This is a genomic window from Oceanobacillus sp. NCCP-135 (assembly GCF_059698015.1).
The window spans coordinates 173,014-288,356 of record NZ_BAAKSZ010000001.1 but is presented as its reverse complement, the minus strand read 5'-3'; the positions used below and the strand labels follow the sequence as shown (position 1 = coordinate 288,356).

The following is a 115,343-nucleotide window of genomic DNA, read 5'->3' as shown; positions in this document are numbered from 1 at the left end:
CCAAAACCAGGCACTCTCCGGTCCCTTGCTTATGACCTTCGTCGCTGGGCAAGCCCGCTTTACTTTTCTCTTTATTCAAACATTTGCTTATTCATTTGGCTTATGGCGGCTTTTTCTAATCGGGATACTTGTGCTTGAGAAATACCGATTTCATCAGCTACTTCCATTTGTGTCTTCCCCTGGAAAAATCGTTTATTTAATATCATCTTTTCTCTTTCGTTAAGTTTATACATTCCTTCCTTCAATGAAAGTTTATCCAGCCAAGTTGAATCCTTATCTTTATCATCACTTATTTGATCCATCACATAAATTGGATCTCCACCATCATTATAAATTGGTTCAAATAATGATACTGGATCCTGAATGGCATCAAGTGCAAATACAATGTCAGAATGGGGAATTCCCATCTCTTCAGAAATCTCCATTGCTGTTGGTTCTTTAGAAGATTTATTAATGAGTTTTTCCCTTACTTGCAATGCTTTATATGCAATATCTCGCAAAGATCTCGATACTCTGATTGGATTATTATCCCTTAAGTATCGTCTAATTTCACCGATAATCATTGGAACAGCATAGGTGGAAAATCTAACATTATGTGCTAAATCAAAATTGTCAATTGATTTCATTAAACCGATGCAACCTACTTGGAATAGATCATCTACATATTCACCACGATTATTAAAACGTTGAATAACGCTTAAAACAAGCCGCAAATTTCCATTTACAAGCTCTTCTCGTGCAAATAAATCATCCTTCTGCTGCATTTTTATAAAAAGCTTTTTCATTTCCTCATTCTTTAAAACAGGTAGCTTCGATGTATCAACACCACATATTACAACTTTATGTCTAGTCATTTTGTTCAACCCTCCCAGTTGGCGATGCTGTTCATGGACAGTATCTCCGCATGAGAGGATTTTTATGCAAGCTTATCCTGCCTAAAAATTCACTAAATCACATTGATTCTTCTTCTATCAAGGCTAAACCATTTTATTAAATTCTTTTTTTAACCGTCTAATTATCTTTTTCTCTAATCGTGAAATATAAGATTGTGAAATACCTAACATATCAGCAACATCCTTTTGCGTTTTTTCCTCTTCCCCTATCAATCCAAAGCGTAGTTCCATAATTTGTTTTTCGCGATCACTCAATTGCGAAAGTGCACTTTTCAATAAACTTTTATCGACATTTGATTCTAGATTTTTTGTTATAATATCTTCTTCAGTACCTAGTACATCTGATAAAAGTAATTCATTTCCATCCCAATCAATATTTAAAGGTTCATCAAAAGAAATTTCCGATTTTAATTTATTATTTCTGCGTAAATACATTAAAATTTCATTTTCAATACATCTTGATGCATATGTAGCTAGCTTTATCTTCTTTTCCGGATTAAAAGTATTTACTGCTTTTATAAGACCAATTGTACCAATACTTATTAAATCCTCAATATTTATACCAGTATTTTCAAATTTACGTGCAATATATACAACTAAACGTAAATTGCGTTCAATTAGGACAGCACGAGCAGCTTTATCACCTTTTGGTAATAAGATTAATAATTCCTGTTCTTCTTGTTTAGACAATGGCGGTGGTAGTGCTTCACTCCCGCCAATATAGTATATTTCATCGGATTTAACTCCTATTTTCATTAAAAATTTATACCAGTTTAATTGAAAGCGCAATTTCCATGATTTTACCAACATGTCTCTCTCCTTTATGCAGAGTTAACAACTGCTAATTTTAATATTTGTGGTTGCAGCAAACAATGATAGCTTTGATCCTTTGTTAAGTCAGCAAACTGGATACCGATCAGTATTTTATTTGTCATTATTTTTTGCCCATCGTAGTGCACAACTAATTTTTCTGGCTTAATTCCAATTAAAAACATTCCACTTCCCTGTACCCCCTGATACGGTATAATATGAATGTGCTTCTCCCAGCCTCTTGGGATCTTTTCAAAATTAAGCTGATCGTTTGCATCCTTTAATAACTTCCACTCACTTTCAGAAAACCATTGTTTTAAAAATGACTCATCACAAATAATGACAGGTTTTTTTGTTAAAGGATCTACCAATTGATTACCACTATCGATATATCCAGTAGTTGAATAACTCTTATTTTTTAACTTGATAGTAACTGGATATTGTTGATCATAGCGAATCTTCTCAGCCGCATGCTTGTCCATACGGGTCTTCGTAAAAATCCAAACTAGAGGAAAACCGATACATAGAAAAATCCAACTGACCGGGTCGCCATAACCACTGTTAAATGTGAGTAAACCATTTGCAGTTAGACCAATTGGATTTTGAAATAGAAAATGTATTGCTATTAGTCCACCCCCTATAGCAAATGTTGTGAAATAAAACATTAACAGCAATTTCATTATTCGGTATATATTCATAAAACCAAAAGCACAAATAATTATAATGATCGAGTAAATGAATTTTCCGACTGTACTAGTAATTAAGGAATCAGGGAAATAGATAGAAATCGGAACTAACAGCGATGCTATAAATGCACCAAAAACGATTCTGATTTTTCTTGTACTGTCTCTTGCCAAAGCTTGTGTAAGCATTAACAGCATCATATCCAGAAAAAAATTTAATGTCCAGACAGCATCAAGATAAATAGTCAACTTACTCTTCCTCTCCAATAACCGTCATATCAAAGTATTACGTTTAATAATTAATAGGTTTCCTAAAAGTATATCGAAGGGCATGAGCAAAGTCTGTCACTTCTTGTATGTATAATGGGGCTAATTTTAACTAGTTATCGGGGAGTTTGTCGTGAGAAAAATAAAGAAGTATGTGCAGTAGGTTTCAAATAAAAAAAGCAAACGAGGTATTAAGGCTACTCGTTTGCTTACTATTTTTATAGAATCGGGCGTAAAATCACTATCCCTTAAGGGTAGTTGACTGTTGACTCCTCATTACCGCCGATTACGATTACGATTACGATTTCTTAGGAAAGTAGGAATATCTAGCTCATCTTCCTCTTGCTTCGGACGCTGTTGTTGTGGTTGTACTGGTTCTCTTTGAACATCATCCGTTGTTCTTGTTGCTGCATGCTGATTATGATTAATTAATGGACGTTGTTTCGGTTGATTTTCTGTTTTTTTAATAGATTCATCAAATCCCGTAGCAATTACCGTTACAATTATTTCATCATTCAGGTTCTCATTTATAACAGAACCAAATATAACATTTACTTCGCTATCTGCTGCAGATGTTACCAAATCAGCTGCCTCTTGAACTTCATACAAGCTAAGGTTTGTTCCACCTGTAATATTCATTAAAATACCATGAGCTCCATCAATAGAAGTTTCCAGTAAAGGAGAAGAAATTGCCTTTTTCGCAGCTTCAGTAGCGCGAGTTTCGCCTGTTGCGACACCAATTCCCATTAATGCGGACCCCTTGTCAAACATGATTGTTTTTACGTCTGCAAAGTCCACATTAATCAAACCTGGTTTTGCAATTAAGTCAGATATACCTTGTACACCTTGTCGCAGGACATTATCTGCTTCACGGAATGCTTCCAGCATCGGGGTATTTTTATCGACAATTTCAAGCAGGCGATCATTAGGTATAACAATTAATGTATCCACACTATTTTTTAATGCTTCAATACCAGAAATAGCTTGTGTAGAACGTCTTCTTCCCTCAAAAGTGAATGGTCTTGTAACAACGCCGACTGTAAGAGCCCCTAAATCTTTAGCGATTTGAGCAATAACAGGAGCTGCACCAGTACCTGTTCCCCCACCCATTCCTGCTGTAACAAAAATCATGTCTGCCCCTTGCAATACTTCCTGGAGCTGATCTTTACTTTCCTCAGCTGCTTTCTTACCTACTTCCGGATTAGCACCTGCACCTAACCCGCGTGTAAGTTTGCCGCCAATTTGTATTTTAACTTCAGCTTTTGATAAATTCAATGCTTGTGCATCTGTATTAACAGCAATGAATTCAACACCTTCAACACCGTGTTCGATCATTCTATTTACAGCGTTATTACCACCACCACCAACACCGATAACTTTAATTGTTGCCAATTCCTCCATATTTGTATCAAACTCTAACATATATCGTTCCTCCTAATATGCAAAATTACAAGAATTCTAGAAGCTAATTTATAAGTAGATGGTCAAAAGTAACATACCTTATCTATTTGAAATGAAATTTCATAGGAAGACTTAGTTAATCAAAGAAATATTTAAACAAATTAGCAAATCCAGAGTCTTTTTTCTTTTTTTCTTTGTTCTCATTTGATTTTGGTTGCTTTTGATTTCGTTTGGGCTTCTGTTCCTGCGCATTGGCAATAACAGAAGGAAATAATTCTTTACCTTGGATTTTCGCATTACGATAGGCAAATTGCAAGATCCCTACACCTGCAGTAAATTGTGATTCTCTTACACCTATGTAATCGGGAATAGCTACACGAACATTTGAACGGAATAAATCTTCAGCCAGTTCTAGAACACCTGGCATCGCCATCGTTCCACCTGTTAATACGTACCCTCCAGGTAATTCATGGTAACCCATTCTTCTAATTTCTCTTTGGGCAAAAGCATAAATTTCTTCCATTCTAGCTTCAATCATATCAGATATTTGAAGCTGATTATAGGTTTGTTTCGTATTACTTCCAATAATAGACACATCAAATGTTTCATCTTCCTGGGCATCATCATAAAAAGCATGACCATAGTTCAATTTAACATCTTCTGCTTCTTCGGTTGAAGTTCTAAGTCCGATCGATAAATCCTTTGTAATATTATCACCACCAAGACTAACAACACTTGTAGAAACGAGATGATCATTTTCAAAAATGGAAACTGTTGAACAACCACCACCCACATCAATCAGAGCTACACCCATATTCTTTTCATCTTTTGATAGTGCAACAGCTCCTGCGGCTAAAGGTTGCAGACAAATATCTGTAACCTGAAGATTAGCACGTTCCACACATTTTAAAGTATTATGTAAAACTGTTTTTGAACATGTGATAATGGTTCCTTCCATTTCCAGGCGTACACCAATCATACCCCGCGGGTCAGTTATTTCACTCAACCCGTCAACTATGAATTGTTTTGGAATAACGTCAACTATTTCACGTTCAGGAGGGACGGAAACAACTTGTGCACCTTCAATCACTCTGGTAATATCATCATCACTAATTTCACGATTTTCACTCTGCACTGCTACAACGCCATGACAAGGTTGCAATTGAATGTGGCTTCCGTTTACTCCCACCACAACACTCTCAATCTGCATACCTACCATTCGCTCTGCTTGTTCAACAGCATTTCTAATAGATTGTACGGTCTGATCAATATCAACAATGGCACCTTTTTTCATCCCATTGGATTTTGCAGTGCCGACGCCAATTATGTTTAATGAATCATTTAAAACTTCTCCGATAATTACTTTAATTTTTGTTGTACCAACATCAAGGCTTACTAGTATTTCACTGTTCAAAGAAAGGCACCTCCTAATACAAGTGTCTAAAAATTTATTAGACATGATCTCCTATTTACTATTTCTAATGTTAAAATATAAGAGGATGTTTAAAAAATCCGGTAAAAATGATACAGTGAATTTCTTCGTTGGCTTGCTTCTTCGCTCTTCACGTATGAATTGCATACGTTACGATGATCAAAGCTACGCCGCCTCGAATTTCTTGATCCTTTTTACCCTTCTTTATAAACACGCACTCTAATATTCCTATATTTTAAAGGAATTAATATAAAAAGAAAATATATATAGGTAATTCCACAAAAATAATCGATTCCCTTTATTTTTTTAAAAAAATTTAATTACATACTCCTATTATAGAATTCGTAAAAAACACTAAATATATGACTTTCCTTCTATAATTAATAAGGATATAGTTTACTCTACATCATTCGACTCTGTTTGTGATTCCATTTCTGTCCTATTTTCAATGTCTTCATCTTCATCTTCAGTTTCAGATGTAAGGAAGGACTCAAAATAAGCCCCAACACCAATATGGATAATCCCTTTACTTCCCTTTTCTAACTGGGAAACAACTGATGGATAGACTTGCATTTTCTCAGCAAAATTTCTTATTGTACCATCAACCATAAAGCCATCATTCATATAAAGTAAGACTTTATTTTTATTGGCATCTGTTGGTTTCCAATAAATCTCGGAAATTAAGTTTAATATATTCATTGGTAACTGCTGAAGCTCACTGGTCATCTTATGTAAATAAGCTTCGTCTGTAAATTCAGCAATCAATGGGGCATCGCCATTAAATATTTGTTGACCGACAGTATCCATCACTTTACCATTTCCCAGGATAGGATAATAAGTACCATCTTTCTCAATATATCCTACTCGTTTATATTCGTTAACTTCGATTTCAACGGTCCAAGGCAGCTTTCGATTAACCTCTACAGATTCTACGATTGGATTTTTACTGATTTCATTTTCAATATTATCCTCATTAATGGTCCAAATGTTTGATTTTGTTGTCATTTTACTTTGATCAATAATTTCTTCATCCGCAAAGTACACATTCCCTTTAACAGTAATCGTTTTTACATGACTTAAAGGTGATTGCAGATAGACAATAATAGATATTAAAAAGAAGAAAATAGAAAGATAAAATATCAAACGACGATTTGCCTTTTTTTTACGTGCTTGTTTCAACTTTGGGATTCGATCCTCAATTGAAACAATCTTCTTTTTGCTCATCTCCATTTCTTCCTTTATTACAAATTTACAGAATAAATAAGCATATAGATACCATTCATTCATGTTACATGAATTATATCACATAATGCTACTGAACATATAGTATACATTGCATAGTTTATCAAGTTTTTGATACAATCTAGCATATAAAAACTTTCCAATTTAAAAATACCACAGTGTAAAACACTATGGTAAGTGGATTTTTTTATGGTTTCTTATCTTTTAAGTAAAATTGACATTCATTATAGGATTATCGAAAATGTATTTTGCATTTTTGTAGCCCTTATACGCTGGATTGCAAGCCTCTTAAGTGATACCTGCGTTTAGACGAAAAATATTTTTTCGTCTGCAATCTACAGTTTGCTTCGAAGTACTTCTTACGCACGCATACAAAAAGAAATATGGGATATACTTTCTTCCAAAAAAAGCAGTTGAATTCCCGTTAAATTTTAGAATATATACTAACATTTAACAATATACCAACTGAACAAAGGGCTAATGTTAATGAAGATCCACCATAACTTAAAAACGGAAGCGTAATTCCTGTCACTGGTATTAAGCCGATTACTACACTTATATTGATCATTACTTGAATTGCTAGCATCATTACTATTCCCAATGCTAAAAATCTTCCAAACTGATCAGGTGCTTCTAATGATATTTTTATTCCACGCCAAAATAACAAAAGAAATAATCCGATAATAAGACTTCCGCCAATAAATCCGAGTTCTTCACCGATAATCGCAAAAATAAAATCATTTTGCGGTTCAGGCAAATAAAAATACTTTTGCAGACTTTCTCCAAGTCCAAGCCCCATTAACCCTCCAGGTCCGATTGCATATAATGATTGAATGATTTGAAATCCATCCCCAAGCGGATCTTCCCATGGATTTAAAAAAGCTGTGATTCGACTAATTCGATATGGTGCAGAAATGATTAGAAACACTAATCCAGCCAATCCTAGGACGGCCAATCCAAAAAAGTGTGTTAATCTAGCTCCGGCAACGAAAATCATAACCATACTTGTTAATACAAGCACCATTCCTGTACCTAAATCAGGCTGAAGCATGATTAGTCCAAATGCAGTAAAAATTAAGATAATTGATGGAAAAAAACCCTTTTTAAAAGAAGTTATATACTTCTGATTTGCAGCTAAATAAGCTGATAAAAAAATAATTAAGCCCAGTTTCATAAATTCGGATGGCTGAACACTAAAAGCCCCTACTCCAATCCAGCTCTGTGCTCCACCTCGAACCATTCCAACTCCTGGAATGAGTACTAGAAATAATAGAATAAAACAACTAAGCAGCATAATTTTTGCATATTTTTTCCATGTGTTATAAGGAATAAACATTACAAAAAACATTGTTGCAACTCCAGCTCCCGCAAACAGTAATTGCCTTTTTAGATAATAAAACGAATCTGCGTATTTATAATTGGCCCAGACATAGGACGAACTGTAAACCATTATAATCCCAATAATAAGAAGACTGATAATCACACCTAATAGCAGATAATCTGGTTTACTTTGTCCATTTGTTAATTTTCGAAACAAAAAAACACCCCTTTTCCTTAAATTTAGGAACAGGGGCGTATTATCATGTACATTTAATAGTGTGTGAACAACCTCTAATCGTAACTGTTTAAGACAAGCCCCCTACAATAGTTTATGCACGGCTTGAATAAACATGTCACCTCTTTCTTCAAAAGTGCGGTATTGATCCCAGCTGGCACACGCAGGCGATAATAAAATCACATCATTAGCTTTTGAAACAGAATAAGCCTCAGCAACCGCTTCTTCAACATCCTGCGTTAAAATGATTGTTTCGATGTTTGCTTCTTCGGCAATTCCTTTCAAATTCTCTTTTGTTTCTCCAAACAGAATCATCGCTTTTACATTTTTTAAAAATGGTAATAAATCGATAAATTTACTCCCCCTATCAAGACCGCCGGCTAATAAAATGGTTGATTGGTTAAATGATGATAAAGCCTTCTGTGTTGCAAGTATGTTTGTAGCCTTGGAATCATTATAAAATTGGCGACCGTTGATACTATCAACAAATTGCAATCGGTGTTTGACACCTGTAAAAGTGGTTAATACTTTATATATCCCTTCATTGCTAGCACCACAAAGCTTTGCAGCTGCAATCGATGCAAGGATATTTTCTAAATTATGTTCACCAACTAAAACAATATCTTTTCGTTCAATGACCTTCTCGTCCTGATAGAAGATACTTTCCTCATTTGCCCATATCCCTGTTTCCAACCGTTTACGAACTGAAAACGGGATTTTTTTAGACCTTGCTTTTTGAACTGCGTCAACGATGATTAAATCATCTGCATTATATACTAGATAGTCATCCTCCGTTTGATTTTTAAATAGATTAAACTTTGCTTCTTTGTAGTTTTCCATCGTTTTATGGTAATCCAAATGTGCTTCGAATATATTGAGTAATACTGCAATTTTAGGCTTAAATGTATCTATCCCTAAAAGTTGGAAAGAAGATAATTCAAGCACCATACTTTCATTCTCTGCTAATGTCTGTGCTACTTCTGTTGCCACCAATCCAATATTGCCCGCAACTTTAACCGGAAGATTGCTCTTTTTCATCATCTCAGTGGTAAGTGTTGTAGTAGTTGTTTTCCCATTAGATCCAGTGATTCCGATAATTGAACCTGCCACCAGCTGGCCTGCCAACTCGATCTCGGTAACAATTGGAATATCTCTTTTCACTGCTTCTTGAAGAATTAAATTATCATAAGGGATACCTGGATTTTTAACAATAATTTCAATATCATCTAAAACAGAAACAGGATGGATCCCCACAATAACTTCTGCACCCATCGCCTTTAATTCTGTAACAATATCATCGTTTTCTTTTGTATTCCTGTCATTAACACGCACTTTTTTTTCATTAGCTAATAGTAAATGAGCTGCAGCTGTTCCACTCTTCGCAAGTCCAAGCACAAGTACATGAGTATAAGGAAAATCCATTAGTTTATTCAACTTAAGCTCACCTCAATATAAATGCCTAGGGCAGCAAAAATAAGTCCAATTAGCCAGAAGCTTGTAACTACACGCCACTCAGACCAGCCCAGTAATTCATAATGATGATGTAATGGGCTCATTTTAAATATCCTTTTACCTGTTGTTTTAAAAGAGATTACTTGTATGATGACAGAGAGTGTTTCTATGACAAATACTCCCCCAACAATCACCAGAATAATTTCAAGCTTTGTTAAAATAGCTACTGCAGCAATTGCACCACCTAAAGCCAATGAACCGGTATCTCCCATAAATACCTTTGCAGGATGTGCATTAAATACAAGAAAACCTAATAATGCACCAACTACTGCTAAGACGAAGATTGTAACTTCATGTTGAGGAATGCCATACCATGCCAATATTCCAAAAGCACCAAAGGCAATTGCTGCTGTTCCCGCCAATAACCCATCCAAGCCATCTGTTAAGTTGACTGCATTGGATGCACCAACAAGCATAAATATGATTAGTAGCGCATAACCCCATCCAAGTTCCCATTGTATATTAGTTCCTGGTAGCTGAATGTATGTCGGAAAATCCTGACTGCGTAAAATAAAATAAAATAGTAGAGCTATCACAATTTGCCCAAGCATTTTTTGTTTCGAAGTTAAACCTAGATTTCGTTTCATTACCACTTTAATAAAATCATCCAAAAAACCTAAAAATCCATACCCAGCTAACACAAAAAGTAATAACCATAGTTCATAACCAATCCCCTCTGAACCGGTCTTACTAGCCATAATTAGCGAAGTAATTATAATACTAAAAACAATCATCAAACCGCCCATTGTAGGTGTACCGGTTTTTTTCAAATGAGACTTCGGACCTTCTTCTCTAATACTTTGTCCAAACTTTAAACGTCTTAAAAATGGAATAAAAATTGGAGATAAAAGGACGGTAATCAGAAATGCTATTGCTATTGTTATTAATAATACAGATATATTCACTTGTTTTCCTCCTTGTACAGTGACCGTCCATCATATTATGATGTATGCATAATTTCCTTGATTAATAATTCAAATTGTAGGCCTCTTGAAGCCTTAAACAATAATAAGGAATCTTCTTTTAAATAATCTTGGATTGCATTGATCAGTTCTTCTTTTGAAGTGAAATGATTACAACGAATATATGATTTATGGTGTTTAACATTCATTGTAATAACCTCGACATCTTTACCATATGTTAACAATACATTAATTGGTTCATCGATTACTTCCGCAACAGACCTGTGCAGTTCCTCTGAATGTTCTCCCAACTCTAAAACATCACCTAGTATGAGAACTTTATCAGTAAAACCTTCCATTTGCTTCACAACTTCAATTGCTGCCTTCATTGATGTCGGTGAGGCATTATAAGCATCATTAATAATAGAAACACCATTTGGCCCTTTTATCATCTCAAAACGCATTGAAGTCAATTTTAATGACTGTAACGCTTCTTTACACTTTTCTTGATTGATTCCTAGACACTTACTGAGTGTGATTGCGTAAGTAGCATTTAGTGCATGATGCTTACCAAGTAATGGAACTGAGTAAACTGTATCATTAGCTAGTTCAAAATTGGTGTGATCCAAGTTTATTTCTACATTTTTAATCACTCTATCATTATTTTCGGTAAAACCGCATGTAATGACATTTTTTTGCTTATGAATATGTTTCAATAAGTCTTCATCACCATCAATTATTACATAACCATCATCTTTTAAGCTATTCATTATTTCTAACTTAGCCATTGAAATACCTTTACGAGAACCCAAATATTCAATGTGAGATTCGCCAATATTGGTAATAATTGCATAATCCGGTTTAGCGATTTTCGATAATAAATCAATTTCACCAAAGTCGCTCATACCCATTTCCAGTACCAAGGCCTCCGTATCTCTTTTCATGGCTAAGATGGTTAATGGCAACCCTATATGATTATTAAAGTTCCCATCTGTATAATGTGTACGATAGGTAGACTGAACTAAAGCAGCCACTAAATCCTTTGTTGTCGTTTTCCCATTCGACCCTGTAATTCCGATTACAATTGGATTGATCACATCTCTGTATTTAGAAGCCATTTTTTGTAATGCTGCAATGGTATCATCCACAAAAAACACAGGAAAGCCTTTGGGCAGAAGAAATCCAGGTAATTCTTTTTCCTTATCCCATAATACAGCTACAGCCCCATTATCAATTGCTTGTTTAACATAATCGTGCCCATCAAAGTGATCCCCAATTATTGGGACAAACAACGAATTTGTTGACTCTACTCGACTATCTGTAATAACTTCATCTATTATAATTTCATCTGCTTGATCTCCGCTAAAATCAGTAAAAAAGCGGGATAACCATTTTGTAGTGAATAACATTTTCATTTCTCCTTAGCTTTGATCGCTTCTTTAGCAATTAAACGGTCATCAAAGTCATACTTCATATTTCCAATCTGCTGATATGTCTCATGACCTTTTCCAGCAATTAAAATAACATCGTCCTTATTAGCATGTTTTACGGCCTGATAAATTGCTTTCTTACGATCTAAAATTACTTCATACTTATTTTTAAAGTCCTCTAATCCTATAGTCATATCATCCAAAATTCTGTTTGGGTTTTCTCCTCTCGGATTATCAGAAGTAAAGATTGCTTGATCAGCATATCTTAATGCAATGGCTGCCATCAACGGCCGTTTCGAACGATCCCGATCCCCGCCACAACCTACGATCACATAAATCTTACCCTTAGCAAGCTCTTTAATTGTTTGTAATACATTTTTCAATGAATCAGGTGTATGCGCATAATCCACGATAACGGCAAATGATTGATCTCGGGTAACGGCTTCAAAACGTCCACTGACTCCTGCTATGCTTTCCAATCCTGTTTTTATGGTAGTTAACGGGATTTTACCAGCAATTGCTGCAGCGCTAGCAGCTAACATATTATACACATTAAACATTCCGATTAGTTTGCTGTTTATTACGATGTTTTCATCTGGAGTTATTAATTCAAAAGAAGTTCCATTAGCATCTATTTCTATATTCTTAGCCATTATCTGTGCCTTGTTTTTACAAGCATATGTTATAACATGCTGGGCAGTACTTCTTTTAATCAATTCGCTTGATGGATCATCTCCATTAATAATAGCAAACTTTTGATCTCTTGCATTATAGGTATTCCCTAATTGAGCAAACAACAGACTTTTTGCTCGTAAATAATCATCAATATTCTTGTGATAATCTAAATGGTCCTGTGTAAGATTCGTAAATACTGCTATATCATAATCGCATCCATATACTCTCCCTAAATCAAGAGCATGGGATGAGACCTCCATAATCGCCTGTTCTACCCCTTGATCACGCATTAAACTAAATGATTTTTGTAAGCTTAATGCATCTGGAGTCGTATTTGATACAGGATACGTTGTTTGACCTATTTTCATTTGTATTGTTCCTATTATACCTGTTTTCACTTGATATTTATTATAAATCGCTTCTAATAAATAAGTTACAGTAGTTTTACCATTTGTACCTGTAACCCCTATTAAAGGGATGGTAGCTGTTGGATTATTATAAAACTTTACTGCAATCATAGCCAAAATTCTCGAAGTATCTGTTACGACTATCACTGGCACAGATGTCTCAATGCTTTTCTCAGCAACAATTGCAACCGCACCATTAGAAACTGCCTGTTCCACATAATTATGCCCATCGACAGTGAAACCTGTAATACAAACAAACAATGCTCCTAGTTTAACTTGATGTGAATCCATTTCAATTGAATTTATTTCGATATTATATATAGCGGTTGTAGTTTGATAGATTGGTATGTCGGAAAATAATTCACTTAATTTCATGAACAACACCCTATCTTTATTATTATCCCACACATTGATTCTGTATAATATCATTTTTTTAGAGGGCAGTTACACCCTCTTATAGTAAACCTTATTTATTATAACAAACTTTTTCCTTATTCACGATATTTTTTATTAGATAAATAGATACGCATTTTTGATCCTTGCTCCACTTTAGTTCCCGGTTTTGGAGCCTGATCAATAATGTAATCACCCGACCCATTTGTTTCAATTGACAGATTTGTCATGTACTCAGATAAATCTCCTTTTGATAGACCTATTAAATCAGGAACTTCTATTTTTGGTTGTTCCGGCCACATATATTCTTTATCCAAACCGCCTGTTCTTGGTTCTACATTTAGAGCACTAAGGCTATCTCCAATAATTGTTCCTACAATTGGAGCAGCTACAACGCCCCCAAATTGAACCGTATTCTTAGGATTATCAACCGCAACATAAACAACAATTTCCGGATCATCAGCTGGGGCAAAGCCTATGAACGAGACAACGTAATTATTCTGCATATATCTTCCATCAGGGCCAACCTTTTGGGCAGTTCCTGTCTTCCCACCAACCCTATAGCCATCCACATAGGCAGGTCTACCTGTGCCTTTGGCTACAACACTTTCCAGGGCACTTCGAACCTCCTCAGACGTCGACTCGGAAATAACTCTCTTTTTTAAATTTGGCTCCACCATTTCTACAGTTTTTTCTGTCTTAGGATCAATCCATTCTTTGGCAATAAAAGGTTCGTATAAATACCCTCCATTTACAGTGGCAGCAACTGCCATAATCTGTTGAATCGGTGTTACGGACACACCTTGACCAAAAGCAGTTGTTGCCAATTCAACTGGTCCAACATTTTCTGGTTTAAATAGTATTCCATTTCCTTCTCCTTGTAAATCTATTCCGGTTTTTTTACCAAATCCAAAATCATTTATATAGGAAAATAATTTTTCCTTTCCAATGGTTAGACCTAAATCAACAAACCCAGGGTTACATGAATTTTGTACTACTTCAAGGAAACTTTGATGTCCATGTCCTCCACTTTTCCAGCAATGCAGTTCTGAACCACCTACAGAAATATCGCCATCATCATGAAAATGATCATTTTCCAAATCAACCATATTTTCCTCCAATGCTGCTGCTAATGTAATTATTTTAAAGGTTGATCCTGGTTCATATGTGCTCCAGATTGGTAAATTACGATCAAAAATTGATGATTTAACTTCCTGATAATTTTCAGGACTGAAATTGGGTCTCGTTGTCATTCCAAGAATTCCACCAGTTTTAGGATCTACAGCAATCGCAAGGGCTCCATCCGGATTGTATTTTGAAACAGCTAGATCCATTTCCCTCTCTAATATTGTTTGTACTTTTGAGTCAATCGTTGTTTTCAAATTCAACCCATCTTCAGGAGGACTATACACATCGGCAAGACTGTCCAGCCTTCGACCTTTCGCATCAGAATAAAATGAAAGACTACCAGCTTCACCACTCAGTTTTTTATCATAGTAAAGCTCAAGCCCCATCAAACCTTGATTATCAATTCCAGCAAAACCTAAAACATGTGATAAATTTTTCCCGTTAGGATAATGTCGTTTAGAATCCTTTGCTAGGTATACTCCATTCATATTCAAAGTTCTTATTGCTGATTCCTGTTCTGCGGAGATTTTAATACCTTCTGGGCGTATATTTACACTTGATGCAACTTTTGTAATATCCTCATAGACCTTATCAACAGATACATCCAGGATTTTCGCTAATTTTTCAGCAGTATTTTGTGGATTTTCTATTTGTCTTGGAACCACTACAATGGATGGAGCAGTTACATTTTCGGCTAATATCTCACCATTAGCATCTAATATATTTCCACGTTCTGGTTCAAATACAATATCTCTTGTCCACAAATCATTCGCTTGTCCGACTAATTTTTCTCCAACAACAAATTGCACATAGCCTAATCTTATATCAATAATTGCAAACATAAGTAGACCAAAAAGAAAAACAGTGACGATTCGTTTTCTAACTGTTACAGTAGATACACGTTTCATAATCCATCCCCTTCTCGATAGGCAGGCTTATATCCACTATATGTGTTATAAAAACTGAATAGAACACTGTTTGGATCTGGCTTTATTTACATCTATTCTTCTTCATTTCCATCCTGACTTGAAATATCTTCCTGTTCGTTTTTATCATTGCTATTTGGAACCTCTTCTATTTCGTCAGGTGGTAATAATTCTACTCCCAGGTAGTCCTTCTCTTTAACAGGAGTATCTTCTTTAATATTTTGAGTAATTACAAATCCATCTCCTAAAATCTCCATTTTCAAGGTGAGTAAATCACCTAGTTGCATGACTTCACGTTTCGACCAGCCAAGGATATTTGGCATTGTCGGATTATCTGTTACAAGTATCACCCGTTGATTAGGTAAGATTTCATCACCTTTTTCAACATTGGCAGAAACTACTTTTCCTGAGCCGACTACAGTAACCTTTAACCCTTTTTCTGTTAATCCTTTTTTAGCTGTTTCTGAAGCAGTTCCAATTATTTTTGGTATGATTGTTGCTTCAATCGAAGAGCTTTCTCCTTTATCGGGATCAATATTTAAATAATGTAAGCTGTTTTCCATTACATTATTAAAAATAAAAGAACTGGGCAGAGTGGTCGGCTCTGTTGGTTCAAGTTCTGGTTGCTGGACAGATACATACATCATTAACTGCGGATCATCGATTGGTGCCATTCCTAGGAACGAAAAAATATAATTTTCTCTTCCCGTTAAGTACGGTGTTGGTCCATCAGGATTTGGAATTTCTGCAGTCCCAGTCTTACCACCAACAGTATAATCATCAAGCTTATATCTTTTTCCTGTTCCTTCCTCACTATATACCACAGATTCCATTAACTTCAATACGTGTTCAGAGGTTTCCTTTGAAATTGGTTCACCAACTACGTTTGGTGATTTTTCCTCCAGAATATCCCCTGTGTTTGGATCCACAATTTCTTTGATTATATATGGCTGAAGCATTTTACCGCCATTTGCAATGGCAGTTGCTGCTTTCATTTGTTGAATTGGAGTCATTGTACTACCTTGTCCAAAAGCTGTCGTTATCTTTTCAAGTGGCCAGTCATACAATATCTGACCAGGAATTTCTCCAGGTAAGTCAATTTGAGTAGACTTATCGACTTCAAATGCTTTCAGGTACTCGAGGTAAGTTTCTGAACCAAGTTTTTCCCAGGCTAGCTTTGCTGCAGCAACATTGGATGAACGCCTAAACCCTTCATCGTAGGAGATCGTCCCCCAGCCTCTTCCACCATTATGGTCATGTATTTTTTTTACTTTTTCATTCGGGCTATAGCTTCCCGACTTAAATTCTTCGCTTCCATGATAAACGCCTTCTTCAATTGCGGCAGCCCATGTAAATATTTTCACTGTAGATCCCGGTTCAACGGGATTTGATATCACATCATTGTACCAATTTTCAACATTTGCAGGGTTATTCGGATTATAACTTGGTCGATTACTCATTGCCAAAATCTCACCCGTTTTTGGATTCATTACAATGGCTGTAATACGTTTAGGATTATAGTCTTCTTCCACCTGAGTTAGTACATCTTCTAACAATGTTTGAATTTTTTGATCGATGGTTAAATAAACATCATCCCCATCCTTTGGCTTTTTAATTACCTCATTAGGATCTAATAACTTTTTGCCATATTTGTCACGCTGATAGGAAATATGACCATCTTTTCCAGCTAGAATATCATTCATTTCCTTTTCCATTCCAGCTATTCCGGTAATCTCTTTTGAAACTTTGTCTTCCCTAGCGAAGCCAATGATGTGTGAAGCAAACATACCATTTGGATAGTACCGAATAGGTTCTTTTTCAAATACAATCCCTGGTATATTAAGTTCTTCTATTTCATCTTTTTCTTGTTGGGAAAGTTCTCTTCCTTCTTTTCCAAATTCAACTTGCCATTTTTTATTTTCAATCCCATTTTCTAGTCGTTCCAGAATGTAACTTGCATCAACATCTAATAAAGGAGCCAGCACTTTTGCAGTTTGCTCCGGATCTTTAACATGCTTTGGTTCCTCTGAATTTCCGGAATAAGCTTCATCTACGATTGCAATAATACGAAATGTAGGTCGATCGTAAGCGAGCGTCATCCCATTCTTATCAAAAATCTTACCTCTTTCAGCACCCAAAGAATAAGAAGCTGTTCTCTTTTTATCCGCCCACTCTTCCAAGGAAACATTGTTAATCTCACCGGTTGCCTGTATGTACATAAATCTGCCTGTTAATACGAGAAAAACACCAATGAAGAGTATGATGAACATTCCTGCCATGAAGTGAGTTGTTTTGTTTTTCCTCATACGACATTCCCCTTGGTTAATTGTTGAATGCGTGCGCTTGCTTTACTTCAGCATCCTGTATTTTTAACCCATTATCTTTAGCTATTTTCGTAATTCTTTCGGGTCTGCTTAATTCTTTCATTTCAAATAATAGCCCTTCATTCGTTACTTGCTGTGTTTGGACAGTCTGATTCATTTCCTGTAATTCACGATTTAGTGTATCTGTAGATGAAGAAAAGGAGACAATATAAATTCCCGCTGCAATTATACATACACTTACTAAAGTATATAATACTTTTTCCCCTTTTGTAATCCATCCTTGCTTTCGGACTTTTACTGCTACTTTTTGTTCTTTATTTGGGGTTTGCTGTGTGCTTGTTTGTTGCCAGCTTCGAGCATGATTTGCACTCATTATTTTTTCCACCCTTCCTCATACATAAATTCGTCTTTCCATTCACTAACTTTTTCAACAATACGTAATTTCGCTGAACGTGATCTTCTATTTTCAGTTAATTCATGATCACTTGCTATAATTGGTCTTCTCGTTATTAATTTAAATGGAGCCTCGTGCTCCTTTGGTAATATTGGTAAATTTCTTGGTGTTTCTTTAGCTGTGCTCCATTTTTTAAAAGCTTGTTTACACACTCTATCTTCAAGTGAGTGGAACGTAATGACTACAATGCGACCATTCTTATCCACTATCCTAGCTGCTTGATGAAGTGCATCATTAAATGCAGCCAATTCATCATTCACAGCGATTCGGATAGCTTGAAAAATGCGTTTAGCTGGATGACCACCCTTTCTGCGCGCAGGTGCAGGTATGGCATCCTTGATGATTTCTACTAATTGATGTGTGGTGTGAATTCGCTTCGTTATTCTATATGCTTCAATTTTTCTCGCAATTTGTTTGGAAAATTTCTCTTCCCCGTATTTAAAAAAGATCGCTACTAATTCATTGTAGTCCCAGTAATTAACAATCTCAAAAGCGGTTAGCTCGTCAGTTTGATTCATTCGCATGTCCAGTTCCGCATCATGCTGATAGCTGAAACCTCTTTCTCCCTTATCCAATTGTGGTGAAGATACACCAAGATCAAATAATATTCCATCAATATGATGAATCTGATGTTCTGCTAATTGATTCTCAAGTCTTCTAAAATTTGAATGAATGAAGATGATTCGATCATGGTATGCTTTTAGTCTCTCTTTTGCAGCTTTTAAAGCATCGATATCCTGATCAAAGGCAACAAGTAAACCATTCTCCCCTAATTGAGATACAATTTGCTCTGAATGACCTCCGCCACCTACAGTACAATCAACATATACACCATCTGGCTTTAATGACAATCCTCTAACTGTTTCATCTTTTAAAACACTGTAATGTTCAAACATCTATACACCCACTTCTATCTACGTCTAGCTCTAGCGCCCAGCGACTAATTGACTTCCTTCACCTACGTACGATAATGAAGTCTTGCCGATTAGAAACCAGAGGGTTAATCGCACTTATACCCTTGTGGTGAAAGTCAACATCGATTTGCTTACGCTCATCGTGTTTCCTTTTAGATTGACTAAGATTTTTGCTTAAAAAGCAAAAATCTTAGTCAATCTCCTACGGCGCAGTCCATACGTTGCTAAAAGGGCACTCTGCGCTTTTGTTTATCAAATATCGAAATCCATTAGATTTTCGGCAATCTCTGCAAATGATTCCTCTGAATCATTGAAGTAATTTTCCCAATTATCGCTAGCCCAAAATTCAATTCGATTGGATACACCTAATACAACACACTCTTTTTCCAGTACAGCATAATTTCTTAGTGGTTGTGGGATGTTTATTCTTCCCTGTTTATCCACTTCACATTCAACTGCTCCAGAAAAGAAAAATCGAGTAAATGCCCGTGCATCCTTTTTCGTTAGTGGGAGTTTTTTTAGTTTTTCTTCTAATACTTTCCATTCATCCATCGGGTAAGCGAACAAGCATTTATCCAGTCCACGGGTAACAACAAAGCTTTCCCCTAGTTCATCACGAAACTTAGAAGGGACAATAATTCTGCCTTTTATGTCAATGCTATGTTGGTATTCACCCATGAACATATAGTTCGCCCCACTTTCATATTTTTTATTCTACCACATCCCCCCACTATTCACCACTAATTTTTAAATAAATAAGATAGATAACTAAAATTAAGTAATTTGTACTATAAAAAGACATATAAAAAAAGCTATCTTATCAATAAAAGACAGCTTTTCAATAAAATTATTTAATTAGTGGAGGAAAGTGGTAAGATTAAACATAAACAATATAATGTGCATTTTGAAACGAACAAGATTGGTTTGTTAGTTTTTTTATAAAATCATCACCGTGTTCATTCATCCAAGGCAGTGGATTCCAAATTCGTTCCTGTAATCCATCTAGTGGTCGCAGTGAAATATTGATTAGATCAAACTCACTCAGTTCCTTTGCATACTTTTCTTCCAGTGTTTTTATAATTCTGTCCTCCAAGTATTCAACATCACATTGTAAATAAAACAAATTTTTTTCTGCTAGTTCGCCTAAATCTGAACGGATATCTAAAGCAATCTCTCTTAATGGTTTATGAGCTTGATCGATTGTTTGTTTTATTTCTTGAACAATCTGTTGAATTGGAGGATTGTTTTTTGCAGTTAGCCAATTATCCCTTACATCAACTACTCCCTCATTTATTGCATGTTCAGCCGAAATGTTATATTTTTTTAATGCTTTTTCCACATTTCGTTCGATAAATGTAAACGATAAGCGCGGTAGTACGGGAGGCATTTTCATCTGAAAAGCCGAAAATGCAGGTTTTAATAAAGCCCAATAGCTTATCTCTCCAGGACCACCAATAAAAGCCAAAGAAGGGAATAACAATTCCTGCATTAGTGGACGGGTTACTACATTGTTGCTTAATAACTCCGGTTGTTTCTTTGCAATGGTTATTAGCTCATCTGTTGTTAGAATAACTTCATTTTGCTTCCCTATCCATTTTCCTTCTTCATGTCGAGTTAGTAACACCCGTTCATTATTTAAATGATAAAATAGATGAGCGTCACTTTGCTCAACATCTAATGTGAGAGAATAGCCATTTTGTTTCAATTGCCCAGCAGCATTATATACCCCACTGCTGATGTCAGGCTGTCTCTCAATTAATTGTACAAAATGACTGCTTTCCATTTCTCGTACTTTTTGATGACCTGAATCAATTAATACAAGTCCTTCATCTCGAAACAATTGAAAAATTACACGAGCAAAGAAATCCACATATGTAGTTGATTTATCCATACAGTTTTTAATTGTTTCATATAAATCCTTCGTAAACTGTGTCTCCTTAAGATTTTCAAATAGTTGATTTAACCATTGGCTACTGTACGACCTGTCGATATTTATATCGGAAATAGAGCTTTTGTATAAAACACGTTGGAGAAGCTTGTATTTTTTCATTTGTGCAACTTCTGGTAAAAAAATATGATTTATTTCGTCAAAATCATGGTCTTCACCAGCAATCCAAAAAACTGGGATAACAGGAATTTGTAGTTTTTCTTCCTGTTGCTTGGCAAACTGAATAATCGAAATCACTTTATTAATTGAATACATCGGTCCTGTCAATAATCCTGCTTGTTGCCCTCCTATAACTACAACGCTTTCTTCATTTCTTAGTCGTTCAATATTCTGAAATGTCGATTCAGGTGCGTCCCATTCTTGGTTTAACATCTGCAATACATCCGTTAGTTGCCCTCGATTAAACTCCCGTTTACCTAGATCTTTAATTCTTTGCTTGTAATCCTGAAACGGATGATAATCAAAAAACTGCATCATTTTATTTTTGTTACTTCGGTAGTCATTTATTAATTTGCTCTGTTTATTTAACTGTATAGGGTCGATCTGCATAGATAAATACTCCTTCTATTCATAATATCCTCTATGTATTGTACATAATTCTTTAATGAAATTCATTTAATCTGTTTCATATTATGATCAACGGAAGAAAATTTGCTGAATAACTCCAATAAACAATAAACAAACATATAATACCAAAAAGATTAAAAATAATAATCGCCAAAAAACTTTAAATGCTTTTCTAAATATAATTTCTGTATTCATTTTCCATTGAAAAATAATTATTCCTGTCAATAACATTAAAAGTAACCCCAATATAATTCCAATAAATTGCTTCTCAAAAATAATAGTCAACTGTATAGTAACTGCTATAATATATAAAATAGTCGTCCAATTTACCGCTTGATGAAAAGCTTTTAACTTCCCATGTTTAATTTTTCTTGAAATTTTATACACAACCCAAGTGGCAAAAATGGGAAGCGTTATAAAAATCGCAATGAAATAAATGATGAAATCCACCATACTTATCCGATTATCCCCTTTTTCACTTCCAATGCTTTTATACTGTTATAGACAAATGATGTATATGGAATCTTATTATTATTTTTGTTTTCTATCAGGTAGCCTGTAATTGCTTCTATTTCCGTTTTTCTATTTTCTTTTATATCTTTACACATTGATGAAGTATTTTCCCTAGTTTTTTCAGTTACCTCGCAAACACGATCCCACTGTGCTGCAAATTCCAATCCTAAAACTAAAACAGCTTCCCTGCATAGTTCCTCGGCTAGCTTATGAATATATGAATTCGTAATAATATACCCATTCTTACAATCAAATAAAGCAGTTAAGGGATTTATAACAGCATTAATTACCAGTTTTTCAGCAAGTAGTTGTGACCAGCTTTTAGTTCTAACTACCGGGAAGGTCTGTTGATCTAGTAGTTGGACAAGTTCACTAGTCTCTTGTTCAGATTTATTATAACCAGCTAATTTAATTATCCCATCTCCTGAATGCATAACAGTATAATCATTTATTCTTAAGGCACCGTGTTCGACAACACCTAAATAAACTGGCTGGCTCATTTTTTTTACAAATTTGATATGTCCCATTCCATTTTGTAAAAATAATAACCGAGTCTTTGTATCAACCTTACTAAGCATTGGCAAAATAGAAGGTATTTGGGATTGTTTAACACAGATGATAATACAATCTTCTTTCTTCATATTTTCTATATGCATAGAGTTTACAATAAGAGGCTTTGTTAAATGCGAAAAAAACAGACCCTTGTTAATAATACTATCTCTCTGCTCATTTCTTTTTACATATACTGTAATATTATGACTAGATGATAAATATCCACTAACCAATAAGCCGATAGATCCTCCACCAATTACCCCGATATTCATTTGTCTCGCCTCACTTCAATTCCTTATGCAATATTGTACCAAAATACTGGACGAAATAGCTATCCAGAATGAATTATTCCTATCAAAAACGGTATTTAATTGGTTCCTTATTTCAAAATGTTTTTTTTTATATTATAATAGTATTGATAGAAAAACCAAAAGCATTTTGACATCATGTATTGAAAGCGGAATCAATTATTTACAATGAAAAGAAGCATTTATTTTCATTTTTCGCAACCACTTCAATAAAAGGGGGAAATTTTTATGCAACAAATAAAAGTCGAAAAACTATTGATCAATTATAAAACATTGGAAAGATTTAAGTACTTTAAGGCATATGGCAATCAGGAATTATCGATGTTGGATGACTTGCAGAATAACATTGTTGAGAATGATGTGGACTCACCATTTTACGGGATCTATTATGGTGATAACCTTGTGGCAAGGATGAGTTTGTATCGGGTAAAGAAAAAGTATGATGCCTATTTTGAACCGCCTCAGGACTATTTGACATTATGGAAGCTGGAAGTACTTCCAAATTATCGTGGTAAAGGGTTTGGAAAAGCATTAGTTGATTTTGCAAAAAGCTATAAATTACCAATTAAAACAAATCCTCGGATTAATTCCCATGTTTTTTGGGAAAAAATGGGCTTTCAAAAAGCTCGTTATGAAATGGAAAGAGACTTGGGAGAAAATCCACTAATTTGGCTGCCAGATGGGGTAAAAGAACAGGAAGCTCATTAAAACGAAAGACATGAATGATCGTATTTCATTCATGTCTTAATTTTTTTAGACTTCTCGACTAGTCTTCACCCATCCCCAAAGCTTCCCCATTTCTTGCCAAGCATTATCATAACGTAATAATTGCTGTTTTAATCGTTCATTTTCCTCTGTTAATTGTTCTACTATTTTTGTTTGTTCTTGTTGCATTGGATTTTCATCTGGAAAATTCAATTTCATTTTTTCTAACAATAAGATAGCTGTTTCTATTGTATTTTTTTCCTGATTCTCATGTTCGACAAGCTTCCATACTTCTTTGTTAGTCCCATGTTTTCTTTCTTCTTTTGCTAATTGGATTGCATCCTGATAGTTCTTGCGGATGGTTGCATTCCAGCGAAATCCACAAGCGGCAGATGTACGTGATAGTTGTTTTGCCACCTCTTTAAACGCTTCAAGCTGTGTTTTCCCTTCCCGTATATGACGAAGTACTGTTTCTGCAAGGATTATATCTTCGTCTTTTGTCCAAGCATCTTGCCTAGTTGCATTCATAACATCCCTCCTTATATTGCTATCAATGTATGCAAAAAATAGGAGTGATAGAATAAATGTTTTATATTTTTATTAAAAAAGCTCCAAGAAAACTATTTTCGACTTAAAAAATCCTTTATAGCATCTTTATGTTCCTTAGAATCCCATAAATTAGCACAATTACGAACTTCTTCATTCATCAAGGAAGCTAATCCAAGGGTTGCTATCTTTTTCTTATATTGATTTTTCAATACTTTCATTTGCTCATATGATTTCGATATATAAGGCTTTAATAGTTCCTTTTTATTATCCATTTCCTCCTTCGTTACTATGTGATTAATCCATCCCTGTTCTTTTAAGTAGACAGCCTCATAAATGTCTGCTTCCATCAACCATTGAAATGCGAAGTTTGGATTAACTTTCTCATATAGAAGTGCGCCACCGCCCCAGCCAGGGACAATGCCAAGCTTAGTTTGCACAAAGCCAAATATGCAATTTTCCTTAGCAATTCGTATATCACATGCTGTGGCAATTTCACATCCTCCTCCAAGTGCATCCCCATTAAGCAGACAGATTGTTGGTACTGGAAAAGATACAATTTCATATAGGATTTCTTTCATTGGATATAAATGCAAGAAAGCTTCATCAGGTGTTAAGCCTCCATGCAGTTCTTTTAAATCTCCACCTGCACAAAACATCTTATTTCCTGCTCCTGTTATTACTAGAAACTTGAGAGAATCCTGTTTTGCTTGCTTTAAACTATGATTTAATCCTCTAACCATTTCTTTGGATATTGCGTTATGTTTTTCGGTTCGTTGGATATAAATTTCCCCATAATTATCTTGATCGAATTTTCGATATAACACCGTCTCAGTCACTCAAATTCTCTCCCTTATGTATAAAAAAACAGATCACATTCAGGTTGTGATCTGTTTTTCAAGTGAAATTATTTACTTACCACTTCTTTACCATCATAATGTCCACATGATTTACAAACATGATGTGATTTTGTTAATTCACCACAATTTGAACATTCTACCATGCCAGGTACGTGTAATTTTTTATGAGTACGACGTTGATTTTTCACTTTTTTAGAAGTTCTACTTTTAGGTACTGCCATGACTTACACCTCCTTCATATAACGAAAGCAAAAACTTTAGAATATAATTCTTATTTTTCTTTCTTGTTATCATTGAACAAAGACTCCAATTTTTTAAAACGTGGATCTATCGTCGTTTCATTCGTATCCTCTGAAATAAATTCCCAATCTTGTCCTTTAACAGGAGCTGTTTCCTGGTCACTTGTATCTTTGGAAAATACTCGAAAAGGAATCTCTAATATAATATTTTCCTTTATATATGGAGATAAGTCAAGAACTTCTCCATTCACTGGATGAATTTCATTTTCCACTTCTTCTGTACCATAATAAGGCGATGTGGAAAACACCTCATCTGTATTTATTTCAAAGGGATATGGTACATCCACCAATGTACGTGCACAAGGTAAAATCATTTCTCCACTTATTATAAAAGAAACAATAATTTCCTCGCCCTGCTGGATGCATTTCCCGTGCACCCGAACAGGTTTAATCTCACGAATGTCATTATTCATTGTTTCCAATTCAGAAACATCAACCTTTTCATCAAAAGTGAAAGGTTGATTATAAGCACTTTTTTTAATTTGCGCTAATATAAATTTCATTGTAATCACCCCAAGGCAACAAGAGTTATTTTAAAAGAAAAATAGACTTTTGTCAACATATTTTCTTTACAGATAAACCAGTACTATTTTCAATGTGCACTACCTATTAATAGCATTCCCGGTCCATGTATCACTAATCATATTATTTCCTTCAGTCAGTTGCAATGTATCTTTTTTTTGGTACAATAATGATCACCAAGCCATGGATTGGAGTTGTTCTTAATGAATGCATGCGGTTTAATTGTTGAATACAATCCGTTTCATAATGGACATGTTTATCATATACAGGAAGCAAGAAAAAAAGCAAATGCCGACTGTATGATTGCTGTCATGAGCGGGAATTTTTTACAACGAGGTGAACCGGCAATAATTGATAAATTTCATCGCACCCGCGCCGCTCTCGAAACAGGGATAGACATCGTTTTGGAATTGCCATACCCTTATGCAGTACAAAGCAGTGATTTATTTGCAAAGGGTTCTGTTCAAACATTATATGAAGCAGGAGTTTTAAGTATTTGTTTTGGCAGTGAATCTGGTGATATAGCTCATTTTATTACAAGCTATGAAATCTTTAAAGAAAAAGAAGGACTATTTAAAGAAATGCTTCATTCGCATTTGGATCAGGGTTTGTCTTTTCCTGAAGCAAGCAAGCATGCCTATCAGAAAATCGGACTGTCAACGCAGAAAATGGATTTAACGAAACCAAATAATATACTTGGTTTCAGCTATGTGAAAGCAATCCTGGAAAAGGAATTGCCTATTCAGCCCTTAACGATCCAACGAACAAACAGTGGTTACCATCAGCAAACAATCACAGGCTCTATTGCAAGTGCCACAAGTATCAGAAAACAACTACTTGCCGAAAGATCTATCACTGAACAAGTAGTGAAAACGATGCCTAATGAAACAATGAACCAGCTAAAGGGTTATATGGATACTGCCGAAACCTGGCATACGTGGGAAAAATACTTTCAAATTGTTCATTATCGCGTAATGACCATGACTACTCAGGAGCTTGCCGAAATTCTTGGTGTTGAGGAAGGTTTAGAATATCGGATTAAAAAAACGGCGAAGAAAGCTGTATCCTTCAATGATTGGGTGGATCGGGTTAAAACTAAGCGATATACATGGACAAGAATTCAGCGGATATTTGTCCATATACTAACAAACACAAAGAAAGCTGATATGAAGTTGGCCGAAGCTGCTTCCACTGTTCCATACATCCGGCTGTTGGGAATGACTAAAACGGGACAGGCGTATTTAAATACTAGAAAAAGGAATCTGGATGTCCCCTTAATTTCCAGCTTTAATCGTAACAACAGTCCAATACTAGAAATAGAAGAAAAGGCTGCAAATGCATATTATAGTATACTTTCACCCAAGAACAGGCAACAGCTTTTTATGCAGGAATTACAGGCACCAATAATAATGGTGAAATAAAGTGAAACTTCATTCCGTGGGGGTTTCCCTTCCTCCCCCACCTACACATTTGGGATTTCGCACGCTTGATGGTGGGGGTATTGCAACCCGTTAATGCGTGATAAAAATGCATGCAGATAAAAAATCCTTACTTTTTCCGCAAGCTAAAGCCACTTTTCATTCGAGAAGTGGCTTTATGACACACTTCTATTTACTACACATAATCAAGAGAGCTAACTATTTTCAACAGATTATTTTCTCCTGGTATTTTATACCATATTCCATCAACCCATATCATATCCTCTAATCCATGTAGCAAATCATAATTAGAGTGAGTTAGTAAACCTGTTACATTAATTTTAGTGTCAGTCGAGCCCTGTCGATTTATATTAAGAAGATAAAATTAAAATAGACCTCTTAATGGTCTATTTTTTTATTTCAGTTGTTCTAAATAGTTCAGTGCATCTTCAAATGTATCTACTGGAACAATTTCCATCTCTGTTTCAATCGCTTCAGCAGTCTTTTTAGCAACCTGATAATTTGAATCCTCAGCTCCATCTTCATTTGGAGCAAAGAAGATATCAACACCCTCTTTATCTGCTGCAACTATTTTTTTATCGATTCCGCCAATTCGATATACTTTGCCGTTATAATCTATCTCACCTGTTCCGGCAATTTCATATCCTTTTGTCAGATCATTTTCTATTAGCTGATCATATATTTCCAATGAAAACATTAAACCCGCACTTGGTCCACCAATTCTTCCACTGGAAAAACGAACTTCTGGATTTACGCTGACACTGCGATCTGTCACCAACTGAATGCCTATTCCTATTTTATTATCCAATTCTGCAAATTTCTCCAATTGAATATCTTTTGTAATATTTTCTTCCTCCCTAACAACATCAAGCGTAATAATATCCTGAGCTTGTTTACCTTCAATAAAATTGATTAAATCATCGGCCTCTTTTATTTCATTTCCATCGAGTCCAATAATTCGATCACCCATCTGCAATATTCCATCAGCAGGCATTCCTTCTACAACAGAAACGACGTATACACCCTTATATTCAATCGTAATATCTTCATTTGCTGCTTCATAGGCAACAACTGTAGACGCTTCCTGAGAGTTTTCCATCATTTGCAGTTGTGCCTGCATATATTCCTGATCTGTAACCCCTTCTGGTCTTACAGCCTCAAGGGGCAGTATTTCATTATGTGGCATTACCTTAGCCCATAAATATTGTAATGGTGTTGCTTGACCTCCGCTAACCGTTACAAGATGCATATCGCCTTCACTCTCGTAACCATCTACTACTTCAACAATTGGATTTAGAGCATCTGCGCCACCAGGTTTTTGAATATAGTATGGAAGCTTATAGGAAGAAAGAAAAAATGCAACGATAATTACAATGAACAATGAAAATATATGTCTTTTTGAAAATCCCATGCTTTACCCCCGTCCATTAATTCAGGCAATTGACTTAAATTATATATCTTTTAGAAAGTGTATGGCATAAATAAGATGTGTATGTGCGTATATTGATAAAGACTTGTACAAATTGTGTAACAGCTAATATAAAGAACGAACTAGAATTATTCTACTATTAACGGATTAAGTTGTACAGAGCAAGGCTCTTACAGTAGGGGGCTTTATATTGAATCAAAAAATAAAAACGTTACTCTTTGCGGGCATTACAGTTTTTATCGTGTTCTCATTAATTAAATTTCCAGATGACGCATTAGAGGCTAGTATTCGTGGACTGAATATGTGGTGGGAAGTAGTCTTTCCGTCATTACTTCCATTCTTTATCATGGCAGAATTATTACTAGCTTTTGGTGTTGTTAAATTTCTAGGAGTTTTATTTGAACCAATTATGCGCCCATTATTTAATGTTCCTGGAGAAGGAAGCTTTGGTTGGATTATGGGAATGGCAAGTGGCTATCCTACGGGTGCTAAAATTGCAGCACGATTGCGTGAAGACAAACAAATTTCAAGAATTGAAGCAGAACGTCTAGTATCTTTTACGAATAATTCCAGTCCTTTGTTTATTTTTGGTGCAGTTTCCATTGGTTTTTTTGGTGATGCAAAGCTTGGAGTATTACTGGCAACATGTCATTATGTCGGTAATGCCATTGTCGGTATCTGTATGCGTTTTTACGGTCGTAAGGAAACGAAAGAGAAAGCAGAGAAACAAATGCATAATAGAAAAAATGTTTCTATTATCAGAGCATTCCGGGAAATGCATCGAACACGACTAAATGATCAGCGACCCTTTGGTGAAGTAGTTGGTGATGCTGTATTAAATTCCATTAAGACATTGGTCATGGTCGGTGGTTTTATCATACTTTTTTCTGTCCTGATCAAAATGATATTCCTGACTGGTGTTTCTCCGGTTATAGCGATCTTGTTTGAACAGTTACTTAAATTACTTACATTGCCGATTGAATTGGCACTTCCCTTCTTCTCAGGTTTATTTGAAATCACAATAGGTTCCAAATTAATTTCCGATTTAACGATAGATACACATTTGGCAAAAGCAATAGTGGTCAGTTTTATTCTAGGATTTAATGGTTTTTCAATTCAAGCACAGGTTGCAAGTATATTATCAAAAACAGATATTCGTTTTTCTCCTTATTTTTTTTCTAGAATTATTCATGGCACAGTTGCGAGTATTTTAACGATTATTCTATACAAGCCTTTGTATTTAAATAAACAGGCATTCGAACTGGATGATATTCCTGTGTCACAGGAAGTTACACAGAATATATGGATTGTCGCGCTTCATATTATTGAACTTGTTGGCCCATTACTAACCATTTCTTTTTTAGGAATTGCTGCATTTATTTTATATCGAAGAAGGAATTAGAAATCCCTACTAGTGTAGGCAGAACACAGAGGAAGTACATGTGCCCGAAGAATTAGCAGAGTGGGTTCTTAAAAAGGCTAGGGTCATACCCTAAGATCTGTCGAAAGGTTTTGCCGGATCAGGTTTTAGAACACAACCATCATTTAAATTAAAGAAAGCGTCAAAGAAAGGAATTTTCACTATGTCGCATTTCCTATCTACTGCGAGAATCAAAAAGTAACAAAGCTTAACAAAAGAAGAACAAATGCCCGGGGAATCCGTTTAGCGACGTACTGCCTGGACTGAACCGCTGGAGATAAAGGAAACTCAAGCGACCGGAGATAACCGATGTTGACTTTCACCACAAGGGTATAAGTGCGACTAAGCCTTTGGTTCCCAATCGGCAATTCTTCTTTATCGTACGGAGGTGAAGGGGAGTCTGCTATGACTTTAGCGCTGGAGCCGAACGTGGCTGATTCGGTTATTTTGTTATCCACAGCCCACAAATTATAAATTCCTAGACGATGATAAAAAAGATGTTGCAACTAGCTTATGCAACATCTTTTTATGCATATTCTATTTATATTTTTCTTTTAAAGCTTTCTCTACCACTTCTGGAACCAGATCCGAAACATTTGCTTTATATCTTGCAACTTCTTTGACAATACTTGAGCTTAAGAAAGAATATTGATTGTTTGTCATCATAAAAAATGTTTCAATATCCTGATTCAGTTTTCTGTTCATGGACGTAATTTGCATCTCATATTCGAAATCGCTGACTGCTCTTAACCCGCGAATAATAGCATGGGCATTCTGTTCCTTTGCATAGTCCATTAGTAAATGGTCAGAAGAGTCTACGGAAATATTCGTTAAATGTCTGGTAGCTTCCTTAATTAAATGTATTCTTTCCTCCACTGAAAACAACGGTGCCTTTGATTGATTATTAAACACTGCTACAATAACACGATCAAAAATACTTGCTCCCCGCTCGATGATATCTAAATGACCGAATGTAATCGGATCAAAACTCCCTGGACAAATTGCTAATTTTCCCATAGTAATTATTCCTCTCTAGTTCATTTGATAGATAGTTATCCCTATCGTTCCCCCATAGTTTTCTTGCTTCAATAATGAAAAATTATTGTGCCTTTTCGGTAATTTTTCGGAAATATCATGCTCACAATAAATGATTCCATTCTGCTTCATAAGTTGAAGTTTTACAATTTCATTTAAAAATTTTTCATAATCGACTTTTTTATATGGCGGATCAAGTAAAATTAAGTCAAATTGTAATTCTCTTTTTGCCGCTGCCTTTATTGCTCGAAAAGCATCAGTCCGAAAAACTTCCACCTTATGTTCAATTTCCATTGCTTTTACATTTTCATGTATAGTATGTATTGCTTTTGGCTGCTTATCAATAAACAGGCACAGATCCATTCCTCTGCTAATTGCTTCTATTCCTAGAGAACCACTACCTGCAAATAAATCCATTACCGTTCCGCCTTGAAAAAAAGGACCAATAACCTGGAAGACAGCTTCTTTCACCTTATCAGTTGTAGGTCTTGTCGATTTACCTGGAACAGCTTTTAGTTGTCTGCCTTTTAATTCACCTGCTATTACACGCACATGCTCACCTCAATTATACATTATACGACATTAATCCTATCATAGAGAAGATAAAAATAAAATATAAGCGTATAAAAATAATTCTCTTGTGCATAATAACATAATGAGGCAGCTAACTATTAGCTTGGTTGTTTCAAAACGCGGAGAAGACTTAAACTTCCCCATAAGTTCTTTCTCCGGTTTCTCCTCTCCCTTTGCCTTTTTGTTTTTCTCAGAAGGAAAACAAAGGGACCTGCAGAAATTATTTCTGCAGGTTTTTTCTATGGTTTTATTCGTAATTATTGTTGCACTATAACCTCTGCAGAGTTGATATAAACTGCGGCGTAATGAAAATCTTCTTCCGTAACGCTTTTTCTCGTTCTACTGATGGTTAAGTGCTTGGATTCGCTCTGGCATATTAATTCGCTTTTCATGGGCACGGTCTTCTTCTCAGAAGCAAGAACGCTTCTATATGGACCTCAGACATGTGCTGGGACTGCGATTACATGCCCTATCAAAACCTTTTTCCCATAGGAGACTGCTACGAGTAGCAAAAACGTTATTTATCCATATAAAAACCCTTTATGGATAATTGATAATCCATAAAGGGTTTAGATTCCCATTTTATAATCATATTGTTTTGCCTTATCTGGTTTTGCATTTTCAAAATTAGTCTCAACAAAGGGTTTATAAGACCGATCTACTTTGGATATAAATGAATGCTTTAATAATTTATATTCTACATTCGCTAGCTCTGACTGATCAACATAAATTACAGCATACTTTAATTTTTTTGATGCATAAATTAAATGACCATATCTTTTTATTTGTTTAATATTTTTCATATGTTGAAACCATATAATAAGTCCCTGTCGTTTCATTCTCATGATTCGTCCTCACTAACATTTCATTTCATTTCATTTCCAAATAGTGTATCAAAATAGGTAGGCAACTTCAATATATTTAGATCAGAAAAAACAAATACACTACGATGCACAACCACAACCACCACCACTTCCACAGCCGCAACCACTATCACTTAATGCAGCTCCGTCTTTAGGTGCTTTTATCTGATCACTAACACTCAGCGCTACATATTGACTAATTTCATCCAGGAGCTTCTGTAAGTTTCGTTCTGCAATTTTAAAAGTTGCCACTTTATCATTCATATCCATTTCCCGTTTAGTCGCACGAACTTTTTTCATAATTTCATTATAATCCGGATGGTATCTGCCAAACCGTTGTATATCGTCATATTGATCCTTTATATCTGCAAAAGCTTTAATAAGCTGTTGTGCTTCTTTATCTTCATTCAATGCTCTTTGAGAATTGTTGTAGGCTTCCATGACATCTGATTCCATTATCTTTTTCCCCAATGATTCAGATCGATCAAGGATATCTACATATTCCAGCGTAGCTATCATTCATTACACCTCCAACAATATCATATCATTTAATGGATGAGATGAAAATAATTAATCCTTCATAGCTCCAGCAAATTCGATTAACATTCCTATCATTTGTACTTGATTATTTATTTTTTCTACTCGTTGGGGAAATGTTTTACCGTAAAATATTTTTGCTTCTTTTTCCAACTCATGTATCCTATTGGGATCCCGAGAAAGATAGCGATACCAAATCGGATTATACCTAACAAACCTAACTAGATGGGGTTTATTGGATAAATAATTATAACTTATTGAATCCATTGCTTAACACCTCACTTAATCTCGAAACCAATTAAATGGATCTCCAGTACTGTTTTTTGGCTTTTTGGATTCTTGGTATTGACTTAATACATTTTGGACAGTAGTTATTGTATTACTCAATTGATGTACCTGCTCTTGTACTTTATTTATATCCATATTTTCCGTAAGCTTCATCAACTGTGTAAATAATTCAAAGTTCTTTTCCTTTGCGGATTCCGTTTTTTTTCCAGAAGTTTTATCATTAGTTTTATATTGATCCCAAAAAGGATCTTCTTCTCCAAGTAATGCCCATTGTTCATAATATTCCTGCCAGGATCTACCACTTTTTCTTATATTTTCAAGTAATTTCGGATGTTTATTGATAAATTGTTTAAACGCAATAACAGTCGGATCCAGTCTTTCTTCACTCAACTTCTTCACCTCATTAGCATAGTCATCTGTTACTAATTAATTTATGCTATTTTTAAATGACCTGTGAGGACAATTAAGCTCACCTGACAAATAAATAATAAGAATATCTTTTTTTACCGGACTTTTCGAACAATCTCCATATGTGCCTTTATATGCATTAATAGAACGATTCATTCTATTTCCTTGAGCAAAATCATAAGTATTATCAATTATTTTATGATATTATGATGAAAGGAATATGAGGTACAATTGATATGATTTACTTTTACATTGCAACTTACGTGAATTCGTACTATTATAGTTTAGTGAGGACAAATATGTGAGGTGGATAAGATGAGAATAGAAAATACTGGAATAGAAGATGTTATTATAGATTTAAAACCATTAGATCATTTAACAGGAAAACATGCTTTTATTCGTGCCGGTCAATGGGACTATGAACGAGTAACCTATGATTATAAAATTGGGTCAAAAGAAAAAAACATTACATATTATATTCGTATCCAAGGCTATGCCGTTGAAGGTGATGTAGACAGAGGTAATGCAGTTATTAAACTATTAACCCCTCTTCTAGGTAAACATTACTACCCACATGGTGTAGAATATGGCGAAAATGAGAACTTCCCGGAAAACCTGATAGAACGAGCCAATACTTTAGTATCAAAAGTTGCAGATGAAATTGCACAATATAAAAAGTAATTCTTGTAAAACCAACTGCCTGAATAAAGAATAAGAGCAGTTGGTTTTTAAATATCAATAATCTTAAATTTATCTACTAACATTCGGAGTATTATTCTGTTCAAAACGTCAATTCAATGCTATATTTTTTATATACATATTCGATTAAATTTATTTTCACTTGGAAAGGAGACATCGCATTACTTTGTTTCGTACCATTACCAAACGCCATTGGACACTTATCTTTTTAATACTATTTCTTTTATTGATATTTTTCTTCATCTTACCAATATCAGTTCCATTAATTATTGCATTTGTTACCACTCTTGTACTTAACCCATTAGTACGGGTTATTCAATCAAAGGTAAAAATAAACCGGAGAAACTCTGTTATAATAGTTTTTCTTCTATTTTTGCTCGTTATTGGACTTGCAGGCACTTTTGTTGTGACTAAAGCTGTAACACAGGTAGTTAATTTTGTAGAAGAGGTGCCCGCTCATTTCAATCAATTAAATGAAATCTACAAAGATTGGGAAGCAGACCTTCAACAATACACTGATAATTTACCTAAAGAGTTTGTTGATCAAGTTTCAGATAGTATCGAAGAAAATTTGACTTCATTAAGCAATACGGCAAAAGAAAAAATTACTTTAGATAACATAGCACAAATCTTTGCAAAAGTTCCTCAATATTTAATTAGTTTTCTTGTCTATTTAATTGCTTTATTTTTATTTATGCTTGAATTACCAATACTAAAATCAAAATCCTATAATCTGTTGACAAAAGAAACGGCAGAAAAGGTTTCCTTTATGAATAACAGACTTTCAAGTGTGTTTTTTGGTTTTTTTAAGGCGCAATTTTTAGTAAGTCTAATCATATTAGCTGTTACCTTAATCGGATTATTCATCATTACTCCAGAGGTTGCAATAATCATGTCTCTTATCATCTGGATTGTTGACCTTATCCCTATTATTGGATCGGTCATCGTATTAGGACCATGGGCATTGTTCCTATTATTAGCAGGGGATACAAGTACAGGAATCCAATTAGCAGTCTTAGCGGTAATCTTACTAGCAATTAGAAGAACTATCGAGCCGAAGGTCATGGGACAGCATATTGGATTATCTCCACTAGCAACCCTAATTGCTATGTTTTTAGGTTTAAAGTTACTAGGTATTTTTGGGTTTATTCTCGGCCCATTGCTGGTTATTGCGTTTAATTCAGCAAAAGAAGCTGGAATTATTAAATGGAATGTGAAAATATAACGAATTTGTACATTATATGATGAAAGAGGCTGCCTCATCCAAGGTTGGTATTAACAACCAGCTGAGACAGCCTCCTTCTTTTTTTACGAACCTAATATTGCTCTAATCATACTTGTTGTTTCTCCACCTTCAAAAAATATATACAATAGTAGATAAACCACAAACCCTGTCAGTGCACTGAAAAACCAAATAATACTAGTAACAGGACCAATCTTCCTATGAATTTTGATTTTTCGCTTCAAAGCTAATGTAAGCGTAACTAATCCAAACACAGCACCTGTTGTTGCCAATGTAATATGAAATATTAGAAAGATCGTATAATATATTTTTAAATCATCTGGTCCACCGAAACTAGTGTTGCCAACAAAAACTGTTCTTGAAATATAAATAATAAAAAACAATAGTGCGCTTATCGCAGCAGAAATCATAGTTCTTTTATGAGCTTTTGCATTTCCTTTACTTATAAGTCTCCAGCCTATTGCTACTAGAACGGCACTTAAAAGAATAAAAAACGTACTTATAGTTGGTAAAAAAGGCATTTGAGCACAATTCCTTTCCTCATCAAAACATCGTGATCTTAGTTCTTTTTTAAATTTGAAAAATTAATTTGATTCTGCAGGCAATGGATCAACTTTTAGACTTTCTCTATTAAACCATTTATAGAAAACACGTCCTAAAATAATCCCATACGTAATTTCCTGCATGATTTTCATAATAATTCCACCTAATTGCTGGTCTTCCAATGTACTCATGGATGAAAACATCTCCGGTCCTGAAATGGCAAAGGTAATTCCCTGTAATACGTCTCCAGGAACACATAAGGCCATTGCTTGTAACCATGCCCCATCCTGACTATATGCTGCAAACAGAGGATGATCAGCAAATATAATCAAAACACATGCTGGTGTAATTAGTACTCCATTCGCAAAAATATAAGCTATTTTAAGGAGAGGATTCAATGTATCATATTCCTTGATCGGTGTAATGATAGGCCACCACACGATAAATGCAGCAACTAAAATAATAAGTGAAATTGACGTATGTGCAATCTGTGATGATTTTGCAAAATCAAATACAGCTGGTATGTGATACAGTGAAAATAATGAATTAAATAACAACAATGAAATAAGCGGTTTTGTTAACAGCTTTAAAACTGGTCTAACTGCACGTAGGTTAACAAACTTAAACCAAATCCACTCTGGGACACCCTTAATAACCAATATAGGAAATATGAGATAATAAATGGCCATTTGAATCATATGTGCTGTTAGTGTAATATGCGTTAAAAGGTCGATAGGAGAACCTTTTATAGCATATAGTAAAAACAGTGCCAGATAAAAGAATGTTTGTTGTTTTCCAGATGGTTTCTCTGTACCACCAAATTTATAACGATATGGACCAGTAATTAAAAAGTACAATACCCCTAAACTAAATACAAAAAGCAAGAAATATGGACTCCATAATGCCCGAAACCCAAATATTTGTAGTTCTAACCACATGTTTATTCACTCCATATAACGGATTGTATCTATCTATTATAACGTATTTTACTTTAGGATAAACATCATTAATGTGACATTTTAGTAAACAATATTACATTCCAAAAACAATACTTAGTAATCTTAACTAATCGTTTAGGAAACACCTGAAAGCGTATGTTGCTTTATTTTAGAAATCATTCTAATCCGAAGTGCAAACATTCATTCGATAAAAATTGCTTTTCGATTACGACGAAAATGCTTCAAAGTGTTATGCATACACTAATACTGAATCACTTATAAAAATATACATTTTTCTGCCGTAAAAAAAGATCGGGAAAGCCTCCCCGATCTTTTTTTTTATTCATTTACCACCAAGCAATTAAGGTTAAAGCCGCTATTGTTAGTACTGCAGCCCATACCCCACCGTATATCATGGTAGAAGGCATCTCATGTCCTTTATCTTTCAAATGCATAAAATAATAAAACTGAAAGCCTACCTGAACGATAGCTAATATAAACAAGAGGGGAATAACAAACATTTTTTGCATTATTCCGGATCCTACAATTGCGAATGCTACAATGGTGAATGCAATCATCAACACAAAGGTAATCACTTGTTTTTTCATTTCCGCTTTGTTTTTTTGCCTCTGGAACGAATCAATTTTATTGGTACTGGTGTTTTCTGTCATTGATTAAACCACCTTTCCCATTAAATATACAACTGTAAAGATAAATACCCAAACAACATCAATAAAATGCCAGTATAGACTAAATGTGTTAAATTTAGGAGCATTATATAAATTTAATCCTCTTTTAGCATTACGTACCATCAAAGTAATTAGCCAGCTTAGTCCGAATATAACGTGCCCCCCGTGAAAACTGACTAATGTATAAAAGGCTGAACCAAACGCAGATGAACGGAAGGTAAATTCGTAATCTATAATATAGTGTGCGAACTCATAAATTTCACATGCAAGGAAACCTAGCCCAAGTAGTGCTGTTATTCCAAGCCATAATTGCATTTTCTTAAAATCATTGTTTTTCATATGATACATTGCATAAACACTTGTTAAAGAACTGGTCAATAGCAAGATTGTCATTAGAAAAACTAGTTCCAATCCAAACAAATCATTTGAAGTCGGTCCGTCTGCAGTTGAATTTTTCAAAGCAAGATACGTTCCAAATAAACTTGCGAATAGAACTGTTTCACCACCAAGGAAGAACCATAGGCCAAGAAATTTATTCTTGCCTTCAAGGGTTGCTTTTTCTGGTTCTTGTGGCATCGTTTCTGGATTTAAGGAATGATCTTGACTCATATTAGTCAGCCTCCCTTTCAAGTTCTTCTTTGTGTATATGATAACCATGATCATCTTTAAGTGACCTTATAAGCATGGATCCAATAGCTGTTGCCATCCCCACATATACAGCTATTAACCACCAGCTATTATCAACTTGGAAAATGAAACCAAATCCAGCTATGAAGAATCCAAGTGACATAATAAACGGTAAAATAGAACTGTTCGGCATATGAATATCTCCCAATGGTTCTGCAGGAGTCATTTTTTCATGTCCTTCCGTTTTTTCAATCCATAAAGGATCTAGTCCACGAACAAGTGGTAGCTGCTTAAAGTTATAGTGAACTGGAGGGGAAGCAGTTGTCCACTCTAAAGTACGACCATCATATGGATCTGCAGGTGCCTTTTCTCCTTTAATTGCTGTGTGAATAATGTTATATAAGAACACAATCACAGCAATCGCCATCAGGAGTGCACCAATTGTACTAATAAGGTTACCTAACTCCAATTCCTGGTCTTCAAGGAAAACCCAATAACGCCTTGGCATCCCCATCAATCCAAGGAAATGCTGAATAAAGAATGTTAAATGAAATCCGATCATAAATAACCAAAACGTGAATTTACCCATTCCTTCATGCAGGATTCTGCCAAATATTTTTGGCCACCAATAATGTAGACCTGCTAAAATTCCAAATACGGTTCCACCAACAATTACATAGTGGAAGTGTGCAACCACGAAATACGTATCATGGTACTGGTAGTCAGCTACAGATGAACCTAGCATAACACCAGTCATACCACCAATTGTAAATGTCGGAATAAAACCTAATGACCAAAGCATGGCAGAATTAATTTTAATACTTCCGCCCCACATGGTTGCTAACCAGTTAAATATTTTTATTCCAGTCGGTACTGCAATAGCCATTGTTGCTATGGCAAAGATTGAGTTTGCTACAGGTCCCAGACCAACTGTGAACATATGATGTGCCCAGACCATAAACCCTAGAAAAGCAATCAGCATGGTTGCAAAAACCATTGCTGTATATCCAAACAACCTTTTCTTGGAAAATGTGGAGAATATATCACTAAATAATCCAAATGCAGGTAAGATCAGAATATAAACTTCCGGGTGACCAAATATCCAGAATAAGTGCTGCCATATGATTGCATTACCACCTAAAGCAACATCAAAAAATGCTGAACCAAACATACGGTCAAACATTAACAAGAATAAACCAATTGTTAATGCCGGAAAAGCAAATAATATTAAAACACTTGTAATAAACGTAGCCCAAGTGAATAACGGCATACGCATATACGTCATACCTGGTGCACGCATTGTAACAACAGTAACTAGGAAGTTAATACCACCTATTAATGTACCTGCACCAGCTATCTGCAGACCTAATACATAAAAATCCACACCATGTCCAGGAGATTGAATGGAAAGCGGTGCATAAGAAGTCCACCCAGCGTCTGGTGCTCCTCCTAAAAACCAGCTACAGTTTAATAAAAGACCACCAAACATAAATAGCCATAAGCCTAATGAATTTAAAAACGGAAATGCAACATCACGTGCACCTATTTGCAGTGGCATGACTGCATTCATTAAACCCAGTAATAACGGCATGGCTGCAAGGAAAATCATTGTCGTACCATGCATTGTAATCATTTCATTGTACAAACCTGCACTTATGAAGTCATTTTCAGGTTTTATTAATTGAATCCGGATAATTAAAGCTTCTAATCCACCAAGCAGGAAAAAGAAACCACCGCCAAATAAATATAGATGTGCTATTTTTTTATGGTCAACAGTGGTTAAATAATCCCACAAAACAACTCCGAAGCCTCTTTTTTGAGTAGCTGCTATACTCAAGATTTAAACCTCCCTTTATACATGTACCATCCCTGTTATTATTTGTATGTTAATTTCCTGCACTTTCAGGAGTTATTTCAGAAGGCTGCAGTTGCATTAAGTACTCAGCAATACTGCTTGCTTCTTCTTCAGAAAGATCAGGATAATTACCAGTCATCAGGTTTCCTGGTTTAATTGCCTCAGGATCCATTAGCCAATCAACTAAGTTTTCTTTTGTAGGCTCAAGGTAACCTGCAATTCTACTGCGATCACCGAAGTTAGTCAGGTTCGGCCCAACTGCTGCTGGTGAAGAACCTATTGCATGACAGGCCATACAGCTATTTTCCTCGAATGCTGCCTTCCCATCTTGAGCAACTGCATCTTGAGGTTCGGCTTCAGGATCTACACTTTGCATATCCTGCACCCATTGATCATACTCTTCAGGACTTACTGCAATTACTTTAAAGTCCATCAAAGAATGGGAAGGTCCACAAAGCTCTGCACATTTACCCCAAAAGACCCCTTCTTCATATGCTTGTATATACATTGTATTTACGTTTTCAGGGTTCACATCCATTTTCCCGGCAATACTGGGAATCCATAATGAGTGAATCACATCAGATGATAGCATATTCAAATATACTTTTTCACCAGTAGGAATATATAAATCCTGACTTGTTTGGATTTCTTCCCCCGCATAATTAAAGTGCCACCAATATTGATTGCCTGTTACATCAATATTAATATGATCACTTGCACCCGAATCATCAGCTAAATCAAATGTAGCTGCCACAGTTGGCACAGCGAGAATAAGCACTAAAATGATTGGTATTATTGTCCATACAGTTTCAAGTGTTTTATTACCTTCAACTTGTTTTGGTATGTAATTCTCTTGCCCTTTCTTTCTACGGAAACGAACCAAAACAACTACATAGACAAGTATAACGATAACAAATACAAATAACATAATTATTGTTGATAGAATAATCAAATTCATTGAAGACTCTGCACCATAACCCTTCGGAACAAGAGCCGTTAGGTTATCCCTACCGCACCCGGCTAAAATTAATGCTAAAAAACTTAACAGGAATAGGCTTTTAATTTTTCCCATCCAACCTCTCATGTATTTATACCTCTCTTTCTCCTTGTTGATTCCTTATATATATATTTATTTAAGGACGAAATTAATTAAATACAGGCAATGTTACCACAACCATCAACAGAAATAATATGGTTAGATAATTTAATGAATAAATAAATATCAAATTTGCCCATTTTAAATCATTTTTCACAAAAAATCCTCTAATGCCCAAAACTAACCAGCCAATGTTTAATAAGGAAGCAATTATAACAAATGCTGCACCAAGTGATGCTAAATAAAAAGGCATTGGTAGTAAACACGCAATATAAACAACTATTTGACGCTTCGTAAAAGCAAACCCATGTACTACTGGTAGCATTGGGATTCCCGCTGTTTTATATTCCTGCGTTTTCTTCATTGCTAATGCTAGAAAGTGCGGAGTTTGCCAAATAAACATGACAAGAAATAATCCTACAGGGACTATATGAAGACTGGGGTCTACAGCTGTCCAACCAATTAATGGCGGAACAGCACCAGAAAGACTTCCAATTGCGGTATTTAGGGTGTACCTTCTTTTTGACCACATCGTATATAATACCACATATACGAACCATCCAAAAAGTGCAATTAAAGCTGCTTGCACTGTGGTGAATAACAAAAGAATTAAACCGATAACTGTTGCCCCAACACCAAGTAACAAAGCGGTATTAAGTGAAATACTACCAGTAACGGTTGGCCGGTTCTTAGTTCTGGACATAACCGGGTCAATGTCACAATCATACCAGTTATTAAGGATGCAGCCACCAGCAATAACTAATGCACTCCCTCCCATCGTTAATAAAAGAATATCCCAATGAGCAATAAAAGAAGCATTCGTAAAATGAAGTGCTAACCAGAATCCAGTAAAGGCAGTTATTAAATTAGCATTAATAATTCCTATTTTAACTAAAGCTTTAAAATCAGTAATTAGTGCAGTGCTTTTCTTTTTTGGAAGAGCGACATCGCTAATCATCTGTGATGAAGATGGCTCCACTTCGTTCATCTACATCCCCCCTTCAAATCCAATAATAAGGCATAATAAGTGCAAGGATTTATACTTTATTAATACATTAACTAGTTATAATATCCCCTAAAGCTTCCCTAAGTATTATCCCAATTGTATCATGGAATAGTTTTACAATCTAATTAACTACCTAGCATAATTTTACTTTGATCTAAGCCTTCTAAATGTGACAATATTGTGAAAGAAGTACTTAACTAAAGAAAAGGCATAATTGCCTCACGTAAATAAAATGTTATTATGTAGTTACACTCACTAGATTAGGCATAGTGATATAAAGCATAGCAAATATCCCCTACACTATTTCTAGCAAACTACGCTCATTATTGCAAGCGTTTTTTATGTTTTACATCGTGAAAATAAGAATAAACCAGGATAGTATAACAATTGTGTGTCATTTGTCACTTTCTGCACATATTTGATTGCAAAATACAAGAAAATAATATTATTATTAAACTAATGTGTATAATAGTATAAATTATACCTAATCATCATGAAGTGAGGCTGTACAATGATTAGACATTTAAAATGGTTATCTGTAGTCGCTACAATCAGTATGCTGCTACTTCTACTTGGAGGAGCTCTTGTTACAAAAACCGGCTCTCAAGATGGCTGTGGAAATAGTTGGCCACTATGTGAGGGAGAGTTTATACCATCAGTAATAACCTTTGAATTAGTAGTTGAGTTAAGTCACAGAATAGTTACTGGCATCGTTGGTATAGTTGTTTTTGCACTATCCATCATAGCCTGGAAAAAGATCGGGCATATTCGGGAAGTAAAATTCTTGTCTTTTTTATCTGTTTCCTTTTTAGTGTTGCAAGCATTGATAGGTGCGGCCGCAGTACTTTGGGGGCAATCTGACTTTGTCTTAGCAGCACATTTTGGAATCTCATTGATTTCATTTGCTTCCGTCTTTCTGCTGATGTTGCTCATATTTGAAATTGATAAAAAATTTGATGCAAAATCGTTATTTGTACACAAGAAACACCGTATCGAAATATATGCGCTATCCATTTATACCATGCTGGTTGTTTATACTGGAGCACTGGTACGACATACCGAAGCAAATCTTGTTTGTGGTGACTGGCCTTTCTGCACAAACAGTTCACCATTCGCTTTTTCAAATTATAGCTTTGAGCAATGGATTCAAATGGGGCATCGCTTAGCTGCTGGTATTCTTTTCATTTGGACAGTTCTTTTATTTATAAAGATGCTGAAAAATTATCGAAACAGTCGGATTATGTACTGGGGTTGGATCACTGCAGTATCTTTAATTATTTCACAAGTGTTTTTCGGTGCTATGATTATATATACGATGCTAAATCTGGGCATCGCTTTATTGCATGCACTGGTTATTTCCTGCTTCTTCGGCGTACTAAGTTATTTCGTACTGCTTTCTACACGGAGTGCTAAATATGAAAAACAGATGCAGAACAGCGAGGAAATAGAAAAAATAAATCAAATAAAAACAATTTCTTCAGTTGAGTAAGAATAGAATAACCAGGTAGTAGAAATAAAGAATTTCTGCTACCTGGTTTTCTGTGCAGTTTATTCAAATTCAATTAATAAATCATCTACTGCTAGTGCTTCACCACTACTAACGTGTATATTTTTAATCACACCTGCATACGGAGCTTGAACTGTAGTCTCCATTTTCATAGCTTCCGTAGTTAATAAATAGTCGCCTTTGCTTACTTTATCACCTTTGGCACAATTAACTTCTATTACTGTACCAGGCATTGTGGCACCAATATGCCTATTATTATCTTTATCCACCTTTGGACGACTTGCTATTTGTGATTCAATACTTTCGTCTTTTACGACTATTTCACGTGTCTGTCCATTTAATTCAAAGTAAATTACACGTGTCCCATCGTCTTTTGGTTCAGAAATAGAAACTAATTTCACAATTAACGTTTTACCTTGCTCAATTTCAACTTCTATTTCCTCTCCGAGTGTCATTCCGTAGAAGAATGTTGGTGTATCTAATACCGAAATATCACCATATTTTTCATAAAATTTATGATAATCCATGAATACTTTAGGATATAATGCATGTGATATCAAATCAAAGCTTGTAACCTGACGATCAAGTGAATTAAATAAAGCGTTTCTCAACTGCGTAAAATCAATTGGGTTAAGTAATTCACCCGGTCGGACGCTAATTGGCTCTTTTCCTTTTAAAATAATTCGTTGTAGTTCTTGCGGGAAGCCCTGGTATGGCTGGCCAATATACCCTTGAGCAAACTCTACTACAGAATCTGGAAAATCGATTGTTTCTCCATACTCATAAATATCATCTTCAGTTAAATTATTTTGTACCATAAACAAAGTCATATCACCAATTACTTTAGAAGATGGTGTAACCTTTATAATATCTCCAAACATATCATTTACTTGACGGAACATCGTTTTTACTTCATTCCATCGCTCCCCAAGTCCGACAGCTTTTGCTTGTTGTTTTAAATTACTATACTGTCCTCCTGGCATTTCATGTAAATAGATTTCAGTATGTGGTGCTTTCATTCCGCTCTCAAAATCCCGATAATATTCTCTGATTCCATCCCAGTAATGAGATAGTTTTTCATAAGAATTTACGTTAACTTGCGGCTGTCTGCTAGTACCTTCAAGTGCATAATATAGTGTCTGCGCACTAGGCTGCGATGTCAGTCCTGCCATTGGGCCAGCAGCAACATCAACAACATCAACGCCGGCGTCTATTGCACGAGCATACATATGAATGCCATTGCCACTTGTATCGTGTGTATGAAGATGGATAGGTATATCAATTGTTTCTTTCAAACTTGAAATTAATTGATATGCAGCTTCCGGCTTTAATAATCCAGCCATGTCTTTAATACCTAAAATATGTGCACCTGAATTTTCAAGTTCTTTTGCTAAATTCTTATAATAATCCAGATCATACTTAGAGCGCCCTACGTCTAATATATCCCCTGTATAGCACATCGCTGCTTCAGCAATTTTATTGTTTTCTCTAACCGATTCAATTGCCAGGTTCATACCTTCAACCCAATTCAGACTGTCGAAAATACGGAATACATCGATCCCTGCATTGGCGCTTTTTTCAACAAATTCATTAATTAAGTTATCTGGATAGTTTTTATATCCAACTGCATTACTTGCTCTTAAAAGCATCTGAAATAATATGTTAGGCATTTTCTTTCTTAATTTCAGCAATCTCTCCCAAGGATCTTCTTTTAGGAAGCGATAAGCTACATCAAATGTTGCTCCTCCCCACATTTCTACTGAAAATAGATTGGGCAATAGCCTTGCAGTTGGTTCTGCTATTTGCAGCAAATCTTTTGTTCGTACTCTTGTCGCAAGTAGTGATTGATGAGCATCACGGAATGTTGTATCTGTAAGCATTACTTCATTTTGTTCCTTCAACCATTTTGCTAAACCTTCAGGACCTAGCTCATCCAAAATCTGTTTTGATCCTTGCGGCATTTCTTCTAACCTATCTATTTTAGGTAAAATCAATTCATCGAAAGAAGGTTTTTCTTTTTTTACCATTCCTTCAATACCATTGACTGTTGTATTGCCAATATATGTCAGCATCTTTGTACCACGGTCTTTCCGTTTTGGGAAGACAAACAATTCAGGTGTTTTATCAATAAACGTTGTATCATACTGACTTGATAAAAATTGTTTATGCATAATGACATTTTCCAGAAATGGTATGTTTGTTTTTATTCCACGAATTCTGAATTCTCTTAAATTTCGAACCATTTTATGCGCAGCTTGCTCATAAGTTAGTGCCCATGTAGAAACCTTTACAAGCAATGAATCGTAATGTGGTGAGATTACCGCTCCTTGGAATCCATTACCAGCATCTAACCGTACACCAAAGCCGCCCCCAGTACGATAAGCCATTATTTTTCCGGTATCAGGCATGAAGTTGTTTAAAGGATCTTCTGTGGTTACACGTGATTGAATCGCATATCCAATTGTATTAATTTGTTCTTGTTCAGGAATTCCAATTGATTGATCATGAAGATTCTTACCTTCTGCAATCTTAATTTGAGTTTGAACAATATCAACACCTGTAATCATTTCTGTAATCGTATGCTCTACTTGTACACGGGGATTTACCTCAATAAAGAAATATTCTTTATTCGTTACTAAAAATTCTACAGTACCAGCATTTACATAATTTACATTTTTCATTAAGTCTACTGCGGCATCGCATATCTCTTGACGAAGTTCTTCAGACAACGTCATGCTTGGCGCAACTTCAACCACTTTTTGATGCCTGCGCTGCACGGAACAATCTCTTTCATAAAGATGAACAATATTTCCAGCTTTATCCCCAATAATTTGTACTTCAATATGCTTTGGATTTTCAATTAGTTTCTCGACATAAATTTCATCATTGCCAAAGGCGGCTTTCGCTTCGGATTTAGCACGATCATAAGCCTCAGTTAACCCTTTTTCACTGCGAACAATCCGCATCCCACGACCACCACCACCCAGTGATGCCTTAATCATAATTGGGAATCTATGTTCTCTGGCAAATTCTTCCACCTCCGCAACTGTTGTAACAGGTCCATCACTGCCAGGAATGACTGGAATACCCGCATTTTCAGCTTGCTTTCTTGCCTTAACCTTATCGCCGAACATATTTAAATGTTCACTTGTTGGACCAATGAAAATTATCCCCTCTTCTTCACAACGTTTGGCAAAGTGAATATTTTCCGATAAGAAGCCATAGCCAGGATGTATGGCATCAACTCTTACATTTTTGGCAAGTTCAATAATACCTTCTATATCCAAATATGCGTCAATTGGTTTCTTTCCTTTTCCTATCAGATATGCTTCATCAGCTTTAAACCGATGGTATGCTTCTGTATCCTCTTCTGAATAAAGTGCGACAGTACGTATATTAAGCTCCGTACAGGCACGGAAAACACGAATAGCAATTTCCCCGCGATTTGCAACAAGTACCTTCTCTATTTGATTTGATTCTGCCATGTTTTTCCTCCTCTGTTATAATTAAAAGCAACTGTATCTTTTTTTTGTGTTGTTTCGACTGTTTCATTCTCTTTTTTCTTCACAGTCATTGCTATATTATTTAAAATCCCCATTGATAGCATTAATACCAGAAGCGACGAGCCTCCATAACTAACAAATGGAAGAGGGACACCTGTAATTGGGAGTAATCCACTTATCGCTCCCAAATTAATAAAAGCTTGAATTCCTACCATGGAAGATATGCCTATTGCTAATAGTGCGCCAAAGCTATCCTGACATTTTCTTGAAATAAAAATACCCCTTAATACAATAATTGCCAACATTCCAATTACAATAACTACACCGATAAAACCAAGCTCTTCAGCGATGATTGCCATAATAAAGTCAGTATGGGCTTCCATTAAATAACCTAATTTTTGAACACTTTGACCTAATCCCTCACCAGTAATTCCACCTACCCCGATAGCCAGATAGGATTGGATTAATTGATATCCATCCGAATCCGGTGTTTGAAATGGCTGATAAGCACCTGTAAATCTGGAGAGACGTTCATCTGTAATCATATAAGGTATGATTAATAGAATTAGCCCAATACCTAGCGCTACAAGTAGCGATAAGTGTTTCATACGAATTCCTGAACTAAATATGACAGAACATGCAATTAAAAATATAATGGAAGCAGTCCCGATATCAGGCTGTAATACGATTAATCCTAAAATTATTCCTGTTAATACTAATGGAGGCAGTACTCCTTTACTGAATTCATTCAGATAAGCCTGTTTTTTTGAGTAAACAGAAGCCAAGTACATAATAAGACCCAATTTCGCAAATTCAGCCGGTTGGAAGCTTAATGAACCAAACCTAAACCATGACTTTGCATTATTGGCATCACTTCCAAAGATCAGTACACCAACCAGCAGAAGGACAATTCCTAAAATAATCAACTTCATTAATTTTTGATAGTATCTGTAAGGGAAAATGCTGCAAAATGTAAATCCCGCTAACCCAATTCCGAAAAACACCGATTGTCTTACCAGATAATGAGTACTTTCATGATCTTGAACAATCGCTAACACCATGCTCGCACTGTATATCATAACAATTCCAAAAGCAGTTAAAAGTATTGGTGTAATGATTAATGTAAAATCATAGTCCTTTAATTTCTGTATCATCTTACTTCTCCCCACTATATGTAATTTAAGTAATGATGAAAATAGAAATTTAAATTAGTGTATCATATTTTCTATTTTTTGAAAGTGCATTTCACCTTTCATCGATCATTAAGGTTGTCAACAAAAAAACTTTGCCATTGTTAGATGCCGGCAAAGTTTTTGCTTGTCGTTGAATAACGCAAATACACATGAACCTATATGTTACAAGGAATTTTGCGCTGCTTCATGCAGTATGTTAAGCTTCTTCTCTAAGTTTTCAAGAAGGGCTTTACCTTCATTTTCGCTGATTAAATTCAAACGCACTGCAAAATCGATCTCTCTGGATAGACCGAACATTTGCGTATCAAGAACATCTTCATACACTGGACATTGTGGCATTGTCAAATTTTCAATTTGCACTTCTATTAGTCGCAAAATTTTATCAGCATCAGCCTTAAGAAGGGCATGGGCTTTTTCACGATGATTTATAGTCACCTCAGGCATCAAATATATCCCCTCCACTTAAAAGACTTTCTTTTCTATTATATTATCGTTTGCTAGAAGAAATTGCAAACAAAATATTAATTAATTTTAATTCTTAACAAGTGAAATATTTTAATGGGTCTGCTATCCTTAGGAAAGATATATTTGAGAGGTGAAAAAGGAATGATTGTACCAATAATAGGAAACATTACCTATCCAATCACGCTGGATCCAACTGTATGGATTTTTGATGATAGAAAAATATTACTAGAGGAAGCTTTCAAGGAAAAAATTGACCAAAATGATGAAACTGATGAATTTGTCGAGGCCTCCAACCGATTTAATAAGGAAGTTTTCCAAATAAGCAAACCACCAGTAAATAGAAGTATTAAACGGTTTGAACGGGAAAAAATTCTAAAAAGTTCTTATGTTATTCCACTTGATGATTTCATAGCAAATGCTGAAGTAAATCCAGACGCCAAAGACGTCACATTGATATTGAAAGACGAAGAAGTTACGATTTCCCTTGCAGCGCTTCAGAATAGTTATTTTCTATTTGCTATTGACGGAAAACCACTAACAGAAGATGGACCAGTACATTTATATTATAAAGATGGTTCCAACAAACAGAACCCGATTAAAAACATCAAAAAAATAATGATTAACTAAGAAGCAAAACAGCTGTTACAGTAGTAGCAGCTGTTTTATTATTCTCCTGTAAAAATCGCCATCCTATTGAACCAGCTCTGTCCTTTTTCTAACCACACGTGACAAGAAAATGAGCAAGTTATAATAAAGGGGATCCACAAACCATTATAACCACAGCTTTAGCTGCTATCCCCTTGACCGAAGTATCACTTCTTCTTAGTGATTGTTCTTGGCAGCTAATTGTCTATCGAATATCAGTATTCATCACGAAAGCTTCCGCATTTCTTGGTATATTTTATTGTATTCTAACCAAAATAAGCATATTGGATTTTCTTTAGGAGGAATGCTGAATGAATTTTCGTTTAAGTATCATCGTTTTTGTATGTTTGCTAATTCTGGTGGGCTGTCAACAAGAGGAGGAAAACTCATTATCAACAGAAGAAAAAAATAATGATCGAATCGTACAGGTTAAGAATTCAGATCCAACCGAGAAGCAAAATTTGACAAACGGGGAAATAGCTGATCATTTAGCTAATCTGGCAAGCGGGGTACCTAATGTGAATAATGCTGCTGGAGTTGTCGCAGGTCCATATGCAGTGGTCGGAATTAATGTAGACAAGGATTTAGATCGTTCGCGAGTTGGTACGATTAAATATTCTGTATTAGAAGCCTTACAGCATGACCCTTATGGGAAAACAGCAGTTGTAGTTGCCGATGCAGATGTAACGGAAAGATTACGTGGAATGGGAAATAAAATCAGGCAAGGTCATCCTGTTCAGGGAGTTGTCGAAGAACTAGCAGCTATTGTTGGAAGGTATATGCCTGATTTCCCAATTGATGAAAACCCGGCGCAAGAACCAGATCAAAATAAAGAAGTTATCCCAGAAGAGGATCAAAAGAAATTGGATGATATTGAAAGTGAACAATCAAATAATCAAGATGAGTAAAAATCACTGTAAAAGGGGTGTTCCAGCGATATAGCTAGAACACCACCTTTTACACTGTTTTAAGTGTTTTGTTGTTTTTCATTTGCGTATTCTTCCTTTTTCTCACTATAATACTGTACGCCAAACTGTGATCCTTCTGATACCATTTTGGCATTTTCTAATTGAGCAAGATCATTGTCTGCTGATTGATCTGGAACACCAGCATCCTCAAATGTGGTATTTGCTGCATTCTCGGAATTTTTAACTTTGCTCGTAACATATTTTGCTTTCTCTTTTACTTTATTCCTGTTATCTTGGTTATTCAGATAAATTCCTGCAGCTGTGACTCCAGCCGCCCCAACAGCTGATATAATATAACGTTTTTTCATCGAATCGTCCTTTCATTTTATCATTATCATTTATATATATATTTCCCCGAATTTTTTATATAAAACATTACGATTACCCCTAATAGGTTGGTATAATATGTTACAATTTAAAAACAAAGATATTAGTAATATAAATAGCCATTTTTTATTTCAAGTACAGAGGTGAAAACATGCAGGTAAAATGTGTTATTTGTGATACTGTCGAAATAATTGACGACTACTCCCTCCAGGCAAAACGTTTAAGAAATCGCAAAATCCATATGTATTTATGTCAATCTTGTGATGAGCGAATTGAATATAGAACTAAACAGCGTCACGCAACCGGTAAGTTTCAACTATATGAAGAAAAGAAACAAAAAGATGATTTTCTCTACTAAAAACGCCCTTCGAGTGGGCGTTTTTAATTTACGTTATCTTTATTTGATTCTCTTTGTTTGTATAAGCGGAATCTATAAATCGCTAACACAATCGCTACAATAATCAAACTTTCGGTTATCGGCAATTTAAAAATGCTGAAAATCGTTACAATAAAAGTTCCTACCGCAAGCATGATATATACAAATATATTTTTCAAAAGTGGTAGTTCTCTTGCAAACCCTAATTTAAAAGATATCGCCCCAAAAATTAAATTAAGAACATAAAATATCAAAAAAATATTATCTGTTCCATTTATCTCCAATATAAAATCAAATAAAAGATTGAAATCCGTATCCATTTATATCCCCCATTATTACTCCTTATGAAAAAATAAAACTCTTTTACTATCATACTAAATCTTTATTTTTCATGCTAGGTTAAAGCTAATCTTCTTTATAATTCACTATATTTCCGATATACTATTCATGAAAAGAAATAGAGGTGTTTTAATGAAAAATATAAATTTCCCTATGCTATTGCTAGCTTTAATAGTAATAGCTATGTTTTTTTGCGTAGGGATTGCAATTGCATTTCGCAATATATGGTTTATATTATTATTTATTATTCTTGGATTTGCATTTATGGGATTTGGAATATCATTGAAAAGAAAAAGAAAGTGACTGCTATATAGAGTCACTTTCTCCCTTTCCGCAAAAAATCTATAATATACTTATGGAGATTAGAGTTGCAAGCAAAAATCGAATTCTTTTCTAACATATTAACCTGTATCCCATCAATGTTAGTTGTTACCCCACCAACCTCAGCAACAATTACGATTCCTGCAGCAACATCCCACGGAGAAAGACTCATTGTTAAATACCCATCAATAATCCCCTCAGCCACATAGGCGAATTCCAGAGCTGCAGATCCATATGTTCGAGTGCCACGAACCTTTTTCACTAATTTTTGCATGGTAAGTTCATCGACTAGACGATTTGCACAAAGCCAAAAATGGTTCATGCCAAGGATCGCCTCTTCCGGTATAATCTCTTTTTTTAAAGGAGGTAATTTTATGTTGTTCTTATATGCACCTTCATTTCTTTTCGCACTATAAAGTACGTCAGACATAACATCATAGATGAAGCCAATTTCCCCAATTCCATCGTGATATATACCTACAGATATAGCAAAATTTCTTTTTTGATGTACAAAATTCATTGTCCCATCAATTGGATCAATAATCCATACCGTACCCTCAAGAACCGTTAGATTATCACCATGTCCCTCTTCACTTATTATGAGATGTTCTGTAAATGTATTTCTTATTCTGGATACAATAAAGGACTCAGTAGCGTCATCCATTGTGGTTACAAGATCATTTGGATTTGACTTTGTATTAATAATTAATGGATCATTTATTTTTTCTCTGATGGTTGTACCAGCTTCTAGTATCCATTCTTTCGCCTGATTGAAAATTGTATTTCTCATATCATTATTCATCAGCTATCCTCCAATGTTAAACTTGCATTCATTGTATCAAATAGAAGGAGTGTAGTCACTTTGCAAATATAATTGTACATTAAATGACCCCAAATTAAAGTTATTTACGCTTTAAATGACTTTAATTTGGGATCATATATCCGCCTTATTCATCTATCTCAATTAATTGCAATCTTAATTGTTCTAAACGTTCTTTCGATTTAATAATTTGAATTTGATCTTCCGCTTTTAATGCATCATACAATGTAACTAGTTCATAATCAATTTCCATACGAATCACTGGCAGCTTTTCCTGAGCTTCTTTCCGTCTTAGTGCTTCCATAACGTATTTCAATTTCTTCACAACCTTTCAGATGGTTTTTTAACACCTTTTTATATAGTTATGACTACTATTTCATTTTGGTTCAATATTTTCTGAAAATTAATACCTTGTTTTATTAAATTACCCAAAATCATTTCTTTTTAAACATAAATTATAAAAGTTCCACCACTTACAAAGCGTTTAAAGCTTGACTAGTGCTGTATTTTATTTAATAATAATTATTATAATGTAGCCTGATTTACACTAATAGGAAGGATGAAGCACATGGAATTTCAAGGGTTCGAACAAAGGGATTTTAATACTTTTTCAATAGATGGTTTAGATGCAAGGATGGAAGCTATCCAAACAAGAATTCAGCCAAAATTCCAAGAAATTGGAAGTTATTTAGTCGATTATTTATCTGTACAACTGGGAAATGAAATGTATTTACATATTGCAAAACACGCAAGAAGGACGGTTAACCCACCAAACGATACATGGCTCGCAATAGCGGATAATAAAAGAGGTTATAAAAAACATCCCCATTTTCAAATTGGATTATTTGATGATCATGTATTTATTTGGCTGGCATTAATATATGAACTGGATTACAAAAAGGAAATTGCAAAATCATTTGTAAAAAGTTTTGATGAAATAAAACAACTTCCAAGACACTTTGTTGTATCGCTAGATCATATGCAAAAGGATTCAATCCCACTTACAGAATTAGAAATGAAAGATTTAGAGCGATTTCGGGATGTAAAAAAAGCGGAGTTTCTTATCGGTCAGCACCTTCCTATCGGTGATGAACGACTTATAGATGGCAGGAAATTTTTGGAAACAGCTAAAAATACCTTTCAATTATTGATTCCATTTTATCAAAAGGCATTAAAATCAAAATAATTTAGAAGCAGCACCTTTAATTAGGTGCTGCTTCCCTTCATTGTTATCGTAGTTTCATTTGATTCTTTCGCTTTTTTTACTGCATGAAAACTTGAATACCCTGATGTTTGTTCAAACGCTGTGAATAAATTCTTTTCTTCACTTTTCGACGGAACAATTTCTTTGAATCTCCTATACATGGCAATTAAATCGGAACTTAAAACACTTTTCTCATAGGCTTTCTCAACTAAATTGAAAAAATTTACTACATCTATAATTTCTTCCTTTGTCCAGGTATCGTCGATAGGATATTGATAATTCATTTACTGTTACCCACCTCGCCTTGAGCCCATTTCTTCTTAATATTTTCTGCTTCCATTACGATTGATTGTATTAATTCATCAACTGTAGGAACATCATTAATTCTTGCTGCACCTTGACCAGCCCAACCAAAACCTTTTGATCCATCACCTTCAATTATATATCGTTTATTTGCCTGACCACTAATATAATCTTTTAACGACTCATAACCCTGCTCTCGTTTTTCTATAATTAATATTTCATCTGTCCAGGAATTTCTTAATGCTCTTGCCGGTGTTCCAAGCGAGCGTTTAATAACTACAGTAGAATTCTCATCTGCATCTAGTATTGCCTGCTTATAGCTTTCATGTGCATCAATGCATTCCTTCGTCGCAATAAATCTAGTTCCCATTTCAATTCCTTCAGCTCCAAGGACTAATGCCGCCATCAAACTGCGACCATCTACTATACCACCTGAAGCAATTACCGGAATGGAAACATGATCAACAACTTGAGGAGTTAATACAAGTGTCCCTGTATCTGCACGTCCTAAATGGCCTCCTCCTTCTTGTCCCACAACCATTACGGCATCTGCACCTAATTTTTGAGCTTTTTCAGCTTGTTTTCTTGCAGCAACAAGTACTAGTTTTTTAATATCATGATCCTTCACCATATCCAATACTGCTTTTGGATTCCCACCGGTTACAGAAATAACTGGTACTCTTTCTTCAATGGCTATTTTTACCATATGTTCAAAAGGGCGACCATGCTGACCAATCGCAAAATTTATTCCATAAGGTTTAGATGTCATCTTTTTCAGCTTATGTATCTCTTTCCGTAATTGATCTGGAGTTGAAAGACTCATCGCGGTTATCTGACCCAAACCACCAGCATTGGATACAGCAGCTGCTAAATCAGCATATGCCAAATAAGCCAACCCACCTTGGATAATGGGATAATCGATCCCCAGCAGTTTCGTTACTCTATTCTCCCACTTCATAAAAACATCCCCTACTATATATAATTAAATCCATCCTATCATTTATTTATTGAATTTGGTAATACAAAACTGATGCTACTATTTTTATTATACAAACAAATTAAGGCTAAAAACCCTGTACCTAAAGAAAAGAGCTGCCAGATGCAACTCTTTTTTTTATTAAAAATTCTATTTTTCATTACATGACGGACAAGTACCATACAGGGTCGTTACTTTTTCTTCATCGAAATGTTCAATTACTTCTTGGCAATCCTGACATACGATTGTGCCCATTTGGTCCAACTCCTTTATTCTAAATTAAGTTATCGTAAGCACATTATAATATAACACATTTAAAGTTTCAACCCTATATAGTATGTCATATTCACTATATATGTGATTCATTAAAAAAAGCCTGCCAGCAAGGATTTGACAGACCGTTTCTTATCTAACTTATTTTGTTTGAATTAAGTAAGGATTTACTATTTCATATCCTTTCTCTTGTAATCCAGATACAATATCTCCAAGAGCTTGAGCAGTCCATTCTCTGTCATGCATTAACAAATTAGATCCATTTCCTAATAACTCTGTATTTACCATAATATCTGCCAATGTTTCCTTCGTTCTGTATTGCTTCTCCCAATCATATCCAAATGACCAATTCATTAATGTCATACCTTCTTCTTCAACAATTTGTTTTGAAAAATCGGTGTTAACACCATGCGGAGCACGAAAAAACTTAGGACGCTCCCCAATAATTTCTTCTACCCTGTTATTTAACTCGACAATCTCTTCTTTTTGCTCATCATCAGATAGATCTGACAATAATGGATGAGTGTATGTATGATTACCTATAAGAAAACCCATATCATGGATTGCTTTCAGTTTTTCTTCCTCTTCAGATGTATCCAGGAAATGACCGTTCACAAAAAAGATCGCATTAACATCTAACTCTTTTAAAGTTGTTGCCATTTCAACTGCATATTGATCTGGTGCGTCATCGATTGTTAAAAGGATAACTTTTTCATTTGTATTCTCATTCATTGGAACAATTGACCAGGTATCCGAAACTTTATATAAAGGCTTAGATTCTTCTTGATGTTCCCCTGAATCCACCTCGTTTTCTTCCCCTTCGTCTTTGACTTCACCTTCTCCTATTTTTTCACCATCTGTATCTGTTCCTTCTTCTTCATACTCCTCTTCATTTTCCACAGTCTCATTGTTGACAGGCTGATTATTATTACAAGCAGCAAGAACAATAAGGACTGATAATAAAAACACAATCGCTGTCTGCTTCATCCTTCTCCCCCTGATGTATAAGTGATCTATTCAATTATAGTAGATTTGTTAAAACGAAGACAATACTATTTTGTTATTTTTTATAGAAAAAGTGTGGACTAATATATAAATTAAATGAATTTTTCCTGCATTTACGTATGGAAAAAAACCAAAAAATATAATGAGATTATATTTTTTCAGATAGGGTTGTAACAGTGTTGTTTATGGTATCTGCAAAAGACAGGGTAATTGGAGGATAATTCGTTGAAATAGACAAAGAGAGCTATAATCGTTCAGCTCTCTTTATCTATGTTTACTTCATCATATGAATTGGTTGACCCAAAGCTACTTCAGCAGCTTCCATTGTAATTTCTCCAAGTGATGGATGTGTATGAATAGTAAGTGCAATGTCTTCAGCAGTCATTCCTGCTTCAATTGCCAAACCGATTTCAGCAATCATCTCACTTGCATTTGGTCCTGCTATTTGTGCACCAATTACAAGTCCATCATCTTCACGAGTGATTAATTTCAGGAATCCATCACTATTATTTAATGATAGTGCGCGACCATTTGCTCCAAATGGGAATTTAGAGGCTTTTACTTTATATCCAGCATCTTTTGCTTCTTTTTCATTATAGCCCACTGTTGCAAGTTCAGGATCTGTAAATGCCACTGCAGGGATAGCAACATAGTCAACAACAGATTTTTCACCACTGATTGCCTCCGCAGCTATCTTACCTTCATAAGAAGCTTTGTGTGCAAGTGCTGGTCCTGCAACAATATCACCAATTGCATAAATGTTATCTACACTTGTGCGGCATTGCTCGTCTACTTTAACCAGACCTCTTTCACCCATTTCAATACCTACCTGTTCCAAACCAATTTCCACAGTATTTGGACGACGCCCTACTGTTACTAATACATAATCAGCTTCAATTGACTCTTCTTTTCCCTTTGCTTCATATGATACTTTAACACCATCTTTAGATTCTTCAACACCTTTGGCCATAGCTTCTGTAACGATGGTCGCGTCTTTTTTCTTCAGTTGTTTTTTCACCAGTTGTGTCATTTGTTTTTCGAATCCGCCTAAGATATCTTTTGCGCCTTCTAAAATAGTGACTTCTGAACCAAGGTTTGCATAAGCAGAACCAAGTTCAGTTCCAACATATCCTCCACCGATTACTACGAGTTTTTTAGGAATTTCTTTTAAATTTAAAGCACCTGTTGAATCTAGTACACGGTCAGAGAATTTAAAGCTTGGTATTTCGATTGTTGAAGAACCTGTTGCAATGATACAATTATTGAATGTATACGTTTGAGAATTTTTGTCATCCATTATTTTTACTGTATTTTTATCAACAAAATAAACTTCACCATTTAAAATATCAACTTTATTTCCTTTTAAAAGTCCTTCAACACCGGAAGTTAACTTATTAACTACACTACCTTTCCATTCTTGGACTTTTGAAAAATCTACCGTAACATTCTCTGTTTTAATTCCCAGTTCTTCATTTCCAAAAGCATTTTGAACTAAGTGTCCTGCTTGAATCAATGCTTTGGAAGGAATACATCCTACGTTTAAGCAAACACCGCCAAGTGCTCCTTTATCAACAATTGTTACTTTTTGCCCTAATTGCGCAGCACGGATTGCGGCTACATAGCCACCCGGACCTGCTCCGACAACTAGTGTGTCAACTTCAATTGGAAAATCTCCTACTACCATAATCTACGCCTCCATCATAATTAATTGTGGATCATTTAATAATCGCTTGATTTGATTTAGAGCTAATTGTGCTGTCGCCCCATCAACAATGCGATGGTCAAAGCTCAATGATAATGCGAGCACTGGTGCAATTACAATTTCCCCATCACGAACAATCGGTTTTTCTGCAATTCGACCAATACCAAGAATAACTGCTTCTGGATAGTTTAGAACAGGAGTAAACCATTGTCCACCAGCAGAACCTATATTTGTAATTGTATTTGAAGCACCACTCATCTCTTCAGAAGTTAGTTTACCACTTCTAGCCTTATCTGCCAATTCATTGATTTCCTTAGAAATATCAAAAATTGATTTACGATCGGCGTCTTTAACGACTGGTACGAGCAGACCTTTGTCTGTATCTGCAGCAATCCCAACATTATAGTAGTGTTTCTGAATAATTTCGTTCGTTTCATCATCGACTGCAGCGTTCAATATTGGGTGTTTTCTGGATGCTGATACAAGCGCTTTAACAACATACGGTAAATATGTTAATTTAATTTCTTGTTCAGCTGCCACAGCTTTAAACTTCTTACGGTGGGCAACAAGTTCTGTTACATCAATTTCATCCATTAAGGTAACATGTGGTGCTTTTGTTTTGGAATTAACCATAGCTTTAGCAATCGCTTTACGGATCCCACTCATTTTCTCACGAGTCTCTGGGTATTCACCTTTTGGAGCTTGAGATGCTTTTGTTTCTTTCGTTGTTTCGGTTTTTTCCGTCGTCTCAACAGCTGGACTTTCTGATTTTTGGTCTCCACTCAGATAACTATCAATATCTTCTTTTAAAACACGACCATTTTTCCCTGTTCCGCTAACAGCTTGTATTTTTACGTTATTGTCACGAGCATATTTTCTTACTGAAGGCATTGCAATGATACGTTTACCAATTGAATCTTCATTTGCGCTGTCATCTGTTTTTTCAGCAGGTATATCTTTTTCCAGTTCTTCTTCTTTTCCTGGTACTTCTTTTTCTGCTTGCTCATGCTCATCAGTTGAATCCTCACCTGCAGATTCATAACCTTCTGCATCAAATGTGATTAACGTATCTCCTACAATTGCTACAGAACCTTCGTCAACATGAATCTTTTTAACGGTTCCTTCTACTGGAGAAGGGATCTCAACGACAGCTTTATCGTTTTGGACTTCACATAGTTCGTCGTCTTCTTTAACTTCGTCGCCTTCTTTAACGAACCATTTTACAATTTCACCTTCGTGAATTCCCTCACCAATATCGGGCAATTTGAATTCAAATGCCATAATTACTACCTCCTATCTCAATTTTAAAAATGGATTACTGTATTTACTTTCTCTACAATATCTTTGTGATTTGGTAGCCATACTTCTTCTGCTTCTGAGAATGCATATACAGTATCCGGAGCGGTAACTCTAAGTACCGGTGCTTCAAGATGCAGGATTGCTCTTTCTTGAATTTCAGCAACAATATTCGCAGCTACACCTGCTTGACGTTGTGCTTCCTGAACAACAACTACACGATTTGTTTTTTCTACAGATTCAATGATTGTATCAATATCAATTGGCGATACTGTACGAAGATCGATAACTTCTGCCTCTATTCCATCTTTCTCAAGCTCTTCTGCTGCTTTAAGTGAAGCATGAACCATTGCTCCATAAGCAATAAGAGTAACATCTTTACCTTCACGTTTTATATCAGCTTTTCCTAATTCTAGCGTATATTCTTCTTCTGGAACTTCTCCCCGAAACGAACGGTATAATTTCATATGCTCCAGGAAAAGTACTGGATCATTATCACGGATGGATTGAATTAACAGTCCTTTTGCGTCATATGGTGTGGAAGGAATGACAACTTTTATTCCGGGCTGCTGTGCAATTAATCCTTCAAGTGAATCAGCATGAAGTTCCGGTGTATGCACGCCCCCTCCAAATGGAGAACGGATTGTAATTGGATTAGTATGACTTCCACCTGAACGGTAGCGCATTCTAGACATTTGTCCATTAATTGAGTCCATTACTTCATAAACAAAGCCGAAGAACTGGATTTCCGGAACTGGTCGATAGCCTTCTAAAGCCAAGCCAATAGAAAGACCACCAATTCCAGATTCGGCTAATGGCGTGTCAAATACACGGTCTTCACCGAACTCATCTTGTAATCCCTCAGTAGCACGGAATACACCGCCATTTTGACCAACATCTTCACCAAATACAAGCACATTTTCATCATTTTTTAATTCTGTGCGCATAGCATCAGTGATTGCTTGAATCATTGTCATTTGTGCCATGATCTACTTCGACTCCTTTTCTTTGTATTCTTCCATTTGTTCCTCTAGGTTGGCTGGAAGTTTTTCAAACATATTTTCGATAAGATCAGTAACCTTTTGTTTTGGATACTCATCCGCTTGCTTAATTGCCTTCTTGATATCATCTTTTGCTTCTTCAATTACTTTATTTTCTTCCTCTTCAGACCATAATTTCTTATCTTCAAGGTATTTGCGGAAACGAACTAGTGGATCTTTCTTTTCCCACTCTGAGTCAAGATCATCTGTGCGATAACGTGTCGGATCGTCACCGGCCATCGTGTGTGGACCATAGCGATATGTCATTGTTTCAATAAGTGTTGGTCCTTCACCATTTACGGCACGATTACGAGCATCCTTCGTAGCAGCATATACAGCTAATACATCCATACCATCTACTTGTATCCCCTCAATTCCTGCAGCAACAGACTTTTGTGCCAAAGTTTTTGCATTTGTTTGTTTTTCAACAGGTACGGAAATAGCAAATCGGTTATTTTGAACGATAAAAATCGCTGGAGCCTGGTAAGCACCTGCAAAGTTGATTCCTTCATAGAAATCACCTTGTGATGTACCGCCATCCCCTGTATAGGTTATCGCAACCGTTTTCTTGCCGCGCTTTTTCATTCCCAACGCAACACCAGCTGCCTGTACATATTGAGCACCAATAATAATCTGCGGGCTCAAAGCACGTACATTTTCGGGCATTTGGTTGCCGTGATAATGTCCTCTGGAGAACAAGAATGCCTGGTAAAGTGGAAGTCCCTGCCAAATCAGCTGTGGTACATCACGATATCCCGGCAGAATAAAATCATCCTGTTCAAGTGCAAACTGACTTCCTAATTGAGATGCTTCCTGACCTGCTGTCGGAGCATAGAAACCCAGGCGACCTTGACGATTCAGAGCAATAGAACGTTGATCAAGTATACGTGTATAAACCATTCTGCGCATAAGCTCTTTTAAATCTTCATCTGATAGATCAGGCATATCATCTTTATTGACAATTTTTCCCTCTTCATTAAGAATCTGGAACATTTCGAACTGACTTTCAACACTCTCAAGTACGTGTTTCAAAATAGTTCACCTCTTCCTTTCTTGTATCCTTTTTAATATTGTCTTTCCTATCCTACCCAAAACAAAAAAAAATCTGTACTAATTTTCTCTTATTCCTGTACCCTTTTTAATTTTTTGCTAATCATTCATGACTGCATATAAAACTGTTACATAAATAATATAGAATTTACTGGTACAATTATTTAATACAATTAAATAATATCCCATTTACATGCATTGGTCAAACACTTTGTTTGTTTTCATATATAATTTTTTTTATGTTTTTACTAACTGTTTCATTAAATGGGATAACACAGGTATATCTGTTATAATTTAATCAAATAACTGTATTATTAATTTGATATTTCCCTCTTATAAATCCATACAAAAACCCAAATCATTTTGAAATGATTTGGGTTTTGAAAGAGAAATTATTTTCTCCCTAACTGTTGGTAGAGGGATTTTCATCATATGACACATCAATTCCTGCTAATTCGTAAAATTCTTCCTTCAATGCGTTATACTCTACAGTATTTTTATTAAATTGTTCATTCGTTTCAAGTACCTGCTGATAGCTTTCATTTATCGTATCTATTTGAGCTGTTAATTCCTCCTGCTCTAAATCCTCCGACTGAAGCATGGTATATAGATCTTTTTCCAAAACTAATGATTTTGTGTAGGCAGTATGCAGCGTATGATATGCTTTATAGCGATCATTCATAATTTCGTACATTTTCTCGGCTTTTTCTTTTAGATCCTGCTCCTCCAGATCTTCGATTAAGTCTTGCGTTTTGTTGAATTCCTCCTGTGATTGATCAATACTTTCTTTTTCTTTTGCTATTTTTTCAGAGCGTTCATCTATGCTTTCGATTGCCTGTCCAGCTAATTCTTGAATTTCATCAAAATCATCCATCCCTAATTCGATAATCTGATTGTATAATTCCTGTTCCTCTTTTTCCAACTTTGTTATTTCGCTCTGCTTACTTTCAAACTCCTCTTCCAAGGCAACTGCTTCTTCTAAATGATGATGTATTTTTTCTTCCGTTGTTTCCCCACTGCAGGCAGTTAAGGTAGCGATTATACTTAAGATCAATAAAAACAATGATTTCTTGATTACCATGTTACGTTACCCCCTCGTTCTAAGTTGTTGTTTTTGATAGTTTTCAGTATAGCACAAACAAGATTCTCTCACGATAAAAAATATATTTTTACGTTATCCTACTTAAAATCTATGATTATTATAGCTTAGTTATGATAAAATATGAAGTTGATGAAAGTAATTGATGATTTACTGAAAAAATTGGTTAAGGAGTTGTATATAGATGATAACAATGAAAGATATTGTTCGTGAAGGACATCCTTCGTTAGTAAAAGTGGCAAAAGAAGTAGAAATTCCAATAAAAGAAGAAGACATACAACTATTAAAAGATATGATAACTTTTTTAAAAAATAGTCAGGACGACGAAATCGCTGATAAATACAAATTACGGGCAGGTGTAGGACTAGCTGCACCACAATTGGGAATTGAAAAACGATTGGTTGCCATCCATTTCGAGGATTCTAATGACAAGTTATACAGCTATGGATTAGTTAATCCTAAAATAATCAGCCATTCCGTTGAAAAAACTTATTTATCTTCTGGAGAGGGTTGTCTTTCTGTTGATCGCAATGTCGAAGGTTATGTTCCACGACATGCACGAATTACTTTAAAAGCAACGGACTTGGAAGGCAACCCATTAAAGTTGCGATTAAAAGGCTATGCTGCAATTGTTTTCCAGCATGAAATTGATCATTTAAATGGGATTATGTTCTACGATCATATAAATAAAGAAAATCCATTTGCTTTACCTGATGATGCAAAACCGGTTGAATAAATTAGGAGAGGATGTCCACTAGTGGACATCCTCTTATCAGATCAGTTCGACTTGTTTTAAGCCCTTTAAGATACCGTCTTTATCAACGGTATCCGTGGTGTAATCAGCAACTGCTTTCAGATCCGGTACAGCATTTCCCATTGCAATACCTGTTCCAACCTCCTGTATCATTTCCAAATCATTTAAACCATCACCAAACGCATAGGAATCTAACATATTCAAACCACTTGCCTCAATTAACTTCTCTACTCCAACAGCCTTTGAGCCTCCTCCAGGCAAAACATCACACGAATAATCATGCCAACGAATATAATGAAATGAATCATGATTGGTTATAAAAGGCTCTTCTTTTCCTTTTTCACAAAACAATAATGCTTGATATATTGTATTATTGATAAAAAAGGATTGATCTACTTCAGGATAACTATATTTTATACTCTGCAAACTTTTTTCAATGTGAGGATGATTCTCAATAGATGCCCGCATTTGTTTTTCATTCATGAAGACCATTGGATAATTACTTTTTGATGATTCATTATACAATTTGATGAGTTCATTTTTTCCCAGTGGATTGTTGTAAACAATGCTTCCTTCAAACACAACATATTGCCCATTAAAGCTAACATAAGAATCGATACCCAACTCTCTTCTTATATCTTCAAACATAAATGGAGCTCTTCCAGTAGCAATTGCAACATATACATCATTTTGTTTTAATTTTTGAATTGCTTTTTTTGTTGAAGGTGGAATTTGCTTTTCTTCATTTAAAATTGTTCCGTCAATATCGAAAAAAACGATCTTTTGATTCACTGTATCCGCTCCTCAGCTTGGTATTTTTATGCTTGTGAATAAAAATCCATCTCTTGCAAAAAATAAAATTATCACAAATAGAAACGTTCTTAAAATATATTTTTTCAGACAAATAATGGATTTTCATTTCAATATTCCTTAAATCATACTATACTATAGATAAGAGGGATTGGATCGGTAGAACGTTTTGTTGCTTTTCTTGAAATTTTACGAAAGGAGATGTGTGTCCTCATGTTAAAACGCCTAAGAGAAAAGCTAAAAAAACGCTGGAAGGACTTTTTAGGCCAAGGACGTGTACCTACAACTTATAAAAAAGACTACCAATGATGTAACCAATCACAATCAAGGTACCATATATTTTTTAATCATGCTATGGAAACACATTAAATACGAAACGAAGTTATATAGAGCGGAATCTATGATATCAGGTAATAAAATCAAATCGTGTTATTGCTTTTTTAAAGGCATAACCTTTTTGAACATCAAAAAATAGATATATAAAGAAATGTTAGGAGAGATGAAATGATTTTTAAAGTTTTATATCAAGAAAACCAGGAAGAAGTGCCGGTTCGCGAACGCACTAAAAGCGTTTATGTAGAGGCAGATTCCGTACGGGAAGCACGAAAAAAAATAGTTGATCGCAAGTATAATATTGAGTACATCCATGAATTGAATGCAGCACATTTAGATTACGAAAAACAATCCAAATATTTTATAACGGAGAATGTATAACTTATGAAATTTGTAAAAAATGATCAAGCTGCGGTATTTGCATTAGGTGGACTCGGTGAAATCGGAAAAAATACGTATGGGATTCAATTCCAGGATGAAATTATCTTAATCGATGCGGGAATGAAATTTCCTGAAGATGAATTACTGGGAATTGACTATGTTATTCCAGATTACACCTACCTTGTACAAAACCAAGATAAAATTAAAGGATTATTCATAACTCATGGACATGAAGATCATATTGGAGGAATCCCTTTTCTATTACGTGAGATTAATGTACCAATTTATGCTGGAAAACTTGCGATTGGATTAATTAGAAATAAATTGGACGAGCACGGTTTATTAAGAAGTGCTAAATTGAACACAATTCAAGAAGATGATGTAATTAAATTCCGTAAAACTTCCGTTAGCTTTTTCCGTACAACCCATAGTATCCCTGATTCTTATGGTATTGTTGTTAAAACACCACCAGGAAACATTGTGCATACAGGTGATTTTAAATTCGATTTCACCCCTGTAAGTGAACCAGGTAATTTAACAAGAATGGCTGAAATAGGTAAAGAAGGCGTGCTTTGCTTACTTTCAGACAGTACCAATAGTGAAATCCCTGGTTTTACAATGTCGGAAAAAGTAGTGAAAGAAAATATTTACGACATATTTAGTCGTATCAATGGACGACTGATATTTGCTACCTTTTCCTCTAATATATATCGACTGCAGCAAGTTGTAGAAGCTGCTGTTAAACACGATCGTAAAATTGCTGTATTTGGCCGCAGTATGGAATTTGCGATAAATCTTGGACAAGAATTAGGTTATATTCAAGCACCTAAGGAAACGTTTATTGATGCACATCAAATTAATCGTCTTCCAGCACATAAAGTAACGATTCTATGTACAGGATCTCAAGGAGAAGCGATGGCTGCATTGTCTCGCATTGCTAATGGTACACACAGACAAATACAAATAATTCCTGGTGATACGGTTGTATTTTCTTCCTCTCCAATCCCTGGAAATACAATAAGTATCAGCAGAACTATAAATAAATTATATCGTGCTGGTGCTGATGTTATTCATGGAAAACTAAGTAATATTCATTCATCCGGTCATGGTAGCCAGGAAGAACAAAAGCTTATGCTCAGGCTCATTAAGCCAAAATATTTTATGCCAATTCATGGAGAATATAGGATGCTTAAAGAACATGTAAAGCTTGCAAACTCTTGTGATATTGATCCTGAACGATCCTTTATAATGGATAATGGTGATGTATTAGCGTTAGGGAAGGATAATGCAACCATTGCTGGTAAAATCCCTTCTGGTGCTATCTATGTTGACGGTAGTGGTATTGGAGATATTGGAAATATTGTACTGCGTGATCGTCGTATTTTATCCCAAGAGGGTTTGGTTATTGTTGTTGTAAGTATAAATATGAAGGAATTTAAGATATCTGCAGGTCCAGATATTATTTCACGAGGTTTTGTTTATATGAGAGAATCAGAAGATCTAATTAACGAAGCACAAAAAATTGTCGCTGCTCATCTAGATAAAGTCATGGCAAGAAAGACTACACAGTGGTCTGAAATTAAAAATGAAATCACCGATACAATAGCACCATTTCTTTATGAAAAAACAAAGCGCAGGCCGATGGTATTGCCTATAATTATGGAAGTTTAAGATAAATTGCCAATGTTGGGGTATTCTATTCCAACATTGGCTTTTTTTTACAATATATAGAGTATAGTATTTTCTTGAAACGACATACTCAGATCTACTATTTGTAAAGCGTTCATTAATAAGAAATAACTAGACAGATATGGGTTTAAGCCAATTTTAATCTTCAATCACAAGTTGTTTTTCAAATCGGGATATGTCCCTATCTGATCCAATCACAATAAGGACATCATTTTCCTTTAATACATCAACAGCACTTGGTGAAACATTAATATCCTTTCCTTGTTTGATCGCAACAACGTTACATCCATAATTTGCCCTAATATCCAGATCAACCAGGGTTTTTCCAATCATTTTCTTTCCAGCTTTCACTTCAACAATACTATGATCATCTGATAGTTCAAGATAATCAAGAATATTATTTGAAATAATATTGTGTGCAATACGTTTTCCCATATCCCTCTCCGGATGTACAACCTGATCTGCACCAATTTTATTTAATATTTTTTCATGGCGGTCATTTTGAGCTTTCACGGTAATTTTTTTTATACCTAGATCAGTTAATATTACGGTTGTTAGTATACTCGCCTGAATATTATCGCCTATAGCTACAATAACATGATCAATATTTTTAATGCCCAGTTCCTTCAATGTGACTTCATCTGTTGAATCAGCAATTACCGCATGGGAGGCAATATTTTTATATTCGTTTACTTTGTCTTCATCACTATCAATTGCCAGCACTTCCATTCCTTCCATACTTAATTCGCGACAAATACTACCACCGAAGCGGCCTAATCCAATTACTGCAAATTCCCTTTTCATATAACTTCCTCCATCATTCACCTAATTAATTTTAGTCTACCATATTCATGTACAAAAAAAGAAGCAATCCTGTATAAGAATTGCTCTTCTTATTACTAAATAGCATCCAGCATTTGAAATTGTGATTTTACCAGTTCAAAGTACTTCCCTTGTTGTTTCATTAATTCGGCATGGTTTCCGTTTTCCAATATTTGGCCATTTTCCAAAACGAAAATATTTTCGGATTCTCTAATAGTTGAAAGACGATGTGCAATAATAATCGACGTTCTACCTTTCAACAACCGACGAAGCGCTTTCTGAATTTTTACTTCTGATTCTGTATCAATACTTGCCGTTGCCTCATCCATAATAATAATCCTTGGATTTGCGAGAAGCGCTCTGGCAAATGAAAGTAATTGACGTTCTCCTGCAGATAATACATTACCACGCTCTTCTACTTCTGTTTTATATCCACCAGCCAAACGACTGATAAAATCATCTGCTCCTACCACTTTTGCAGAATCAATTACTTCCTGATCTGTCGCATTTGGACGACCAAAACGAATATTTTCCATAATGGTTCCGGAAAAGATAAATGTGTCCTGGAGTACGACGCTTATTTGTTCCCTTAATGAAGCAAGCTTTACATCACGTAAATCCCGACCATCAATTTTTACGGATCCCTTTGTCGGATCATAAAACCTGCTGATTAAGTTTGCAATAGTGGACTTACCACTTCCTGTATGACCGACAAGTGCAATTGTTTCCCCTTGTTTAATTTCTAATGAAACCTCATGTAATGCAATCCGATCTGAGTCATAGGAAAACTGTACATGATCAAACTCAATATGCCCTTGCATATCCGTAAATTCATATGCATTTTCTTTTTCATCCACATTAGGCTGCTCATCTAAAAATTCAAATATACGTTCAGATGCAGCCATTGCCATTAACAATTGATTATACATTTGTCCAAGCCTGGAAATCGGATCCCAGAACATACCTAAGAAAAAGGCAAAAGCTACAAACGTCCCTACTTCAATGCCATTCAGACCACCACTATTTATATTTAATAAAATTAAATAGGCACCAAATGAGATAAGAATAACCGTTCCAATTGCATTACTCATTTCAACAAAGGGACGAAACATGGCACTCTTTTTTGTTGCATTGCGCCAAGCTTCAAAATTATCCTCATTTATACCATTGAAGAATTCAGCATTTTCCTTTTCCTGAGAAAATGATTGTGTAATCCGCATTCCCTGAATACCTTCATTTAAATGGGAATTTATCCGGGATTGCTGTATGCGCACATCCTGCCATGAACGACGAATATTTCTTCGGAGCTTTGTTGAAATATAAAACATAATCGGCAGAATAACCATGATTGCCAATGCAAGTTCAGGACTTAATACAAATAAAATAACGATAATCCCTACTAATGTAACAATATCCATTAATAAGTTAATAATTCCATTTGTAAAAAGTTCCTGCAGGGAATTTATATCATTTAAAATACGCACTAGTATGGAACCTGCTGAACGAGTATCAAAGAACCGATGCGAAAGCCGTTGAACGTGTGAAAACAGGTGCTGACGCAAATCATAAATAACATTTTGACCTAATATATTAACCCATTTAATTCGAAAAACATTACCCAAATAATTTAGTAAGTATAATACGCCAATAATAACTACCAGGTACGTAAGCATCGTATAATCTTTATTACCAATTGCCACATCAATTGCTACTTTACCAATAAGAATAGGTACAGCCAGACGTACGGCTGTCGATACTAACATCGCTATAATTGCTGCAGGTAGATAATTCTTGGAATAAGGTTTTAAAAATTCAAGCAACCTCCACATTTGTTTCCAGTTAAATGGTTTCTCTATTGCCTGATCAACCGTATAATAAAAACGCTTAAGATGGCGGCTTTTTTCTTTTTGCACTTTTTTCAAACTAGCCACTGTAGTCCCCCCTTTTTGTTAATTTACAGTATTCATTATTTCTTCCCGATCCTGATATTGAATGTCATAGATCCGTTGATAAGGTCCATTGTTTTTTAGTAAACTATCATGTGTTCCACGTTCTACAATTTCTCCTTCTTCTAGCACTAATATTTCATCTGCATGTTTTAACGAAGAAATACGATGAGCAATAATAAAGGAAGTCCTTTCTTTCATCACTTCTTTTAATGCTTTTTGTATTTTAAATTCCGTTTCCATATCTACTGCGGACGTAGCATCATCAAGGACTAATATCCTTGGGTTAATACTTATAGCCCGAGCAATTGCTATACGCTGTTTTTGCCCACCGGATAATCCCATACCGCGTTCACCTAAAAGGGTATCGTATCCTTTTGGCATTTCCATAATAAAGTCATGTGCCTGTGCTCGTTTGGCTGCATCAATAACTTGCTCATCCGGCATTTCCGGATTTCCATAAGAAATATTTTCTCTTATTGTTGTTGAAAATAAAAAAGGTTCCTGTAAAACAAATCCAATCCCTTTTCGCAGTGACTTTATCTGATAATCTGAAACAGGTTGCCCATCAACAAGAATTTCTCCTTTTTCAGGTTCATAAAAACGAGTGATCAGCTGTGTTATACTCGTTTTGCCTGAACCTGTTGCACCAATCAAGCCAATAATCTTTCCAGGTGGTGCATCAAAACTGATATTTTTTAAAGCAGAGTCATCATTTTCTGTATAGGTTAATGTTACATCTTTAAAGGTTACGTGACCTTTTATCATTTGACCTATTGCGTTTTCTTTTTCAACAATATCTTCTTTCGCCTCTAAAATCTCAAGCAACCTCTCACCAGATGCTTTTGCCTGGGAAAATTGGTTAACAACAAAACCAAGATTCATAAGTGGCCCCAGGATATACCAAACTAAACTAAAGAATGCGACCAGTTCTCCTAGTCCCAGGCTATCATTAATAACAAGATAACCACCATATGCAAGTAATGCCACTGCACAAACGTTTCCAATGAACTCCATCAATGGAAAATACTTCGACCAAATTTCAGATGTGTCTAAATATTTTCTGCGGTATTTATCATTACTGGTTGAAAACCTTCCAATTTCGAAATCTTCTCTGGATAATGATTTCACTGTATTCATCCCACTGATATTCTCCTGAACTCGGGTGTTTAATTGTCCAAAGGATTTTCTGATCTTTCTAAAAGCAGGGTGTACCCGTTTGTCAAATCGAAATACGACCACCCCCAAAAATGGCATTGCAGCCATTGTTACAAGTGCAAGTGGTACTGAATAATAGAACATTACACTTAAGCTAAAACCAATTAATAAGACTATTCGAATAAGTTCAGAAAAACCAAGTGAAAGAAAGAACCGAAATCCTTCCACATCTGCAGTCAACCGTGACATAATGTCACCGGTCTTAGCGTTATCATAGTATTTGAATGATAATACCTGCAGCTTTTCATATAAAGCATCACGTAATTTATAAACAGTAATAATCCCAAAGTATTCGCCTAAATATTGATGGAAAAATGTAGATAATCCCTTTAAGATCATTAATAAAATAAACACGATGGAAATATATGGTATTAATGAATACCTATCCTCCATCACTACACTATCAATTGTTAATTGCAAAACAATTGGATATACAACTGTGATAGCTGTAACAAATAATAAAAAGATCAATGACGTAAAGAAATATTTCTTATATGGCCAATAAAATTGCTTCAGCTTTTTAAATGTATTCATTATGCTTCCCTCCCCCGGATGACGTATTTTTCGTAAATACTAATTTGCATTAGGAAGATCTTTAAAAATGTATATCCTCCTAAAAACCTTTATATATCACGTTTACGATATTTCTACGGAATATAATTTCATCGATAGTATAGCTAAAAAGTACGAACAAAAGTATTACTAAATTTAGTTTAGTTAAATGAATAAGTAAATGACATGATGTAAAAAACAACACTCCAATCATCAAAATTAATTTAATTGAGCTATTTTTCAGACTTCTAGCAAAAACAGTTTTCCTCCCTTTTTTGTAATCCTCGGCATTTAGATACCGAAGTGATAGCATAACATATTAATATTACTTCGCGTCTCTAAATATTATAATATTTTTTGAAAAAAATAAAGGTTTCTGCATTATAAATTTTTAAAAAATTTTCGTTTCACATAATGAACCTAAGAATGAATGGAGAGAACAGAGATTGGATTAGTAGAAATCGGTGAAATAATAGATTTCTTATCTAAACTTCTTGCTAATAAATAGGGTAATTTTATACTCAATCCTTTAAAAGAAATAATAATATAGAAAAGTCTAATATCTCAATACTAAAATTGAGACATTAGACTTTTTGTATTACTCCAATAAAGTGCCTGATTTTAAAGAAACGATATGCTTAAATTGACCCTTTTGTTTTTCATCTAATAGCACAGCGGTTTGGTCCAATTTCCATTTCTCTTTGTTTCTCTTCTTCTGGAGTTATTTTCCCCATATTTGTTTCACGAATTTCCTGATAGGAATTAGGTTGTGGTGGCAGATTTTCGGTAACTAACTTCCGAAATGTTTCATCATTTTCAATCTTCAAACCATGATTTTCAGCGAATAGAGTACCAAGCTTTTTTGCAACACTTCCATCATTATTCAACTCTTCCACAATCATAAAGTGGGCAGGCAGCACAATTAGTTCTTTTGACAGTTCACGATAACGACTATAAAGTGTATCTCTTAGATCACTTACCCAATCCTGTGCCTTTCCTGCAAGATCCGGTCTTCCAATTGAATCAATGAAAAGTATGTCTCCCGTCATCAAATAAGTCTCATCCACTATGAGAGATGTTGAGCCAATTGTATGGCCAGGAGAGTACAATGCATGAATGTTAATCTTTGTATTTCCGATGACAACATTTCCTCCATCTTCTAAAGGTTTATAATCAAATACTACTTCCTCCGCATCCTTTGGTGGTAGCCAGTACGTTGCTCCAGTCTTTTGAGCAATAGTTCTTCCGCCTGAAATATGATCTGCATGTAAGTGTGTATCGAATATATGCTTGATTGTTGCTCCTCTTACATTCGCAAAATCTGTGAAAATATCTGTCATGCGTGTTGCATCGATAACAGCTGCTTCCCCATTGGAAATAACCATATAAGACAAACAGCCTTTTCCAAGACGAACAAATTGATATAATTCTCCACCACTGCTCAAATCGTCAACCTTAACCGGCTCCATATGTTCACTCCATGCTCTCATTCCACCTTTGAGGTAGAAAACGTCAAACCCTGCATCCGAAAGCATTTCTGATATCATTATAGATGAGCCTTCCTTTGCGCATACAACTAAAATTTCTTGATCGACAGGAAATTGATCCTTCATTTCTTCGATGCCATCCAGCAATTCAAAATACGGTACGTTTAGGTGTTTAATATTTTTTCCTTCAATTTTCCAATCATTGAACTCCTGTTCATTACGAACATCCAATAGAAACAATGCTTCTTGATTAATCATTCTTTTCGCTAGATCTTTTGGTTCCATTGCTACAAAAGACAAGATAATACCTCCAATATTTTTATAATCTTTTTAATTACTTCCACCCAAGGCATTGCTATATATACCTATACGGGTACTTCTTTTAACAAAAAATATATGCTGTGCATGAGTGAGAAATAGCGGGGAATTATTCCATCTCTTTATTTCCCCCGGTAACTCTCACAAATATTAAATACTTTTATCAATACATGCAATCAGTCTATTCTCTATATCAGCTGCAAAGCCTGTCAATGATTCGTCATTCACCATCTCGATTAAAGCCGTTGGTCTTGGCAGACCAATCGTAGTCTTATTAGTATTTGAGTCCTTGTACACAACAATTTTACATGGCAGAAAATAACCAACAAGTTGATTTTTAGATAATATATTATTTGCTTCTTTCGGATTACAAACTTCCAGAACTTTATAGGCCTGTTTAAAATCAAAACCCTTTTTCTGTAATGTTTCCTTAATATCAAATTGCCAAAGCACCCCAAATTGTTCTTCCTTTAAGCTTGCCTCAAGTGATTGAATTGTTTGATTCATTGATTTTTCCGTTTCTACTGTATAGTGAAACATAAATGTCACTCTCCTTTTACTGCTTTAATTGCGTAATAATCGGAATGCACTGGTATTTGTTCTACTTGAAATCCGTATTCCTCAAGGTTTTTAATCATTTCACAAGCAGGAATTCGTATCCCTAATGGTGGACCTGAATTCGTTTCTACTGCTTCCCAATCCATTAAGAGTAATCTTCCTCCAGGCTTTAAGATACGTTTCATTTCCCCAATAACTGGATTAATATTGGATACTTCATGAATAACAAAGGCATTTATTGCTTTGGTAACAGATTCATTATCCAGTTGAATTTCTTCCAGTTCACTTAAGACACAGGAAATATTTGATATGTTTTCTTCTTCTGCATTCTTTTTTAATATTTGCAGCATTTTGGGTTCAATATCAATCGCATAAACTTCCCCGGCTGTTCGTTTTGCAATAGGAATCGTAAATAATCCAGGTCCTGCTCCTAAATCGGCAACAATATCATCTTTCCCTACATCAAAATATTTCAGCATCTTATCCATCTGTAATGTAGATTTCCGTTCCTCACTTACTAATTTTTCTGCGTGATCAGGATTAAACCGTTTATTTTTCACTTCTTTTGCTCCCCTCTCGTTTATTAACTTATTCGCATTCGACTGACTACCCATTCATACCGCAAGCAGATCTTCTACTTTATATCCTATAACACCAAAGATTCCACTTTTCACTTCGCTTACTTTTAGAACGTCAAGAACATTTGAACTGATTGTTTTTGAGAAGTATTATTACTTTATCATTGAATTTTGTTGTCATTTCTCATTGCCTCTCTTACACCCATGCACTCATCCCGCCTTTAACATTGGATATTTTTTCATATCCCTGTTTTTTAAGAATTTTGGCCGCTTTCGCACTGCGCATGCCGCTTTGGCAGATAATGACGACCTCTTTCGTTTTATCCAATTCATGATTTCTACCCGCCAAATTGGATAATGGGATATTTTTAAATTTCTTTTGATGATTCCCCTTATACTCACCTGGGGTTCTTACATCTATAAATTGAATATTTTTTTCTTTAAATTTATCTTTTGCTTCTTTTGCAGTTATATTCGTGATTCCTTTCGCTGGAAGAAAGAACTTAGCCACAAAGAATACAGCTATGACCATGATAATCCATTGTAAAATATCCATCTATAAGTCTCCCATTCTATTAATTATTCTATTGCTCTAGATAAAATCCAACCATATTTTGACGGCAGTTCCCAAAATCAGAACAGCAAGCATACCTTGTAATATTTTTGTATTTAGCTTTTGCCCGTATTTCGCACCAAGCGGCGAAGCAAGTAGACTTGCGATAATCATGATGACCGCTGGTATAAACAATACTTGCCCGGTCATAACCTTGCCTGCAGTCGTTCCAATGGAAGAGATAAATGTGATGGCAAGTGATGTAGCAATCGTCATTCTTGTTGGTATTTTTAATAGAAGAAGCATGATCGGCACCAAAATGAAGGCACCTGCAGCTCCCACGATTCCTGCCCCAACCCCAACAATAAAAGCAAACAATGCTGCAATCCATTTATTAAAGGTAACCTGGTCCAAAGGTATTTCATCAATACCTTTTTTCGGGATAAACATCATTACAGCAGCTATTGTCGCCAGAATACCATAAACAAAGTTTATTTCAGCATCGGACATTGCTTGGGAACCAAAGCCACCAATAAAACTGCCTATCAGAATGGCAACACCCATATAAATAATTAAAGTTTTGTTTAAATAGCCACTTTTCCGATATGCCCACACACCACCAATAGTTGCAAACAATACTTGAATGGCGCTGATTCCTGACACCTCATGGGCAGTAAATGCAGATAGTCCAAGCATTGCAGGGATATATAATAACATCGGATATTTGATGATTGATCCACCAATCCCAACCATTCCTGAGAGGAAAGAACCAACAAATCCGATAAGAAATATCGTTATGATAAATAAAACACTATAATCCATACACTTAATTCCCTTCGCTATAAGGAAGGATCTAAATAGATTAGATCCTCGTTAATACTTATTTCATTCATTTCTTAGGCTTTTTTTATCCAAAATTTCAACACATCAGCTTCTTCTGTGCTTTTTATAATTTCATGTCCACAGGATTTTGCCCATGCAGTTAAATCATTTTTGGCTCCTTTATCTGTTGCATGAACCTCGAGAATTTCATTGCTGCTAATTTGAGCTATTGCTTTTTTTGTTTTTACGATTGGCATCGGACATGCCAAGTCTTTTGCGTCCAATACTTTTCTTGATTCCATGATTTCTCCTCCTTTGCCTTTTAAAATGTCAATGTAATATTTGCATCCTTTGCAAATTCAATAAATGTTGCAGCTCCACCAACTTCAATTCCATCAATAAATTGATCTTTATCCAGGTTCATTACATCCATTGTCATTTGACAACCAATTAGTTTCACTTCCATTTCCTGCACAACCTGCACCAATTCTTCAATTGATGGAACATTAGCTTGTTTGAATCCTTTTTCAAAATGTTCTTTTCCTCCGGGCAGCGGAAGATGTTTGTGTGCTTCCTTATGAATTAGGTTCAATCCTTCAAATGTGAAGAAGATTCCTACTTCAGCATCCGATGCTGCTGCCGCTGATGCGATATTGAATACTTTGTAAGCGTCGAATAAACCTCCGTTTGATGCGATAATTGCTACTTTTGTGTTAACCATAATAAATTCCTCCATATATTTTAGTTGTTTTTTTCATCGGTCCATTCCATTGGGACATCCCAGGAACAACATTTTTTACATTTTTAATTCCTTTTTTAGTCAGCTTTTGGGCAGCCAGATCGCTACGGCTCCCTGTACGACAGATGATGAATAGTTCTTTATCGCTTTCCATTTCTATTTCATTGAATCTGTCATCCAACTCCCCAAGGGGTATATTTATTGCTTTGTCAATATGTCCAAATGCATACTCTGCCGGTTCACGCACATCCAAAAGAACGGTATTTTCATTTGCTTCCATTTTTTGCTGCAGTTCTTTCAAATCAATGACATGTTCAAACTTCTTGTCTTCTTTTGTTTCATGTTCACTTGCACGGCGAATATAGTGTTTCAATATGTCTTCTTCTGCTACTGCTACTGTCCCAAGATACTGATGCCCAGTTCCTTCAGCCCACGCTTTAATATCTGCAGTTGATCCTCTATCGGTCGCTTGCACTTCCAATACTTTCCCTGGTTCAAGATTTGTGATTGCTTTTTTCGTCTTTACGATTGGCATCGGACATGCTAGATCTTTTGCATCAAGGACTTCATTTGCGGTAATATTCATCGTTATCCTCCTTGTATTCAATTTCGCCTTCCCAACAGCATTTCGCCAGCTACATCAGTTACATCATAACCACTCCCATCAAGTAAAATATAAGCATTTTCGATTCTTTCCACGGCTGGCAAACCATCAGCTATTCCTTTGATTTATCTAAATCATCTATACGAAACTCAACGAGACCAAGTGGAACCTTCATAGCTTTCAAAATTTCCGCCTACAATATTTATCGTTATTTTCAATCCCACACTCATCGATTACCCATACCTGCATAGGTATTTTATTAAGTAAAAAAAAGAGTGTCAACCCTATTTTATTCATCTACTTTTCACAAGCAAATTGACAGCCTCTTGAATTAATTTATCTGTTTCTTCTCCACTTTCTTCTGCATCTTGAACACATTCAACTAGATTTGAACTCACGATCACACCTACTGTTCGGTCAACAGCTGAACGAATAGCTGACAATTGTGTAATGACATCTTTACAATCTTTGTTTTCTTCCATCATTTTTAAAACCCCTCGAAACTGTCCTTCCATACGTTTTACTCTATTTTTAATTTGATCATTGTATTCCATGGGGATTCTCCTTTCCTTGTTAAACATATATTCACTGACAAGCATTATTTTATACCCTTATAGGTATATTGTCAATTATGATAACTAAAGCTTCCTCATTTTATAATATTGCCGTTTGGTCAACGAAGCTATAATATGGTTATAACTTTAAATAACTAAGAGCAATAGGCAATAGGAGCTGCGGATACGAATTATCTAACCTAATACCCTTCACAAAAATACCCCTGCCATGAGCAGGGATAGGGTTGGTTATTTTTCTGTTATACCTAAAACGCGATTAACTCTTTTTCTTAGCATTTTCATACCACCGCCACCGGCTTGGAAATGTCTTAGTTTCCCTTCAGAGTCAAATACATAGTATGCTGGTACATACTTATTATCAAAAGCATCTGTTAACTTATGCCCATTATCTATAAAAATAGGTTGCGTAATATCATGATCATCTGCTACCTGCTTTATCTCTTCAAGATTCAGGTCTTTTTCAGATCGGGGCATATGAACTGCAATAACATTTAATTCATTTTTATATTCATCACGAAATTCATTAACATTCGGCATGGCTTCCTTGCATAATCCACAGCTGATGGACCAAAAATGAATTAGCGTAGGTTTATTACCGATTAAATCTGCCTTTTCTATCGGTTTACTATTAAACCAATCTGTTGCACCTTCAAATTCCGGTATTTGATCCCTTAGTTTCATTATCTTACCTCCAAACATCGCATTAAAAAATAACTGCCTCATTAGAATCACGTTTTTTCTTATTTCTATTTATATATGAAGTTTCTTTTACAATGTTTCCTGACCTGGTTTCCAGTTTGCAGGACAAAGACCACCAGTTTGGAGTGCTTGGAGTACACGTAATGTTTCGTCAACATCACGCCCAATATTGTTATGGAAAACAGTTTGATATTGAAGCTCACCTTCTGGGCTCACGATAAACAACCCACGTAAGGCAACACCTTCATCTTCAATTAACACACCATAGTCTTTTGATACAATATGATTTGTATCAGCAGCTAAAGGATATTCCAAATCTCCTAAACCATTGTCATCACGAGCTGTATTTATCCATGCTTTATGTGTATGTATTGTATCAGTAGATACTCCAATTACCTCAGCATCAAGATCTTCAAATTCATCAAATCTATCTGACATCGCAGTAATTTCAGTCGGACATACAAATGTAAAGTCCATTGGATAAAAAAACAACACTGTCCACATATCTTTTTTCATGTTTTCCTCTAAACTCACTTTACCAAATTCTTTGTTTGGCATTACAGCATCCATTTCAAAACGCGGTGCTTGTTTTCCTACCATTCTTTCAACCATAAATAATCCCTCCAACATAAATTATATCAATTCTATTATAAGAATAGATTTAACCATTATTAAAATCAACACGAAAAGAATAATGTATAATAAATTGTCATTTTTTCGACACACAAATTTCGTTTATTGTTAGAATTCATTCATTAAGTTTAACCATTTTCAATCAATATATAACAGAACATAGCTTTATAAGACAAAGTGAAGGGCCACCCTTAAAGGAGACCCTGAAATAGTTAACTTAATTTTTGTTGAACCATTTGGCAAACATCTTCTGCGTTATGCCCTTGTGCATTAATTACTGGACCCGCTATGATCGCTTCGGACATCCCCATCATATCTTTATCCTGACCTGAAATAATACAACAATCACAATAGGCCGCATCCGCTTCCGTACGCAAGTCAACAACCTCGTGACCTAATTCCATTAAAGCTTCCTTCACATCCGTAAGTGTACCCTCAATACCAATACGTGCCACACCTTTTGCCTCCTCTTTTAGAAAATATACAAACATAGTATCTACTTAAGAAACAAAAGATATACAATCATAAAAAGACCCTGCTATTATTCATGACAGCAGGGTAAGTCAGTAAAAATTATTCATTAGACATCCTTGTAGTATAAATATCACGTTTTAATTGTTTAAGTATTGCTCTTCTGGTCAATATTCCATCAAAATACCCATTATCATCAGCAACACAAACAAACGGATGATTAATGACAGCATTTAATGCATCCATGAAGGTATACTCTTTTGAAAGACATGGGATCTCTTTATTCATTACTTCATGAACACGTATATCAGAAAGTTTTTCAATTTCAATTCGCTCCAAACCTAAGACCCGATTTAAAATAACTGTTTTTCCAATTGTTCCCACCAATTTATAAGAAGCATCAAGTACGGGTACTGCTGAATATCCAGATTTAATTAATACTAATAATGCATGTTCTAAAGGATTATTTATTTGTACATGCGCAACTTTTTCGGAAGGGATCATTAAATCTTCAACTGAAATATTTGTTAAACGCTTATCTTGTGTAACACTCATAATAAAACACCCCTTATAACTCTTTTTCCCTTTCAGTCAGCTTGGGAATTGACCATGAAAGAAAACCCATTTAAATATATTTAGATTACCAATGTTTGTTAATTACTCTCCTCTATTTTACCATACATACTAAGAAGAAACATCAATAATAGCGGTTAATTGAAATATCCGAGTGAAATGAAACCATTCCAATCTCCCATTAACTAAAATATAAATCGACGAGAAAAAATTATATGATTATTCACTTGATGATTAATATGTGATTACTTCATTCGTACAAAAAAAACACATAAAACATACAGTGTAGGAGGAGAAAGCATTCGGATGTTTCTTCATATTCATCCTTAAAACTTTTTTCAACCACCACATCAGCAATATCATGTGCTCGTTATTGAGTTTTAAAATTTTCATATTATGATAATGGAGGCTATGGGAGGATTTCTTAATGTTAGCTAGGCTTCATTTTCAGATACATGTCATAATAAGTGATACAGTGGCGTGTTAGGATTAGTTATAGCAAGTTTAAATTCTGCAATAGATAAAGATGTGCTTTCTGTAATTAAAAAGGAAACTATTATTAGTATATATATGCTAAAAAAGCATGAGGTTGCAAAAGAAGCATGTTCTAAAATAAGTCACGCTTCTTTTTTCCTAGAAAGGAAGCTTCGAAAAATCCGGTAAAAATGACACTTAAGATCGTGTATCTTCGACTAAGTACCGACATGTCTTGAAAAGAACACTTTTTTTACGTGCAATATATTCGGTGAAGCTTTCCTTTTGATCATGGCTAGCACCGCCTCAAACTTCGACGCACAGGACGTGCTAGTGTCGGCGGTTGCAACAAGGACGCCTCTGACTTTAGCAGGCGTCCGTTTTTTATCTTCCTTTTGAACACACATTTAAAAGGATGTTTTAAAACGGAAATTTATTCAACCATTGTCCTCCATCCATTGTGACGACTTCTCCATTAATGTATCCAGCTTTGTCTGATAACAGAAAATATGCCAGTTCCGCAATTTCCTCTGGCTTTCCTAGGCGCCCAAGTGGTACAGAATTAATTGTGCGCTTTGCGGCTTTTTCCGATTCAAATAATTTATCAGCACCGCCTGTACGCTCAATTGGTCCGGGTGCGATAGCATTTACGCGAATCCCATATTTAGTCCCCCATTCCACAGCCAATGTTCTTGTCATATTTAAGACACCTGCTTTTGCGGCTGAAGAATGTATAACACCTGCTCCTGCATTCCAAGCATATGTAGCAACCATATTCAAAATGGTTCCTTTTTTATCATTATTTATCCAATATTTTCCAACCTCTCTACTACAATAAAATGTACCATTTAACACAATATCAATTACAGAATTCCAGCCATTGACAGATAGATCCTCAGCAGCACATATAAAATTGCCAGCTGCATTATTAACTAAATAATCGATTGTTCCATATTTTCCAATCGTTTTTTCTACCATATATTGTACATCTTCCGTCTTTCTTACATCCATTGGAATTATAAATATGTCACCAGTTGCAGTAGCTGCTATTTCATCCTTTGCTTCTCTCAACTTGTCCTCATTTCTTCCAGTAATAACTACATTAGCCCCTTCTGCAACAAATTTACTAGCCATATATTTACCCATTCCACTAGAACTGCCTGTTACAATTACTGTTTTATTTTTCATAAGCTCCCCCTAAATAGTGGATGATCAAAATAGTTAACACTAAAATAATAATAGTATGTGAATGTAATATTGTCAAAGAATTTACTGATAATTAAGACAAGTATTCCATTAAAAAAGTTAAATAAATTGTGGATTCCATGCTATAATTTCATTAACAGATTTAGAAAGGTTTGACTTATTATGAATCGGCGCTCCTTTTTGAAAAAGGCTCTTGGAAGTTTAATAGCATTTGTTGGATTAAGTGGTGGAACTTATTACTACGCACGTGAAGTAGAGCCGACCTTACTCCATATTAATAAAAATATAATATCATCTAAAAAAATCACATCCGAATTTAATAACTTTACAATTATACAATTCTCCGATACACATATCGGTTTTCATTATTCGCTTGAACAATTTAAAGAATTAGTTGATAAAATGAACACCTTGAAGCCAGATTTAATTGTGTTTACAGGAGATTTGGTTGATGAACCAAATAACTATAATTGGAACGAAGATCTAATAAAATTATTACGTTCATTAAAAGCAAAGTCTGGAAAGTACTGGATATATGGTAACCATGATCATGGTGGATATGGTACGAATATTGTCAAGGATGTCATGGAGCAGGCTGAATTTAAGCTCTTAAAAAACAGCCACACTGTCATTGAATCAGAAAATGAACAGATTGTACTTGCCGGAATAGATGATATGATGCTCGGTAAACCAGATTTAAATAAAGCATTACAGCAAGCTAATTCAGATTTATTTACTGTTTTATTAGCACACGAGCCTGACTATGCAGATACTGCAGTTCAATTCCCTATTGATATTCAATTATCAGGCCATAGTCATGGTGGGCAAGTCCGATTTCCTTTTATTGGACATTTATACACCCCATTATTCGCTGAAAAATATGTTCAGGGGAAATATACGTTAGGTCATGATAAACTTACACTCTATGTTAATAGCGGTATCGGTACTACCCGCTTGCCATATCGTTTTTTATGTAAGCCGGAAATTCATTCCTATACACTCAAAAAACACAATTAAATATCCAAATAGCCAAGCTCCTTTTTAGTTAAAAAGCATATAATATGTAGAAAAGTTTATAATGAAAGGGAGATTTCTTTGAACTATCCCACTATCAACCAATATAGCTATCAATCATTGGGGAATCAAGATGAACGGATATTCCCAGTATTACCTTTTTTAACAGGGCTTGCTTTCGGTCCGTTTATATATGGCGCTATTCAACAGGGAGGATATTATCCATATCCACCTTACCCGCCTTATCCCCCTTATTATCCCCCTTATGGATATCAACAAGGATATAACCCTTATTATCACAAAGGGTATTATTGATCTTTAAGGTTTGGTCTATAATTTGGGCCAAACCTATCTTTTAGCCTCATCTATCTACAGCTTTCCAGAACGATATGTTAACAATTTATCCATAGTATTTCTATTGGTAAAATGCTAAGATTATGGGGATTTCAAATTTACGGAGGTTGTACATATGCTTAAAAAGTACAAATTTGTACTGCCATTGATTATTTTACTCATAATTTTAAGTGCTTGTGGAGATGAATACAAAGGGGATTTCTCTTATGAAGTCCAGGATTTTACTTTTACGAATCAGGATGGTGAACAAGTCAGTAAGCGTGATTTAGATGGAAAGTTTTGGGTAGCTAATTTTATATTCACAAATTGTGAAACGGTATGTCCACCAATGACGTCCAATATGGTAAAGCTGCAAATGCAATTAAATGATGCCGAATTAGCTGATGTACAATTGGTATCCTTCAGTGTGGATCCGGAAAACGATACACCTGAAGCATTAAAGAACTACGGCGAATCCCGTGAAGCTTCCTTCGATAATTGGGATTTCCTGACAGGTTATAAATTTGATGAAATCAAAGAGTTCTCTATTAATTCTTTTAAGTCCCCTGTGGAATTATTAGCTGATTCAGACCAGGTAATGCACGTAACCAGCTTCTTTCTTGTTTCGCCTGAAGGCAAGGCCATCAAACGTTATACTGGAACAATGCCAGCTGAAATGGAAACAATCGTAGAAGACCTTAAAAGATATAACTAAAAATGAAAAAGAGTGGAAATCATATAAAATTTCCACTCTTTTTTTAATTTTTATTTGCGTATAGACAAGCTTTGCGATACGATATAGACAAGTCTTAACATTCTATATGAGAGGAGGATTAACAGTGAACGATTCAATCCGTTTAATTGATATTGCCAAAGCCTTGTTTACTATAAATAGGCACGCAAAAACAGCACCAGAGCCCCAACATCTATATTTTATAAAAAAAGAAGCGATTACTCGCCTGTTAAAAGAAAAACGAGCTACGAAGGTAGGTCTTCATTTCTCAGATCATCCTAAATTCAGTAACCAACACTCCACGCTGCTTGTAAAAGTAGACAATTATTTTTTTCACATACCTCCAACAAAAGAAGACTTCAAAGAACTTAAACATTTGGGAGCACTTGATGAAAATTATCGTAATCCACAAACAAAGATGTCTTTATCACAGGCTAAAAGAGTCATATATCAGTATATCGATTGGACGCCGAAGAAAAAACACTCAGCCGCTCCAAGACAACATTATTCTCCCTATTTCACCCCATCATCACTTGGAAAAATGGAGTGGCCACCAACAAAGAGCCGGCGAAATTTTTAAGATTGAAAGATAAAAATGTTTTAATCCTTTTATTTTAAGGTATTCAATAATAAAAGGAGGAAGCATTATGACAGAGCTAAAGGAATTTATATACGAGCTGCAACGTTATGCTAACCAAACTCATATTTTAAAGGATCACTATGAAAAACTATCAGAATCAGAAAAGAAATTAGTTATGGGAGCAGCTCCAGAAAATTTGCAATCACCAAAGGAACATTTTCACCCCGTCTTTCTGTGGCTTGAAAACATACAAAATAAACTGGGAACAAAAAATGAAGCGTAAACTAATTGATTTGTTATCAGCGTACGATATATCTCGTGCGCTTTTTTTATATTTTCCTAATTAATCGTTGAAAACTATCATAAATAATCAGCACCACACCAAAAGCAGCCAGACATTGTAAGATGATTTTAAGTATATTATTTAGTAGGTACTGTAAATCCCACACAAATTCTACTATTAAAAAAAAGAGAACAAAAACAATTAAGCTGCTAATAATATAGCTTAATACTTTTGTAGATTGTAATGCGACGAACCAGGATATAAGGGGATTAATAATTAAAAAGCACCCAATAATACCAAAGAAAATAATTAGATATAAAACAATATCCCGATTGATTCCAAAAAGACTAAACTGAGAAAAATCAATCCAACTTTTCATCACCGTATCCTCCCCCACTTTCTATTCTTTCATAGCTTTAGCAATTTTAAGTTAAAACATACATAATATTTGCATAAATTTGTTATAATCGAATTTAGACATAATTAGAAAGGGGGAATACTATATTGAACAAAGCATTTTACTTTATAATAATTGGTGCAGCGCTTTGGGGTACCATTGGCTGGTATGTAAAAAATTTATACACTTTTGGTTTTACACCAATGGAAGTAGTAACACTTCGAGCGTGGTCATCTGCAATTTTATTAGTTATTTATATATTAATTATCTCACCCAAAAACTTAAAACTACATACACCTAAAGATATTAAATATTTTTTAGGCACAGGTATTTTAAGCATTATTTTCTTTAATTATTGCATGTTTACAGCAATTGAATTATCAACACTGCCGTTTGCAACAGCATTACTATATACAGCTCCTGCCTTTGTTACAATTATTTCATTCTTTCTTTTTAAGGAGCCATTGACAAGAGTTAAAATAACTGCATTAATTGCTACATTAATTGGAACATGTTTAGTAGTTGGATTGATACCATTCAACCTAGAAGCATTGCAGATCACCAGTATACTTTTCGGATTAGGTTCAGGCATCGGTTATGCCCTATACAGTATCTTTAGTAAGTGTGCTTTAAAAAAATACAAAAGCTTAAGTATTACTACCTATACATTTGTGATTGCATCTATTACTTTACTGCCATTTTTTCCTTATCAGGAAAAGGTTCATCTGCTGCAAGATCCAACAGTTCTGTTATACGTATTTGGTCTCGGATTCTTACCGACGGCATTTGCATACATCATTTATACCTATGGGTTAAATCAAACTGAAGCTTCCAAAGCGTCTATTTTGTCCACAATCGAGCCTGTTGTAGCAACATTAATCGGTATTTTTATTTTCCAAGAAGCATTTTCATCCATCCAAATGCTTGGAATGGCCTGTATTATAGGTGCAGTAATCAGTATGCAATTAAATGGAAGAGCTAAAAAACAACTTGCGAAGTGATCTCTATCACGGAATAATTTAGTGAAAACGGTTATCATTTATGCAGATTGATAAATACAAGGAGGTATAGTTAAATGAGTTCATTTACGGCTGAACATACACCGGCTGAAATTGTTAAAGTTTTTCCAAAGGCTAGTGATTTATTTAAGAAACGACGTATCGACTTTTGCTGTGGTGGAGATCGCCCACTTGGTACAGTATTTACAGAAAAAAAACTGAATGAAGTTGGTATCCTGTCAGAATTAAATACAGCATTTGAAAGCTGGAGTAAAGAAGATCATGAAGTAACTGACTGGGATAAAGTCGCCCTTTCAGAATTAGTAGATCATATTGTGTTTACCCACCATGCCTATTTAAATGAAGAACTTTCTGCACTAGGACAATTTGTAACAAAAATTTTCCGTGTACATGGTGCAAAGCATCCTCATCTTGAAGAATTGTACAGACTGTATAATGATTTTAAAGTGGATATGGAAGAACATATGATTAAAGAAGAAGGAGAAGTTTTCCCTTTAATTAAAGAATTTGAAAAAAAACCAAGCGAAAAACTCGCACATCATATTCACGAGGCAAATGGTGGATTAGAGGTCGAACATGAATCACAAGGAAATATTTTAAAAAGAATAAGAGAAATAACGAATGATTTCGCACCACCTGAAGATGCATGTAATTCATATCGAATAACATATGCACGATTAGCTGAGTTAGAATCCGACACCTTCCAGCATGTTCATTTAGAAAATAATGTATTATTCAAGCGAGTTAAATAAATTTTCCTATATTAGAGAAAGGAGTAACATAATTTTATGTTATTCCTTTCTCTAATTTGTAACTTCATTCATTCTCTATTATCCCTGAGGAATATTAGATACTCATCTCTTTACGTTTTTGTAATGCTAACTCTGCTTGTTTTTTCTCTAACCGCAATTCAATTTGAGATATTCTCACTTCATCATTTAACAATTCTTGTTTGTTCTGTTTAACAAGCTGTTCAAAATTCATCGTTTTTGGCCGCATATTATCCTCTCCTTTTAGGTTATATTACTAGTATACCCTCATTTTCAGATTATAAATTTCAATTATTCGAACATTTTGTTAAATTTTTCGATAGTTTATTACTCAACTTTCGCACCAATAAAATAAGCTCAAACAGTTAACTTTGATCAACCCAAAATATTTCTAATTGTTGGCTTGACAACCTTGATAAACATAAAAGATCGTTGTACACACAAGTATAAAATGTGCAATTACTGCCGCATTTGATTTCCGCAGCGGGCAGTTGCTTTCCGCGGGCACGGCCTCAGCCTCCTCGGAAGAAAACCACTTCCTGCGGTGTCTTCAGACTCGTGCTTTTCCCGCAGGAGTCAACTGCCCTCCGCTCCAATCAAATGCTGGTACAGTGCAACATCGATTGTTAAGTATTGCATTACAGTGAATACGAAAGAAAAAATTAAAAATCAGCGGAGGAAATACATGGAGACTCCTGTGGGAGCAGAGGCCTGGATGAGACCCCACAGAGCGTTAGCTCGAGGAGGCTCATCAGCCGCCCACGGAAAGCGACATGTATTTCCGCAGCGGCATTATAACACATTTCTGCCTTCTAACTTGTTACACATCTTATAGCAAATACGAACCGTTAAACCAAAGTCAACTCGAGTAGTGTATTTTCAGCCTTCCTTATTCCTTCAAGACTTATGTGTTCATTTTACGCTGCGAAAGTTGAGTTTATTAAAATCGGATGTTTTATATTTGCTTCATGCTAATACTGGATTTGGGGGTTATTAGGAAAAATACATAAAAACAATCATTTGGGATTATATTTTTCTTTTCTTATAAGAAGATATTATGCGGTTCATATACATAGGATATTAATAATTAATTAGATCCAGATCAAAGGAAAAAGTTGTATTTTTTCCTTTTTCCATCCAATTTCTGACTGATCAGAACTGACTCTGCATGAGTAAATCCTTTATCTAATGCAGAGTCAGTATATTACGTAAAGATTCAATTTGTTTAAGAAGATTTCTTGTTTCTACCAGGATATTTATTTACACCACCTTTTTGAATGTGGTATAACTTCTCATACTATTAAAAGTTATTACAAGCCTTTACACCTAGATTTAACAATGTAACACTCGAATACTGACGATTACTGTGCTACTATAATATTGGAATATCTTTTGCACTGATAGGAATGTTAAGAAATCAGTATACGTGCATAAGTAATACTTCGAAGCAAAGGCAATCGCTGACGAAATCTTTTTCGTTGAACTAAGATTTTTGCCATTACGGCTTGGTGATAAGCCAAGTTTTCTAAGAAAGGATGACATCGTTGACTCAAACTAAAAAGAAGAATGAATGGCTCGAATGGGCTAAAGCCATTATAATTGCTATATTAATTGCTTTATTTTTAAGAACTTTTATATTTGCTACTTCCATTGTTGAAGGTGAAAGTATGGATCCTACACTGAAAGACGGGGAAAGAGTGATTTTCAATAAAATTATATACATAGTTGATAACCCCGAGCGTGGAGATATCGTGATCATAAAGCGTCCATTTAAAAATTACGTAAAAAGAGTTATCGCATTGCCAGGTGAAACAATTGAAATCAGTGGGAGCGAACTGTATATAGATGGAGAAAAATATAAACAAAACTTTATCGATGAAGAAGCTGAACAGCGAACAGGTAATTTTGGTCCTATCCAAATACCCGAAGACAGCTATTTCGTTATGGGGGATAACCGTGCGATAAGTAAAGACAGTAGAAATGGGTTAGGGTTTATTCAGGAGGATGAGATCATAGGGCGTTCAGAATTTATAATTTTTCCTTTCAATGAATTATCCAAAACAAGATAAACGAAAAATAGAGCCAGATAATATACCTGGCTCTATTTTTATTGTCAGTCAAAAAAGTACAATCTACTTTCCAACCGCATACGTGCATGATTAATACTCCCGAGGTAATTACATCGCAGACGAAAAGCATTTTTCGTTGAACTAGGGCATTTACCCAAAAGCTTGCACTTGTGCAGTGTAAGGGATTCTAAGAAAGCAAAATACGCTTTTTAAGGATCCCTTTAACAAACATCACATTTTCAAATTTATTTTTCATTATCGAAAATGCAGTATCCAATATTCAGTACTACTAGGCCAAGACAAACGATTCCAAAAGCTAATTCCATTGTCTACAGCAACCCCCTTCATATTATCTATGTACGCTTAGCATATCCCAAACCATTTATTGCAAGCATAATTCTACCCTATCATACCAATAATTCCATCCAAAATAAAGTTAAATTATGATATTATGATAGAAAGACTACACCAATGAAAAGTAGGTGACTTATGATGCTTCACTGTCCATATTGTGGGACTAATATAAAGGAAGATGAAAGCTATTGTATTAAATGCGGAAAACAGTTACCCGATGATATAAATAATCGTTTAAAGAAAAAAAATAATATAAATAAATTATGGTATTTACCAGCAGTACTAGCCGCTGTATTACTTATTTCAAGCGGTGTTTATTATTTAGTCTTGGAAAAGCAAACTGCTAGCGCCAAGAATTTATATGAACAAGGTGAAAAGTATATTTTAGATGGAGAATATGAACAAGCAAGGGAATTATTTGCGGATGCACTAAAACATAAAAAGAACTTTAAACATGCAGCCATTTCTTTGGATTTTATGGATAAAGCGCTGAATGTACAAGAAAGGATAACTCAATCAATCGAATTACTGAATGAGCAAGATTATCAACAAGCAATATCTCTGATAAACGAAGCAGAAAATGCCTTGAAAAACTTTGATGGTCCTGCAGTTAATGAATTAATTGACCGTATTGTTTCAACAAAAGATACCATCCAAATAGAACAATTAAAAGATATATTAAAACAAGAGCCTTCTATTGAAGATTTGAAAATTTTATTATGGGAAGCAGATGCCATAAAGAGTATTGAAGCAGAGAAAATTACTACAACGATAAGAGATCAGATCATTGACTATTCCTATTCAAAAGCCAGTGAACAATTAAAAAATAAGCAATTCAATGATGCGCTTATATTTATTGAGGATGGACTTAAATATGCACCAAATGCCGAAAAGCTGCAAAGTTTAAAAACAACGATTGACAAGGAGCAAGTAGCTTTTGAAACAGCCCAGCAGGAAAGAATTGAACAGGCAATTAACACTGCAGCCAAAGAACAGCAAATCAATGAAACAGATGCTATCGAAATTATTTCCGCTAATATTAAAAGCGATAAACAGGGAAAATTAGTTGTAATTGGTGAAGTGAAAAGTGTAGCAACTATACCAGTTAACTCTATATTACTTGAATATTCTCTCCTGACTAAAAACGATACTGAAATTTTATCAAATGAAGTGTATGTTTATCCCGATAAGCTTTACCCGGAAGAAATAGGTGATTTTGAATTTACTCATTTTGATATCGATGACCAAGACAAAAACCTAAAAATAGAAGTGAATAAAATCACCTGGTACACAGAATAACCAATACTGCAAGTGAGGTGAAAATCCATGCAAGGCAAAAGGCTTCCACCAATACTAATATCAATAATCCTATTAATCCTTGGAATTACCACCTTTGTGATGATCTATAACCATTGGAGTAATGAGGAAATATCGGTTAGCAATCCAATTATTAATAAAGTAATTACAGGCTCTCAGCAGCTTGATTTAAAAGCTATTATTCATGAAGCCGAGAAAAATGTAGTACAAATTGATGGCCAAAATGAATACAATACCATTACAGGATCTGGTTTCATCTATAATGAAAAAGGAGATATTATTACGAATGCGCATGTAATAAAAGATGCAGATATGATCAATGTCAGAACGGCCAATGCTCGAATTTATCCAGCTGCTGTTGTTGGTATTGGCGAAGAGTTAGATATTGCAGTAGTTCGCGTTCCCCAGCTTGCGGGTCAGTCTTTTTCAATTGTTGAGAAAGAGACACTAGCGGAAATAGGAGATGAAATTATTGCATTAGGGAGTCCACATGGATTTCAAAACACAGTTACCCTTGGTATCATTTCAGGATCTGAGCGGAATTTCTCAGTAGATGGTTTCGATTATTCAAATGTATATCAAATTTCCGCCCAAATAACACATGGAAATAGCGGTGGTCCTTTGATTAATAGACAAACTGGCAAAGTAATTGGAATTAACTCTGTAGGCACAGAGGACGGAACTATTGGCTTTAGTATTCCAATCAATGAAGTAATCGATCAAATAGAGCAATGGTCGAACGAAGCACAAAATGATCAGTTGGACTTTGCCAGTACTTCTGACATTGTCACACATGATCCCGAGCAATTTACACAAGAGGTTGAGTACTTAATTGATTATTTTCTGGAAAGTATTGATATCAGAGACTATGTAAATGCATACGCATTACTTGGAAGTTCAACACAATCCGAAATTTCTTATCCAAACTTCCGTAAACAATACATTAATATTGTTGATATGAGCTATTCAGAGCTGTCCAGTAAAATAACAGAAGAAAATCAAATCAATACAACTGTAAATGTTACAATTGAAAACAAACGGAAGAATGAGGAAGACACATCAAAAAAAACATATAAATTTGACTTTACAACTGGTTATGAAAATGATCAATTAAAAATCTTAGATGTTAGTAGTTCTGAAAATTGATAACCTCTGGCGCCTCAGCGAGCCTTTAGGTTATTATTGTCTTCTCCCCTTTTTCTCTGTAATAGGCAAAACGTCCATACAAATTTAGCTATTTTACATATAGTATAATTGTAATATATAGGAGGTGTTTATGAATGGGCTATGGTTATGGTGGTGGCTTCGGCTGTGGTAATGTAGGCGGCTACGGTTACGGATACGGAAATAACTTTGCGCTAATTGTTGTGCTTTTTATCCTTCTAATCATTGTTGGCGCAGCTTTTTATTGCTAAATATGAAAGCTTGTGCTATTTCTTTTGATAGCACAAGCTTCTATTTTTTCAGCTTAATCATGAGATTTTTTAATATTAAATATAAAAATGTACAATGTTTAAAATAGCTTGTATCCAGTGTTGTTATTTTCTCTATTTTTTTAATAGATAAACAAAAGGAGAAATTCATGAAGCCGCTTTCACTGCCTTTTGTGCAACTTGAACTAAACCTTCTATTCCCTTTCCTCCAATTAAAATGATTTCTAACTCCATTATATTCTAACATAATATTGATAATTTCGAATAAATTTTTTGTTTTTTTGTATAAATTAACCATAGATTTTATAGGCTATATACGTTATAAATGTATATAATCTTATGAATTATCATTAAATATTATTATGGAGGTGAAAAAATGAAATACACATCCGATATTATTATAATAGGTGGCGGAGTTATTGGTTCTAGTATTGCATATAATCTACTGAATGATGGCTATAGTGGGGAAGTTACTGTTTTTGAAAAAGACAGCATTTATGAATTTTCATCCACACCAAGAAGTGCTGGTGGAATAAGACAATTATTTACCACCGCTGTTAATATTCAGATCAGTCGTTTTGGTTTAAAAAAATATTTAACATTTCCTGAGGATATGGCTATTGGAAATGAAAAAGCTGAGATAGATTTTAAACAACGAGGCTATCTTTTCCTTGCCAAAAACGAAACAATGGAAGAATTAAAACAACAATGGATGCTTCAGCAAAGTAATGGCGTACCATCTGAATTACTTTCAAAGGAAGAATTATTATCCATTATTCCTGAATTAACCATAGATGATCTTAACGGTGGTCTATACTGTGGTGAGGATGGTTATTTAGATCCATATTCCGTCATGCAGGGATATGCCCGAAAATCTAAACAGCTTGGGGCAAATTATGTTTATGAAGAAATCGATTCGATTTTACAAAATCACGGAAAAGTCATCGGAGTCAAGCTAACAAATGGTGATAGCTATGAAGCTCCAATTGTAGTTAATTGTGCTGGACCGTGGGCATCAGCATTAAGTGAGAAAATGGGATACCCCCTCCCTGTTGTCCCTTTAAAAAGACAAATCATTCAATTTGATATAGCAGAATCTTTAGTAAATGATTTACCTTTAACAGTGGATCCAACAGGGGTTTATTTCCGTCATGAAGGAAAGTCTCTAATAACTGGATATTCGGAAACTGTACGACCAGGAATAGATTTTAAATGGAAACGTTCATTCTTTCTGGAATATTTATGGCCAATACTAAGTCATCGCATTTCCAATTTTGAGCGAGCGAAAATTGTTAGTGGTTGGGCGGGGATGTACAGCTATAACACGATAGATCAAAATGCGATCATCGGAGCGCATCCAGAAGTTCATGGATACTTCATTGCTTGCGGCTTCAGTGGACATGGTATGCAGCAGGCACCAGCCGTTGGAAAAGGATTGTCTGAATTCATACGTACTGGGCAATACGAGACTTTAGATTTATCCCCATTACGATTTGAGAGATTTGCGGAAAACAATTTGATTATTGAAGGTGCAATCGTATAAAAATGGGAGCTGATTTTTATGTTGTTTTTGAATAAACAGGATATCTTAAAGGCGATTAGTATGAAGGAAACTATTGATGCGATTGATACAGCCTATAGATTATATGAATCACAGCAATTTCAAATGCCTACAAGAATGCAGATTACTGATGATCCGAATACTTTAATACTAATGCCATGTTTAACAGAAGATGCTATCGGTACAAAATTAGTAACTTCTTTTCCTAATAATATTAAACACCCCACGCTACATGGTCTTGTTATTTTAAACAGCAGTGAGACGGGTGAAGTAAAAGCTATTATGGATGGCTCGTTTATTACAGGATTTCGAACTGGTGCTATTGGCGGCTCAGCTATCCGCCATTTATCTCAAGCAGACGCTAAAAAGGTAGCCATTATCGGTACAGGGGTTCAAGGGTTTTATCAGGCAATTGCTGCTTGTTCAGAGCGTCCAATCACAGATATTTATTTATTTAATCGTTCCTATGATAAAATTCCTCTCTTTAAAGAAAATTTAGAGAAACAATTGGACAGGTCTGTACGTCTGCATGCTATGAAAACTGTTGAAGCTGCCATTCAAGATGCTGAGATTATTATTACCGCCACAACTTCCTTTACACCAGTTCTGCCAAATAATCCAGATTTACTAGAAAATAAATTAATTATTGGCATAGGCTCTTTTCAGCCTGGAATGCGGGAATTTCCGGAAGCTCTCTATCACAAATCGAATCGGATCATTGTAGACTCAGAGGATGCAGTTAAAGAGTCTGGCGATATCCGAATACCCCTTGATAACAAGTGGATTAACAGAAGCTTTATTCAAACAATGTCATCATACCTCACAATTAAACATAATTTGAAAGATCAGAAAGGTACTATCTTTAAATCAACAGGAATGGCTTTATTCGATGTAGTTACCGCTAATTTGATCTATCAAAAAGCAATCGAAAAAGGAGTTGGTAAACAGTTGAGTTACTAATTTATGAAAGCGATTTCACTTAAAATGGAGGTAAACGATGAATATTATAGTTGTGCAATTCATTATTTATTGTGTTGTAATTCTTGGAATTGGATATTATTTCAGTCGAGTAAGTAAAACACAATCAGACTTTTTATTAGGCGGAAAAAAATTACCAGGATGGGCACTTGCCTTTTCCGAACGAGCAACTGGTGAGTCTGCTTGGCTATTACTGGGTTATACTGGATTTGTTTTTATGACTGGTTTATCAGGGATATGGGTTGCTGTAGGTATCGCCCTTGGGATTATTTTTGCCTGGCTATTCCTTGCAAAAATATTTATGCGAGAGACAGATAAGTATGATGTCCTAACATTACCGGATTATTTAGCTGTACGCTTTGGACAAAAGGCAAATGTTATTCGCTGGCTTACAAGCTCACTTATAGCTGGATTCTTAATGTTTTATGTTGGTGCTCAAATGGCAGGGGCAGGTAAAATGTTATTTACCTCATTTGAAATGCCACCTGCATTAGGCATATTCTTAGCAACGATTATCATTATCCTGATTACAGTTGCCGGAGGATTTATTTCTGTAGTATGGACAGATATGATTCAGAGTGTAATGATGGTAATTACATTAGTTGCCTTGCCAATAGCTGCATTGATCTATATTAATACGAATGATTTGTCTATTACACAATCTTTAGTTGGTGCTGGTGATTCATTTAATTCCTGGTTTGGTGGACTAACAGGTTTTGCACTGGGGGTATTATTCTTTAATAATTTTGCATGGTTTTTTGGCTTCCTTGGTGGTCAGCCACAACTCAGTACACGCTTCATGGCATTAAAAAGTGAAAAAGATGCCAACCAAGGTACTGTGGTAGCAATTGTTTGGACTTTCTTGGCATATGGTGGCGCATTTTTAATTGGATTAGCTGCAATTGCTATGTACGATCAGGGTTCCTTCGCAGATGTTGAAATCATTTTACCAACAATGATTCTGGAATTAATGCCACCATGGATTGCTGGAGTTTTACTCGCTGGTGTATTAGCTGCAATTATTACCACCGCTACTTCACAGCTACTTGTGGTTACCAGCTCTGTCAGTGAAGATATTATTCATAAGGCCATGGGGATAGAGCTCACAGATAAACAATTAGTATGGATATCACGAATTTCCGTTTTGCTATTTGGACTTATTGGGATGGTAATTGCTCTTGTATCAGAGTCGCTATTGTATCTCGTAGTGAGCTGGGCCTGGGCAGGAGTAGGCTGTACACTCTCTCCTGCTATTCTGATGACATTCTTTTGGAAGCGTTACTCAAGTGCAGGTGTAGTTGCAACCGTATCAGCTGGGCTAGTATCAACTATATTATGGATAAGTACTCCTCTAGAAGAAATGATGACATCCCGTTTTACAACATTCTTTATTGCAGCATTTTTCGGTATCGTATTCAGTCTATTACTTCCAGATAAGAAAGAAAATATTGTTTCCGGAACAAAAGAAGGAGCATTATAAAGTGAAACTTCATTCAGTGGGGGTTTCCCTTCCTCCCCCACCTTCACGTTTGGGATTTCTCACGCTTGGAGGTGGGGGTATTACAGCCTGTTAAGCATGAGAAACACAAAATAAGCAAATGCCATCTCTAAAAAAGAGATGGCATTTTAAATTTACTGTGAAGTAACAACGAGCAGCTTGGATAATTGCTCCGGTGGCAATGGCTTACTAAAATAAAAGCCTTGCATTTCATCACATTCCTCATTTTCCAAAAATGTCAGCTGTTCAATTGTTTCGACACCTTCAGCAATCACTTTCATATTTAAAGAATGCGACATATGAATAATCGATTTTACAATCGCCAAATTTTGTTTTTGTGTATCATCCATAAACAGCTTATCGATTTTCAACTTGGTAATTGGAAAGAGACTTAAATATTTCAATGAAGAATAGCCTGTTCCGAAATCATCAATAGAAACTAGGACTCCAAGTTTTCTTAAATTATGCATCGTTGAAAGAATATTTTTTTCATTCGTCATTGACATACTTTCAGTTATTTCAAGTTCCAGATACTCCGGATCTAAACCTGTTTCGGTTAATATTCTATTTAACTTTTCAACAAGATTCCTTTGATGAAACTGTTTAGCAGAAAGATTAACACTAACAATTATTGATTCAAATCCTTGATTCTGCCAGGCTTTATTTTGCCTGCAGGCCTCTCTTATTACCCAATCACCAATTTCAATAATTAGCCCTGTTTTTTCAGCCAATGATATAAAATCCAATGGAGGAATATTACCTCTTATTGGATGATTCCAGCGTAATAATGCTTCCATTCCAACAATTTTTCCAGTTCTTAAATTTTTTTGTGGTTGATAATGTAACGAAAACTCACCGTTAGCCAAAGCCTTTCGTAATTCTGTTTCCATTGTAAACATTGTTTTCAGGTTTTCAGAGATTGATGATTCAAACACTTTATAATTATTACGATGTTTTTCTTTAATCACATACATTGCAGAATCAGCATGTTTTATTAATTCATATGGCGTTTTTCCATTATCGGGAAATACACTAATACCAATACTAACAGATGTAAATATTTCATATCCGTCAATTTTAATGGGTTTTTCAAATTCAGCAATCAAGCTTTCTGCTAAAGATGCTGCAGCATCATTGTTTGGAACATTCCTTTGCAGGATTAAGAATTCATCTCCACTCATTCTAGCTATAAACGTATCTGTTTGTAAAAAAGCCTTTAGTCTCATAGCACAGGCTTTTAGTAATTTATCTCCAAAAGCATAGCCTAATGTATCATTAATCTCTTTGAAATAATCCATATCCAAAAAATAAACAGCCAATAATTCATTATGCTTTTTTGCCTTTTTCATGGCCTTATTAAGTACTTTTATAAAAAAGTTCCTGTTTGGCAAATCTGTCAATTCATCATAATAAGCCATGTACTCAATTCGTTTTTCGTTTGCTACCCTTTCGGTAATATCCTTAATAATAGCTGTACGAATGACCTTCCCTTGGTTATTATATGGATGCTGCATTATTTCAAAATCAAATAATGCCCCATCTTCTCGAATTCCAGTTAGTTCATATGGCTTTTCCGGGTTGGATTGAACCTTTTTAGTAAAGATATATTTACTTTTACTATCAATAAGCTCTGAGAACATCTTTTTCCTTATCTCTGCTTGAGAAAACCCAAACATAGAAGCAAATGTTGTGTCACAATCGATTATTTTTTCCTCATTATAAATAACGATGCCTCCAATGCTTTTATCAATAAGGCGATTAATATACTTTTTTATCTCAGAAGTCGTATCATCCAAGCTCAGTTTGTTCATGATTAAACAATAAACAGCTTTTGTTACTTGAATACATTTCACTTCTATTAGGCTATTGGTTTTATTCTTTAATTCCATGAGCAGATGTGTCTCTTCAGACCTAAGTAATATTTCAAAATCCAAGTAATTATAAATCAATGCTGTACTGGCATCTTCCAAATTCAATAAAGAAAATGCTGGTTTATTACCATCGATTATTTCTCCATCCTTATGAACAAATAGAATAGGTTCTTTTAGACTGGACAATAGTTTACGTTGAAATGGTATTTCTGTCTTTATATTAGTCATAGACCTTCTCTCCTAACTAAACCCAATAAATTACCCGATAATTATTTTTTCTTTAGGATAATGATATTTTCCACTCTTCTTATTGTTTTTGAAGATGAACAAAAATGTAATTATTCCTACTCTGCCAATAAACATTAGGATCATCAGTATTATTTTACTGAATGTAGATATTTCATCAGTTATACCAAGTGATAATCCTACAGTTCCAAAAGCAGACGTTGTTTCAAACAATATTTCTGTTAAAGAAAATGGCTCTATGATTGACATCAGTAAAATGGAACTAAATACAAATACAAATGACATGAGTGTTACAGTAACAGCCTTAAACAGATCTTCATGATAAATCTCACGGTTGAAAATTCGAATGCTTACACCACCGCGTGCATAGATAATAATAAAAATGACTACCAGTGCAAATGTAGTCGTACGAATACCTCCCCCAGCACTGCTAGGGGATGCACCAATAAACATTAAAAATGACATAAACAGATGATTTTCCTCGGTTAACTGGCTTACATCCATCGTAGATAATCCGCCACTCCTTGTTGTAACAGATTGAAATAATGAATAAAATAATGCCTCATGCCAAGATTTGTCAGCAAAGAAATTTCCAATATCAAGTAAAAAGATAAATAAAGCACCTGAAACAATTAAGATTAAAAAAGTAACCGTAGTCAGCTTTGTAAATAAACTAAATCGCATCAGCTTACGGTTTTCAGATTTAGCAAATATATATTCCTTCAACTCAATTAATACCGGAAAACCTATAGCACCAAAAATTATCAGCAGCATGTTAATAAATTGTACAAAATAATCATCTTTAAACGGAACTAATGATTGTCCTGTGATATCAAACCCACCATTGGAAACTGCACTAATCGTTCCAAAGAACCCATGTAAATACGCTTCTTTTGCAGATGAGAAATATTGCAGGAAATAAGTTCCCAAAATAAGAAAACCAAGTAATTCAATCACTAATAACACATAAACTATTTGCTTAATTAAACGTACCATACCTTCAAAGGATGTTTGATTTTGATCGGTCATAATTAAACGGCGCTCTTTTAAACCGATCTTCTTTCCCAACAGCAGCCAAATAAATGTACCAATTGACATCACACCAACTGCCCCCAATTGCAAAATGCACGCGAGTATAATTATGCCCGTTGTACTCAGTGTGTCAGCTATTGTTATGGTACTTAATCCAGTAACACTTAATGCACTTACAGATGTGAAAAGGATATCAATAAATGCTATATCCACGCCTTCTTGATAAGCAATAGGTAAAGCCATAATCACTGTCGAAAGAAGAACTGCTATAAAATAAAAGAACAATAATATTTGTACAGGTGACAATTTATGTACCCAGTGAAAAAACAAATTTTGAGGCTTCATAATGATTACTCCTAACGACCTTACATATTATATCGGTTTGTCTTTTAAAAAGTTAATATCATTATAGCAGTCATCTTTATTATTTGCTTTCTTTTTTGATAAAAAAATCTGGATGAAGCTCACCAAGAATTCTAACAATTCCCGGGTTTTCAACAAATTATACATGTATGATGAAAAAAGATTAAACAAGATTGGTCTAGAACAGACCAATCTTGTTCACATTATTTCTTTAAATTTTTTTAACAACTCTTCCCCTTGATACCCTTCTTCGATTAATGCTGTCAGTTGTTCCTCTATTTTATGTTTTCGCTGATCTACAATCGTTCCAATGAATAAGATATTCATATGTGCACCTATTTCATTGATTCCTATAATAGTGGTAATAAAAGCTGCCGGCTCATTCGTTTCTTTCGTTATTTTTACTTGAACAAGAATCTCCTCATCCTTTTCATCTAATTTTCTAAAGAAATCTAAAAACGAATGTTCAATATACGCTTCTATAATCCAGCGATTGTGGTCATCTTCTCTATTTATTATCAGTCCATCTTTTAACGGTATATTATTTTGAATAATATCATCATCTTGTTGCTCAATAATTTCTAAATTTTTCAGTTTAAATGTTTTCATATTCCACCCAATTACCCTCCTATATATGACATCTCAATTTTTTTACGATTTTTATGTTTATGTTTATGTTCAGCACGTTCATCAGAATATCGATCTTTTCTTCTTTCCCATAAAGAGGTTAGTACTTCTTCTAATGCATCATCTGATAATCCATTTCGTAATTTTTCTTTTATATCAAAACCGCTTGAAGCAAAAAGACATGTATATAGCTTCCCATCTGCCGATAACCTTAAACGAGTACACGTTCCACAAAATGAATCCGTCACAGAAGAGATAACACCTATCTCTCCACTACCATCTTTATACCGGTATCTTGATGCGACTTCCCCATAGTAATTTTCCTCCACAGGCTCAAGAGGCATTTCTTCATTTATTGTATTGATGATCTCTTTTTTTGAAATGACATTATTATAATCCCAGCCATTATGATTTCCAACATCCATGAATTCAATATATCTGAGTATAATATCTTTTCCTTTGAAATAATGCGCCATTGGTATTAGTTGACTCTCATTCATGCCTTTTTTGGCAACCATATTAATTTTCACCTGTAATCCCGCATTTTGAGCAGCTTCAATTCCTTTTAAGACAGGCAGTGTCACCACTCCTCGCCCATTGATTTGTTTAAATACTTCATCTTCAATGGCATCCAAACTTATATTTACACGTTTCAAGCCTGCATCTTTTAGCTTTTGTGCTCTCTTTGGCAATAATATTCCATTTGTCGTTAATGCTATATCCTTGATTCCGGGAATTATAGTTAATTTAGCAATTAACTGATCTAGATTCTTTCTCATCAAAGGTTCTCCACCAGTAATGCGGATTTTTTCGACGCCTAGTTGTGCAAATGATTCGGCTAAGCGAACAATTTCATCAAAGTTTAATAATTGGTCTTCAGGCAAAAAAACATAATCATCTCCAAAGATTTCCTTTGGCATACAATAAGTGCAGCGTAAATTACACTTATCTATTACAGAAATCCTCAAATCCTTCAGTAATCTGCCGAATTGATCTTTAATAGCTCTTTTTTCATTTTCCATGTAAATCACTCCTCGAAATCCATGTTAAAACCTGATTGACCATACATATCTTCCAGTAATAATGCCTCTACCTCGTCACCAACCTTAAAACCTCTTGTTCCACCAGGTAATACCATTAAACAAGTAGAGTTCGCAAGTGAAGTCACAACATTGGATTTATCTATTCCAGCCAGATGAGCATAAACTGCAGCATTTTCGTAAGTAATATAGCTCCGTACAAATCTTGTGAATGGATTGGGCTTAGGAAACTCATCAGCTAACGTAGCTTTTATTCGTTTTAAATAGGGTTGCTTATTATATAAATAATGTTGGATAATCGGTCTTACAAATAATTCAAATCCAACATAACAGGCTGAAGGATTCCCAGATAGACCAAATAATAACTGTTCTTCCTTAACAGCAACCGTGGTAACACTCCCAGGCCGCATAGCAATTTTATTAAAAAGCACATCTGCTTTTAGCTTCTCATAGATAGCAGGCATCAAATCAAAATCTCCCACCGAGACACCCCCGGTAGTAAGTAATATATCAACCTCACCAAGAACTTCCTTAATGGCTTGATAGCTTGAGTCAAATTCATCAGCCAGTTTACCGTAATACTTAGGAATGCCACCTGCCCTGTTAATTTGAGAAGCTATCATATGTGCATTTGATTCGCGAATTTTCCCTGGTTCTAAGTTTTCATCAACCTCTAATAACTCCGTTCCTGTAGCTATAATTCCTACAATCGGCTTTTTGGCAACTTCAACTTGATGGTATCCGAATGTAGCAAGTAATGCTTTTACACCTGGATTAATGATTGTACCTTCTTCAATAAGCAGTTCACCTTCAAGTACTTCAGAACCTTCTTTGATAATGTTCTGGTCTATACTCATTTTTCTTTTTATCGACATGAAGGATTTATTATTTCTCTCATATGATTGGCAAATCTCAAACATAGCTATACAATCTGCTCCATCAGGAATTTTTGCTCCGGTCATAATTCTTGTAGCTTGCCCTTCGCTTAAATATTTTGTTGGAACTTGACCAGCTCCAATATGTTCAACAACCTCAACCTCTACCGGATTAGTTAAAGATGCGTTTTGCGTATCTCTCGACCGTAAAGCAAACCCATCATACGGTGATTTATCAAATGAAGGTACATTATTTCTTGCAATGATTGGTTCAGCTAATCTCCTGTTGTCACTTTCATGAATGGAGACTTTTTCTTTTTGACCTTTCAAACGATAGTTCATGACTATTTCTACAGCATCATTTACAGGTATTGGCTTTCTTTTTTCAACCATGAATTACCAGGCCCTTTCTAAATATATTAATAGGATTATTCTTTCAATTTTAAGCTTATTTAAAGTGTACCAAAAATAACAAACAATTGATATTTATTCCTAATGAAAATAGGAAAGTGTTTGAATTCCGTTACAATTGGATATTTATTTACAAAGTTCATGGTGCTTCTGTTTCGAAGGAAGAAAAAGAAGCTTTAGAAGCAGATTAGTTATACATAGTGGCCATTATGAGAACCATGAAAGCATCAGGGCATAGATATGCCATGTTTTTGGTTTTTTAGCCTTTACAGCTCTTCTTTTTTATATGTGACAATCAACATAATTATTGTATAATTATGTTTATTCCATATATTAAAATTCAGAGGGGATTAGTTTATGAAAAAAATATTAATTTTAATAATTCTTTTCTTGTTAACAGCTTGTGTAAAGAGTGAACCTGCTATTGAAAAAACAGATACCATTCCTGATGATCCAAGTAGTGAACCAGAATTTATCGAACAAGTGAGCGAAGATGAAGTAGATGAATATATAGAATTTGCATTTGAAGACGAACAATTAAGAATCAATTTAAAAATGGTTCCCATTTTAGATGCATATCTTGAAACGGTTAACGATCGCCAAATGGCTATCGAAAAAATGAAAATCGAACGAGTGCATGTGGATAGCCCCAGCATTTATTTACTTGAGTTTTCCTGTAAAGTTAACGGATGTTCCTATTTGCTTTTCAATAGGAATGTTGATACAAAAGCATACCTTCTGGGTGATTTAGCAAAATCGGTATCCATGATTGCCTCACCAAATAATTCGAAGATGCTCTTTCTTTTCCAGCGTAACAGTTCATTGCCGCTTCCTTTAAATAATATCGTTGTAATTGATCTAGAGAAATGGGAACCAGTATCATTAGTTAATAAAACGACAGATTCCAATATATTGGGTTATACGTGGCCACTGATCAGTGTTGATTGGCTCGACGATGAAACCATTTCCGTAACAAAACCAGCAGTTACAGAACCATCTTATGAAATTATTAATGAATGGGTGGAATCAGATGGATCTGTAACAAACATCGTTTTTAAGTTTTTACACTAATTTGAAAAAATAAAAACAACACATTTACTGTTGAAATGTGTTGTTTTTATTCGAATATTAATCTTTCTACATGATCAATCCTTACTTCTTCCCCATCTACTTTAAATCTGGCTTCTGCATATAAATTGCACTCCCCTTTTTTGGGTGATGCAAATGTTATCTCTTTTTGGGGAAAAACATAGCCTTTTTTAAATACTTTGGAAACAGTACTTCCAGTATAATCATGATTTTTGTTTAGTAATGAAACAGATACTAAGGGTGTGTGATGTGTGATTTCAACAGTCTCATCCCCAACATATTGAATGGATTGTAAAACCTGAATTCCATCTTTAGTCTCACTTATTCGCATATGTAAGATAAAATCATCTACTTGTTTTTCCACAATTTTATTTTCTTCCAGTTTTGCATCTGGTTTAATAAATTGCCAATACAGCACCCCTACAAAACAAACCAACACAAGAGAAAAAAGGAAAATTTTCTTCACTTAGATCCCCTCCTAAAGTAACTCCCATATTAATAAGACGAAAATCAAAGTTAAAAAGTTTCAATATTACTAAGATTATTATGTAATAAACAAAATAGGAAATAAGTAGAAAGTATAATTAAATACATTTTTTCCAACTATAAATAGTGATACCCAGTAAAGGAGGCTCGATAATGACAGTTGGAAGCCAAGTAAAACAAACTATCGCAGGGTTAAAAAGTGCTCAGGCAAGCTTTGAACAATTTGCATTACAAACTGAAAATAAACAAGCAAAACAATTGTATGAAAATGCTGCACAGCAAACGATGGCAATATTGCAGAGTGTCGAACCAAGAGTTCAGCAAATGGAACAGGAAGAACCACAATACAAAGGGTTTTAGAATGATGAGGTTGGTTATTCACCAGCCTCTTATACCTCACATCAAGGAAATGGGTGGGACTATGAACAGCTATAAAAACATTATATGTTTTAGTTTAATCTGCTTATTAATTGGCTGTGGTACTGATTCAACATTGGAACCTTCTAGTGAAGAAAATACAAACATCGAACTAACAAAAATCTCCACGAACCATTCAATTAGTCAGGACACCACAAATCAAGCAAAAGAATCATTGCGTAAATATGAAGAAATAACATCCATCAAGGGCGTCAATACGGAAACAGATTTACTGATAGCGGTAGAAGTTCAGCATAATGAGCGATTTAAACTTGCGCAGATTAGAAAAGAATTAAAGCAAGAACTAGAAAAAACTTTTCCTGACATAAAGATTGAATTAACCACAGACAAAAAATTAATTTTAGAGCTTGACCAATTGGAAAAGGAAATTCAATCAGGCAATTATTCCAAAAAAAAGCTTGAAAAAGAATTAAAAAAACTAATTAAATTATCAAAAGAACAGACCTAATGAAAAGAGTGAAAGAAACATGGTAGATAAAAAGAAAAAGAATTTACCACCAGATGCTCAAGCTTATCAGAAGTTTCAGGAGCAACGGGAAGTAAAGCGACCCATTATTAAAAATTGCATCAAAGCATTTTTAGTTGGTGGATTTATTTGTTTTATCGGTCAAATCATTTCCACTTTATATATCTACTTCTTTAATTTCACAGAGCAAACTGTTGGTAACCCGACAGTTGCGACACTGATCTTTATTACAATGCTACTGACTGGTTTTGGTATATATGATCGAATCGGACAATTCGCAGGCGCCGGATCTGCTGTTCCTGTAACAGGCTTTGGTAATGCTGTTATCTCATCAGCTATCGAACATCGAACAGAAGGATTTATATTAGGGGTCGGTGCTAACATGTTGAAATTAGCTGGTCCGGTAATTGTCTATGGAGTATTTTCTGCTTTTGTCATTGCTCTAATCAAAACAATTTTAATAAAATGGGGTGGATTATAATGCTGGTTGGACATCAAACATGGAACTTCGAAAATAAACCTGTGATCATATCAACTGGCACAGTTGGAGGACCTTTTGAAGCAAAAGGAAACATTCCCAATGATTTTGATATACTCCATGATGATACTTGGCTTAAACAGGCATCCTTTGAAAAATCTCAACAAATGATGATGGAAGAAGCTTGTCAAATTGCTGTAAAAAAAAGTAGTATCGAAAAAGAACAGGTTGAGTTTTTTATAAGCGGGGATCTGGTAAATCAAATTACTCCAACCAGTTTTTCAGCTAAAACGATGGGACTTCCCTATCTTGGATTATTCAGTGCTTGTGCTACCTCCACCCAAGGTTTGGCATTAGCTGCTTTGATAATAAATGGAAATGGAGCTAATTACATTTTAAGTGGTACTTCAAGCCACAATTCAGCCGCCGAAAGGCAATTTCGTTACCCTACAGAATATGGAGGACAAAAACCACCAACAGCGCAATGGACGGTAACTGGAGCAGGCTGTGCACTTGTTGCCAAGCAAGGGGATGGACCTCGAATTACATCTGCTACTGTAGGGAAAATTGTAGATATGGGCATAACAGATCCGTTTAATATGGGGGGGGCAATGGCTCCAGCTGCTGTAAACACAATCGAAACTCATTTCAAGGAAAGAGATATTGATCCTTCGTATTATGATTTAATCATCACTGGCGATCTAGGACATATTGGCAGAGAAATATCATTGGATCTTCTCAGAGAACGTGGTCTAAATATAATGGAACAACAATATGTCGATTGTGGTTTAACCATTTATCGTGAGGGACAACCTGTTTTAGCCGGAGCAAGTGGACCTGCTTGTTCAGCAATAGTTACGTACGGTCATTTCTTGAATTTAATGAAAAATGGGGAGCTTAAACGAATACTTGTCGTTGCAACAGGGGCACTTCATTCTCCACTAAGCATTCAACAGAAAGACCCCATTCCATGTATTGCACATGCAGTTTCGTTAGAATCAGGAAGTGATTTATGATGATATTCTTTTGGGCATTTATTATAGGTGGAATAATTTGTGTCATGGGGCAAATTATGTTTGATGTATTCAAGCTAAGCCCGGCACACACATTAAGTATTTTGGTTGTTACCGGTGCAATTCTTGACGGTTTTGGATTATATGAGCCACTTATTGATTTTGCTGGTGCTGGAGCTACCGTACCCATAACGAGCTTTGGCAACTCTTTGGTACACGGTGCGATGGCAGAGGCGGAAAAACACGGCCTTGTTGGGGTAGTAACTGGAATGTTTGAAGTAACAAGTGCTGGTATATCAGCAGCAATAATATTTGGAGTTATTGGTGCATTAATTTTTAAACCAAAAGGATAGGAGTTTATCATATGACGGTGGGATCACAAGTTAAAAGCTGCTTTTCATCAGTTAAGAGCGTACAAGCAAGCCTTCAATTATTGGAAAACAAAACACAGGATCCGTTAGCAAAGGAGGCATTTGCTAATGTAGGGAAAATTATTGCTGAAGTTAAAAATGATCTGCAAAAACAAGTCATACAACTTTCAAAAGAAGAACCACAATATAAATAAGAATTGAAAGGAAATGTTGTTTATGCCAGAGTGGATTACAATTATTATAAGATCCTTTGCCCTGCTGATTGTATTATTTTTTTTAACAAAATGGCTCGGCAAAAAACAGATTTCACAATTAAATATTTTTGAATACATTTCTGGTATCGTTTTGGGTGGAATCGTAGCTATTCATACGATAGACATAAATTCAAATATTATCTACGGTTTAATCGCTATGTTCGTATGGTTTATTGTACCATTTACAGTAGAATTGATTTCACTTAAAAGCAAAAGCTTTCGAAATTTTACCCAAGGCAGAAGTACTGTATTTATTCAGGATGGTAAAATAATGGAGGATAACCTAAAAAAAGAAGGATATTCCACTGATGACTTACTAGAAAAACTGCGTGATAACAATATTTTTCTGGCATCTGATGTTGAATTTGCTGTGTTAGAACCTGCAGGTACATTAAGTGTATTACCTAAAAAGGAAAATCAGCCTCTTACTGCGAAGGATTTAGGATTAAAGCTTGCCCCGGAAAAGGAACCCCAAACTGTAATTATGGATGGAAAAGTATTACGTGAACCATTAGCCAATTTATCACTTAATATAAACTGGCTTGAAACAGAGCTGGACAAAATGAATATTAGTATTGAAAATGTTTTTTTGGGTCAAGCAGATCATAATGGGCAATTAACTGTTGATTTATATGATGATAAAATTGCAGTTCCGAATCCAACAGAAGTCCCTCTCCTTTTAGCAACAATGAAAAAATGCCAAGCAGATTTAGAATTATTTGCACTTGCAACAATGAACACGGAAGCTAAACAAATGTATCAGGCAAATAGCAAGCAAATGCAAAAGGCGATTGAAATGGTTCGTCCCTATTTAAAGAGTTGAAGCGTCTTTTCATACAAATCGAAGAAATTCTTGACTGGGACATGTGAACTTCTGCTGAAAAATCATGAACTTCTAGCCAATACATTGTGAACTTCAGCCGAAAAATTATGAACTTCTAGCCATTACCCTGTGAACTTCTGCCAAAACAAAAAAGCAAGCAGATCGTTCACCTGCTTTTCGTTAAAAATACTGACTATTCACCTTTCATTCGCAAAGCAATTTTTCCAAACTGCCTTCCTTTTTCTAGGTAATGTAATGCATCCTGTGCCATATCCAAAGAAAAGGTTCTATCAACAACAGGGTGCAACTTAAAATTACTTACATGGTTCAACATGTGGCGAAGCTCTTGCCTGCTCCCCATCGTTGAACCAAATAACTGATACTGGCCATAGAAAAATTTTCGTAAATCTAACTCAATAACATCATCTGTAGTTGCTCCAAATGTGACAAACCGTCCACCTTTTTTCAATACTTTCAGTGAACGATTAAAAGTAGCTTGTCCTACACTATCAATAACTAGATCTACCGTTTCCTCCGTTAGTTCATCAACCCAATTACTATTTGTATCCAAGACAATATCTGCTCCTAATTCTTTTGCCTGTTTTTGTTTTTCTTCATTCCGAGATGTCACAATCACTTTTGCTCCAACATCTTTGGCAAAAGATATCAGATATGTCGCTACACCGCTGCCTGCTCCTGGAATAAATACGGTCTCCCCTTTTTTCAATTGTCCTTTTGTAAATAATGCACGATATCCGGTTAACGCTGATAATGCCAGTACACCAGCTTCATCCCATGAAAGATGCTCCGGCTTTTTCTCAACCTGATCAGCAGAAAGGGCAATTTTTTCTGCAAAGGTTCCGTGATCAGGCATTCCTAAAATATCAAATCCCTTAGGTGGGGCATCACTATTCTCATGCCAACGAAGCGCAGGATTAATTATTACTTCATCACCGACTTGGAAATCAACCACACCTTCCCCTACAGCTTCAATTACACCGGCACCATCAGATCCGAGGATTAATGCTTCAGCCTTATCTCCCCTTCTATTCGGAATATACAGATCACGGCGATTTAAACCGGCTGTTTTAAGAGCAATCATAACTTCTCCTTCCCCAGCAACCGGATCCTCCATATTTGTCAGCTTCAATTGTGTACCTTCATGTACAAATGCTTTCATTGATTTCATCCTTTCTAGTAAAAATTGCTAAATACTTCTAACTGTTTTTTATTTGTAATATCATGTGAAAACAGTGGAACATATACTAAATTCTTATCTTTAAAATTCTCTTCAATCAAAGTCAGATACTGTTTTTCATATTCTTTACGCTGGAGCAAGAAGTCACCATCTGCATTTTCCGGCAATATTTTATTCACAATTAATGTTTTCACATGCAGATGATATTTATCAAGTAATTCAATTGCTTTTTTTGTTTCCAATATAGGCAAACGTTCTGGATTCAGCACAAATATAAATCCTGTTTCGCTATCATCAAGAAGTACATCTCTTGCCTTACGAAATCGTTCCTGCCGTTCTTTTAAAACATCATATATCGGATCCTCAATTGGTTCCCCATCATTTAACAGCTGTGTATAATTTTCATTTGTCTTTCTGCGTTTCTGAAGCATACCCTCAATCCAAATCCCCATTAATTCCGGTAAAGATAAGAGACGGATTGTATGACCTGTCGGTGCTGTATCAAATACAATCTTATCAAAGTTCTCTCTTTCCTCCAAAATAATCGAAATTAGTTTATCAAACAATGCTGCTTCATCAGCCCCTGGTGATGCTTTAGCAGTGTCGAGCTGGCGATGTACCTCTTCCATCATTCCTGAATGTACAACTCCCTTAATATTCTCTTTAACACCTTTAATATATTTATTTGTTTCAATCTCTGGATCAATCTCCAGTGCAAACAGATGATCAGTTAACTTTGCAGTCTTTCCCCCAATTGACTGATTAAAGATATCTCCCAAATTATGTGCTGGGTCTGTGGAAATAAGTAGTGTTTTATAGCCTGACTGCGCTGATTTCCAAGCAATTGCAGCAGCAGAAGTCGACTTACCTACGCCACCCTTTCCACCGACAAAAATAATTTTCTTATCTAACTCCTGCATGGCAAATCTCCCTTTCTCTATAGATCTAACAACATCGAATACCAGTCATAGGTGATTTCTCCATTCCCATCCGCAAATGCCAATCGTGAAACTTTTCAATCATATATGGATAAAGTTCAAGTGTATAATAATAGACTGGATTCGGGATTCCAATCATTTCGGAGTATAGCAGTAATAAAAACAAGTCATCTTCATTTCGTAATTCACGAGCAATTTCCTGTCGATGCGGCATGCTTAATACTTCTTCGTAAAATTGGATCAATGTTTTCAATTTATCCAGCATCATCCCACCTCCAATTATGTATTAAGGGATCAAGTTAATGATCCCCTTCATAAAAACTAATTTTCACCATCAATTGGGTCATCCATATTTTTCGTCAATGCCTGGAAGGCTGTTAAAATAATCCATACGGCAAAAACAAATGTAATCGCTCCAAGGACGAACAGAAGCATATTTGCACTTGTTCCAAACCATGACCACTCAAATATTACCTGCTGAAACATGGCAATTAATGTCATAAAAAGAACGAAAATCATTGGAATCAGTGCAATGGCGTAGTTTCTACCAAGTCGTTTCAGCCATATTGCTATAAGCAGCAGGCTAATTCCCGCCAGTAACTGATTTGCAGTTCCAAATAATGGCCACAATAGATAACCCCCGGAACCAAATCCTTTTGGACCTTCAGGCAAAAGAACAAGTGCAGCACTGGAGACAACTGCTATTGATGTAGCTACATGAGTTTTTGACAACGCTGGGACTTTGTATTCCATCCCTAATTCTGCAATAATATAACGCATTAATCGTACAGAAGTATCTAATGTAGTTGCCGCAAAACTGACGACGATGATAGATACAATGGTTGATGCAACTTCTGGTGGGATCATTAAACCAGATGCCAATTTACTTGCGCCTTCTACAAACACCCCAAGTCCTGCAGCATTCGATGCAGTAAAGCTACTATATATTGTTAAAAATTCATCCTTACTTGGGAAAAAAGTTATTACTGCAATAATAGCAATTAGAGCTAATATCCCTTCCCCAACCGCACCTAGATAACCAACAAAGCGTGCATCTGTTTCTTTATTCAATTGTTTGGAAGAAGTACCTGATGAAACCAATCCATGGAATCCGGAAATAGCACCACAGGCAATGGTTATAAATAATAATGGAAACCATGAGATATCCGTACCAGTATTTGTAATTGGAGCCGTTATCTCTGGATTTATAAATAAAAGACCAAGGTATAAAATTGCTAATCCCACCATCAACTGGTGTGAATTAATAAAATCACGTGGCTGTAATAGTTTCCATACTGGCAACGTTGATGCAATATAAACATAGATCATCAAAATAATAATCCAAATGAAAAATGCAGTTGCGATGGAACCTAACCCAAATAATCCCGCCCCGTCTTCTCCACCCATGTATTGTACAAGATCGATTTGCAAGAAATCAATTTTACTTGCCAACACTGCTATGAGATACATGACAGCAAGTGCAAGTAATGATGGTATAAGCATTTTCTTATTTTTCTTATAAACAGCATAGCCAATCCATATTGCAAGTGGAATCTGAATAAATACCGGTAAGACACTGGCTGGATAAGAAATGAATAAATTAGCAATTACCCACGCAAAAACTGCATTAACCATCAGAACTAGAATGAGAATGATAAACAAAAACAATACCTTGGCACGTTTTCCGATTAATCGATGAGCTAGTGTCCCCACCGATTGCCCTTTATTACGGACGGACAACACTAACGTTCCAAAATCATGGACCCCTGCAGCAAATACCGTACCTAAAATCACCCATAAAAATGCTGGCAGCCATCCCCAATATACTGCTATTGCCGGTCCTACTATTGGAGCAGCGCCTGCAACTGAAGTAAAATGATGTCCCCATAAAACAAATTTATTTGTTGGTACAAAATCTACGCCATCCTTATAACGATGTGCTGGAGTAACATAGCTTGGATCAAGCCGAAAAATCTTTTCTGCTACAAACTTTGAATAATAACGATAACCTAACGCAAAAACAATCATCCCAATGATAGCTACTAATATACTCGACAAACTCTCTACCTCCTTCTTTTTTGTTGTGATAAGTCAATTTAGGTTTTTCCCTGTAAGTTGCAGAATAAGAGACTTATCCCATTATATGCTATGTACAGGTTAATTACTTTAGTACAACTTTATATTAATTTAAAATTCACTGTTTGTAAAATAGTATGATTATTCCACTAACAAAAAACTACCACAAAGGTGTCGCACTATTTGTGGCAGTTTTGATTGGTTTATAATTCCTTCCCCATTCCGCGTAGAAATGATAATAACAGGGTAATACTACGATTTATATTCGGATCCTTGAGTGCTTTTATCATGCCCATATAAGAAGTCTCATCATCTTGATTCGTATATCTTGCTTCTTGCAATCCATGATTCAGCTTATCTGTGAAATAAACTAACTCGTCCACTTTCAACCGCCCAAGATATAAAAATAAGTCACTCAAATTTTCCAAAGTAGCAGAATAGTCTGGCTTATTTAGCTCTTGTACTATATTTTCCAGAGCTTCGCTTCTATGTTTTACAAGTGCATTAACTATATCTAGCGCACCACTCTCCTCAAGTGTGGACAAAAAGTCAATTCCATTCAAAATTGCTTCTTTATTTTCACTTACTTTCTTTACAACTTCTGCTAGATCATTTTCCTGTGTCAATTCTTCCGGGACTTTCATACGCTTTATTTTTGAAATTGATTCAGCCATCTTGTTTCACCTGATTTCCGGGAAAAATATAGTCTTCACGATCCCATTTCTTTTCCACGAGCACACCAATCTGAGGCTGACGGTTGCCTCTGCGATGATTATGAGTTGGTAAAGGACTTTTACCCTTCTTCTTGATCACGACCATTTTAACAGCTATTTCTTTGTAGGCAGGTGTGTTCGTATCTTTATCAACACTGTTATCTGTTAAATAATTTACAGCGGATTTACCAGTTGAATTAAGTGGCAAATAAAGCTCTTTTCCACTTACACGATCCGTAATATGAACCATACCAGTTGCTTCTCCTACTTCTGAAATCAATTTCACCTCAGCACCTTCTTTGATTCCTCTTTCTTCTGCCAGTTCTGGTGATATTTCAATAAAGGATGAAGGCATCTCCCTTAAAAGTCCAGGAGATTTAAATGTCATATTTCCTTCATGGAAGTGCTCCAGTACTCTGCCATTATTTACATGCAAATCATATTCATCATTTGTGTCATACATCAACTGATAGTCCAGTGGATATAATCTTGCCTTATTATCTTCAAAAGGAAAACCATCAGAATATAATAAAGGGGTATCTGTACCATCTTTTGTAACAGGCCATTGCAAGCTATTATAGCCTTCAAGTAAATCGTAGCTAACACCTGCAAATAACGGCGCAAGTGAAGCTGATTCATCCATAATTTCCGATGGATGATTGTAATGCCAATCATTTCCGAGCGCTTTTGCCAATTCCTGTAGAATAACCCAATCCGGCTTTGACTCTCCTACGGGTTCCAATGCTTTATATAACCTTTGAATTCGTCTTTCTGTATTTGTAAAGGTACCGTCCTTTTCCAGACTTGGAACTGCTGGTAAGATCACATCAGCATATTGCGCTGTGTGTGTTAGAAATAGATCCTGAACAACAAAGAAATCCAATTTTTCAAATGCTGCTGTAACATAATTAATATTCGCATCAACAATTCCTGTATCTTCTCCAATTACAAATAATGAATTTAATTCTCCCTCATGGATAGCTTTAATCATCTCATGGTTATCTTTGCCTGGTGTAGTCGGTAATTCTGTATTCCAAGCTTCTTCATAACGGTTCCTTACCTCTTCATCCGCTACCTCTTCATACCCTGGAAAAAAGTTCGGTATACTTCCAAAATCACTGCAGCCTTGCACATTGTTATGACCTCTTAATGGATATGCGCCAGTTCCGTTTCGCATATAATTACCGGTAATTAATAATAAGTTAGAGATGGCGGTGCTCGTGTCACTTCCAAGTTGATGCTGTGTTACTCCCATCGCCCAGCAGATTGCTAATTTTTCAACGTTTACAATCTCTTTAGCTATTTCAATTAATTCCACCTCAGAAATACCTGTCAGTTCTTCCGCATATTCTAAGGTGAATTTGTTTAAACTTTCCTTATATTCCTCAAAACCATTAACCCATTTATCAATGAAAACTCGATTTTCCCAGCCTTGATCAATAATATATTTTGTAACAGCAGAAAGCCAGACTAAATCCGTACCGCTTTTTGGCTGAACAAATCGATCAGCACGTTGTCCCATTTCATGCTTTCTAAGATCAAAAACAAATAATTTCTGTCCGAACAACTTTTGAGAGCGCTTTATTCTTGATGCCAGTACAGGATGAGATTCAGCTGTATTTGATCCAATTATAATAACCATTTCCGCCTCAGCAATATCATCAATCGAACCTGAATCTCCCCCATGCCCTACTGTCCGAAAAAGTCCCTTGGTTGCTGGTGACTGACAATATCGTGAACAATTATCCACATTGTTTGTTCCAATAATCTGTCTGGAAAATTTTTGCATTAAATACGATTCTTCATTAGTTGCTTTGGAAGAAGATATGAAGCCAAGTGCATCAGGACCTTTTTCTTTTTTAATTTCGTTAAAACGCTTTGCAACATGCGTTAGCGCTTCCTCCCATTCCACTTCAACAAAATAGTCATCTTTCCGAATTAACGGACGTGTTAACCGTTCTTGTGAATTCACATAATCCCAGCCAAACTTCCCTTTAACACAGGAAGAAATCCCATTTGCTGGCGAGTCTTTTTGAGGATCAACTTTTAAAATTTTGCGATCCTTCGTCCAGACATCAAATGTACATCCTACCCCACAATATGTACAAACGGTTTTTGTCTTTACAATTCTTT

The 115,343-nt window shown here is 35.3% G+C and carries 119 protein-coding genes and 1 pseudogene (1 of these 120 running past the window's edge); 35 read left to right on the top strand and 85 right to left on the bottom strand.

What is annotated here, in order from left to right:
• Positions 1 to 71 precede the first annotated feature (71 nt).
• The 19 genes from sigG to AC6HVZ_RS01255 form a co-directional block, all read right to left on the bottom strand.
• On the bottom strand, positions 72 to 854 hold the full coding sequence (gene sigG / locus AC6HVZ_RS01345) for an RNA polymerase sporulation sigma factor SigG (RefSeq protein ID WP_497556325.1): 783 nt from the start codon (positions 852 to 854) through the stop codon (positions 72 to 74).
• A 123-nt stretch (positions 855 to 977) separates the two neighbouring features.
• Positions 978 to 1,700: an RNA polymerase sporulation sigma factor SigE gene (gene sigE / locus AC6HVZ_RS01340; protein ID WP_497556324.1), complete on the bottom strand. Its 723-nt coding sequence runs from the start codon at positions 1,698 to 1,700 to the stop codon at positions 978 to 980.
• A gap of 14 nt (positions 1,701 to 1,714) precedes the next feature.
• Positions 1,715 to 2,635, bottom strand: a complete 921-nt coding sequence (spoIIGA, locus tag AC6HVZ_RS01335; RefSeq protein ID WP_497556323.1) for a sigma-E processing peptidase SpoIIGA — start codon at positions 2,633 to 2,635, stop codon at positions 1,715 to 1,717.
• A 294-nt stretch (positions 2,636 to 2,929) separates the two neighbouring features.
• Complete coding sequence (gene ftsZ, locus AC6HVZ_RS01330) at positions 2,930 to 4,075, bottom strand: cell division protein FtsZ (RefSeq protein ID WP_497556322.1); 1,146 nt, start codon at positions 4,073 to 4,075, stop codon at positions 2,930 to 2,932.
• Between the two features lie 115 nt (positions 4,076 to 4,190).
• On the bottom strand, positions 4,191 to 5,513 hold the full coding sequence (gene ftsA, locus AC6HVZ_RS01325; protein ID WP_497556321.1) for a cell division protein FtsA: 1,323 nt from the start codon (positions 5,511 to 5,513) through the stop codon (positions 4,191 to 4,193).
• A 369-nt stretch (positions 5,514 to 5,882) separates the two neighbouring features.
• On the bottom strand, positions 5,883 to 6,710 hold the full coding sequence (locus AC6HVZ_RS01320; RefSeq protein WP_497556320.1) for a cell division protein FtsQ/DivIB: 828 nt from the start codon (positions 6,708 to 6,710) through the stop codon (positions 5,883 to 5,885).
• Positions 6,711 to 7,152: 442 nt separating this feature from the next.
• Positions 7,153 to 8,265, bottom strand: a complete 1,113-nt coding sequence (gene spoVE, locus AC6HVZ_RS01315; protein WP_497556319.1) for a stage V sporulation protein E — start codon at positions 8,263 to 8,265, stop codon at positions 7,153 to 7,155.
• Between the two features lie 102 nt (positions 8,266 to 8,367).
• Positions 8,368 to 9,717 (bottom strand): UDP-N-acetylmuramoyl-L-alanine--D-glutamate ligase, encoded by a 1,350-nt coding sequence (gene murD, locus AC6HVZ_RS01310; protein ID WP_497556318.1) that lies wholly within the window; start codon positions 9,715 to 9,717, stop codon positions 8,368 to 8,370.
• Complete coding sequence (gene mraY, locus AC6HVZ_RS01305; protein WP_497556317.1) at positions 9,714 to 10,700, bottom strand: phospho-N-acetylmuramoyl-pentapeptide-transferase; 987 nt, start codon at positions 10,698 to 10,700, stop codon at positions 9,714 to 9,716. Before mraY ends, murD begins: the two co-directional genes overlap by 4 nt.
• A 35-nt stretch (positions 10,701 to 10,735) precedes the next feature.
• Complete coding sequence (locus tag AC6HVZ_RS01300) at positions 10,736 to 12,106, bottom strand: UDP-N-acetylmuramoyl-tripeptide--D-alanyl-D-alanine ligase (RefSeq protein ID WP_497556316.1); 1,371 nt, start codon at positions 12,104 to 12,106, stop codon at positions 10,736 to 10,738.
• Between the two features lie 2 nt (positions 12,107 to 12,108).
• A complete protein-coding gene (locus tag AC6HVZ_RS01295; RefSeq protein ID WP_497556315.1) occupies positions 12,109 to 13,584 on the bottom strand; it encodes a UDP-N-acetylmuramoyl-L-alanyl-D-glutamate--2,6-diaminopimelate ligase in 1,476 nt (491 codons plus the stop codon).
• A 116-nt stretch (positions 13,585 to 13,700) separates the two neighbouring features.
• Positions 13,701 to 15,638 carry a stage V sporulation protein D gene (locus tag AC6HVZ_RS01290; RefSeq protein ID WP_497556314.1) on the bottom strand — a complete coding sequence of 646 codons (1,938 nt, stop codon included), beginning with the start codon at positions 15,636 to 15,638 and terminating at the stop codon, positions 13,701 to 13,703.
• Between the two features lie 92 nt (positions 15,639 to 15,730).
• The gene (locus tag AC6HVZ_RS01285; protein ID WP_497556313.1) at positions 15,731 to 17,962 is read right to left on the bottom strand and encodes a penicillin-binding protein; all 2,232 of its coding nucleotides are present in this window, start codon (positions 17,960 to 17,962) and stop codon (positions 15,731 to 15,733) included.
• Between the two features lie 16 nt (positions 17,963 to 17,978).
• The gene (ftsL, locus tag AC6HVZ_RS01280; RefSeq protein ID WP_497556312.1) at positions 17,979 to 18,353 is read right to left on the bottom strand and encodes a cell division protein FtsL; all 375 of its coding nucleotides are present in this window, start codon (positions 18,351 to 18,353) and stop codon (positions 17,979 to 17,981) included.
• The gene (gene rsmH, locus AC6HVZ_RS01275; RefSeq protein WP_497556311.1) at positions 18,353 to 19,330 is read right to left on the bottom strand and encodes a 16S rRNA (cytosine(1402)-N(4))-methyltransferase RsmH; all 978 of its coding nucleotides are present in this window, start codon (positions 19,328 to 19,330) and stop codon (positions 18,353 to 18,355) included. Before rsmH ends, ftsL begins: the two co-directional genes overlap by 1 nt.
• 270 nt (positions 19,331 to 19,600) lie before the next feature.
• Positions 19,601 to 20,032, bottom strand: coding sequence for a division/cell wall cluster transcriptional repressor MraZ (mraZ, locus tag AC6HVZ_RS01270; protein ID WP_497556310.1), 432 nt, complete (start codon positions 20,030 to 20,032; stop codon positions 19,601 to 19,603).
• A gap of 193 nt (positions 20,033 to 20,225) precedes the next feature.
• Positions 20,226 to 21,845, bottom strand: coding sequence for a bacillithiol biosynthesis cysteine-adding enzyme BshC (gene bshC, locus AC6HVZ_RS01265; RefSeq protein ID WP_497556309.1), 1,620 nt, complete (start codon positions 21,843 to 21,845; stop codon positions 20,226 to 20,228).
• An 87-nt stretch (positions 21,846 to 21,932) separates the two neighbouring features.
• Positions 21,933 to 22,313, bottom strand: coding sequence for a DUF3397 domain-containing protein (locus AC6HVZ_RS01260; RefSeq protein WP_497556308.1), 381 nt, complete (start codon positions 22,311 to 22,313; stop codon positions 21,933 to 21,935).
• A 5-nt stretch (positions 22,314 to 22,318) separates the two neighbouring features.
• On the bottom strand, positions 22,319 to 23,200 hold the full coding sequence (locus tag AC6HVZ_RS01255) for a 2-dehydropantoate 2-reductase (protein WP_497556307.1): 882 nt from the start codon (positions 23,198 to 23,200) through the stop codon (positions 22,319 to 22,321).
• A 264-nt stretch (positions 23,201 to 23,464) separates the two neighbouring features.
• On the opposite strand from AC6HVZ_RS01255, the gene AC6HVZ_RS01250 reads away from it, so the two are divergent.
• A complete protein-coding gene (locus tag AC6HVZ_RS01250; RefSeq protein ID WP_497556306.1) occupies positions 23,465 to 23,944 on the top strand; it encodes an N-acetyltransferase in 480 nt (159 codons plus the stop codon).
• Positions 23,945 to 23,989: 45 nt separating this feature from the next.
• On the opposite strand, the gene AC6HVZ_RS01245 is transcribed toward AC6HVZ_RS01250, so the two are convergent.
• The 4 genes from AC6HVZ_RS01245 to AC6HVZ_RS01230 all read right to left on the bottom strand — a co-directional run bounded on the left by AC6HVZ_RS01245 (position 23,990) and on the right by AC6HVZ_RS01230 (position 26,149).
• The gene (locus tag AC6HVZ_RS01245; RefSeq protein WP_497556305.1) at positions 23,990 to 24,469 is read right to left on the bottom strand and encodes an RsfA family transcriptional regulator; all 480 of its coding nucleotides are present in this window, start codon (positions 24,467 to 24,469) and stop codon (positions 23,990 to 23,992) included.
• 92 nt (positions 24,470 to 24,561) lie between these two features.
• Positions 24,562 to 25,326 carry an enoyl-CoA hydratase/isomerase family protein gene (locus tag AC6HVZ_RS01240; RefSeq protein ID WP_497556304.1) on the bottom strand — a complete coding sequence of 255 codons (765 nt, stop codon included), beginning with the start codon at positions 25,324 to 25,326 and terminating at the stop codon, positions 24,562 to 24,564.
• Positions 25,327 to 25,394: 68 nt separating this feature from the next.
• Positions 25,395 to 25,568 carry a 50S ribosomal protein L32 gene (gene rpmF, locus AC6HVZ_RS01235; protein ID WP_095655096.1) on the bottom strand — a complete coding sequence of 58 codons (174 nt, stop codon included), beginning with the start codon at positions 25,566 to 25,568 and terminating at the stop codon, positions 25,395 to 25,397.
• A gap of 50 nt (positions 25,569 to 25,618) precedes the next feature.
• Complete coding sequence (locus AC6HVZ_RS01230; protein WP_497556303.1) at positions 25,619 to 26,149, bottom strand: YceD family protein; 531 nt, start codon at positions 26,147 to 26,149, stop codon at positions 25,619 to 25,621.
• A 222-nt stretch (positions 26,150 to 26,371) separates the two neighbouring features.
• Here AC6HVZ_RS01230 and AC6HVZ_RS01225 point away from each other — a divergent pair, with 222 nt between their 5' ends.
• Positions 26,372 to 27,589 (top strand): nucleotidyltransferase, encoded by a 1,218-nt coding sequence (locus AC6HVZ_RS01225; RefSeq protein ID WP_497556302.1) that lies wholly within the window; start codon positions 26,372 to 26,374, stop codon positions 27,587 to 27,589.
• 412 nt (positions 27,590 to 28,001) lie between these two features.
• On the opposite strand, the gene AC6HVZ_RS01220 is transcribed toward AC6HVZ_RS01225, so the two are convergent.
• On the bottom strand, positions 28,002 to 29,018 hold the full coding sequence (locus AC6HVZ_RS01220) for a SepM family pheromone-processing serine protease (RefSeq protein ID WP_497556301.1): 1,017 nt from the start codon (positions 29,016 to 29,018) through the stop codon (positions 28,002 to 28,004).
• A gap of 208 nt (positions 29,019 to 29,226) precedes the next feature.
• Here AC6HVZ_RS01220 and ylbJ point away from each other — a divergent pair, with 208 nt between their 5' ends.
• Positions 29,227 to 30,438 carry a sporulation integral membrane protein YlbJ gene (gene ylbJ, locus AC6HVZ_RS01215; RefSeq protein ID WP_497556300.1) on the top strand — a complete coding sequence of 404 codons (1,212 nt, stop codon included), beginning with the start codon at positions 29,227 to 29,229 and terminating at the stop codon, positions 30,436 to 30,438.
• A 555-nt stretch (positions 30,439 to 30,993) separates the two neighbouring features.
• On the opposite strand, the gene coaD is transcribed toward ylbJ, so the two are convergent.
• From coaD to AC6HVZ_RS01185, 6 genes are all read right to left on the bottom strand, one after another.
• Complete coding sequence (gene coaD, locus AC6HVZ_RS01210; protein ID WP_497556299.1) at positions 30,994 to 31,473, bottom strand: pantetheine-phosphate adenylyltransferase; 480 nt, start codon at positions 31,471 to 31,473, stop codon at positions 30,994 to 30,996.
• A 15-nt stretch (positions 31,474 to 31,488) separates the two neighbouring features.
• Entirely contained in the window at positions 31,489 to 32,043 is a 555-nt protein-coding gene (gene rsmD / locus AC6HVZ_RS01205) for a 16S rRNA (guanine(966)-N(2))-methyltransferase RsmD (protein WP_497556298.1), read from the bottom strand.
• Positions 32,044 to 32,633: 590 nt separating this feature from the next.
• Complete coding sequence (locus AC6HVZ_RS01200; RefSeq protein WP_497556297.1) at positions 32,634 to 32,909, bottom strand: YlbG family protein; 276 nt, start codon at positions 32,907 to 32,909, stop codon at positions 32,634 to 32,636.
• Between the two features lie 99 nt (positions 32,910 to 33,008).
• Positions 33,009 to 33,446 carry a YlbF/YmcA family competence regulator gene (locus AC6HVZ_RS01195; protein WP_497556296.1) on the bottom strand — a complete coding sequence of 146 codons (438 nt, stop codon included), beginning with the start codon at positions 33,444 to 33,446 and terminating at the stop codon, positions 33,009 to 33,011.
• 51 nt (positions 33,447 to 33,497) lie between these two features.
• On the bottom strand, positions 33,498 to 33,731 hold the full coding sequence (locus tag AC6HVZ_RS01190) for a YlbE-like family protein (RefSeq protein WP_497556295.1): 234 nt from the start codon (positions 33,729 to 33,731) through the stop codon (positions 33,498 to 33,500).
• Positions 33,732 to 33,746: 15 nt separating this feature from the next.
• Positions 33,747 to 34,151, bottom strand: coding sequence for a YlbD family protein (locus AC6HVZ_RS01185; protein ID WP_497556294.1), 405 nt, complete (start codon positions 34,149 to 34,151; stop codon positions 33,747 to 33,749).
• A 324-nt stretch (positions 34,152 to 34,475) separates the two neighbouring features.
• Here AC6HVZ_RS01185 and AC6HVZ_RS01180 point away from each other — a divergent pair, with 324 nt between their 5' ends.
• Entirely contained in the window at positions 34,476 to 34,841 is a 366-nt protein-coding gene (locus tag AC6HVZ_RS01180) for a YugN family protein (protein ID WP_497556293.1), read from the top strand.
• A gap of 184 nt (positions 34,842 to 35,025) precedes the next feature.
• Positions 35,026 to 36,084: a sporulation integral membrane protein YtvI gene (ytvI, locus tag AC6HVZ_RS01175; protein ID WP_497556292.1), complete on the top strand. Its 1,059-nt coding sequence runs from the start codon at positions 35,026 to 35,028 to the stop codon at positions 36,082 to 36,084.
• An 83-nt stretch (positions 36,085 to 36,167) separates the two neighbouring features.
• On the opposite strand, the gene AC6HVZ_RS01170 is transcribed toward ytvI, so the two are convergent.
• The 7 genes from AC6HVZ_RS01170 to cyoE form a co-directional block, all read right to left on the bottom strand.
• Complete coding sequence (locus AC6HVZ_RS01170; RefSeq protein WP_497556291.1) at positions 36,168 to 36,623, bottom strand: DUF420 domain-containing protein; 456 nt, start codon at positions 36,621 to 36,623, stop codon at positions 36,168 to 36,170.
• A gap of 63 nt (positions 36,624 to 36,686) precedes the next feature.
• Positions 36,687 to 37,583 carry a cytochrome c oxidase assembly factor CtaG gene (gene ctaG / locus AC6HVZ_RS01165; RefSeq protein WP_497556290.1) on the bottom strand — a complete coding sequence of 299 codons (897 nt, stop codon included), beginning with the start codon at positions 37,581 to 37,583 and terminating at the stop codon, positions 36,687 to 36,689.
• A 347-nt stretch (positions 37,584 to 37,930) separates the two neighbouring features.
• Positions 37,931 to 38,254 (bottom strand): cytochrome c oxidase subunit IVB, encoded by a 324-nt coding sequence (gene ctaF, locus AC6HVZ_RS01160; RefSeq protein ID WP_497556289.1) that lies wholly within the window; start codon positions 38,252 to 38,254, stop codon positions 37,931 to 37,933.
• Between the two features lie 3 nt (positions 38,255 to 38,257).
• On the bottom strand, positions 38,258 to 38,881 hold the full coding sequence (locus AC6HVZ_RS01155) for a cytochrome (ubi)quinol oxidase subunit III (protein WP_497556288.1): 624 nt from the start codon (positions 38,879 to 38,881) through the stop codon (positions 38,258 to 38,260).
• Position 38,882: 1 nt separating this feature from the next.
• Complete coding sequence (gene ctaD / locus AC6HVZ_RS01150) at positions 38,883 to 40,736, bottom strand: cytochrome c oxidase subunit I (RefSeq protein ID WP_497556287.1); 1,854 nt, start codon at positions 40,734 to 40,736, stop codon at positions 38,883 to 38,885.
• Positions 40,737 to 40,785: 49 nt separating this feature from the next.
• Positions 40,786 to 41,838, bottom strand: coding sequence for a cytochrome c oxidase subunit II (coxB, locus tag AC6HVZ_RS01145; protein ID WP_497556286.1), 1,053 nt, complete (start codon positions 41,836 to 41,838; stop codon positions 40,786 to 40,788).
• Positions 41,839 to 41,899: 61 nt separating this feature from the next.
• Complete coding sequence (cyoE, locus tag AC6HVZ_RS01140; protein WP_497556285.1) at positions 41,900 to 42,838, bottom strand: heme o synthase; 939 nt, start codon at positions 42,836 to 42,838, stop codon at positions 41,900 to 41,902.
• Between the two features lie 529 nt (positions 42,839 to 43,367).
• Here cyoE and AC6HVZ_RS01135 point away from each other — a divergent pair.
• Positions 43,368 to 44,345, top strand: coding sequence for a COX15/CtaA family protein (locus tag AC6HVZ_RS01135; RefSeq protein ID WP_497556284.1), 978 nt, complete (start codon positions 43,368 to 43,370; stop codon positions 44,343 to 44,345).
• A gap of 59 nt (positions 44,346 to 44,404) precedes the next feature.
• On the opposite strand, the gene pyc is transcribed toward AC6HVZ_RS01135, so the two are convergent.
• The 3 genes from pyc to AC6HVZ_RS01120 form a co-directional block, all read right to left on the bottom strand.
• Positions 44,405 to 47,848 (bottom strand): pyruvate carboxylase, encoded by a 3,444-nt coding sequence (gene pyc / locus AC6HVZ_RS01130; RefSeq protein ID WP_497556283.1) that lies wholly within the window; start codon positions 47,846 to 47,848, stop codon positions 44,405 to 44,407.
• Positions 47,827 to 49,020 (bottom strand): putative lipid II flippase FtsW, encoded by a 1,194-nt coding sequence (gene ftsW, locus AC6HVZ_RS01125; protein ID WP_497556282.1) that lies wholly within the window; start codon positions 49,018 to 49,020, stop codon positions 47,827 to 47,829. Before ftsW ends, pyc begins: the two co-directional genes overlap by 22 nt.
• Before the next feature lie 201 nt (positions 49,021 to 49,221).
• Positions 49,222 to 49,503: an Fpa/YlaN family protein gene (locus tag AC6HVZ_RS01120; RefSeq protein WP_497556281.1), complete on the bottom strand. Its 282-nt coding sequence runs from the start codon at positions 49,501 to 49,503 to the stop codon at positions 49,222 to 49,224.
• Between the two features lie 162 nt (positions 49,504 to 49,665).
• Here AC6HVZ_RS01120 and AC6HVZ_RS01115 point away from each other — a divergent pair, with 162 nt between their 5' ends.
• A complete protein-coding gene (locus AC6HVZ_RS01115; protein ID WP_497556280.1) occupies positions 49,666 to 50,151 on the top strand; it encodes a hypothetical protein in 486 nt (161 codons plus the stop codon).
• Between the two features lie 329 nt (positions 50,152 to 50,480).
• Positions 50,481 to 51,077, top strand: coding sequence for a YhcN/YlaJ family sporulation lipoprotein (locus AC6HVZ_RS01110; protein WP_497556279.1), 597 nt, complete (start codon positions 50,481 to 50,483; stop codon positions 51,075 to 51,077).
• Between the two features lie 59 nt (positions 51,078 to 51,136).
• On the opposite strand, the gene AC6HVZ_RS01105 is transcribed toward AC6HVZ_RS01110, so the two are convergent.
• A complete protein-coding gene (locus AC6HVZ_RS01105) occupies positions 51,137 to 51,445 on the bottom strand; it encodes a YbyB family protein (protein ID WP_497556278.1) in 309 nt (102 codons plus the stop codon).
• Between the two features lie 170 nt (positions 51,446 to 51,615).
• On the opposite strand from AC6HVZ_RS01105, the gene AC6HVZ_RS01100 reads away from it, so the two are divergent.
• Entirely contained in the window at positions 51,616 to 51,822 is a 207-nt protein-coding gene (locus AC6HVZ_RS01100) for a YlaI family protein (RefSeq protein WP_497556277.1), read from the top strand.
• A gap of 23 nt (positions 51,823 to 51,845) precedes the next feature.
• On the opposite strand, the gene AC6HVZ_RS01095 is transcribed toward AC6HVZ_RS01100, so the two are convergent.
• Positions 51,846 to 52,160, bottom strand: a complete 315-nt coding sequence (locus AC6HVZ_RS01095; protein ID WP_497556276.1) for a YlaH-like family protein — start codon at positions 52,158 to 52,160, stop codon at positions 51,846 to 51,848.
• Between the two features lie 127 nt (positions 52,161 to 52,287).
• Between AC6HVZ_RS01095 and AC6HVZ_RS01090 the strand changes: the two genes are divergently transcribed.
• Positions 52,288 to 52,482 (top strand): DUF5325 family protein, encoded by a 195-nt coding sequence (locus AC6HVZ_RS01090; RefSeq protein ID WP_497556275.1) that lies wholly within the window; start codon positions 52,288 to 52,290, stop codon positions 52,480 to 52,482.
• 13 nt (positions 52,483 to 52,495) lie between these two features.
• Here the strand turns inward: AC6HVZ_RS01090 and AC6HVZ_RS01085 are convergent, their stop codons facing one another.
• On the bottom strand, positions 52,496 to 53,302 hold the full coding sequence (locus tag AC6HVZ_RS01085; RefSeq protein ID WP_497556274.1) for an inositol monophosphatase family protein: 807 nt from the start codon (positions 53,300 to 53,302) through the stop codon (positions 52,496 to 52,498).
• Positions 53,303 to 53,447: 145 nt separating this feature from the next.
• On the bottom strand, positions 53,448 to 53,636 hold the full coding sequence (locus AC6HVZ_RS01080; protein WP_497556273.1) for a YkzI domain-containing protein: 189 nt from the start codon (positions 53,634 to 53,636) through the stop codon (positions 53,448 to 53,450).
• A gap of 252 nt (positions 53,637 to 53,888) precedes the next feature.
• Between AC6HVZ_RS01080 and AC6HVZ_RS01075 the strand changes: the two genes are divergently transcribed.
• Complete coding sequence (locus AC6HVZ_RS01075; RefSeq protein WP_497556272.1) at positions 53,889 to 54,506, top strand: YktB family protein; 618 nt, start codon at positions 53,889 to 53,891, stop codon at positions 54,504 to 54,506.
• 20 nt (positions 54,507 to 54,526) lie between these two features.
• Here AC6HVZ_RS01075 and AC6HVZ_RS01070 read toward each other — a convergent pair whose 3' ends face one another.
• The 9 genes from AC6HVZ_RS01070 to AC6HVZ_RS01030 form a co-directional block, all read right to left on the bottom strand.
• Complete coding sequence (locus tag AC6HVZ_RS01070) at positions 54,527 to 54,808, bottom strand: UPF0223 family protein (RefSeq protein ID WP_497556271.1); 282 nt, start codon at positions 54,806 to 54,808, stop codon at positions 54,527 to 54,529.
• Positions 54,805 to 55,785 carry an NAD(P)H-dependent flavin oxidoreductase gene (locus tag AC6HVZ_RS01065; protein ID WP_497556270.1) on the bottom strand — a complete coding sequence of 327 codons (981 nt, stop codon included), beginning with the start codon at positions 55,783 to 55,785 and terminating at the stop codon, positions 54,805 to 54,807. Before AC6HVZ_RS01065 ends, AC6HVZ_RS01070 begins: the two co-directional genes overlap by 4 nt.
• 168 nt (positions 55,786 to 55,953) lie before the next feature.
• Complete coding sequence (locus AC6HVZ_RS01060) at positions 55,954 to 56,058, bottom strand: GapA-binding peptide SR1P (protein ID WP_497556269.1); 105 nt, start codon at positions 56,056 to 56,058, stop codon at positions 55,954 to 55,956.
• 159 nt (positions 56,059 to 56,217) lie between these two features.
• A complete protein-coding gene (locus tag AC6HVZ_RS01055; protein WP_497556268.1) occupies positions 56,218 to 57,063 on the bottom strand; it encodes a polysaccharide deacetylase family protein in 846 nt (281 codons plus the stop codon).
• 292 nt (positions 57,064 to 57,355) lie between these two features.
• Entirely contained in the window at positions 57,356 to 58,765 is a 1,410-nt protein-coding gene (gene lpdA / locus AC6HVZ_RS01050) for a dihydrolipoyl dehydrogenase (RefSeq protein ID WP_497556267.1), read from the bottom strand.
• A 3-nt stretch (positions 58,766 to 58,768) separates the two neighbouring features.
• A complete protein-coding gene (locus AC6HVZ_RS01045) occupies positions 58,769 to 60,064 on the bottom strand; it encodes a dihydrolipoamide acetyltransferase family protein (protein ID WP_497556266.1) in 1,296 nt (431 codons plus the stop codon).
• 23 nt (positions 60,065 to 60,087) lie between these two features.
• Positions 60,088 to 61,065: an alpha-ketoacid dehydrogenase subunit beta gene (locus AC6HVZ_RS01040; RefSeq protein WP_497556265.1), complete on the bottom strand. Its 978-nt coding sequence runs from the start codon at positions 61,063 to 61,065 to the stop codon at positions 60,088 to 60,090.
• A 3-nt stretch (positions 61,066 to 61,068) separates the two neighbouring features.
• On the bottom strand, positions 61,069 to 62,151 hold the full coding sequence (pdhA, locus tag AC6HVZ_RS01035; RefSeq protein WP_497556264.1) for a pyruvate dehydrogenase (acetyl-transferring) E1 component subunit alpha: 1,083 nt from the start codon (positions 62,149 to 62,151) through the stop codon (positions 61,069 to 61,071).
• Positions 62,152 to 62,572: 421 nt separating this feature from the next.
• Positions 62,573 to 63,250, bottom strand: a complete 678-nt coding sequence (locus AC6HVZ_RS01030; protein WP_497556263.1) for a YkyA family protein — start codon at positions 63,248 to 63,250, stop codon at positions 62,573 to 62,575.
• A gap of 202 nt (positions 63,251 to 63,452) precedes the next feature.
• Between AC6HVZ_RS01030 and def the strand changes: the two genes are divergently transcribed.
• The gene (gene def / locus AC6HVZ_RS01025; RefSeq protein WP_497556262.1) at positions 63,453 to 64,004 is read left to right on the top strand and encodes a peptide deformylase; all 552 of its coding nucleotides are present in this window, start codon (positions 63,453 to 63,455) and stop codon (positions 64,002 to 64,004) included.
• Between the two features lie 36 nt (positions 64,005 to 64,040).
• On the opposite strand, the gene AC6HVZ_RS01020 is transcribed toward def, so the two are convergent.
• Positions 64,041 to 64,814 carry a Cof-type HAD-IIB family hydrolase gene (locus AC6HVZ_RS01020; protein WP_497556261.1) on the bottom strand — a complete coding sequence of 258 codons (774 nt, stop codon included), beginning with the start codon at positions 64,812 to 64,814 and terminating at the stop codon, positions 64,041 to 64,043.
• 522 nt (positions 64,815 to 65,336) lie between these two features.
• Here AC6HVZ_RS01020 and AC6HVZ_RS01015 point away from each other — a divergent pair.
• Together AC6HVZ_RS01015 and rnjA are read left to right on the top strand one after the other, a co-directional pair.
• Positions 65,337 to 65,546 carry a DNA-dependent RNA polymerase subunit epsilon gene (locus tag AC6HVZ_RS01015; RefSeq protein ID WP_497556260.1) on the top strand — a complete coding sequence of 70 codons (210 nt, stop codon included), beginning with the start codon at positions 65,337 to 65,339 and terminating at the stop codon, positions 65,544 to 65,546.
• 3 nt (positions 65,547 to 65,549) lie between these two features.
• Positions 65,550 to 67,217 (top strand): ribonuclease J1, encoded by a 1,668-nt coding sequence (rnjA, locus tag AC6HVZ_RS01010; RefSeq protein ID WP_497556259.1) that lies wholly within the window; start codon positions 65,550 to 65,552, stop codon positions 67,215 to 67,217.
• Positions 67,218 to 67,373: 156 nt separating this feature from the next.
• Here rnjA and AC6HVZ_RS01005 read toward each other — a convergent pair whose 3' ends face one another.
• From AC6HVZ_RS01005 to fadH, 17 genes are all read right to left on the bottom strand, one after another.
• Entirely contained in the window at positions 67,374 to 68,039 is a 666-nt protein-coding gene (locus tag AC6HVZ_RS01005; RefSeq protein WP_497556258.1) for a potassium channel family protein, read from the bottom strand.
• A 95-nt stretch (positions 68,040 to 68,134) separates the two neighbouring features.
• Positions 68,135 to 69,979: an ABC transporter ATP-binding protein gene (locus AC6HVZ_RS01000; RefSeq protein ID WP_497556391.1), complete on the bottom strand. Its 1,845-nt coding sequence runs from the start codon at positions 69,977 to 69,979 to the stop codon at positions 68,135 to 68,137.
• A gap of 27 nt (positions 69,980 to 70,006) precedes the next feature.
• On the bottom strand, positions 70,007 to 71,755 hold the full coding sequence (locus tag AC6HVZ_RS00995; RefSeq protein ID WP_497556257.1) for an ABC transporter ATP-binding protein: 1,749 nt from the start codon (positions 71,753 to 71,755) through the stop codon (positions 70,007 to 70,009).
• Between the two features lie 677 nt (positions 71,756 to 72,432).
• The gene (locus AC6HVZ_RS00990) at positions 72,433 to 73,545 is read right to left on the bottom strand and encodes an MBL fold metallo-hydrolase (RefSeq protein WP_497556390.1); all 1,113 of its coding nucleotides are present in this window, start codon (positions 73,543 to 73,545) and stop codon (positions 72,433 to 72,435) included.
• Positions 73,546 to 73,728: 183 nt separating this feature from the next.
• Positions 73,729 to 74,118, bottom strand: a complete 390-nt coding sequence (locus AC6HVZ_RS00985; protein WP_497556256.1) for a DUF302 domain-containing protein — start codon at positions 74,116 to 74,118, stop codon at positions 73,729 to 73,731.
• A 5-nt stretch (positions 74,119 to 74,123) separates the two neighbouring features.
• Positions 74,124 to 74,696, bottom strand: a complete 573-nt coding sequence (locus tag AC6HVZ_RS00980) for a class I SAM-dependent methyltransferase (RefSeq protein WP_497556255.1) — start codon at positions 74,694 to 74,696, stop codon at positions 74,124 to 74,126.
• A gap of 214 nt (positions 74,697 to 74,910) precedes the next feature.
• The gene (locus AC6HVZ_RS00975) at positions 74,911 to 75,270 is read right to left on the bottom strand and encodes a rhodanese-like domain-containing protein (protein WP_497556254.1); all 360 of its coding nucleotides are present in this window, start codon (positions 75,268 to 75,270) and stop codon (positions 74,911 to 74,913) included.
• A 36-nt stretch (positions 75,271 to 75,306) separates the two neighbouring features.
• A complete protein-coding gene (locus AC6HVZ_RS00970; RefSeq protein ID WP_497556253.1) occupies positions 75,307 to 76,089 on the bottom strand; it encodes a sulfite exporter TauE/SafE family protein in 783 nt (260 codons plus the stop codon).
• A gap of 74 nt (positions 76,090 to 76,163) precedes the next feature.
• On the bottom strand, positions 76,164 to 76,391 hold the full coding sequence (locus AC6HVZ_RS00965) for a sulfurtransferase TusA family protein (RefSeq protein ID WP_497556252.1): 228 nt from the start codon (positions 76,389 to 76,391) through the stop codon (positions 76,164 to 76,166).
• A gap of 20 nt (positions 76,392 to 76,411) precedes the next feature.
• Positions 76,412 to 76,810 (bottom strand): DsrE/DsrF/DrsH-like family protein, encoded by a 399-nt coding sequence (locus tag AC6HVZ_RS00960; RefSeq protein WP_497556251.1) that lies wholly within the window; start codon positions 76,808 to 76,810, stop codon positions 76,412 to 76,414.
• Positions 76,803 to 77,414, bottom strand: a complete 612-nt coding sequence (locus tag AC6HVZ_RS00955) for a sulfurtransferase TusA family protein (protein WP_497556250.1) — start codon at positions 77,412 to 77,414, stop codon at positions 76,803 to 76,805. Before AC6HVZ_RS00955 ends, AC6HVZ_RS00960 begins: the two co-directional genes overlap by 8 nt.
• A gap of 311 nt (positions 77,415 to 77,725) precedes the next feature.
• Positions 77,726 to 77,986 (bottom strand): metal-sensitive transcriptional regulator, encoded by a 261-nt coding sequence (locus tag AC6HVZ_RS00950; RefSeq protein WP_497556249.1) that lies wholly within the window; start codon positions 77,984 to 77,986, stop codon positions 77,726 to 77,728.
• Between the two features lie 249 nt (positions 77,987 to 78,235).
• Positions 78,236 to 78,688 (bottom strand): TlpA family protein disulfide reductase, encoded by a 453-nt coding sequence (locus tag AC6HVZ_RS00945; RefSeq protein WP_497556248.1) that lies wholly within the window; start codon positions 78,686 to 78,688, stop codon positions 78,236 to 78,238.
• A gap of 87 nt (positions 78,689 to 78,775) precedes the next feature.
• Positions 78,776 to 79,318: a peroxiredoxin gene (locus AC6HVZ_RS00940; protein ID WP_497556247.1), complete on the bottom strand. Its 543-nt coding sequence runs from the start codon at positions 79,316 to 79,318 to the stop codon at positions 78,776 to 78,778.
• Between the two features lie 233 nt (positions 79,319 to 79,551).
• Complete coding sequence (locus AC6HVZ_RS00935; RefSeq protein ID WP_497556246.1) at positions 79,552 to 79,794, bottom strand: YkuS family protein; 243 nt, start codon at positions 79,792 to 79,794, stop codon at positions 79,552 to 79,554.
• A 118-nt stretch (positions 79,795 to 79,912) separates the two neighbouring features.
• Positions 79,913 to 80,365, bottom strand: a complete 453-nt coding sequence (cbpB, locus tag AC6HVZ_RS00930) for a cyclic-di-AMP-binding protein CbpB (protein WP_497556245.1) — start codon at positions 80,363 to 80,365, stop codon at positions 79,913 to 79,915.
• A gap of 912 nt (positions 80,366 to 81,277) precedes the next feature.
• The gene (gene fadH / locus AC6HVZ_RS00925; protein WP_497556244.1) at positions 81,278 to 82,045 is read right to left on the bottom strand and encodes a 2,4-dienoyl-CoA reductase; all 768 of its coding nucleotides are present in this window, start codon (positions 82,043 to 82,045) and stop codon (positions 81,278 to 81,280) included.
• A 180-nt stretch (positions 82,046 to 82,225) separates the two neighbouring features.
• Here fadH and AC6HVZ_RS00920 point away from each other — a divergent pair, with 180 nt between their 5' ends.
• From AC6HVZ_RS00920 to AC6HVZ_RS00905, 4 genes are all read left to right on the top strand, one after another.
• The gene (locus AC6HVZ_RS00920) at positions 82,226 to 83,080 is read left to right on the top strand and encodes a metallophosphoesterase (protein ID WP_497556243.1); all 855 of its coding nucleotides are present in this window, start codon (positions 82,226 to 82,228) and stop codon (positions 83,078 to 83,080) included.
• A gap of 466 nt (positions 83,081 to 83,546) precedes the next feature.
• Complete coding sequence (locus AC6HVZ_RS00915; protein WP_497556242.1) at positions 83,547 to 84,125, top strand: SCO family protein; 579 nt, start codon at positions 83,547 to 83,549, stop codon at positions 84,123 to 84,125.
• A gap of 106 nt (positions 84,126 to 84,231) precedes the next feature.
• Entirely contained in the window at positions 84,232 to 84,723 is a 492-nt protein-coding gene (locus tag AC6HVZ_RS00910) for a YkyB family protein (RefSeq protein WP_497556241.1), read from the top strand.
• 67 nt (positions 84,724 to 84,790) lie between these two features.
• Positions 84,791 to 85,006: a hypothetical protein gene (locus AC6HVZ_RS00905; protein ID WP_497556240.1), complete on the top strand. Its 216-nt coding sequence runs from the start codon at positions 84,791 to 84,793 to the stop codon at positions 85,004 to 85,006.
• 46 nt (positions 85,007 to 85,052) lie between these two features.
• Here AC6HVZ_RS00905 and AC6HVZ_RS00900 read toward each other — a convergent pair whose 3' ends face one another.
• Positions 85,053 to 85,385 (bottom strand): hypothetical protein, encoded by a 333-nt coding sequence (locus AC6HVZ_RS00900; protein WP_497556239.1) that lies wholly within the window; start codon positions 85,383 to 85,385, stop codon positions 85,053 to 85,055.
• Between the two features lie 125 nt (positions 85,386 to 85,510).
• On the opposite strand from AC6HVZ_RS00900, the gene AC6HVZ_RS00895 reads away from it, so the two are divergent.
• Both AC6HVZ_RS00895 and ric read left to right on the top strand, forming a co-directional pair.
• Positions 85,511 to 86,404 (top strand): DMT family transporter, encoded by an 894-nt coding sequence (locus tag AC6HVZ_RS00895; RefSeq protein ID WP_497556238.1) that lies wholly within the window; start codon positions 85,511 to 85,513, stop codon positions 86,402 to 86,404.
• Between the two features lie 74 nt (positions 86,405 to 86,478).
• A complete protein-coding gene (gene ric / locus AC6HVZ_RS00890) occupies positions 86,479 to 87,174 on the top strand; it encodes an iron-sulfur cluster repair di-iron protein (RefSeq protein ID WP_497556237.1) in 696 nt (231 codons plus the stop codon).
• 94 nt (positions 87,175 to 87,268) lie between these two features.
• Here the strand turns inward: ric and AC6HVZ_RS00885 are convergent, their stop codons facing one another.
• Positions 87,269 to 87,421, bottom strand: a complete 153-nt coding sequence (locus tag AC6HVZ_RS00885) for an FbpB family small basic protein (RefSeq protein ID WP_497556236.1) — start codon at positions 87,419 to 87,421, stop codon at positions 87,269 to 87,271.
• Between the two features lie 1,315 nt (positions 87,422 to 88,736).
• On the opposite strand from AC6HVZ_RS00885, the gene lepB reads away from it, so the two are divergent.
• From lepB to AC6HVZ_RS00850, 7 genes and pseudogenes are all read left to right on the top strand, one after another.
• Positions 88,737 to 89,261: a signal peptidase I gene (gene lepB, locus AC6HVZ_RS00880; RefSeq protein WP_497556235.1), complete on the top strand. Its 525-nt coding sequence runs from the start codon at positions 88,737 to 88,739 to the stop codon at positions 89,259 to 89,261.
• A gap of 489 nt (positions 89,262 to 89,750) precedes the next feature.
• Positions 89,751 to 90,914, top strand: a complete 1,164-nt coding sequence (locus tag AC6HVZ_RS00875; protein WP_497556234.1) for a zinc ribbon domain-containing protein — start codon at positions 89,751 to 89,753, stop codon at positions 90,912 to 90,914.
• A 27-nt stretch (positions 90,915 to 90,941) separates the two neighbouring features.
• Positions 90,942 to 92,078, top strand: a complete 1,137-nt coding sequence (locus AC6HVZ_RS00870) for a S1C family serine protease (RefSeq protein ID WP_497556233.1) — start codon at positions 90,942 to 90,944, stop codon at positions 92,076 to 92,078.
• A gap of 191 nt (positions 92,079 to 92,269) precedes the next feature.
• A pseudogene (locus tag AC6HVZ_RS00865) lies at positions 92,270 to 92,347 on the top strand (YjcZ family sporulation protein); the annotation flags it as partial.
• A 394-nt stretch (positions 92,348 to 92,741) separates the two neighbouring features.
• The gene (locus AC6HVZ_RS00860; RefSeq protein ID WP_497556232.1) at positions 92,742 to 93,908 is read left to right on the top strand and encodes an NAD(P)/FAD-dependent oxidoreductase; all 1,167 of its coding nucleotides are present in this window, start codon (positions 92,742 to 92,744) and stop codon (positions 93,906 to 93,908) included.
• An 18-nt stretch (positions 93,909 to 93,926) separates the two neighbouring features.
• Positions 93,927 to 94,886, top strand: coding sequence for an ornithine cyclodeaminase family protein (locus AC6HVZ_RS00855; RefSeq protein WP_497556231.1), 960 nt, complete (start codon positions 93,927 to 93,929; stop codon positions 94,884 to 94,886).
• Positions 94,887 to 94,923: 37 nt separating this feature from the next.
• Positions 94,924 to 96,384 (top strand): sodium/proline symporter, encoded by a 1,461-nt coding sequence (locus AC6HVZ_RS00850; protein ID WP_497556230.1) that lies wholly within the window; start codon positions 94,924 to 94,926, stop codon positions 96,382 to 96,384.
• Positions 96,385 to 96,536: 152 nt separating this feature from the next.
• On the opposite strand, the gene AC6HVZ_RS00845 is transcribed toward AC6HVZ_RS00850, so the two are convergent.
• The 5 genes from AC6HVZ_RS00845 to AC6HVZ_RS00825 all read right to left on the bottom strand — a co-directional run bounded on the left by AC6HVZ_RS00845 (position 96,537) and on the right by AC6HVZ_RS00825 (position 102,849).
• On the bottom strand, positions 96,537 to 98,501 hold the full coding sequence (locus AC6HVZ_RS00845; RefSeq protein ID WP_497556229.1) for a sensor domain-containing protein: 1,965 nt from the start codon (positions 98,499 to 98,501) through the stop codon (positions 96,537 to 96,539).
• Positions 98,502 to 98,531: 30 nt separating this feature from the next.
• On the bottom strand, positions 98,532 to 99,896 hold the full coding sequence (locus AC6HVZ_RS00840; RefSeq protein WP_497556228.1) for a TrkH family potassium uptake protein: 1,365 nt from the start codon (positions 99,894 to 99,896) through the stop codon (positions 98,532 to 98,534).
• Positions 99,897 to 100,112: 216 nt separating this feature from the next.
• Positions 100,113 to 100,523: a YwpF family protein gene (locus AC6HVZ_RS00835; RefSeq protein WP_497556227.1), complete on the bottom strand. Its 411-nt coding sequence runs from the start codon at positions 100,521 to 100,523 to the stop codon at positions 100,113 to 100,115.
• Positions 100,524 to 100,534: 11 nt separating this feature from the next.
• Positions 100,535 to 101,563: a GTP 3',8-cyclase MoaA gene (moaA, locus tag AC6HVZ_RS00830; RefSeq protein WP_497556226.1), complete on the bottom strand. Its 1,029-nt coding sequence runs from the start codon at positions 101,561 to 101,563 to the stop codon at positions 100,535 to 100,537.
• Positions 101,564 to 101,568: 5 nt separating this feature from the next.
• Positions 101,569 to 102,849 (bottom strand): molybdopterin molybdotransferase MoeA, encoded by a 1,281-nt coding sequence (locus AC6HVZ_RS00825; protein ID WP_497556225.1) that lies wholly within the window; start codon positions 102,847 to 102,849, stop codon positions 101,569 to 101,571.
• Positions 102,850 to 103,224: 375 nt separating this feature from the next.
• Here AC6HVZ_RS00825 and AC6HVZ_RS00820 point away from each other — a divergent pair, with 375 nt between their 5' ends.
• Entirely contained in the window at positions 103,225 to 103,938 is a 714-nt protein-coding gene (locus AC6HVZ_RS00820) for a hypothetical protein (protein ID WP_497556224.1), read from the top strand.
• A 46-nt stretch (positions 103,939 to 103,984) separates the two neighbouring features.
• On the opposite strand, the gene AC6HVZ_RS00815 is transcribed toward AC6HVZ_RS00820, so the two are convergent.
• A complete protein-coding gene (locus tag AC6HVZ_RS00815) occupies positions 103,985 to 104,422 on the bottom strand; it encodes a hypothetical protein (protein WP_497556223.1) in 438 nt (145 codons plus the stop codon).
• Positions 104,423 to 104,595: 173 nt separating this feature from the next.
• Between AC6HVZ_RS00815 and AC6HVZ_RS00810 the strand changes: the two genes are divergently transcribed.
• From AC6HVZ_RS00810 to AC6HVZ_RS00780, 7 genes are all read left to right on the top strand, one after another.
• Positions 104,596 to 104,802 carry a DUF1657 domain-containing protein gene (locus AC6HVZ_RS00810; protein WP_094884108.1) on the top strand — a complete coding sequence of 69 codons (207 nt, stop codon included), beginning with the start codon at positions 104,596 to 104,598 and terminating at the stop codon, positions 104,800 to 104,802.
• 61 nt (positions 104,803 to 104,863) lie between these two features.
• Complete coding sequence (locus tag AC6HVZ_RS00805; protein WP_497556222.1) at positions 104,864 to 105,328, top strand: hypothetical protein; 465 nt, start codon at positions 104,864 to 104,866, stop codon at positions 105,326 to 105,328.
• A gap of 19 nt (positions 105,329 to 105,347) precedes the next feature.
• The gene (gene spoVAC, locus AC6HVZ_RS00800) at positions 105,348 to 105,827 is read left to right on the top strand and encodes a stage V sporulation protein AC (protein WP_497556221.1); all 480 of its coding nucleotides are present in this window, start codon (positions 105,348 to 105,350) and stop codon (positions 105,825 to 105,827) included.
• Entirely contained in the window at positions 105,827 to 106,840 is a 1,014-nt protein-coding gene (spoVAD, locus tag AC6HVZ_RS00795) for a stage V sporulation protein AD (protein ID WP_497556220.1), read from the top strand. The genes spoVAC and spoVAD overlap by 1 nt, the downstream gene beginning before the upstream one ends.
• Positions 106,840 to 107,190, top strand: a complete 351-nt coding sequence (spoVAE, locus tag AC6HVZ_RS00790; protein ID WP_497556219.1) for a stage V sporulation protein AE — start codon at positions 106,840 to 106,842, stop codon at positions 107,188 to 107,190. The genes spoVAD and spoVAE overlap by 1 nt, the downstream gene beginning before the upstream one ends.
• Before the next feature lie 11 nt (positions 107,191 to 107,201).
• Positions 107,202 to 107,402 carry a DUF1657 domain-containing protein gene (locus AC6HVZ_RS00785; RefSeq protein WP_497556218.1) on the top strand — a complete coding sequence of 67 codons (201 nt, stop codon included), beginning with the start codon at positions 107,202 to 107,204 and terminating at the stop codon, positions 107,400 to 107,402.
• A 22-nt stretch (positions 107,403 to 107,424) separates the two neighbouring features.
• Positions 107,425 to 108,285, top strand: coding sequence for a DUF421 domain-containing protein (locus AC6HVZ_RS00780; protein ID WP_497556217.1), 861 nt, complete (start codon positions 107,425 to 107,427; stop codon positions 108,283 to 108,285).
• A gap of 193 nt (positions 108,286 to 108,478) precedes the next feature.
• On the opposite strand, the gene AC6HVZ_RS00775 is transcribed toward AC6HVZ_RS00780, so the two are convergent.
• The 6 genes from AC6HVZ_RS00775 to fdhF form a co-directional block, all read right to left on the bottom strand.
• Positions 108,479 to 109,465, bottom strand: coding sequence for a zinc-binding dehydrogenase (locus AC6HVZ_RS00775; protein ID WP_497556216.1), 987 nt, complete (start codon positions 109,463 to 109,465; stop codon positions 108,479 to 108,481).
• 14 nt (positions 109,466 to 109,479) lie between these two features.
• Positions 109,480 to 110,403 carry an ArsA family ATPase gene (locus tag AC6HVZ_RS00770; protein ID WP_497556215.1) on the bottom strand — a complete coding sequence of 308 codons (924 nt, stop codon included), beginning with the start codon at positions 110,401 to 110,403 and terminating at the stop codon, positions 109,480 to 109,482.
• 25 nt (positions 110,404 to 110,428) lie between these two features.
• Positions 110,429 to 110,686, bottom strand: coding sequence for a cory-CC-star protein (locus AC6HVZ_RS00765; protein WP_497556214.1), 258 nt, complete (start codon positions 110,684 to 110,686; stop codon positions 110,429 to 110,431).
• Positions 110,687 to 110,742: 56 nt separating this feature from the next.
• Positions 110,743 to 112,479, bottom strand: coding sequence for a carbon starvation CstA family protein (locus tag AC6HVZ_RS00760; RefSeq protein WP_497556213.1), 1,737 nt, complete (start codon positions 112,477 to 112,479; stop codon positions 110,743 to 110,745).
• 221 nt (positions 112,480 to 112,700) lie between these two features.
• Complete coding sequence (locus tag AC6HVZ_RS00755; RefSeq protein ID WP_497556212.1) at positions 112,701 to 113,171, bottom strand: helical membrane plugin domain-containing protein; 471 nt, start codon at positions 113,169 to 113,171, stop codon at positions 112,701 to 112,703.
• On the bottom strand, positions 113,164 to 115,343 hold the 3' portion of the coding sequence (fdhF, locus tag AC6HVZ_RS00750) for a formate dehydrogenase subunit alpha (RefSeq protein WP_497556211.1). It continues 766 nt past the right edge of the window; 2,180 of the gene's 2,946 nt are visible here — the last part of the coding sequence; its start codon lies off the right edge, out of view; it ends in the stop codon at positions 113,164 to 113,166. Before fdhF ends, AC6HVZ_RS00755 begins: the two co-directional genes overlap by 8 nt.

Bases quoted from the DNA above. Each gene is read 5' to 3' on its own strand.
- AC6HVZ_RS01070 (WP_497556271.1), bottom strand. From the start codon at position 54,808: ATGAATTATCAATATCCTATCGACGATACCTGGACAAAGGAAGAAATT.
- AC6HVZ_RS01115 (WP_497556280.1), top strand. From the start codon at position 49,666: ATGATTGTACCAATAATAGGAAACATTACCTATCCAATCACGCTGGAT.
- AC6HVZ_RS00995 (WP_497556257.1), bottom strand. From the start codon at position 71,755: ATGAATACATTTAAAAAGCTGAAGCAATTTTATTGGCCATATAAGAAA.
- spoVAD (WP_497556220.1), top strand. From the start codon at position 105,827: ATGCTGGTTGGACATCAAACATGGAACTTCGAAAATAAACCTGTGATC.
- AC6HVZ_RS00825 (WP_497556225.1), bottom strand. From the start codon at position 102,849: ATGGTTGAAAAAAGAAAGCCAATACCTGTAAATGATGCTGTAGAAATA.
- AC6HVZ_RS01040 (WP_497556265.1), bottom strand. From the start codon at position 61,065: ATGGCACAAATGACAATGATTCAAGCAATCACTGATGCTATGCGCACA.
- AC6HVZ_RS01195 (WP_497556296.1), bottom strand. From the start codon at position 33,446: ATGATAGCTACGCTGGAATATGTAGATATCCTTGATCGATCTGAATCA.
- AC6HVZ_RS01075 (WP_497556272.1), top strand. From the start codon at position 53,889: ATGGAATTTCAAGGGTTCGAACAAAGGGATTTTAATACTTTTTCAATA.
- AC6HVZ_RS01320 (WP_497556320.1), bottom strand. From the start codon at position 6,710: ATGAGCAAAAAGAAGATTGTTTCAATTGAGGATCGAATCCCAAAGTTG.
- sigG (WP_497556325.1), bottom strand. From the start codon at position 854: ATGACTAGACATAAAGTTGTAATATGTGGTGTTGATACATCGAAGCTA.
- AC6HVZ_RS00755 (WP_497556212.1), bottom strand. From the start codon at position 113,171: ATGGCTGAATCAATTTCAAAAATAAAGCGTATGAAAGTCCCGGAAGAA.
- coxB (WP_497556286.1), bottom strand. From the start codon at position 41,838: ATGAGAGGTTGGATGGGAAAAATTAAAAGCCTATTCCTGTTAAGTTTT.
- AC6HVZ_RS01230 (WP_497556303.1), bottom strand. From the start codon at position 26,149: ATGAAATTTATATTAGCGCAAATTAAAAAAAGTGCTTATAATCAACCT.
- AC6HVZ_RS00920 (WP_497556243.1), top strand. From the start codon at position 82,226: ATGAATCGGCGCTCCTTTTTGAAAAAGGCTCTTGGAAGTTTAATAGCA.
- coaD (WP_497556299.1), bottom strand. From the start codon at position 31,473: ATGGGAAAATTAGCAATTTGTCCAGGGAGTTTTGATCCGATTACATTC.
- ctaF (WP_497556289.1), bottom strand. From the start codon at position 38,254: ATGACAGAAAACACCAGTACCAATAAAATTGATTCGTTCCAGAGGCAA.
- ftsW (WP_497556282.1), bottom strand. From the start codon at position 49,020: ATGATACAGAAATTAAAGGACTATGATTTTACATTAATCATTACACCA.
- AC6HVZ_RS00810 (WP_094884108.1), top strand. From the start codon at position 104,596: ATGACAGTTGGAAGCCAAGTAAAACAAACTATCGCAGGGTTAAAAAGT.
- spoVAE (WP_497556219.1), top strand. From the start codon at position 106,840: ATGATATTCTTTTGGGCATTTATTATAGGTGGAATAATTTGTGTCATG.
- fadH (WP_497556244.1), bottom strand. From the start codon at position 82,045: ATGAAAAATAAAACAGTAATTGTAACAGGCAGTTCTAGTGGAATGGGT.
- AC6HVZ_RS00785 (WP_497556218.1), top strand. From the start codon at position 107,202: ATGACGGTGGGATCACAAGTTAAAAGCTGCTTTTCATCAGTTAAGAGC.
- cbpB (WP_497556245.1), bottom strand. From the start codon at position 80,365: ATGAGTGTTACACAAGATAAGCGTTTAACAAATATTTCAGTTGAAGAT.
- AC6HVZ_RS00965 (WP_497556252.1), bottom strand. From the start codon at position 76,391: ATGGAATCAAGAAAAGTATTGGACGCAAAAGACTTGGCATGTCCGATG.
- rsmH (WP_497556311.1), bottom strand. From the start codon at position 19,330: ATGTTTGAACATTACAGTGTTTTAAAAGATGAAACAGTTAGAGGATTG.
- AC6HVZ_RS01095 (WP_497556276.1), bottom strand. From the start codon at position 52,160: ATGGATACGGATTTCAATCTTTTATTTGATTTTATATTGGAGATAAAT.
- AC6HVZ_RS01250 (WP_497556306.1), top strand. From the start codon at position 23,465: ATGCAACAAATAAAAGTCGAAAAACTATTGATCAATTATAAAACATTG.
- AC6HVZ_RS01065 (WP_497556270.1), bottom strand. From the start codon at position 55,785: ATGAAGTGGGAGAATAGAGTAACGAAACTGCTGGGGATCGATTATCCC.
- AC6HVZ_RS00950 (WP_497556249.1), bottom strand. From the start codon at position 77,986: ATGGAATACAATGATCAAATTAAAAATAGAGTAAAACGTATGGAAGGA.
- rpmF (WP_095655096.1), bottom strand. From the start codon at position 25,568: ATGGCAGTACCTAAAAGTAGAACTTCTAAAAAAGTGAAAAATCAACGT.
- AC6HVZ_RS01285 (WP_497556313.1), bottom strand. From the start codon at position 17,962: ATGAGGAAAAACAAAACAACTCACTTCATGGCAGGAATGTTCATCATA.
- AC6HVZ_RS00875 (WP_497556234.1), top strand. From the start codon at position 89,751: ATGATGCTTCACTGTCCATATTGTGGGACTAATATAAAGGAAGATGAA.
- AC6HVZ_RS00940 (WP_497556247.1), bottom strand. From the start codon at position 79,318: ATGGTTGAAAGAATGGTAGGAAAACAAGCACCGCGTTTTGAAATGGAT.
- AC6HVZ_RS00910 (WP_497556241.1), top strand. From the start codon at position 84,232: ATGAGAGGAGGATTAACAGTGAACGATTCAATCCGTTTAATTGATATT.
- AC6HVZ_RS01180 (WP_497556293.1), top strand. From the start codon at position 34,476: ATGAGAATAGAAAATACTGGAATAGAAGATGTTATTATAGATTTAAAA.
- lpdA (WP_497556267.1), bottom strand. From the start codon at position 58,765: ATGGTAGTAGGAGATTTTCCAATTGAAGTTGACACACTAGTTGTCGGA.
- AC6HVZ_RS01105 (WP_497556278.1), bottom strand. From the start codon at position 51,445: ATGAAAAAACGTTATATTATATCAGCTGTTGGGGCGGCTGGAGTCACA.
- AC6HVZ_RS01030 (WP_497556263.1), bottom strand. From the start codon at position 63,250: ATGGTAATCAAGAAATCATTGTTTTTATTGATCTTAAGTATAATCGCT.
- AC6HVZ_RS01120 (WP_497556281.1), bottom strand. From the start codon at position 49,503: ATGCCTGAGGTGACTATAAATCATCGTGAAAAAGCCCATGCCCTTCTT.
- AC6HVZ_RS01085 (WP_497556274.1), bottom strand. From the start codon at position 53,302: ATGAATAATGATATGAGAAATACAATTTTCAATCAGGCGAAAGAATGG.
- AC6HVZ_RS00915 (WP_497556242.1), top strand. From the start codon at position 83,547: ATGCTTAAAAAGTACAAATTTGTACTGCCATTGATTATTTTACTCATA.
- ftsZ (WP_497556322.1), bottom strand. From the start codon at position 4,075: ATGTTAGAGTTTGATACAAATATGGAGGAATTGGCAACAATTAAAGTT.
- AC6HVZ_RS00860 (WP_497556232.1), top strand. From the start codon at position 92,742: ATGAAATACACATCCGATATTATTATAATAGGTGGCGGAGTTATTGGT.
- AC6HVZ_RS01245 (WP_497556305.1), bottom strand. From the start codon at position 24,469: ATGAATGCAACTAGGCAAGATGCTTGGACAAAAGACGAAGATATAATC.
- AC6HVZ_RS01090 (WP_497556275.1), top strand. From the start codon at position 52,288: ATGAAAAGAAATAGAGGTGTTTTAATGAAAAATATAAATTTCCCTATG.
- AC6HVZ_RS00985 (WP_497556256.1), bottom strand. From the start codon at position 74,118: ATGTTTCACTATACAGTAGAAACGGAAAAATCAATGAATCAAACAATT.
- AC6HVZ_RS01110 (WP_497556279.1), top strand. From the start codon at position 50,481: ATGAATTTTCGTTTAAGTATCATCGTTTTTGTATGTTTGCTAATTCTG.
- AC6HVZ_RS00845 (WP_497556229.1), bottom strand. From the start codon at position 98,501: ATGACTAATATAAAGACAGAAATACCATTTCAACGTAAACTATTGTCC.
- AC6HVZ_RS00805 (WP_497556222.1), top strand. From the start codon at position 104,864: ATGAACAGCTATAAAAACATTATATGTTTTAGTTTAATCTGCTTATTA.
- ric (WP_497556237.1), top strand. From the start codon at position 86,479: ATGAGTTCATTTACGGCTGAACATACACCGGCTGAAATTGTTAAAGTT.
- AC6HVZ_RS00975 (WP_497556254.1), bottom strand. From the start codon at position 75,270: ATGGATATTTTACAATGGATTATCATGGTCATAGCTGTATTCTTTGTG.
- AC6HVZ_RS01055 (WP_497556268.1), bottom strand. From the start codon at position 57,063: ATGAAGCAGACAGCGATTGTGTTTTTATTATCAGTCCTTATTGTTCTT.
- AC6HVZ_RS01190 (WP_497556295.1), bottom strand. From the start codon at position 33,731: ATGGATTCAATAAGTTATAATTATTTATCCAATAAACCCCATCTAGTT.
- AC6HVZ_RS01005 (WP_497556258.1), bottom strand. From the start codon at position 68,039: ATGAAAAGGGAATTTGCAGTAATTGGATTAGGCCGCTTCGGTGGTAGT.
- AC6HVZ_RS00955 (WP_497556250.1), bottom strand. From the start codon at position 77,414: ATGAATATTACCGCAAATGAAGTCCTTGATGCAAAAGATCTAGCATGT.
- AC6HVZ_RS01015 (WP_497556260.1), top strand. From the start codon at position 65,337: ATGATTTTTAAAGTTTTATATCAAGAAAACCAGGAAGAAGTGCCGGTT.
- AC6HVZ_RS01170 (WP_497556291.1), bottom strand. From the start codon at position 36,623: ATGCCTTTTTTACCAACTATAAGTACGTTTTTTATTCTTTTAAGTGCC.
- AC6HVZ_RS01045 (WP_497556266.1), bottom strand. From the start codon at position 60,064: ATGGCATTTGAATTCAAATTGCCCGATATTGGTGAGGGAATTCACGAA.
- AC6HVZ_RS00770 (WP_497556215.1), bottom strand. From the start codon at position 110,403: ATGCAGGAGTTAGATAAGAAAATTATTTTTGTCGGTGGAAAGGGTGGC.
- AC6HVZ_RS01220 (WP_497556301.1), bottom strand. From the start codon at position 29,018: ATGGGATTTTCAAAAAGACATATATTTTCATTGTTCATTGTAATTATC.
- AC6HVZ_RS00835 (WP_497556227.1), bottom strand. From the start codon at position 100,523: ATGAAAACATTTAAACTGAAAAATTTAGAAATTATTGAGCAACAAGAT.
- AC6HVZ_RS01300 (WP_497556316.1), bottom strand. From the start codon at position 12,106: ATGTTATTCACTACAAAATGGTTATCCCGCTTTTTTACTGATTTTAGC.
- AC6HVZ_RS00850 (WP_497556230.1), top strand. From the start codon at position 94,924: ATGAATATTATAGTTGTGCAATTCATTATTTATTGTGTTGTAATTCTT.
- AC6HVZ_RS01290 (WP_497556314.1), bottom strand. From the start codon at position 15,638: ATGAAACGTGTATCTACTGTAACAGTTAGAAAACGAATCGTCACTGTT.
- cyoE (WP_497556285.1), bottom strand. From the start codon at position 42,838: ATGAACGAAGTGGAGCCATCTTCATCACAGATGATTAGCGATGTCGCT.
- AC6HVZ_RS00905 (WP_497556240.1), top strand. From the start codon at position 84,791: ATGACAGAGCTAAAGGAATTTATATACGAGCTGCAACGTTATGCTAAC.
- def (WP_497556262.1), top strand. From the start codon at position 63,453: ATGATAACAATGAAAGATATTGTTCGTGAAGGACATCCTTCGTTAGTA.
- moaA (WP_497556226.1), bottom strand. From the start codon at position 101,563: ATGGAAAATGAAAAAAGAGCTATTAAAGATCAATTCGGCAGATTACTG.
- AC6HVZ_RS01225 (WP_497556302.1), top strand. From the start codon at position 26,372: ATGAATGCATGCGGTTTAATTGTTGAATACAATCCGTTTCATAATGGA.
- AC6HVZ_RS01100 (WP_497556277.1), top strand. From the start codon at position 51,616: ATGCAGGTAAAATGTGTTATTTGTGATACTGTCGAAATAATTGACGAC.
- rnjA (WP_497556259.1), top strand. From the start codon at position 65,550: ATGAAATTTGTAAAAAATGATCAAGCTGCGGTATTTGCATTAGGTGGA.
- AC6HVZ_RS00855 (WP_497556231.1), top strand. From the start codon at position 93,927: ATGTTGTTTTTGAATAAACAGGATATCTTAAAGGCGATTAGTATGAAG.
- AC6HVZ_RS01200 (WP_497556297.1), bottom strand. From the start codon at position 32,909: ATGAGAATGAAACGACAGGGACTTATTATATGGTTTCAACATATGAAA.
- AC6HVZ_RS00960 (WP_497556251.1), bottom strand. From the start codon at position 76,810: ATGGTTAACACAAAAGTAGCAATTATCGCATCAAACGGAGGTTTATTC.
- mraZ (WP_497556310.1), bottom strand. From the start codon at position 20,032: ATGTTCATGGGTGAATACCAACATAGCATTGACATAAAAGGCAGAATT.
- pyc (WP_497556283.1), bottom strand. From the start codon at position 47,848: ATGGCAGAATCAAATCAAATAGAGAAGGTACTTGTTGCAAATCGCGGG.
- bshC (WP_497556309.1), bottom strand. From the start codon at position 21,845: ATGCAGATCGACCCTATACAGTTAAATAAACAGAGCAAATTAATAAAT.
- AC6HVZ_RS00765 (WP_497556214.1), bottom strand. From the start codon at position 110,686: ATGCTGGATAAATTGAAAACATTGATCCAATTTTACGAAGAAGTATTA.
- ctaG (WP_497556290.1), bottom strand. From the start codon at position 37,583: ATGTGGTTAGAACTACAAATATTTGGGTTTCGGGCATTATGGAGTCCA.
- AC6HVZ_RS00820 (WP_497556224.1), top strand. From the start codon at position 103,225: ATGAAAAAAATATTAATTTTAATAATTCTTTTCTTGTTAACAGCTTGT.
- AC6HVZ_RS01295 (WP_497556315.1), bottom strand. From the start codon at position 13,584: ATGAAATTAAGTGAATTATTTTCCGACATACCAATCTATCAAACTACA.
- ftsL (WP_497556312.1), bottom strand. From the start codon at position 18,353: ATGAGTGCAAATCATGCTCGAAGCTGGCAACAAACAAGCACACAGCAA.
- AC6HVZ_RS01135 (WP_497556284.1), top strand. From the start codon at position 43,368: ATGATTAGACATTTAAAATGGTTATCTGTAGTCGCTACAATCAGTATG.
- spoVAC (WP_497556221.1), top strand. From the start codon at position 105,348: ATGGTAGATAAAAAGAAAAAGAATTTACCACCAGATGCTCAAGCTTAT.
- AC6HVZ_RS00990 (WP_497556390.1), bottom strand. From the start codon at position 73,545: ATGGAACCAAAAGATCTAGCGAAAAGAATGATTAATCAAGAAGCATTG.
- AC6HVZ_RS01255 (WP_497556307.1), bottom strand. From the start codon at position 23,200: ATGAATATCGGGGTAATTGGTGGAGGATCTATCGGCTTATTGGTTAGT.
- AC6HVZ_RS00970 (WP_497556253.1), bottom strand. From the start codon at position 76,089: ATGGATTATAGTGTTTTATTTATCATAACGATATTTCTTATCGGATTT.
- AC6HVZ_RS00780 (WP_497556217.1), top strand. From the start codon at position 107,425: ATGCCAGAGTGGATTACAATTATTATAAGATCCTTTGCCCTGCTGATT.
- AC6HVZ_RS00885 (WP_497556236.1), bottom strand. From the start codon at position 87,421: ATGCGGCCAAAAACGATGAATTTTGAACAGCTTGTTAAACAGAACAAA.
- AC6HVZ_RS01155 (WP_497556288.1), bottom strand. From the start codon at position 38,881: ATGAGTCAAGATCATTCCTTAAATCCAGAAACGATGCCACAAGAACCA.
- AC6HVZ_RS00945 (WP_497556248.1), bottom strand. From the start codon at position 78,688: ATGAAACTAAGGGATCAAATACCGGAATTTGAAGGTGCAACAGATTGG.
- AC6HVZ_RS00775 (WP_497556216.1), bottom strand. From the start codon at position 109,465: ATGAAAGCATTTGTACATGAAGGTACACAATTGAAGCTGACAAATATG.
- ftsA (WP_497556321.1), bottom strand. From the start codon at position 5,513: ATGTCTAATAAATTTTTAGACACTTGTATTAGGAGGTGCCTTTCTTTG.
- AC6HVZ_RS01060 (WP_497556269.1), bottom strand. From the start codon at position 56,058: ATGGGCACAATCGTATGTCAGGATTGCCAAGAAGTAATTGAACATTTC.
- AC6HVZ_RS00840 (WP_497556228.1), bottom strand. From the start codon at position 99,896: ATGAAGCCTCAAAATTTGTTTTTTCACTGGGTACATAAATTGTCACCT.
- AC6HVZ_RS00900 (WP_497556239.1), bottom strand. From the start codon at position 85,385: ATGAAAAGTTGGATTGATTTTTCTCAGTTTAGTCTTTTTGGAATCAAT.
- AC6HVZ_RS00870 (WP_497556233.1), top strand. From the start codon at position 90,942: ATGCAAGGCAAAAGGCTTCCACCAATACTAATATCAATAATCCTATTA.